110 protein-coding genes, 1 tRNA gene, 2 rRNA genes, 1 pseudogene and 1 riboswitch (2 of these 115 cut by a window edge) are annotated in these 110,927 nt (G+C 71.5%); of the genes and pseudogenes, 66 read left to right on the forward strand and 48 right to left on the reverse strand.

Annotated features, from left to right (window positions below; genetic code table 11):
* The 3 genes from ACWG52_RS20175 to ACWG52_RS20185 all read left to right on the forward strand — a co-directional run.
* A 23S ribosomal RNA gene (locus ACWG52_RS20175) occupies positions 1-1,282 on the forward strand; it begins 1,843 nt to the left of the window's first position.
* Between the two features lie 79 nt (positions 1,283-1,361).
* Positions 1,362-1,478, forward strand: a 5S ribosomal RNA gene (gene rrf / locus ACWG52_RS20180).
* A gap of 142 nt (positions 1,479-1,620) precedes the next feature.
* Positions 1,621-2,178, forward strand: coding sequence for a GNAT family N-acetyltransferase (locus ACWG52_RS20185; RefSeq protein WP_389816777.1), 558 nt, complete (start codon positions 1,621-1,623; stop codon positions 2,176-2,178).
* A 14-nt stretch (positions 2,179-2,192) separates the two neighbouring features.
* Here ACWG52_RS20185 and ACWG52_RS20190 read toward each other — a convergent pair whose 3' ends face one another.
* From ACWG52_RS20190 to ACWG52_RS20215, 6 genes are all read right to left on the reverse strand, one after another.
* The gene (locus ACWG52_RS20190; protein ID WP_453125505.1) at positions 2,193-3,707 is read right to left on the reverse strand and encodes a type VI secretion protein; all 1,515 of its coding nucleotides are present in this window, start codon (positions 3,705-3,707) and stop codon (positions 2,193-2,195) included.
* Positions 3,708-3,709: 2 nt separating this feature from the next.
* Positions 3,710-5,125, reverse strand: coding sequence for an ATP-binding protein (locus ACWG52_RS20195; protein WP_033227127.1), 1,416 nt, complete (start codon positions 5,123-5,125; stop codon positions 3,710-3,712).
* A 19-nt stretch (positions 5,126-5,144) separates the two neighbouring features.
* On the reverse strand, positions 5,145-6,707 hold the full coding sequence (locus ACWG52_RS20200) for an SCO6880 family protein (protein ID WP_389816781.1): 1,563 nt from the start codon (positions 6,705-6,707) through the stop codon (positions 5,145-5,147).
* Positions 6,704-8,047, reverse strand: coding sequence for a hypothetical protein (locus ACWG52_RS20205; RefSeq protein ID WP_389816783.1), 1,344 nt, complete (start codon positions 8,045-8,047; stop codon positions 6,704-6,706). Before ACWG52_RS20205 ends, ACWG52_RS20200 begins: the two co-directional genes overlap by 4 nt.
* On the reverse strand, positions 8,037-8,870 hold the full coding sequence (locus ACWG52_RS20210) for a hypothetical protein (protein ID WP_453125509.1): 834 nt from the start codon (positions 8,868-8,870) through the stop codon (positions 8,037-8,039). Before ACWG52_RS20210 ends, ACWG52_RS20205 begins: the two co-directional genes overlap by 11 nt.
* A gap of 102 nt (positions 8,871-8,972) precedes the next feature.
* Complete coding sequence (locus ACWG52_RS20215) at positions 8,973-9,281, reverse strand: hypothetical protein (RefSeq protein ID WP_008742356.1); 309 nt, start codon at positions 9,279-9,281, stop codon at positions 8,973-8,975.
* Between the two features lie 409 nt (positions 9,282-9,690).
* Here ACWG52_RS20215 and ACWG52_RS20220 point away from each other — a divergent pair, with 409 nt between their 5' ends.
* Positions 9,691-10,731, forward strand: a complete 1,041-nt coding sequence (locus ACWG52_RS20220; protein WP_453125511.1) for an alpha/beta fold hydrolase — start codon at positions 9,691-9,693, stop codon at positions 10,729-10,731.
* Between the two features lie 239 nt (positions 10,732-10,970).
* Here the strand turns inward: ACWG52_RS20220 and ACWG52_RS20225 are convergent, their stop codons facing one another.
* Positions 10,971-11,819 (reverse strand): pentapeptide repeat-containing protein, encoded by an 849-nt coding sequence (locus tag ACWG52_RS20225; protein WP_390141033.1) that lies wholly within the window; start codon positions 11,817-11,819, stop codon positions 10,971-10,973.
* Positions 11,820-11,895: 76 nt separating this feature from the next.
* Here ACWG52_RS20225 and ACWG52_RS20230 point away from each other — a divergent pair, with 76 nt between their 5' ends.
* The 5 genes from ACWG52_RS20230 to ACWG52_RS20250 all read left to right on the forward strand — a co-directional run bounded on the left by ACWG52_RS20230 (position 11,896) and on the right by ACWG52_RS20250 (position 17,088).
* Positions 11,896-12,504: a LysE family translocator gene (locus tag ACWG52_RS20230; RefSeq protein WP_030728571.1), complete on the forward strand. Its 609-nt coding sequence runs from the start codon at positions 11,896-11,898 to the stop codon at positions 12,502-12,504.
* Between the two features lie 51 nt (positions 12,505-12,555).
* On the forward strand, positions 12,556-13,359 hold the full coding sequence (locus ACWG52_RS20235) for a thioesterase family protein (RefSeq protein ID WP_389816793.1): 804 nt from the start codon (positions 12,556-12,558) through the stop codon (positions 13,357-13,359).
* 68 nt (positions 13,360-13,427) lie between these two features.
* Positions 13,428-15,086: a serine/threonine-protein kinase gene (locus ACWG52_RS20240; protein ID WP_390169385.1), complete on the forward strand. Its 1,659-nt coding sequence runs from the start codon at positions 13,428-13,430 to the stop codon at positions 15,084-15,086.
* A gap of 73 nt (positions 15,087-15,159) precedes the next feature.
* Positions 15,160-16,164, forward strand: coding sequence for a C40 family peptidase (locus ACWG52_RS20245; protein ID WP_389816966.1), 1,005 nt, complete (start codon positions 15,160-15,162; stop codon positions 16,162-16,164).
* Positions 16,165-16,365: 201 nt separating this feature from the next.
* On the forward strand, positions 16,366-17,088 hold the full coding sequence (locus ACWG52_RS20250) for a phosphatase PAP2 family protein (RefSeq protein ID WP_390141035.1): 723 nt from the start codon (positions 16,366-16,368) through the stop codon (positions 17,086-17,088).
* A 136-nt stretch (positions 17,089-17,224) separates the two neighbouring features.
* Here ACWG52_RS20250 and ACWG52_RS20255 read toward each other — a convergent pair whose 3' ends face one another.
* Positions 17,225-17,350: a hypothetical protein gene (locus tag ACWG52_RS20255; protein WP_389816803.1), complete on the reverse strand. Its 126-nt coding sequence runs from the start codon at positions 17,348-17,350 to the stop codon at positions 17,225-17,227.
* A gap of 216 nt (positions 17,351-17,566) precedes the next feature.
* The gene (locus tag ACWG52_RS20260; protein WP_033225927.1) at positions 17,567-17,779 is read right to left on the reverse strand and encodes a hypothetical protein; all 213 of its coding nucleotides are present in this window, start codon (positions 17,777-17,779) and stop codon (positions 17,567-17,569) included.
* A gap of 131 nt (positions 17,780-17,910) precedes the next feature.
* Between ACWG52_RS20260 and ACWG52_RS20265 the strand changes: the two genes are divergently transcribed.
* Together ACWG52_RS20265 and ACWG52_RS20270 are read left to right on the forward strand one after the other, a co-directional pair.
* Positions 17,911-18,747: a hypothetical protein gene (locus ACWG52_RS20265; protein ID WP_389816806.1), complete on the forward strand. Its 837-nt coding sequence runs from the start codon at positions 17,911-17,913 to the stop codon at positions 18,745-18,747.
* A 177-nt stretch (positions 18,748-18,924) separates the two neighbouring features.
* Entirely contained in the window at positions 18,925-19,071 is a 147-nt protein-coding gene (locus ACWG52_RS20270) for a hypothetical protein (protein ID WP_244291003.1), read from the forward strand.
* A 113-nt stretch (positions 19,072-19,184) separates the two neighbouring features.
* On the opposite strand, the gene ACWG52_RS20275 is transcribed toward ACWG52_RS20270, so the two are convergent.
* Positions 19,185-19,532, reverse strand: a complete 348-nt coding sequence (locus tag ACWG52_RS20275) for a metal-sensitive transcriptional regulator (RefSeq protein WP_453125516.1) — start codon at positions 19,530-19,532, stop codon at positions 19,185-19,187.
* A gap of 172 nt (positions 19,533-19,704) precedes the next feature.
* On the opposite strand from ACWG52_RS20275, the gene ACWG52_RS20280 reads away from it, so the two are divergent.
* Together ACWG52_RS20280 and ACWG52_RS20285 are read left to right on the forward strand one after the other, a co-directional pair.
* Complete coding sequence (locus ACWG52_RS20280) at positions 19,705-20,325, forward strand: DUF47 domain-containing protein (RefSeq protein WP_033225924.1); 621 nt, start codon at positions 19,705-19,707, stop codon at positions 20,323-20,325.
* A 5-nt stretch (positions 20,326-20,330) separates the two neighbouring features.
* Positions 20,331-21,329, forward strand: coding sequence for an inorganic phosphate transporter (locus ACWG52_RS20285; protein ID WP_033225923.1), 999 nt, complete (start codon positions 20,331-20,333; stop codon positions 21,327-21,329).
* Positions 21,330-21,443: 114 nt separating this feature from the next.
* On the opposite strand, the gene pstB is transcribed toward ACWG52_RS20285, so the two are convergent.
* The 7 genes from pstB to mshD all read right to left on the reverse strand — a co-directional run bounded on the left by pstB (position 21,444) and on the right by mshD (position 30,294).
* A complete protein-coding gene (gene pstB, locus ACWG52_RS20290; RefSeq protein ID WP_389816812.1) occupies positions 21,444-22,220 on the reverse strand; it encodes a phosphate ABC transporter ATP-binding protein PstB in 777 nt (258 codons plus the stop codon).
* 29 nt (positions 22,221-22,249) lie between these two features.
* Complete coding sequence (gene pstA, locus ACWG52_RS20295) at positions 22,250-23,332, reverse strand: phosphate ABC transporter permease PstA (protein ID WP_389816815.1); 1,083 nt, start codon at positions 23,330-23,332, stop codon at positions 22,250-22,252.
* Positions 23,332-24,321 carry a phosphate ABC transporter permease subunit PstC gene (pstC, locus tag ACWG52_RS20300; protein WP_030768174.1) on the reverse strand — a complete coding sequence of 330 codons (990 nt, stop codon included), beginning with the start codon at positions 24,319-24,321 and terminating at the stop codon, positions 23,332-23,334. The genes pstA and pstC overlap by 1 nt, the downstream gene beginning before the upstream one ends.
* A 129-nt stretch (positions 24,322-24,450) precedes the next feature.
* Positions 24,451-25,587: a phosphate ABC transporter substrate-binding protein PstS gene (gene pstS, locus ACWG52_RS20305; RefSeq protein WP_033225921.1), complete on the reverse strand. Its 1,137-nt coding sequence runs from the start codon at positions 25,585-25,587 to the stop codon at positions 24,451-24,453.
* Positions 25,588-25,833: 246 nt separating this feature from the next.
* Positions 25,834-26,799, reverse strand: coding sequence for a CHAD domain-containing protein (locus ACWG52_RS20310; protein WP_389816819.1), 966 nt, complete (start codon positions 26,797-26,799; stop codon positions 25,834-25,836).
* Positions 26,780-29,047: an RNA degradosome polyphosphate kinase gene (locus ACWG52_RS20315; protein WP_389816822.1), complete on the reverse strand. Its 2,268-nt coding sequence runs from the start codon at positions 29,045-29,047 to the stop codon at positions 26,780-26,782. The genes ACWG52_RS20310 and ACWG52_RS20315 overlap by 20 nt, the downstream gene beginning before the upstream one ends.
* Before the next feature lie 320 nt (positions 29,048-29,367).
* The gene (gene mshD / locus ACWG52_RS20320) at positions 29,368-30,294 is read right to left on the reverse strand and encodes a mycothiol synthase (RefSeq protein ID WP_389816825.1); all 927 of its coding nucleotides are present in this window, start codon (positions 30,292-30,294) and stop codon (positions 29,368-29,370) included.
* A gap of 168 nt (positions 30,295-30,462) precedes the next feature.
* Here mshD and ACWG52_RS20325 point away from each other — a divergent pair, with 168 nt between their 5' ends.
* Positions 30,463-32,280 carry a bifunctional metallophosphatase/5'-nucleotidase gene (locus ACWG52_RS20325; RefSeq protein ID WP_389816829.1) on the forward strand — a complete coding sequence of 606 codons (1,818 nt, stop codon included), beginning with the start codon at positions 30,463-30,465 and terminating at the stop codon, positions 32,278-32,280.
* A 162-nt stretch (positions 32,281-32,442) separates the two neighbouring features.
* Here the strand turns inward: ACWG52_RS20325 and ACWG52_RS20330 are convergent, their stop codons facing one another.
* Positions 32,443-33,225 carry an alpha/beta fold hydrolase gene (locus ACWG52_RS20330; RefSeq protein WP_389816832.1) on the reverse strand — a complete coding sequence of 261 codons (783 nt, stop codon included), beginning with the start codon at positions 33,223-33,225 and terminating at the stop codon, positions 32,443-32,445.
* Between the two features lie 124 nt (positions 33,226-33,349).
* Here ACWG52_RS20330 and ACWG52_RS20335 point away from each other — a divergent pair, with 124 nt between their 5' ends.
* Together ACWG52_RS20335 and ACWG52_RS20340 are read left to right on the forward strand one after the other, a co-directional pair.
* On the forward strand, positions 33,350-33,919 hold the full coding sequence (locus ACWG52_RS20335) for a TetR/AcrR family transcriptional regulator (protein WP_033225913.1): 570 nt from the start codon (positions 33,350-33,352) through the stop codon (positions 33,917-33,919).
* A gap of 75 nt (positions 33,920-33,994) precedes the next feature.
* Positions 33,995-34,915: a phosphatidylinositol-specific phospholipase C gene (locus tag ACWG52_RS20340; protein WP_453125522.1), complete on the forward strand. Its 921-nt coding sequence runs from the start codon at positions 33,995-33,997 to the stop codon at positions 34,913-34,915.
* Here the strand turns inward: ACWG52_RS20340 and ACWG52_RS20345 are convergent.
* From ACWG52_RS20345 to ACWG52_RS20355, 3 genes are all read right to left on the reverse strand, one after another.
* Complete coding sequence (locus ACWG52_RS20345; RefSeq protein ID WP_389816837.1) at positions 34,895-36,328, reverse strand: sensor histidine kinase; 1,434 nt, start codon at positions 36,326-36,328, stop codon at positions 34,895-34,897. The genes ACWG52_RS20340 and ACWG52_RS20345 overlap by 21 nt on opposite strands.
* The gene (locus ACWG52_RS20350) at positions 36,325-37,056 is read right to left on the reverse strand and encodes a response regulator transcription factor (protein ID WP_161294986.1); all 732 of its coding nucleotides are present in this window, start codon (positions 37,054-37,056) and stop codon (positions 36,325-36,327) included. Before ACWG52_RS20350 ends, ACWG52_RS20345 begins: the two co-directional genes overlap by 4 nt.
* Before the next feature lie 75 nt (positions 37,057-37,131).
* Positions 37,132-38,367 carry a S1C family serine protease gene (locus ACWG52_RS20355; RefSeq protein ID WP_389816842.1) on the reverse strand — a complete coding sequence of 412 codons (1,236 nt, stop codon included), beginning with the start codon at positions 38,365-38,367 and terminating at the stop codon, positions 37,132-37,134.
* 141 nt (positions 38,368-38,508) lie between these two features.
* On the opposite strand from ACWG52_RS20355, the gene ACWG52_RS20360 reads away from it, so the two are divergent.
* A complete protein-coding gene (locus tag ACWG52_RS20360; protein ID WP_389816846.1) occupies positions 38,509-39,549 on the forward strand; it encodes a DNA polymerase III subunit beta family protein in 1,041 nt (346 codons plus the stop codon).
* A 7-nt stretch (positions 39,550-39,556) separates the two neighbouring features.
* Here the strand turns inward: ACWG52_RS20360 and ACWG52_RS20365 are convergent, their stop codons facing one another.
* Together ACWG52_RS20365 and ACWG52_RS20370 are read right to left on the reverse strand one after the other, a co-directional pair.
* Positions 39,557-40,579 carry a LacI family DNA-binding transcriptional regulator gene (locus tag ACWG52_RS20365; protein ID WP_030728501.1) on the reverse strand — a complete coding sequence of 341 codons (1,023 nt, stop codon included), beginning with the start codon at positions 40,577-40,579 and terminating at the stop codon, positions 39,557-39,559.
* Positions 40,580-40,603: 24 nt separating this feature from the next.
* Positions 40,604-41,419 carry a response regulator transcription factor gene (locus tag ACWG52_RS20370; protein WP_033225907.1) on the reverse strand — a complete coding sequence of 272 codons (816 nt, stop codon included), beginning with the start codon at positions 41,417-41,419 and terminating at the stop codon, positions 40,604-40,606.
* A 458-nt stretch (positions 41,420-41,877) separates the two neighbouring features.
* Between ACWG52_RS20370 and ACWG52_RS20375 the strand changes: the two genes are divergently transcribed.
* From ACWG52_RS20375 to ygfZ, 13 genes are all read left to right on the forward strand, one after another.
* Positions 41,878-42,132: a MoaD/ThiS family protein gene (locus tag ACWG52_RS20375; RefSeq protein WP_389816853.1), complete on the forward strand. Its 255-nt coding sequence runs from the start codon at positions 41,878-41,880 to the stop codon at positions 42,130-42,132.
* Positions 42,133-42,142: 10 nt separating this feature from the next.
* Positions 42,143-43,720, forward strand: coding sequence for a hypothetical protein (locus ACWG52_RS20380; protein ID WP_453125526.1), 1,578 nt, complete (start codon positions 42,143-42,145; stop codon positions 43,718-43,720).
* A gap of 63 nt (positions 43,721-43,783) precedes the next feature.
* Positions 43,784-44,500, forward strand: coding sequence for an LmeA family phospholipid-binding protein (locus tag ACWG52_RS20385; protein WP_389816860.1), 717 nt, complete (start codon positions 43,784-43,786; stop codon positions 44,498-44,500).
* Positions 44,501-44,661: 161 nt separating this feature from the next.
* Positions 44,662-44,745, forward strand: coding sequence for a putative leader peptide (locus ACWG52_RS20390; protein WP_350206375.1), 84 nt, complete (start codon positions 44,662-44,664; stop codon positions 44,743-44,745).
* 176 nt (positions 44,746-44,921) lie between these two features.
* Positions 44,922-45,767, forward strand: a complete 846-nt coding sequence (locus ACWG52_RS20395; RefSeq protein WP_030768131.1) for a sulfurtransferase — start codon at positions 44,922-44,924, stop codon at positions 45,765-45,767.
* Positions 45,768-45,830: 63 nt separating this feature from the next.
* Positions 45,831-46,121, forward strand: coding sequence for a DUF1416 domain-containing protein (locus tag ACWG52_RS20400; protein WP_030011783.1), 291 nt, complete (start codon positions 45,831-45,833; stop codon positions 46,119-46,121).
* A gap of 146 nt (positions 46,122-46,267) precedes the next feature.
* Positions 46,268-46,531 (forward strand): DUF3099 domain-containing protein, encoded by a 264-nt coding sequence (locus ACWG52_RS20405; protein ID WP_033225902.1) that lies wholly within the window; start codon positions 46,268-46,270, stop codon positions 46,529-46,531.
* Positions 46,532-46,644: 113 nt separating this feature from the next.
* Positions 46,645-47,436: a hypothetical protein gene (locus tag ACWG52_RS20410; protein ID WP_389816866.1), complete on the forward strand. Its 792-nt coding sequence runs from the start codon at positions 46,645-46,647 to the stop codon at positions 47,434-47,436.
* Positions 47,433-48,302: a hypothetical protein gene (locus ACWG52_RS20415; protein ID WP_389816869.1), complete on the forward strand. Its 870-nt coding sequence runs from the start codon at positions 47,433-47,435 to the stop codon at positions 48,300-48,302. The genes ACWG52_RS20410 and ACWG52_RS20415 overlap by 4 nt, the downstream gene beginning before the upstream one ends.
* Entirely contained in the window at positions 48,299-49,306 is a 1,008-nt protein-coding gene (locus ACWG52_RS20420) for a hypothetical protein (protein WP_389816872.1), read from the forward strand. The genes ACWG52_RS20415 and ACWG52_RS20420 overlap by 4 nt, the downstream gene beginning before the upstream one ends.
* 281 nt (positions 49,307-49,587) lie before the next feature.
* Complete coding sequence (locus tag ACWG52_RS20425; protein ID WP_150258047.1) at positions 49,588-50,160, forward strand: FABP family protein; 573 nt, start codon at positions 49,588-49,590, stop codon at positions 50,158-50,160.
* Between the two features lie 105 nt (positions 50,161-50,265).
* Positions 50,266-50,721 carry a Fur family transcriptional regulator gene (locus tag ACWG52_RS20430; RefSeq protein ID WP_234319345.1) on the forward strand — a complete coding sequence of 152 codons (456 nt, stop codon included), beginning with the start codon at positions 50,266-50,268 and terminating at the stop codon, positions 50,719-50,721.
* A gap of 21 nt (positions 50,722-50,742) precedes the next feature.
* Complete coding sequence (gene ygfZ, locus ACWG52_RS20435; protein WP_389816877.1) at positions 50,743-51,717, forward strand: CAF17-like 4Fe-4S cluster assembly/insertion protein YgfZ; 975 nt, start codon at positions 50,743-50,745, stop codon at positions 51,715-51,717.
* 9 nt (positions 51,718-51,726) lie between these two features.
* On the opposite strand, the gene dtd is transcribed toward ygfZ, so the two are convergent.
* Positions 51,727-52,152 carry a D-aminoacyl-tRNA deacylase gene (dtd, locus tag ACWG52_RS20440; RefSeq protein WP_389816880.1) on the reverse strand — a complete coding sequence of 142 codons (426 nt, stop codon included), beginning with the start codon at positions 52,150-52,152 and terminating at the stop codon, positions 51,727-51,729.
* Positions 52,153-52,288: 136 nt separating this feature from the next.
* Here dtd and ACWG52_RS20445 point away from each other — a divergent pair, with 136 nt between their 5' ends.
* The 7 genes from ACWG52_RS20445 (at position 52,289) to ACWG52_RS20475 (ending at position 56,935) form a co-directional block, all read left to right on the forward strand.
* Positions 52,289-52,864 (forward strand): RsiG family protein, encoded by a 576-nt coding sequence (locus ACWG52_RS20445; RefSeq protein ID WP_389816883.1) that lies wholly within the window; start codon positions 52,289-52,291, stop codon positions 52,862-52,864.
* 61 nt (positions 52,865-52,925) lie between these two features.
* Positions 52,926-54,170 (forward strand): GNAT family N-acetyltransferase, encoded by a 1,245-nt coding sequence (locus ACWG52_RS20450; protein ID WP_390169375.1) that lies wholly within the window; start codon positions 52,926-52,928, stop codon positions 54,168-54,170.
* A gap of 10 nt (positions 54,171-54,180) precedes the next feature.
* A complete protein-coding gene (locus tag ACWG52_RS20455) occupies positions 54,181-54,975 on the forward strand; it encodes a putative protein N(5)-glutamine methyltransferase (protein ID WP_389816886.1) in 795 nt (264 codons plus the stop codon).
* 4 nt (positions 54,976-54,979) lie between these two features.
* Positions 54,980-55,435 carry a hypothetical protein gene (locus ACWG52_RS20460; RefSeq protein WP_389816889.1) on the forward strand — a complete coding sequence of 152 codons (456 nt, stop codon included), beginning with the start codon at positions 54,980-54,982 and terminating at the stop codon, positions 55,433-55,435.
* 70 nt (positions 55,436-55,505) lie between these two features.
* Entirely contained in the window at positions 55,506-55,880 is a 375-nt protein-coding gene (locus ACWG52_RS20465; protein WP_033225890.1) for a helix-turn-helix domain-containing protein, read from the forward strand.
* Between the two features lie 32 nt (positions 55,881-55,912).
* Entirely contained in the window at positions 55,913-56,455 is a 543-nt protein-coding gene (locus ACWG52_RS20470; RefSeq protein WP_389816893.1) for a hypothetical protein, read from the forward strand.
* A 141-nt stretch (positions 56,456-56,596) separates the two neighbouring features.
* Entirely contained in the window at positions 56,597-56,935 is a 339-nt protein-coding gene (locus ACWG52_RS20475) for a DUF2516 family protein (protein ID WP_389816896.1), read from the forward strand.
* A 72-nt stretch (positions 56,936-57,007) separates the two neighbouring features.
* Here ACWG52_RS20475 and ACWG52_RS20480 read toward each other — a convergent pair whose 3' ends face one another.
* From ACWG52_RS20480 to ACWG52_RS20490, 3 genes are all read right to left on the reverse strand, one after another.
* Positions 57,008-58,408 (reverse strand): PP2C family protein-serine/threonine phosphatase, encoded by a 1,401-nt coding sequence (locus ACWG52_RS20480; RefSeq protein ID WP_389816900.1) that lies wholly within the window; start codon positions 58,406-58,408, stop codon positions 57,008-57,010.
* Between the two features lie 332 nt (positions 58,409-58,740).
* Entirely contained in the window at positions 58,741-59,868 is a 1,128-nt protein-coding gene (locus ACWG52_RS20485) for a C40 family peptidase (RefSeq protein ID WP_389816904.1), read from the reverse strand.
* Between the two features lie 175 nt (positions 59,869-60,043).
* Positions 60,044-60,865: a methyltransferase domain-containing protein gene (locus ACWG52_RS20490; RefSeq protein ID WP_389816907.1), complete on the reverse strand. Its 822-nt coding sequence runs from the start codon at positions 60,863-60,865 to the stop codon at positions 60,044-60,046.
* A 230-nt stretch (positions 60,866-61,095) separates the two neighbouring features.
* Between ACWG52_RS20490 and mshA the strand changes: the two genes are divergently transcribed.
* The 3 genes from mshA (at position 61,096) to ACWG52_RS20505 (ending at position 63,913) form a co-directional block, all read left to right on the forward strand.
* Positions 61,096-62,466 (forward strand): D-inositol-3-phosphate glycosyltransferase, encoded by a 1,371-nt coding sequence (mshA, locus tag ACWG52_RS20495; protein WP_390141049.1) that lies wholly within the window; start codon positions 61,096-61,098, stop codon positions 62,464-62,466.
* Positions 62,459-62,977, forward strand: a complete 519-nt coding sequence (locus ACWG52_RS20500; protein ID WP_389816913.1) for a type III secretion system chaperone family protein — start codon at positions 62,459-62,461, stop codon at positions 62,975-62,977. The genes mshA and ACWG52_RS20500 overlap by 8 nt, the downstream gene beginning before the upstream one ends.
* Positions 62,978-63,049: 72 nt before the next feature.
* Positions 63,050-63,913, forward strand: coding sequence for a DUF4396 domain-containing protein (locus ACWG52_RS20505; RefSeq protein ID WP_453125535.1), 864 nt, complete (start codon positions 63,050-63,052; stop codon positions 63,911-63,913).
* Between the two features lie 42 nt (positions 63,914-63,955).
* Here the strand turns inward: ACWG52_RS20505 and ACWG52_RS20510 are convergent, their stop codons facing one another.
* Positions 63,956-65,314, reverse strand: coding sequence for an MDR family MFS transporter (locus ACWG52_RS20510; protein WP_453125537.1), 1,359 nt, complete (start codon positions 65,312-65,314; stop codon positions 63,956-63,958).
* Between the two features lie 154 nt (positions 65,315-65,468).
* On the opposite strand from ACWG52_RS20510, the gene ACWG52_RS20515 reads away from it, so the two are divergent.
* Positions 65,469-66,230 carry a phosphoglyceromutase gene (locus ACWG52_RS20515; RefSeq protein ID WP_030728436.1) on the forward strand — a complete coding sequence of 254 codons (762 nt, stop codon included), beginning with the start codon at positions 65,469-65,471 and terminating at the stop codon, positions 66,228-66,230.
* Positions 66,231-66,466: 236 nt separating this feature from the next.
* Here the strand turns inward: ACWG52_RS20515 and ACWG52_RS20520 are convergent, their stop codons facing one another.
* Complete coding sequence (locus ACWG52_RS20520; RefSeq protein WP_389816924.1) at positions 66,467-67,060, reverse strand: DUF2867 domain-containing protein; 594 nt, start codon at positions 67,058-67,060, stop codon at positions 66,467-66,469.
* Between the two features lie 96 nt (positions 67,061-67,156).
* Here ACWG52_RS20520 and ACWG52_RS20525 point away from each other — a divergent pair, with 96 nt between their 5' ends.
* Positions 67,157-67,714 carry a TetR/AcrR family transcriptional regulator gene (locus ACWG52_RS20525; RefSeq protein ID WP_033225880.1) on the forward strand — a complete coding sequence of 186 codons (558 nt, stop codon included), beginning with the start codon at positions 67,157-67,159 and terminating at the stop codon, positions 67,712-67,714.
* Positions 67,715-67,779: 65 nt separating this feature from the next.
* Here ACWG52_RS20525 and ACWG52_RS20530 read toward each other — a convergent pair whose 3' ends face one another.
* Positions 67,780-67,929 (reverse strand): hypothetical protein, encoded by a 150-nt coding sequence (locus tag ACWG52_RS20530; RefSeq protein ID WP_167344738.1) that lies wholly within the window; start codon positions 67,927-67,929, stop codon positions 67,780-67,782.
* Positions 67,930-68,136: 207 nt separating this feature from the next.
* Positions 68,137-68,814 carry a phosphate signaling complex protein PhoU gene (phoU, locus tag ACWG52_RS20535; protein ID WP_030009600.1) on the reverse strand — a complete coding sequence of 226 codons (678 nt, stop codon included), beginning with the start codon at positions 68,812-68,814 and terminating at the stop codon, positions 68,137-68,139.
* Between the two features lie 217 nt (positions 68,815-69,031).
* On the opposite strand from phoU, the gene ACWG52_RS20540 reads away from it, so the two are divergent.
* Both ACWG52_RS20540 and ACWG52_RS20545 read left to right on the forward strand, forming a co-directional pair.
* Positions 69,032-70,231, forward strand: coding sequence for a sensor histidine kinase (locus ACWG52_RS20540; protein ID WP_051763887.1), 1,200 nt, complete (start codon positions 69,032-69,034; stop codon positions 70,229-70,231).
* Positions 70,232-70,272: 41 nt separating this feature from the next.
* The gene (locus ACWG52_RS20545; protein WP_030009598.1) at positions 70,273-70,953 is read left to right on the forward strand and encodes a response regulator transcription factor; all 681 of its coding nucleotides are present in this window, start codon (positions 70,273-70,275) and stop codon (positions 70,951-70,953) included.
* Positions 70,954-71,220: 267 nt separating this feature from the next.
* Here ACWG52_RS20545 and ACWG52_RS20550 read toward each other — a convergent pair whose 3' ends face one another.
* Positions 71,221-71,901, reverse strand: a complete 681-nt coding sequence (locus ACWG52_RS20550) for a DUF461 domain-containing protein (RefSeq protein ID WP_389816933.1) — start codon at positions 71,899-71,901, stop codon at positions 71,221-71,223.
* A 636-nt stretch (positions 71,902-72,537) separates the two neighbouring features.
* Between ACWG52_RS20550 and ACWG52_RS20555 the strand changes: the two genes are divergently transcribed.
* The 6 genes from ACWG52_RS20555 (at position 72,538) to ACWG52_RS20580 (ending at position 78,787) form a co-directional block, all read left to right on the forward strand.
* Positions 72,538-73,020, forward strand: coding sequence for a CarD family transcriptional regulator (locus tag ACWG52_RS20555; protein WP_003953493.1), 483 nt, complete (start codon positions 72,538-72,540; stop codon positions 73,018-73,020).
* 270 nt (positions 73,021-73,290) lie between these two features.
* Complete coding sequence (gene ispD / locus ACWG52_RS20560) at positions 73,291-74,037, forward strand: 2-C-methyl-D-erythritol 4-phosphate cytidylyltransferase (protein WP_266483826.1); 747 nt, start codon at positions 73,291-73,293, stop codon at positions 74,035-74,037.
* Positions 74,027-74,548 carry a 2-C-methyl-D-erythritol 2,4-cyclodiphosphate synthase gene (ispF, locus tag ACWG52_RS20565; protein ID WP_389816938.1) on the forward strand — a complete coding sequence of 174 codons (522 nt, stop codon included), beginning with the start codon at positions 74,027-74,029 and terminating at the stop codon, positions 74,546-74,548. Before ispD ends, ispF begins: the two co-directional genes overlap by 11 nt.
* A 94-nt stretch (positions 74,549-74,642) precedes the next feature.
* Positions 74,643-76,049 carry a cysteine--tRNA ligase gene (gene cysS, locus ACWG52_RS20570; protein WP_375944473.1) on the forward strand — a complete coding sequence of 469 codons (1,407 nt, stop codon included), beginning with the start codon at positions 74,643-74,645 and terminating at the stop codon, positions 76,047-76,049.
* A 94-nt stretch (positions 76,050-76,143) separates the two neighbouring features.
* Positions 76,144-77,115 (forward strand): 23S rRNA (guanosine(2251)-2'-O)-methyltransferase RlmB, encoded by a 972-nt coding sequence (gene rlmB / locus ACWG52_RS20575; protein ID WP_390141058.1) that lies wholly within the window; start codon positions 76,144-76,146, stop codon positions 77,113-77,115.
* A gap of 148 nt (positions 77,116-77,263) precedes the next feature.
* Positions 77,264-78,787 (forward strand): DoxX family membrane protein, encoded by a 1,524-nt coding sequence (locus ACWG52_RS20580; RefSeq protein ID WP_389816946.1) that lies wholly within the window; start codon positions 77,264-77,266, stop codon positions 78,785-78,787.
* A gap of 112 nt (positions 78,788-78,899) precedes the next feature.
* On the opposite strand, the gene ACWG52_RS20585 is transcribed toward ACWG52_RS20580, so the two are convergent.
* From ACWG52_RS20585 to ACWG52_RS20595, 3 genes are all read right to left on the reverse strand, one after another.
* Positions 78,900-79,667 (reverse strand): nucleotidyltransferase family protein, encoded by a 768-nt coding sequence (locus ACWG52_RS20585; RefSeq protein ID WP_390141060.1) that lies wholly within the window; start codon positions 79,665-79,667, stop codon positions 78,900-78,902.
* A 28-nt stretch (positions 79,668-79,695) separates the two neighbouring features.
* Positions 79,696-80,109 carry a hypothetical protein gene (locus ACWG52_RS20590; protein ID WP_033225863.1) on the reverse strand — a complete coding sequence of 138 codons (414 nt, stop codon included), beginning with the start codon at positions 80,107-80,109 and terminating at the stop codon, positions 79,696-79,698.
* Between the two features lie 215 nt (positions 80,110-80,324).
* Complete coding sequence (locus tag ACWG52_RS20595; protein WP_389816953.1) at positions 80,325-81,413, reverse strand: ABC transporter ATP-binding protein; 1,089 nt, start codon at positions 81,411-81,413, stop codon at positions 80,325-80,327.
* A 173-nt stretch (positions 81,414-81,586) separates the two neighbouring features.
* Here ACWG52_RS20595 and ACWG52_RS20600 point away from each other — a divergent pair, with 173 nt between their 5' ends.
* The 3 genes from ACWG52_RS20600 to ACWG52_RS20610 all read left to right on the forward strand — a co-directional run bounded on the left by ACWG52_RS20600 (position 81,587) and on the right by ACWG52_RS20610 (position 84,087).
* Complete coding sequence (locus ACWG52_RS20600; protein WP_389816956.1) at positions 81,587-82,276, forward strand: hypothetical protein; 690 nt, start codon at positions 81,587-81,589, stop codon at positions 82,274-82,276.
* 66 nt (positions 82,277-82,342) lie between these two features.
* A tRNA-Thr gene (locus ACWG52_RS20605) sits at positions 82,343-82,417 on the forward strand.
* A 296-nt stretch (positions 82,418-82,713) separates the two neighbouring features.
* A complete protein-coding gene (locus ACWG52_RS20610; RefSeq protein ID WP_389816959.1) occupies positions 82,714-84,087 on the forward strand; it encodes a DUF7927 domain-containing protein in 1,374 nt (457 codons plus the stop codon).
* A 78-nt stretch (positions 84,088-84,165) separates the two neighbouring features.
* On the opposite strand, the gene ACWG52_RS20615 is transcribed toward ACWG52_RS20610, so the two are convergent.
* A complete protein-coding gene (locus ACWG52_RS20615; protein WP_389816962.1) occupies positions 84,166-85,557 on the reverse strand; it encodes an NAD(P)/FAD-dependent oxidoreductase in 1,392 nt (463 codons plus the stop codon).
* Between the two features lie 724 nt (positions 85,558-86,281).
* Between ACWG52_RS20615 and ACWG52_RS20620 the strand changes: the two genes are divergently transcribed.
* Complete coding sequence (locus tag ACWG52_RS20620) at positions 86,282-87,172, forward strand: aminoglycoside phosphotransferase family protein (protein WP_389815897.1); 891 nt, start codon at positions 86,282-86,284, stop codon at positions 87,170-87,172.
* A gap of 18 nt (positions 87,173-87,190) precedes the next feature.
* A complete protein-coding gene (locus ACWG52_RS20625) occupies positions 87,191-87,667 on the forward strand; it encodes a GNAT family N-acetyltransferase (protein ID WP_389815900.1) in 477 nt (158 codons plus the stop codon).
* A 6-nt stretch (positions 87,668-87,673) separates the two neighbouring features.
* On the opposite strand, the gene ACWG52_RS20630 is transcribed toward ACWG52_RS20625, so the two are convergent.
* Positions 87,674-88,666 carry a zinc-binding dehydrogenase gene (locus tag ACWG52_RS20630; protein WP_390140915.1) on the reverse strand — a complete coding sequence of 331 codons (993 nt, stop codon included), beginning with the start codon at positions 88,664-88,666 and terminating at the stop codon, positions 87,674-87,676.
* Positions 88,667-88,760: 94 nt separating this feature from the next.
* Here ACWG52_RS20630 and ACWG52_RS20635 point away from each other — a divergent pair, with 94 nt between their 5' ends.
* Together ACWG52_RS20635 and ACWG52_RS20640 are read left to right on the forward strand one after the other, a co-directional pair.
* A complete protein-coding gene (locus ACWG52_RS20635; RefSeq protein ID WP_078909474.1) occupies positions 88,761-89,438 on the forward strand; it encodes a pentapeptide repeat-containing protein in 678 nt (225 codons plus the stop codon).
* A gap of 178 nt (positions 89,439-89,616) precedes the next feature.
* Positions 89,617-90,606 (forward strand): annotated as a pseudogene (locus ACWG52_RS20640) (glycoside hydrolase family 26 protein); the annotation flags it as partial.
* Positions 90,607-90,662: 56 nt separating this feature from the next.
* Here ACWG52_RS20640 and ACWG52_RS20645 read toward each other — a convergent pair.
* From ACWG52_RS20645 to ACWG52_RS20655, 3 genes are read right to left on the reverse strand one after another with little or no spacing between them, the layout of a single operon-like run.
* Positions 90,663-91,166 carry a hypothetical protein gene (locus ACWG52_RS20645; protein WP_030727511.1) on the reverse strand — a complete coding sequence of 168 codons (504 nt, stop codon included), beginning with the start codon at positions 91,164-91,166 and terminating at the stop codon, positions 90,663-90,665.
* A gap of 44 nt (positions 91,167-91,210) precedes the next feature.
* Positions 91,211-91,831, reverse strand: a complete 621-nt coding sequence (locus ACWG52_RS20650; protein WP_030009243.1) for a response regulator — start codon at positions 91,829-91,831, stop codon at positions 91,211-91,213.
* Positions 91,828-92,994, reverse strand: a complete 1,167-nt coding sequence (locus ACWG52_RS20655) for a sensor histidine kinase (protein ID WP_386021860.1) — start codon at positions 92,992-92,994, stop codon at positions 91,828-91,830. Before ACWG52_RS20655 ends, ACWG52_RS20650 begins: the two co-directional genes overlap by 4 nt.
* 303 nt (positions 92,995-93,297) lie before the next feature.
* Between ACWG52_RS20655 and ACWG52_RS20660 the strand changes: the two genes are divergently transcribed.
* Positions 93,298-93,864: a GlcG/HbpS family heme-binding protein gene (locus tag ACWG52_RS20660; RefSeq protein ID WP_453125550.1), complete on the forward strand. Its 567-nt coding sequence runs from the start codon at positions 93,298-93,300 to the stop codon at positions 93,862-93,864.
* 32 nt (positions 93,865-93,896) lie between these two features.
* Complete coding sequence (locus ACWG52_RS20665) at positions 93,897-95,306, forward strand: M1 family metallopeptidase (RefSeq protein ID WP_389815913.1); 1,410 nt, start codon at positions 93,897-93,899, stop codon at positions 95,304-95,306.
* Positions 95,307-95,345: 39 nt separating this feature from the next.
* Here ACWG52_RS20665 and ACWG52_RS20670 read toward each other — a convergent pair whose 3' ends face one another.
* Positions 95,346-95,864 carry a GNAT family N-acetyltransferase gene (locus ACWG52_RS20670; RefSeq protein WP_389815916.1) on the reverse strand — a complete coding sequence of 173 codons (519 nt, stop codon included), beginning with the start codon at positions 95,862-95,864 and terminating at the stop codon, positions 95,346-95,348.
* Between the two features lie 96 nt (positions 95,865-95,960).
* Positions 95,961-96,536 carry a TerD family protein gene (locus ACWG52_RS20675; RefSeq protein ID WP_030009238.1) on the reverse strand — a complete coding sequence of 192 codons (576 nt, stop codon included), beginning with the start codon at positions 96,534-96,536 and terminating at the stop codon, positions 95,961-95,963.
* 188 nt (positions 96,537-96,724) lie between these two features.
* Between ACWG52_RS20675 and arfB the strand changes: the two genes are divergently transcribed.
* A complete protein-coding gene (gene arfB, locus ACWG52_RS20680; protein WP_033223611.1) occupies positions 96,725-97,150 on the forward strand; it encodes an alternative ribosome rescue aminoacyl-tRNA hydrolase ArfB in 426 nt (141 codons plus the stop codon).
* Between the two features lie 81 nt (positions 97,151-97,231).
* On the opposite strand, the gene ACWG52_RS20685 is transcribed toward arfB, so the two are convergent.
* Complete coding sequence (locus ACWG52_RS20685) at positions 97,232-97,801, reverse strand: flavin reductase family protein (RefSeq protein ID WP_390140862.1); 570 nt, start codon at positions 97,799-97,801, stop codon at positions 97,232-97,234.
* Positions 97,802-98,103: 302 nt separating this feature from the next.
* Between ACWG52_RS20685 and cdgB the strand changes: the two genes are divergently transcribed.
* Positions 98,104-99,870, forward strand: coding sequence for a diguanylate cyclase CdgB (cdgB, locus tag ACWG52_RS20690; protein ID WP_389815925.1), 1,767 nt, complete (start codon positions 98,104-98,106; stop codon positions 99,868-99,870).
* 68 nt (positions 99,871-99,938) lie between these two features.
* Positions 99,939-100,973 carry a CBM35 domain-containing protein gene (locus ACWG52_RS20695; protein ID WP_389815928.1) on the forward strand — a complete coding sequence of 345 codons (1,035 nt, stop codon included), beginning with the start codon at positions 99,939-99,941 and terminating at the stop codon, positions 100,971-100,973.
* 122 nt (positions 100,974-101,095) lie between these two features.
* Here the strand turns inward: ACWG52_RS20695 and ACWG52_RS20700 are convergent, their stop codons facing one another.
* The 3 genes from ACWG52_RS20700 to ACWG52_RS20710 form a co-directional block, all read right to left on the reverse strand.
* On the reverse strand, positions 101,096-102,016 hold the full coding sequence (locus ACWG52_RS20700) for a 1-phosphofructokinase family hexose kinase (RefSeq protein ID WP_389815931.1): 921 nt from the start codon (positions 102,014-102,016) through the stop codon (positions 101,096-101,098).
* A 112-nt stretch (positions 102,017-102,128) separates the two neighbouring features.
* Positions 102,129-103,280 carry an N-acetylglucosamine-6-phosphate deacetylase gene (gene nagA, locus ACWG52_RS20705; protein WP_389815934.1) on the reverse strand — a complete coding sequence of 384 codons (1,152 nt, stop codon included), beginning with the start codon at positions 103,278-103,280 and terminating at the stop codon, positions 102,129-102,131.
* Positions 103,280-104,212: an ROK family protein gene (locus ACWG52_RS20710; RefSeq protein ID WP_033223618.1), complete on the reverse strand. Its 933-nt coding sequence runs from the start codon at positions 104,210-104,212 to the stop codon at positions 103,280-103,282. The genes nagA and ACWG52_RS20710 overlap by 1 nt, the downstream gene beginning before the upstream one ends.
* 176 nt (positions 104,213-104,388) lie before the next feature.
* On the opposite strand from ACWG52_RS20710, the gene ACWG52_RS20715 reads away from it, so the two are divergent.
* The 3 genes from ACWG52_RS20715 to otsB are packed head-to-tail and all read left to right on the forward strand — an operon-like array spanning position 104,389 to position 106,859.
* Positions 104,389-105,687 carry an extracellular solute-binding protein gene (locus tag ACWG52_RS20715; RefSeq protein WP_389815937.1) on the forward strand — a complete coding sequence of 433 codons (1,299 nt, stop codon included), beginning with the start codon at positions 104,389-104,391 and terminating at the stop codon, positions 105,685-105,687.
* A 47-nt stretch (positions 105,688-105,734) separates the two neighbouring features.
* Positions 105,735-105,971 carry a DUF3263 domain-containing protein gene (locus ACWG52_RS20720; RefSeq protein ID WP_030031449.1) on the forward strand — a complete coding sequence of 79 codons (237 nt, stop codon included), beginning with the start codon at positions 105,735-105,737 and terminating at the stop codon, positions 105,969-105,971.
* 39 nt (positions 105,972-106,010) lie between these two features.
* Positions 106,011-106,859 (forward strand): trehalose-phosphatase, encoded by an 849-nt coding sequence (gene otsB, locus ACWG52_RS20725; RefSeq protein WP_033223622.1) that lies wholly within the window; start codon positions 106,011-106,013, stop codon positions 106,857-106,859.
* Positions 106,860-106,991: 132 nt separating this feature from the next.
* Here the strand turns inward: otsB and ACWG52_RS20730 are convergent, their stop codons facing one another.
* Positions 106,992-108,422, reverse strand: a complete 1,431-nt coding sequence (locus tag ACWG52_RS20730) for an alpha,alpha-trehalose-phosphate synthase (UDP-forming) (RefSeq protein ID WP_389815941.1) — start codon at positions 108,420-108,422, stop codon at positions 106,992-106,994.
* A 47-nt stretch (positions 108,423-108,469) separates the two neighbouring features.
* Complete coding sequence (locus tag ACWG52_RS20735) at positions 108,470-109,420, reverse strand: glucosyl-3-phosphoglycerate synthase (RefSeq protein ID WP_389816141.1); 951 nt, start codon at positions 109,418-109,420, stop codon at positions 108,470-108,472.
* Between the two features lie 185 nt (positions 109,421-109,605).
* Positions 109,606-109,763, forward strand: a riboswitch (SAM riboswitch).
* Here ACWG52_RS20735 and thrC point away from each other — a divergent pair.
* On the forward strand, positions 109,757-110,927 hold the 5' portion of the coding sequence (thrC, locus tag ACWG52_RS20740) for a threonine synthase (protein WP_389815943.1). The gene runs 128 nt beyond the window's last position; only the first 1,171 of its 1,299 coding nucleotides appear in the window; the start codon lies at positions 109,757-109,759; the stop codon falls past the right edge of the window. (Overlaps the previous riboswitch by 7 nt.)

Below are 110,927 nucleotides of genomic sequence, written 5' to 3' on the forward strand. Positions count from 1 at the left end.
AGGTAGAGAATACCGAGGCGTTCGGGTGAACTATGGTTAAGGAACTCGGCAAAATGCCCCCGTAACTTCGGGAGAAGGGGGGCCATCACTGGTGATCGGACTTGCTCCGTGAGCTGGGGGTGGCCGCAGAGACCAGCGAGAAGCGACTGTTTACTAAAAACACAGGTCCGTGCGAAGCCGTAAGGCGATGTATACGGACTGACGCCTGCCCGGTGCTGGAACGTTAAGGGGACCGGTTAGTGACCTTTCGGGGTTGCGAAGCTGAGAACTTAAGCGCCAGTAAACGGCGGTGGTAACTATAACCATCCTAAGGTAGCGAAATTCCTTGTCGGGTAAGTTCCGACCTGCACGAATGGCGTAACGACTTCTCGACTGTCTCAACCATAGGCCCGGTGAAATTGCACTACGAGTAAAGATGCTCGTTTCGCGCAGCAGGACGGAAAGACCCCGGGACCTTTACTACAGTTTGATATTGGTGTTCGGTTCGGCTTGTGTAGGATAGGTGGGAGACTTTGAAGCAGCCACGCCAGTGGTTGTGGAGTCGTCGTTGAAATACCACTCTGGTCGTGCTGGATGTCTAACCTCGGTCCGTGATCCGGATCAGGGACAGTGTCTGATGGGTAGTTTAACTGGGGCGGTTGCCTCCCAAAGGGTAACGGAGGCGCCCAAAGGTTCCCTCAGCCTGGTTGGCAATCAGGTGTTGAGTGTAAGTGCACAAGGGAGCTTGACTGTGAGACCGACGGGTCGAGCAGGGACGAAAGTCGGGACTAGTGATCCGGCGGTGGCTTGTGGAAGCGCCGTCGCTCAACGGATAAAAGGTACCCCGGGGATAACAGGCTGATCTTCCCCAAGAGTCCATATCGACGGGATGGTTTGGCACCTCGATGTCGGCTCGTCGCATCCTGGGGCTGGAGTCGGTCCCAAGGGTTGGGCTGTTCGCCCATTAAAGCGGTACGCGAGCTGGGTTTAGAACGTCGTGAGACAGTTCGGTCCCTATCCGCTGTGCGCGTAGGAATATTGAGAAGGGCTGTCCCTAGTACGAGAGGACCGGGACGGACGAACCTCTGGTGTGCCAGTTGTCCTGCCAAGGGCATGGCTGGTTGGCTACGTTCGGGAGGGATAACCGCTGAAAGCATCTAAGCGGGAAGCCTGCTTCAAGATGAGTATTCCCACCTCCTTGAGAGGGTAAGGCTCCCAGTAGACGACTGGGTTGATAGGCCAGATGTGGAAGCCCGGTAACGGGTGAAGCTGACTGGTACTAATAGGCCGAGGGCTTGTCCTCAGTTGCTCGCGTCCACTGTGTTAGTTCTGAAATAACGAACAGCTGTGTCAACACCAGCATGTTCAGAATTTCATAGTGTTTCGGTGGTCATAGCGTTAGGGAAACGCCCGGTTACATTCCGAACCCGGAAGCTAAGCCTTTCAGCGCCGATGGTACTGCAGGGGGGACCCTGTGGGAGAGTAGGACGCCGCCGAACAATCATTGCGGAAGCCCCGCACCAGCCCTTTACGGGTTCGGTGCGGGGCTTTTCTGCGTTCACGACCCGGAATGCCGTACGCGTGCGCGTGCGTGGGAAAACGCTGGTGAGCCGGCCATGGTCGGTCGTTAGGATCCCGAGCATGAGCGATGACTACGTGATCAGGGCCGTACGGGGCGACGAGTGGGAGAAGGTCAAGGAGCTTCGGCTGGTGGCGCTCCGGGATCCCGCCGCGAACGTGGCCTTCCTGGAGACCGAGGAAGGGGCGCTCGCCCAGGGCGACGAGTTCTGGCAGCAGCGTGCCGCGGGGGCCGCCGAGGGGCGAGGCGCCCGGCAGTTCATCGCCGAGGCCGGTGATGGTCGGTGGGTCGGGTCCGTGACCGTGCTCATCGAGGCGCAGGGCGGCACCGACTACTTCGGTGAGGCCATCGAGCAGCAGCAGGGCCACCTGGTCGGGGTGTTCGTCCGCCCCGAGCAGCGAGGCAGCGGGCTCGTGGAGAGGCTGTTCGACGCCGCGCTGGAATGGGCCTGGTCGCTGGAGGAGCCGGCGACCGAGCGGGTGCGGTTGTTCGTGCACGAGGACAACCCGCGGGCGGAGAGCTTCTACCGGCGGTACGGGTTCGAGGCCAGCGGTCTGCTGATACCGCTGGAGACCGGCGCCAAGGAGCGGGAGTACGTCTACACGCGCCCGGGAGCGTGAGCACGGTCCCCGTTCTAGGGGAGCGTCGCTTCCGGCCAGCGGGAGCGGGCCTGTTCGCGGCTGCGGCACAGGGCGAGCAGGGGGAGCGTGCCCTCGGTCAGGAGTTCCGGGAGCTGGGGGATCGGGGCCACGGCGGCCACATCGTCCAGCACCAGGGAGAGTGGTGGGTCGAGCCGACCGTGGGATGACCGTGCGGCCATGCGGCGGCCGTGCTCGACCACGTGAGAGGCGAGTGCGGTGAGCAAAGGCATCGCACCCGGGTGGGTGCGAGGGTCCTCCAGAGCTTCACCCACCAAGTAGAGGGTGCCCCCCTCGGTCACGAATGATGCCAAGGTGAGCGCATCTGTTCGGTTCGGATTGCATGCCTCGCGGATGTGGATCGAGGTCAGGCAGGACAGGGCACGGGCCGTCAGGTGCTGTGCCAGCTCTCGGCGTTCGGGGTGGGCGGTGAGGGCACTCTCCAGCTCACCGGCCGCGCCGGGGGCGGCGTGGGGGTGCGTACGGAGGACGCGTACGGGGTCCTGGGCGCTGTTGCCCTGGGCCCAGCGGTGGAGCAGCTTGAACGGGCGGTCCTCCAGAGCGGTGGCCTGCAGCCAGCTGCGGAGGAGGGTTTCCGCGGTGTCGGCCACCGCCGCGTCCATGCGGGCCTGGGGCCGTACGGGGGCCAGCAGGGCGATCGCGCGGGCCGCGGCGGTGTCGCGGTCGGCGCAGCCCTCGGCAGGGTTCCAGTGCATGCGGGCCGGGGTGTCGCACAGGTGGGAGGGGTCGTAGAGGAGGACCGGGCCGAGTTTGGCGCGGGCGTCCTTGGTCTCGGCCCAGAGGGTCGGGGAGGAGGTCACGACGAGCGCTGCCCCCTCGATCTCCTGGATGCGGTGTGCGGCGGCGCGGAAGCGGTCGTTCGGGCCGCCGTAGACGAGGCCGTTCGCGTCCGCCGGGTCGTGCGGGAGGGTGGCTGCGGCGGCCGGCTGGGGGGCGTAGCCGAAGCCGTAGCGGTAGGCCTCGTCGGAGGGATCCGGTGACCGTGACGGCGCCCGTGACGGAGGCGGTGGGGCGGAGCTGCCGCGGGTGCCGGCACCGGCCCCCGCGGCCTCGAACGGCTGCGGGGCCGCGGGGGCCTGGGCCGGTTCGGCGGGGTGCGGTACGGGAGACTGCGCGAGCTGTCTCGCGACGGCGCGGCGGGACTTGGTGCGGGCGATCACGCCGATGGCGAAGACGGTGAGGACGAACATCACCAGGAGCTGGCTGACGAACAGGCCCCAGAAGAGGCCCCAGCCCGACAGGGCCGCCGGGTCGGTGTCCGGCCAGGCGGCGGCGATGTCGTGCGGTTGCGCTATCAGGGCGCGGACGGCCCCCGGGGTCCGGGTGAAGGTGACCGTGTCGGGCCAGGAGCCCTTCGCCAGGACGGCTGCCAGGCCGGTGGCCGACCAGACGAGGACGGCGAGGCCGAGGAGGAAGGCCAGGAGGCCGACCAGCAGGCCGTCGGGGACGCCGCCGCGCGCGGGGGGCTCCGTACGTCGTGCGTCGTGCATGGTCAGGCCACCGTGGTCGCGGAACCGGGGCCGCCGCGGCGGCGTTCGATGGACAGGGCCCTTTCCTCCGCCTCCAGTTCGGCGGCGAGCATGTCGGCGGGGAGGCGGGTGGGGGCGGAGGACTCGGTCATGGCGCGGTCGGTGAAGACCAGGGGGCGTTCGGCCTCGGTGATCAGGTGTTTGACCACCTGGACGTTGCCGTTGACGTCCCAGACGGCGATGCCCGGGGTGAGGGTCGGGATGATCTCGACGGCCCAGCGCGGCAGGCCCAGGACCCGGCCCGTGGCTCTGGCCTCGTCCGCCTTCTGGGCGTAGATCGTTCGGGTCGAGGCCATCTTGAGGATGGCCGCCGCCTCGCGTGCCGCCGCGCCGTCGACCACGTCCGAGAGGTGGTGGACGACCGCGACGAAGGAGAGGCCCAGGCGCCGGCCGAACTTGAGCAGGCGCTGGAACAGCTGGGCCACGAAGGGGCTGTTGATGATGTGCCAGGCCTCCTCGACCAGGAAGATGCGCTTCTTCCGGTCGGGGCGGATCCAGGTGTGCTCCAGCCAGACGCCGACGATCGCCATGAGGATCGGCATCGCGATGGAGTTGCGGTCGATGTGGGAGAGGTCGAAGACGATCAGTGGGGCGTCGAGGTCGATGCCGACGGTGGTGGGGCCGTCGAACATGCCGCGCAGGTCACCGTCGACGAGGCGGTCGATGACGAGCGCGACGTCGAGGCCCCAGGCCCGGACATCGTCTATGTCGACGTTCATCGCGAGGGCGGATTCGGGCTCGGGGTGGCGCAGTTGTTCCACGATGTCGGTCAGGACCGGCTGGCGCGTGGTGATGGTCTCCACGACGTAGGCGTGCGCGACCTTCAGTGCGAAGCCCGAGCGCTCGTCCAGGCCGTGGCCCATGGCCACCTCGATGATGGTCCGGAGCAGGGCGAGCTGACCGGTCGCGGTGATGGCCGGGTCGAGGGGGTTGAGGCGGATCCCGTCGTCGTTGGCGGCGATGGGGTCCAGGCGGATGGGGGTTATCCCCAGCTGCTGGGCGATCAGGTTCCACTCGCCGACGCCGTCCTCGCCCTGGGCGTCGAGGACGACGACCTGGCGGTCCTTGAAGCGGAGCTGGCGTAGGACGTAGGTCTTCTCCAGGGCGGACTTTCCGTTTCCGGATTCGCCGAGGACCAGCCAGTGGGGGGCCGGGAGCTGCTGTCCGTACAGCTGGAAGGGATCGTAGATGTAGCCCTTGCCGCTGTAGACCTCGCGGCCGATGATGACGCCGGAGTCGCCGAGGCCGGGGGCGGCGGTGGGCAGGTAGACGGCTTGCGCCTGCCCGGTGGAGGTGCGGACGGGCAGGCGCGTGGTTTCGACTTTGCCGAAGAGGAAGCTGGTGAAGGCGTCCGTCAGGGCGGACATGGGATCTCGCATGGGCGGCACTTCCCTCCAGCTAGCGTCGGATGCCGGTGGCGAACGGCAAGGTGTTGACGAAGGCGCGGTGGTGCTCGCGGTCGCACCATTCCAGCTTCAGGTAGGACTTGCCGGCGGAGGCGCGGATCGTCCGCTTGTCGCGGGCGAGGGCCTCCGGCGAACGAGAGGACACCGTGATGTACCCGACGAGGTTGACTCCTGCCGCACCGCTGGCGAGATCTTCACCTCTTTGGTCGAGCCGGCCGTGGGCGGCGATGTCGCGGGGGTCGACGGTGCGGTTCATCTTGGCGGCGCGGGAGGCGTCGGCCTCGTCGTTGGTCTTCTCGGTGAGCATGCGCTCGATGGCGACCTCGGTGGGCTCCAGGTCCATGGTGACGGCGACCGTACGGATCACGTCGGGGGTGTGGACGAGCAGCGGGGCGAGGAAGTTGACGCCCACGGGCGTCATCGGCCACTCCTTGACCCAGGCGGTGGCGTGGCACCAGGGGGCGCGGGTGGAGGATTCGCGGGTCTTGGCCTGGAGGAAGGTGGGCTCCACGGCGTCGAGCTCGGCGGGCCAGGCGTTGCGCTTGGTCATGGCCTGGATGTGGTCGATGGGGTGGTCCGGGTCGTACATGGAGTGCACGAGGGAGGAGAGGCGTCCCTGGCCGAGGGGCTGGCGGACGCGGATGTCGGCCTCGGCGAGGCGGGCGCAGATGTCGGTGAGCTCGCGGGCCATGACGATGGCGAGGCCGGCGTCGCGGTCGAGCTTGCGGCCCTTGTGGGGGGTGCCGGCGCGGGCGATGGCGTTGGCCTCGGCGGCGAGGTCGCGCGTGTAGTGCATGCAGGCGACGAGGTACGCGCGGTGCTGCTCGGAGGAGGTGGACACCATCGACTGGAGCTGGTCGTAGGAGTCGCGGAGCCAGCCGGGGGCCTGGGTGTCGCCGCGCTGGGCCACGTCCTTGGCGTGCGCGTCCGGGTCGGCGGGGAGGGTACGGGCGAGCATCTGGAGGCGGGTGACGAAGCCGTCGCCGTTGGCCACGTGCTTGAGGAGGGTGCCGAAGCGGTCGACGAGGGCTTCCTGGTCCTCGCTGTCGCGCAGGCCGACGCCGGGGCCCTCGATCTCGATGGCGGCGGTGACGGTACGGCGGTCCGCGTGCAGGAGGACGGCGATCTCGTCGGGGCCGAAGGGGGCGGCGAGCCAGCTGATGCGGCCGATGCCGGGGGGCGGGCCGACCTCGACCTCGCGGCCGTCGGAGCCGCGGATGCCGGCTTCCATGGCGCCCGAGCGGTAGGCCGTGCCGCGGCGCAGGGTGCGCTTGTAGCTGCGGCTGATCTCGAACCAGCGGTAGAAGGTGCGGCCCTTGTACGGGACGTACACGGCGGCGAGCGCGATCATGGGGAAGCCGGCGAGGCTGACGATGCGCAGGGTGAGGTCGGGGACGAGCAGTCCGCTCATCATGCCGAAGAACGCCCCGGCGATGATCAGGGCGATCTCGCCGGTCTCGCGGTTCTTGCCGACGATCGCGTTCGGCCGGGCGCGGCCGATGAGATACGTGCGGCGGGGCGCGACCGGGTGCAGCTGGTGGGACTGGGTCGTCAACGCCCGTCACCTCCTGTGTTCCTCGTGCTCGAGCTCGTGCGGGGCGGGGGTGCGGCGGAGGGGACAGATCCGCCGCTGCCGGCTCCGCCGCCGGAGGTGGGTCGGCTGCTGTGGGCGGCCACGCCTCCGGAGAGGGGGTTGGCGGGGCGGGGGGCGTTGTTGCCGCCGCTGCCGCCGTCGCCGCGGTGGGCACCGCGGCTGCTGTGGGTCTTGATGCCCTGCGAGACGAGGGAGGCCGGGGAGCTGATGACGGCGGCCGCCTGGGCGCCGTCAGTGGCCTTGCTGCGGTTGGAGCGGGCGGAGGCGATCTCGTCGCCGAAGCCGGGGACGAAGCGGTAGATCATCGCGGAGGCGAAGATCGCCAGGAGGATGATGGCGAGGCCGGTGACGACGGCGGAGAAGGCGTTGGGGCCCTTCTCTCCGGTCAGGGCGCCGGCGAGGCCGAGGACGATGACGATGACCGGCTTCACGAGGATGACGGCGATCATGATGCCGGCCCAGCGGCGGACGTGGCCCCAGAGGTTGCGGTCGACGAGCCCGGAGTAGACGACGACGCCGAGGAGGGCGCCGACGTAGAGGAGGGCGGCCCGGATGAACAGCTCCAGGTAGAGCACGCCGGCGGCGAGGACGGTGACGAGTGCGACGACGATCAGCATGATCGGGCCGCCGCCGATGTCGTCGCCCTTCTTGAGGGCTTCGGAGAAGGAGCCGAAGAAGACGTCGGTCTGGCCGCCGGTGGCGGAGGCGATGACCGCGGTGACGCCGTCGGTGGCGGAGACGACGGTGTAGAGGACGAGGGGGGTGAAGGCGGAGGCGAGGACGGTGAGCCAGAGGAAGCCGATGGCTTCGGACATGGCGGTGGTGAGGGGGACGCCGCGGACGGCTCGCTTGGCGACGGCGAAGAGCCAGAGGACGAGGGTGAGGATGGTCGAGGCGGCGAAGACGACGGAGTACTGCTTGAGGAAGGCGGGGTTGGTGAAGTCGACCTCGGCCGAGCCGTTCACCGCTTCGCTGAGCTTGGTGACGATCCAGGAGGCGGCGTCGGCGCAGCCGCGGGCGAGGGAGGCGAGGGGGTTGAGGGCGTCTCCGCCGTCGCTGGGTGCGAGACCGGTCTGCGGCGTGCCACCGGACGTGCCCGTTCCGCTCTGGCAGTACTGCTTGGAAGGGCCGTCGAGCAGGGCGCAGGGGTCGGCGGTCGCCTGTGGGGTGGGAGTCGGCGTCGCAGCGCCGGTCGGCGTCGGTGTGGGAGCGGCGTGGGCTGTGCCCGCCATGGCCACGACGGCGAGGTGGGCGGAGGCGATCAGGCTCAGCCGGGCGGGCAGCCGGCGGTCAGCGGGCATAGGTGAATCCCCCGAACTCCTTGATGGCCTTGCTCATGTCGTCCGACGTCGACACGGGGACATCGCCGGGAACCGGGGCGGGCCCGTCCTGTTGGGTGTCGTCGATGACTCTCCAGCCTTCGCCGATCCAGCTCAGTTCGAAGGTCCAGGTCTTCCAGAGGGTCCGCACGGGGTCGGTGGTCTTGGGGCCGGACATGCCGATCAGACCGGTGTACCAGACGGCGATCTTGGCCGTGGTCGGGGTGTAGCTCTCCACGCGGGTGCCGATGGGGACGGTACGGGTGACGAAGACGCTGCCCTGCGGGGCGTTTCCGTTGGCGTCGAGTCCCATTCTGGCGAGGAAGTCGGCCGAGTAGGCCTCGTCCTGAGGGCCCTTCAGGCGGGCTGCCACGTCGGGTGCGTAGATTCCGTCCACGAGGGTGTGCCGGGTGTTCTTCTTGAACATGGCGTCGGAGCCGAGCGCCACCGCGAAGTTGGCGGCGGCCGACTGGGCGCCCTGTTCGTCGTGGGCGAAGCCCTTGGGGATGCCCGCCGTTCTGTCCGTCACCGGGTTCGTGCCCGTGGCTGCCGTGGAGGAGTCCGTCGGGGGTTTGTCCGAGGCGGGGTCCGACTTGGTGTCCGGGGCCGAGTTGGCGAAGGCGATGGCGGCGATCAGGAGGACCACCACGCCGACCACGGTGATCAGGCTGCGCGAGGCGCGGGGGGTGCGGCGGGTCGGGCCGTACGGGTCGGTCGGGGAGTCCGGGAGGCGGGTGCGGGTCTGGCCGGTGCCGCCGACCTCGCCGTAGCCGCCGGCGCCGCCGTACTGGTCGTCGTTGCTCATTCCCTGTCCGCCCCCTCCGCGTCGTACGACGGTAGCCCTGGTTCCCGCGTGGATGTGGTGTCGTGATGCGTCATCAGCTACGGGGCCCGGCGCGTGACCCGGCTAGACGGCCATCCCGTAGACGATCGTGAACAGCGTCCCGAGGGAGCCGATGATGAAGACTCCGGTCAGCCCGGCCACGATCAGGCCCTTGCCCTGTTCGGCGCTGAACGTGTCGCGCAGGGCGGTCGCGCCGATGCGCTGTTTGGCCGCCCCCCAGATGGCGATGCCCAGGCAGAGCAGGATCGCGACGGCCATGACCACCTCGATCATGACCTTCGCTTCGTTGCCGAGACTGCCGAAAGGCCCCCAGTTCGGGGCGATTCCGCCGATGATGGTGGTGATGTCGCCCTTTTCGGCTGCCAGGATCATGTAACTCACCGCCCCTGTAAGGGTAGTTCCGGAAGCCCCTTGCCCGACGGCAGGGGTCACGCACTATCTTCGCTGATGAAACCGCCGCCGTCGTCGACTTGACGGCTCTCTTTACCCGATATCGCGGCTCACACTCCGCGTCCGCGCTCTGACCTGGGCAGGGGCGGTGCGTAGGCGCGAGAACATGCGGTCACTCTGTGTATCACGGGGGGTGACGCCGGGCAATGATTGTCGTCTCGACGTACGGGGGGTGGGGCGAGGGGCCGCCGTTCGGAGCAGTGGTGTGCGTGTCCTTGCGCCGGCCCGCCGACATCCGTCGGATCCTCTTCCTGTCGTTTCATCGGTGCGCGGGAGCGTGGCGGTGCAGTGGTCGGCGGGGTTGTCAGTGGGGTGCGGCAGGCTGGGGAGCATGACGACTCCTTGGACTCTCGCGGACCTTGAGGCGGCCATCCGGGCGGGATGGTCGGCCGAGACCTGCGAGCCCTCCGACATCACGAAGATCCCCTGGACTCCGGAGAATCCGGCGTGGGGGCACTGTGACATCACGGCCCTCGTGGTGCAGGACCTCGTGGGCGGGGACCTGATGCTGGGCGAGGTGTTCCACGACGGCCGGCAGGAGGGCTACCACTGGTGGAACCTGCTGCCCGGGGGCGTCCGTATCGATCTGACGCGGGAACAGTTCCGGCGGGGGGAGACGGTCACGCCGGGGCGGATCGTGAAGCGGCCTCCGGGGCGGTTGCGCAGGCGGTGGGAGGAGTACCAGCTGCTGCGGCAGCGGGTCATCGACAAGCTGGGGCCGTTGCCGGGGGTGATGGTGACCCAGGACGGGCGGCGGCTCGCCTATACGGACTTCGGGGGGCCGGGGGCGCCGCTGTTGGCGCTGCACGGGCACTTCGAGGCGGGGGCGACGGCCTTCGAGGGGCTGGCCCAGGAGGTGGGTCCTGCGTGGCGGGTGATCGCCCTGGACCAGCGGGGGCACGGGAGGTCCGACCGGGCGGCGGAGTACACGCGGGAGGGGTACGTGGCGGACGCGGCCCTGCTGCTGGAGCAGTTGGGGCTGGGGCCGGCGGTGGTCCTGGGGCACTCGCTGGGCGGGGTCACCGCGTACCAGCTCGCGGCGCGGCGGCCGGACCTGGTGCGGGCGGTGGTGGTCGAGGACATCGGGGCGGTGGTCGACGGCGACCTGTCGTTCGTACGGGAGTGGCCCAGGCGGGCGGCGACCCGGGCCGCGTTCCTGGCGGGGACGGGCAGCTCGGCGCCGTACCTGGAGGGTTCCCTGCAGGAGTACCCGGACGGGTGGGGGACCGCGTTCGAGGCGGAGGACATGGTGGAGTCCCAGCGGGGGCTGAACGGGGACCACTGGGCGGACTGGCTGGGGGTGCGGAAGCCGACGCTGCTGGTGCGGGGGATCGGAGCGGGGTGCTGTCGGCGGAGCACGCGCGGGAGATGACGGTGCGGAGGGCGGGGGTGCGGTTGGTGGAGCTGCCGGCGGGGCACTCGGTGCGGGTCGGGGACCCGGAGGGGTACTTCGCCGCCGTGCGGGGGTTTTTGGCCCGGGTGTGAGGGTGTGGGGGTGCGGGGGGCTGGCGGGTGCGGCGCCGTTGCTGGGGCTCCGCCCCGGACCCCGCGCCTCGAACGCCGGCGGGGCTGAAAGAGTGCCTCGAACGCCGGCCGGGCCTGACGGGTGGGTCAGGTCCAGTGGGTGGGGCGGGTGAGGGTGGGGGGGATTCGGGTTGTCGGGTCGCCCTGGGCCGCGTTCAGCTGGGGCTGGGTGAGGAAGACGGCTTCGCGCAGGTCCGCGCCGCGCAGGTCGGTGTCGCGGAGGTCCGCGCCGATCAGGTCGGCCGTGCGGAGGTCGGCGCGGGTGAGGTCGGCGGCGATCAGATAGGCGCCGCGGAGGTTCGCGCCGCGGAGGTCGGCTCCGGAGAGGCGGGCGCCCATCAGGTCCGCGCCGCGGTGGTTCTTCTTGCGGCCCGGGACCTTCGCCCGTACGAGTTCGCTCGTCTTCAGGAGCAGGGTGTTGATCCGTTGCCGGAGCGCGCCGACGTCCAGGTCCACCAGGGCCTCCGCGTCGGCCCGGGTCCATTCCGCGGTCTCCGCCAGGGCCCGGCGCAGGTCCGCGTGGACCGGAGCGGCGGCCGGCAGGGTCAGGGCCTCGCTGACGTAGAAGAGCAGCTCGTGCAGTTGCCGCAGCACCGGGAAGACCTCGAACATCCGGCGGGCCGTGCCGGGGTGGGTGCGCCAGTCGCGGCCGCCGAAGGTGACCTGGGAGACCTGCTGTCCCGCGCCGAAGCAGTCGAAGACGGTGCAGCCCTGGAAGCCCTCGTCGCGGAGCCGGGTGTGGATCCCGCAGCGGAAGTCCTGCTGGAGGTTGCCGCAGGGGGTTCCGGCGGGCTTGTTCACGGCGAAGTCGTTGGACTTGGCGAAGGGCAGGGCCACGCAGCAGAGCGCGAAGCAGTTCGCGCAGTCGGCCTGCAGGACCGGCAGGGGGGCGGGCGCGGGGGCGGGGGTGGCGGGGCTACTGGGCACGTCGTCCATTGTCCCTCGTCGTGCGTGTGTCCTCGGCTGTCCGGAATGGCTTGATCCACGGAGCCGTGGCGGTGAGCATCCCCGTATGACAGAAGTGATCGCAGTCGCCGTCATCACCCTTCTCGCCGTGATCAGTCCCGGCGCCGATTTCGCCATGGTGGTCCGTAACAGCTATCTCTACGGGCGTCCCACCGGGTTGTTCGCCGCCGCCGGCGTCGCGGCCGGTGTGCTGGTCCACGTCTCCTACACGATGCTCGGGGTCGGTCTGCTGATCGCCTCCTCCACCGCGCTGTTCACCGCGATCAAGCTGGCGGGTGCGGCCTATCTGGTGTGGATCGGGATACGTACCTTCCGGGCGCGGGCCGAGCTGACCGTGGACCTGGAGTCGAAGCCGCAGCTGACCCGGCTGGGGGCGATGAGGTCGGGCTTCCTGACCAATGTGCTCAATCCGAAGACGACGCTGTTCGTGGTGTCGACCTTCACGCAGGTGGTGAACCCGCAGACCCCGGTGTGGCAGCAGGTGGGCTACGGGCTGTTCATGTCGGCGGCGCACCTCGGCTGGTTCGGGGCGGTGGCGCTGTTCTTCTCCGTCTCGCGGCTGCGCGACCGGATGCTGAAGGCGCAGAAGGCGCTGAACCGGGCCATCGGGTCGGTGCTGGTGGGGCTGGGGGTGGGGCTGGGGTTCGCCCGCTGAGGCGGGCGCAGGGTCTGGTGGCCTGTGTTACCTGTCGGTAGCGTGGCCGGTATGGGTGCTGCCGAGGGGTACGAGGGGTTCTTCGAGAGGGTCGACGCCGGGCGGTTCCGGGCCACCGAGTACACGCGGGGGCCGTGGGACCCGGGGTCGCAGCACGCCGGGCCGCCGGCCGCGCTGCTCGGGCGGGCCGTCGAGGAGCGGCCGGGTGCGCGGACGGACATGCGGGTCGCCCGGATCACGTACGAGATCCTGCGTCCGGTGCCGATCGGCGAGCTGGAGATCACCACCGGTGTGCTGCGGGCCGGGCGCGGGACCGAGGTCATCGAGGCGACCCTCGCGCCGGTGGGCGGCCCGCCCGTGATGCTGGCGCGGGCCCTGCGGATCCGGGTCGCGCAGGAGCCCGTACCGGCCGTGGTCCCGGGGCCGCAGCTGCCGCCGCCCGGGGAGGTGGAGGTGACGCCGTTCTTCCCGGTGCCGTGGGAGGTCGGCTACCACTCGGCCATGGAGTCCCGGTTCACCGAGGGCGCCTTCGTCGAACTGGGCCCGGGCACCTGCTGGATGCGGATGAAGGTGCCGCTCGTCGCCGGGGAGGAGCCCAGGCCGTTGGACCGGGTGCTGATCGCCGCCGACTCGGGGAACGGGATCAGTTCGGTGATGGACTTCGGGCGGTACGTGTTCATCAACGGTGACCTGACCGTGCACCTGCACCGCCATCCGGTGGGCGAGTGGGCGTGCGTGGAGGCCCGTACGAGTGTGGACGCGGCCGGGATCGGGCTCGCGGACGCGCGGTTGCACGACGAGAAGGGGCCGATCGGGCGGAGCGCGCAGAGTCTGTTCGTGGCGCCGCGTTCCTAGTCGGATCCGGCCCCGGTCCGCTCAACCCGCCTGTGTTCAGCGGAAGTCGGTGTGGCAGGCTCGGGTTGGTGGAGGCTCTGAGAGACGTCGACCCCGCCCGGATCGGGGCGCATGCGCTGTTGGCCCGGCTCGGTGCCGGAGGGATGGGGCAGGTGTACCTGGCGCGGTCGCCCGGTGGGCGCCTCGTCGCGGTGAAGGTGATCCGGGACGAGATCACCGGGCATCCGGAGGCCTTGGCCCGGTTCCGGCGTGAGGCCGAGACCGTCCGTGCGGTGCGGTCGGCGTACACGGCGAACCTGATCGACGCCTCGCTGGCGGTGGCGCCGTACTGGCTGGCGACCGAGTACGTGGCGGGCCCGACGCTCGGTCATGCCGTGGCGGAGCGGGGCGGTCTGCCCGCGGACACCTGCCGGCGGTTGTTCGCGGCGCTGGCGGAGGGGCTCGCGAGTGTGCACGCGTACGGGGTGACGCATCGGGACCTCAAGCCGCAGAACGTCATTCTGGGCGCGCAGGGCCCGCAGCTCATCGACTTCGGCATCGCGCGGGGCGTCGGTGAGACGGCTCTCACGCAGGACGGGCAGGCCCCGGGCACGCCGGGGTACAGCGCGCCCGAGGTGTTGCTGGGCGCGGAGGCCGGGGCGGCGGCGGACGTCTTCGCGCTGGGCGCGACCCTCGCGTACGCGGCGACCGGGCGGCCGCCGTTCGGTACGGGCGTGGCGACGACGGTGAGCTATCGGTCGGTGCACGAGCCGGTCGACGTGGTCGGGGTGGAGCCGGGTCTGGCGGGTCTGATCGAGGCGTGCGTGGCGAAGGATCCGGCGGTGCGGCCGGGCCTGCGTGAGGTCATCGAGCGCTGCGGGGTCCGGGACGCGCTGATCGACGATCCGGTGTACCTCGGGTTCGGTGCGCTGGGCGAGGCCGTGCCGGTGCACGAGATGCGGACGCAGGGGCCGGGGCCGGCGTACGTCTACACCCCGACCCAGGTCGCGGCGGGCCGCGGGCGGATGCCTCGTACCGGGGTGTGGGTGGCCGTCGGGGTGGCGCTGGCCGTGGTCGGGGCCGTGGCGGTGTGGAAGCTGCCGTTGGGGGGCCGAGGAGATCAACAGGGCGGGAGCCCCGCCGCGCAGTCGCCCGCCGGGCAGGTTCCGGCCGTGCGGACGCCCGCAGCCGGTGAGGCGGGCCCGGGCGCTTCCGCGTCGAAGTCCCCGGCCGGTCCGCCCACGTACATCCGGCAGACCGAGCCCAACCTCGACGACTACAACCCGATCCACCGCACCTGCGCCCGGACCGGTGCGCAGGAGGGCATGTCGGATTTCCAGACCTCGCTGCCCAGGACCATGGACGACCCGCAGCTGAGGTCGGGCAAGGTGAGGATCGCGTTCCGGGTCAAGAACGCGCTCCCCGACGTGCCGCCGTACTACGTGGCCGTCGTCGTGAAGCCGCAGCACGAGGTCGACGAGAACGGCCGGTCCACCGCGGTGACCGACAATCGTCAGCTCGGTTTCGTTGCCAAGGCCCAGGACCTGTACGAAGGTGACGAGGTGGAGTGGAAGTCCGTCACGTACCCGGACGACTTCTCCATGCGGCTGAACGGAAAGACCGTCAAAGCACCTCCGCTGTCGCAGGATCCGGGCGGCTGGACGGTGGTGTTCCGGCATGCCGTCTCGGACACGGAACACACGACATTGGTCTGCGATGGCTTCGACAGCGGGCCGCAAAAGGGATGAATCCGACACGTGTCGGTGAATCCCGGTGAGAGACCGGCCGATGGGGGAGGGTTGACGGGTGCGCAGATTCTGGGTGATCGGCGGGATCAGCTTCGGAGCGTGTCTGTGCTTCGTGGCTCTCCTCGTGGTCGGTACGTACTCGGCCGCCGCGGGCATCGCCAACGCCGGTGGCCGTCAGGTCGGGCTGGCCAAGGGCGCCGTACCGGGGAAGTACCAGGCCCTGGTGCAGAAGTGGGGCGTTCTCTGCCCGACCCTGAGTCCGGCCGTCCTTGCCGCGCAGCTCTACTCGGAGAGCGGCTGGAACCCGACCATCGTGAGTCCTGCCGATGCGCGGGGCATCGCCCAATTCATCCCCGGGACCTGGGCCACGCACGGGATCGACGGGGACGGTGACGGCGACCGCGACATCTGGGACCCGAACGACGCCATTCCCTCGGCCGCTTCGTACGACTGCGAACTCGCGCGGTACGTGCGCAAGGTGCCCGGAGATCCCGTGGCGAACATGCTGGCCGCCTACAACGCCGGCCCCGGGGCGGTGACGCAGCACCAGGGTGTGCCCCCGTTCCGTGAGACGCAGGGGTACGTGAAGGCCATCACGACGCTGGCCAAGAGTTTCGAACGGCCCGTCGGGCGGGTGGCGCCCTCGCAACAGGCCGCCGGGGCGATCTACTTCGCGCAGAAGCAGCTCGGCACGCCGTATCTGTGGGGTGGCAACGGGACGCCCGATCAGGACGGGCGGTTCGACTGTTCCGGGTTGACCAAGGCCGCGTACGAGACCGTGGGGATCGAGTTGCCGCGCGTGGCGAACGACCAGTACAACGCCGGGCCGCATCCTTCGCGGGATCAACTGCTGCCCGGTGACCTCGTCTTCTTCTCCGATGATCTGACGAACTCGCGGGAGATCCGTCACGTCGGGCTCTACGTGGGCGGCGGGTACATGATCAACGCCCCTTACACGGGCGCCGTGATCCGGTTCGACAAGATCGACACCCCGGACTACTTCGGTGCGACGCGCGTGACCAAGGACGGTGCGGAGGCGCTGCCGGAGCGGCCCGCCGCCGGCCGGTCGGCTTCGTAACTCACCGTAAGGCAAAGGCCCTGAGCTGCGACGATGAGTCACTCTTCGATAACGTTGGAGTGATCATTGCGTGGAGAATGGAACGTAGGAGCCAGAACGGGCGTTCCATGGGCGCGGGGGTTGATCAAGTGGGGGTGGAGGGGCGCACACAGGGGTGCGTTCCACAGGGGAACCACGGCAAGGGCAAGGGGCCGCGTCACCATGGCTGGACTCACAACAGGTGGGCCGAACGTGGATGTCAGCCTGCTGTACGAGATCAACGGAGCGGCTCGGCACGCTCCGGCGTGGCTGGACCGGGTCGTGAGCCTGGCCGGGGAGTACGGGATCCTGCTGGCCCTGGTGCTCCTGGTCCTGTGGTGCTGGCGTGGTGCCCGCCGGCAGGACGAGTCCGCCGCCGTCGAGTCCGTCGCCGCGCTCGTCTGGGCCCCGCTCGCCGCCGGGCTGGCGCTGCTCGTGAATGTGCCGCTGCGTGAATTCGTCGGGCGGCAGCGTCCGTTCCGCCAGCACGAGGGCCTGCAAGTCCTCGATCCCGCCTTCGGTTGGGGGCTCGGGCGCACCGAGTTCTCCTTCGTCAGCGGCCACACCACCGTCGCGATGGCCCTGGGCGTGGGCCTGTTCGTGGCGAACCGGAAGTTCGGCCTCGTCGGGATCGGGCTGGCCTTCGTCGAGGGCCTGTGCCGCGTCTACATGGGCATCCACTACCCGACCGACATCATCGGCGGCCTCGCGCTCGGCACCGCCGTGGTGCTCCTGCTCGCCCCGCTCGCGATGGCGGCGCTGACCCCGATGGTGCGGGCGGTGGCCCGCTCCCGGCGCTGTGGCCGGCTCGTACGGGCCAAGAGTCTCCTGCTGCCCCGGCCGGTCGGCCTCCCGCAGGCCCACACCCAGACCCCGCCCACGCACGAGAGCGACCTCGCCGCCTGACACCGGTGGTGTGACGGGGCCGCCCCGGATCAGGTCTGCGCGTACGCGTTCCACACGGCGAGCAGCGCGGCCGCCAGCAGGCACAGCACCGCGGCCCCGAAGCACACCCGCACCGCCTTCGGCCGGGAGCGCCGCATCAGGGCTCGCCGCCGTCGGAGTCGCGGCGGCGGGAACGCAGCCACCATCCGGTCGCCGCGGCCGGGACGGACGCGATGAGCAGGGCCCGGAGAAGGGCCGCGAGGCTGGCTGCGGAACCTGGCATGAGTCCAGGGCATCCGCTGCGGCGTACCCCGGCCAGCCGGCCGGTCCGAACGGGCTAGGGCCTGTCTTTCGGATCATGCCGGGCCCGCGACGCCTGGCGCCGCACCTCGCCGCGTTCTCGTCGGTCGTCGATGCTCCGCATGGACTCCCTCCTCGGCCTTGCGATGCACGACACCGGACGCCGCGGGCTGATCCGCCCTGATCCGAAAGACAGGCCCTAGCCGGTGTGTCGGGCGGCGTCCTTGCGGGCCAGGTCGCGGGAACGGCGGGCCGGACCGCTCCAGCCGCAGGTGCAGACGGCCAGGCAGAACGATCCGCGGTCGGCGGTGGAGGTGGTGTGGCCGGTCGGCGGCTCCGGCCGCGCGTGCGGCCCCGGGAGCGGCAGGGAGTCGAGCGGAGGGACCAGGGTCGCGTCGGTATGCGGTTCCACGGGTCCACGGTACCGGGGCGGGCGGCGCGCGGGGAGGGTGCGCCCCCGTGACGGGAAACCCCGGACCTCGTTAAACGGAGCGGGTGGGGGCCTCGGGCAAGCAGCGGTCATGCGTTGGGGGTTGGCAGGCGATGGTGGATCACCAGCACAGGCGACCGCGCGGGCGTGCGGGTGAGGCGGTACTCGCCGCCGGCGTCACCCTGGCGGTCTCGACGATGACCGGGTGCGGCGCGGGCGACGCGAGCGACGGCCGGCCCCCGGCGGAGGCGGCGGCGGTGGTCCGCGGGGCCGCCGACGTCCTGGCGAGGACCGGCAGTGCCCGGGCCCGTACGGCCATGGAGATGGCGACGGGCGGCACCCGCGTCACGATCCGCGGCGAGGGCGGGGTCGATTTCAAGAAGCGGATGGGGCAGCTCATCGTGATGCTCCCGGCCGATGTGAAGGGCAAGGCCGAGCATCGGCCGATCACCGAGCTGCTCGTGCCCGGCGCGCTCTACATGAAGAACCGGGGTGCGGGCGTCCCGGACGACAAGTGGGTCCGGGTCGACACGACGACCCTGAGCGACGGGAACCTGGTCACGGGCGGGGCCACCGATCCGTTGGTCGCGGCCGAGCTGCTGCGGGGCGCGCAGGAGGTGACGTACGTGGGGGAGACCGAGGTGGCGGGCACCAAGGTGCGGCACTACCGGGGGATCACGGACATCGGGCGGGCGGCGGGGAGCGCGTCGCCGGAGGCGCGGGGGGCACTGGCCGCGGCGGCGAAAGGGTTCGGCACGGACACGGTGCCGTTCGACGCCTACCTCGACGAGGAGGGGCGCTTGCGGAAGGTCAGGCACCGGTTCACGTACGTCAACAATGGCGTGATCGATGTGTCCTCGACCACGCTGCTGTACGGATTCGGGACGCCGGTGACCGTCGTATTGCCCGCAAGTGGGGACATTTACGCCGGGAAGATCTCCGACCAGTGAGGCGGAGGGGGAGCGGGCGGCGCGATCGGGCCACGGTCGGGTATCCGGAAATGGTCCATCCGTGTCATGCGGGGGACGGCAGGGCCTCCCTACGCTGAGAAGCCGGGCGCCGGCGCGTGGTGCGGTGCGGTATGACCGATGACGGCCGGTGGCCGGTGGCAGATTGAGGTGACACGCGTGACTCCCGCAGGCGGTACGACGGTGCAGGACCACGTTGCTCTCGCCGAGATCGAGCTGTGCGGTGAGCTGATCATCGCCGCCTCGGCCGCCGTGGAGGAGCGGCTCAGTCTGGACCGGATCGACGAGGTCCTGCTCGGGCACTAGCCGGTGCCCGAGCCGCGCCCGCGCTCGCGCCGCTGTCGGGGCTCCGCCCCGATCCCGCGCCTCGGACGCCGGCGGGTGCGCGGGCCGGGATGCGCGCGGCCGAGGTCCGCCGGTCAGGTGCGCAGGAGGCGGGCGATGGCCTTGGTGGCCTCCTCGACCTTGGCGTCGATCTCGGTGCCGCCCTTGACCGCCGCGTCCGCGACGCAGTGCCGCAGGTGCTCCTCCAGCAGCTGGAGCGCGAAGGACTGCAGTGCCTTCGTGCTCGCCGAGACCTGGGTGAGTATGTCGATGCAGTAGACGTCCTCGTCGACGAGTCGCTGGAGGCCGCGGATCTGGCCCTCGATCCGGCGCAGCCGCTTGAGGTGCTCGTCCTTCTGGTGGTGGTAGCCGTGGACGGCTCCGGAGCCTTCCGCCTCGATGGTCGTCATACGTCCTCCCGTGGTCCGGAACGAGGGGTGCATGCCGAACGCATACCCCTCATGGGTATAGGGTACTGGGCCGCGCCGCCCGGGGCAGGGGTCCGTGGTCCTCACTCTGCCCGATGGAGGACACTGGGGAACGGCCGGTTAGCCGTGGCCGAGGGATGCGCCTAGCATCAGCCTGACCGAATCCGATGCACCCCGAGGACCTCACGTGCGATTTCGTCTGACCCCCAGGGAGACGAGCTTCTACGACATGTTCGCCGCATCCGCGGACAACATCGTCACGGGCTCCAAGCTCCTGATGGAACTGCTCGGAGCGGACTCCTCCGCCCGGGTCGAGATCGCGGAGCGGATGCGGGCGGCGGAACACGCGGGGGACGACGCGACCCACGCGATCTTCCACCAGCTGAACTCCTCCTTCATCACGCCGTTCGACCGCGAGGACATCTACAACCTGGCCTCGTCGCTCGACGACATCATGGACTTCATGGAGGAGGCCGTCGACCTCGTCGTCCTCTACAACGTGGAGGAGCTTCCCAAGGGTGTCGAGCAGCAGATCGAGGTGCTGGCGCGCGCGGCCGAGCTGACCGCCGAGGCCATGCCGCACCTGCGGACGATGGACAACCTCACCGAGTACTGGATCGAGGTCAACCGCCTCGAGAACCAGGCCGACCAGATCCACCGCAAGCTGCTCGCCCAGCTCTTCAACGGCAAGTACGACGCCATCGAGGTGCTGAAGCTCAAGCAGATCGTCGACGTGCTCGAAGAGGCGGCCGACGCGTTCGAGCACGTCGCGAACACGGTGGAGACCATCGCGGTCAAGGAGTCCTGAACCTCGTGGACACCTTCGCTCTGGTCGTGACCATCGGTGTCGCGCTCGGCTTTACCTATACGAACGGTTTCCACGACTCGGCGAACGCGATCGCGACCTCCGTCTCGACGCGGGCGCTGACCCCGCGCGCGGCGCTGGCGATGGCGGCCGTGATGAACCTCGCCGGAGCCTTCCTCGGCAGTGGCGTCGCCAAGACGGTCAGCGAGGGCCTGATCGAGACGCCCCAGGGCACGCGGGGCATGTGGATCCTGTTCTCGGCGCTCGTCGGTGCGATCGTCTGGAACCTGATCACCTGGTACTTCGGCCTGCCCTCGTCCTCCTCGCACGCGCTGTTCGGCGGCATGGTGGGCGCGGCGCTGGCGGGCGGCACGGGTGTCATCTGGAGCGGGGTGATCGACAAGGTCGTCATCCCGATGTTCGCCTCGCCGGTCGTCGGTCTGGTGGCCGGTTATCTGGTGATGGTGGTCATCCTGTGGATGTTCCGCCGCTCCAACCCGCACAAGGCCAAGCACGGCTTCCGTATCGCGCAGACCGTGTCGGCGGCCGCCATGGCGCTCGGCCACGGTCTCCAGGACGCGCAGAAGACGATGGGCATCGTGGTGATGGCGCTGGTCATCGCCGATGTGCAGAGCGCCGACGAGGCGATCCCGGTCTGGGTCAAGGTCGTGTGCGCGGTGATGCTGTCGCTGGGTACGTACGCGGGCGGCTGGCGCATCATGCGCACCCTCGGCCGCAAGATCATCGAGTTGGACCCGCCGCAGGGCTTCGCGGCCGAGACCACGGGCGCCTCGATCATGTTCGGCTCGGCGTACCTCTTCCACGCGCCGATCTCCACCACCCACGTGATCACCTCGGCGATCATGGGTGTGGGTGCGACCAAGCGCGTGAACGCGGTCCGCTGGGGTGTCGCCAAGAACATCGTCCTGGGTTGGTTCATCACGATGCCGGCCGCGGCCGTGGTCGCCGCGCTGAGCTTCTGGGTCGTCGACCTCGCGTTCGTGTAGGACCCGGGAACGAAAGCGGGCCGGCTCCCCCCACCCAGGGGGAGCCGGCCCTTTTTCTTTCTTTCGCCTTGCGGTGGCACCGCCATGCAGCACCGCAGGACGTTCGGTCCCGGTTTAGCCGAAGCGACCCGAGATGTAGTCCTCGGTCGCCTGGACGGACGGGTTCGAGAAGATCCGGTCCGTGTCGTCGAGCTCGATGAGCTTGCCGGGCTGTCCGACGGCCGAGAGGTTGAAGAAGGCGGTGCGGTCCGAGACGCGGGCCGCCTGCTGCATGTTGTGCGTCACGATGACGATCGTGAAGCGCTCCTTGAGCTCGCCGATCAGGTCCTCGATCGCCAGGGTGGAGATCGGGTCGAGGGCCGAGCAGGGCTCGTCCATCAGCAGGACCTGGGGCTCGACCGCGATGGCGCGGGCGATGCACAGACGCTGCTGCTGGCCGCCGGAGAGGCCGGAGCCGGGCTTGTTCAGGCGGTCCTTGACCTCGTTCCAGAGGTTGGCGCCCTGGAGCGACCTCTCGACGATGTCCGTGAGCTCGGACTTCTTGAAGTTGCCGTTCAGCCGCAGGCCGGCCGCCACGTTGTCGAAGATCGACATGGTGGGGAAGGGGTTCGGGCGCTGGAAGACCATGCCGACCGTGCGACGGACCGCGACGGGGTCCACGCCGGTGCCGTACAGGTTCTCGTCGTCCAGCAGGACCTTGCCCTCGACACGGCCGCCGGGGGTGACCTCGTGCATGCGGTTGAGGGTGCGCAGGAAGGTGGACTTGCCGCAGCCGGAGGGGCCGATGAAGGCCGTCACGGAGCGGGGCTCCACGGTCATCGAGATGTCATCGATGGCCTTGTGGGTGCCGTAGAAGGCGGACAGTCCGGAGACGTCGATTCGCTTCGCCATGAGGGGTCACTTCGCTTTCATGAGTCGCGTCAGCGACCGGTCTTCGGGGCCTTCCAGCGGGCGATGCCGCGGGCCACCAGATTGAGGATCATGACGAAGGCGATCAGGACCAGGGCCGCGGCCCATGCCCGGTCGTAGGAGGCTTCACTACCGACCTTGTACTGCTCCCAAATGTAGAGCGGGAGCGAGGACTGGGCGCCTTCGAAGGGGTTGCCGTTGATGAGCTGGGAGCCGAAGACCAGCAGCATGATCGGGGCGGTCTCGCCGGCGATGCGGGCGACGGCCAGCATCACACCGGTGGAGATACCGCCGATGGCGGTCGGGAGCACGACCTTGAGGATCACGCGCCACTTCGGCACACCGAGGGCGAGGGCGGCCTCGCGCAGCTCGTTCGGGACGAGCTTGAGCATCTCCTCGGTGGAGCGGACCACGACCGGCATCATCAGGATCGACAGGGCCATGGCGCCGGCGAAGCCGGAGGGGCCGAAGCCGAGCATCAGGTTCCAGGTCGTCAGGATGAACAGGCCCGCGACGATGGAGGGGATGCCGGTCATGACGTCGACGAAGAAGGTGACGGACTTGGCGAGGCGGCCCTTGCCGTACTCGACCAGGTACACGGCGGTCAGCAGGCCGATGGGGGCCGCGATCAGCGTGGCGAGGGCGACCTGCTCGATGGTGCCGAGGAGGGCGTGGTAGACGCCGCCGCCCTCGTCGAAGCTGGTCACGCCGTTCATGGAGTGGCTGAGGAAGTTGCCGCTCAGCAGCTTCAGGCCGCGGCTGATCGTGGTCCACATCAGCGAGAGCAGCGGGATGACCGCGAGGACGAAGCAGACCCACACGAGGGAGGTCGCGACGCGGTCCTTGGCCTGACGGCGGTTCTCGATCACCGCGCTGGCGGTGTAGGTGACGGCGACGAAGAGCAGCGCCGCGAGCAGACCCCACTGGATCTTGCTGTCGAGGCCGAAGACGAGGCCGATGCCGCAGCCGAGGGCGACCGAGACGACCGCGACGGCCGCCGGGGCCCAGCGGGGCAGGCCGCCGCGGGTGAGGCCGGCGGGGGCGGCGGACTTGCGGTCCCGGGTGGGGCGCGGGTCCTGGAGTGCGTGGCTCATCAGGCGTTCGCCCCCGAGAAGTCCTTGCGGCGAGCGATGATCAGGCGAGCTGCACCGTTGACCAGCAGGGTGAGCAGGAAGAGGACCAGACCGGAGGCGATCAGCGCGTCGCGGCCGAACTCGTTGGCCTCGTCGAACTTCGCGGCGATGTTCTGCGCGAACGTGCCGCCGCCCGGGTCCAGGATGTGACCGGAGATCAGGAAGCTCGGGGAGAGCACGGTCGCGACGGCCATGGTCTCGCCGAGCGCGCGGCCGAGGCCGAGCATCGAGGCGGAGATGACGCCGGAGCGGCCGAAGGGCAGCACCGACATGCGGATGACCTCCCAGCGGGTCGCGCCGAGGGCCAGGGCGGCCTCCTCGTTCATGCGCGGGACCTGGAGGAAGACCTCACGGCTGACGCTGGTCACGATCGGCAGGATCATGATCGCGAGCAGGATGCCGACGGTGAAGAGCGAACGGGCCACGCCGACCTGGGTCTTGTCGAAGACGTACGTCCAGCCCAGGTACTCGTCGAGCCAGAGGTTCAGGCCGTTCAGCTGAGGGACGAGGAAGAGGGCGCCCCAGATGCCGTAGATGATCGACGGCACGGCGGCCAGCAGGTCGACCGTGTACGCGAGGGGCGCGGCCAGCTTGCGCGGCGCGTAGTGCGAGATGAACAGGGCGATGCCGACAGCGATCGGAACGGCGATGGCCATCGCGACGATCGAGCTGACGACGGTGCCGAAGAGCAGGACGGCGATGCCGAAGACGGGCGGGTTGGCCGACGCGTTCCAGTCGAAGGTGGTGAGGAAGTTCCCCTCGTTCTTCGACAGGGCGATCGAGGCGCGGTAGGTGAGGAAGGCGGCGATCGACGCCATGATCACCAGGAGCAGGATGCCGGAGCCCTTGGAGAGCCCGGCGAAGATCTTGTCACCGGCGCGGCCGGTGGATCCTCCGCTCTTGGCGACAGGCGGAGCCGTGTCTATCTGGGTGGGTGTGGTGGAAGCCATGGTCTTTCCGGTCTGTGTGGGGGGCAGGCCCCCTGGCGGCGGTGCACCGGATTCCCCCGGGTGAAGGGGAAGGGTCCCGGGCCCGGTCCGTCCCCGGACGGGGGAGCGGACCGGACCTGGGGTCAGGATCTAGCCGAGGCCGTTGATGACCTCGCGGACCTTGGTGTTGATCTCGGCCGGGATCGGCGCGTAGCCGTTCTCCAGCAGGACCTTCTGGCCGGCGTCCGAGGCGGCGTAGTTCAGGAAGGACTTCACGGTCGGGAGGGTCTCGGCCTTGTTGCCCTTGTCGCAGACGACCTCGTAGGTCACCAGGACGAGCGGGTAGGCGCCCTCGGCCTTGGTGGTGTAGTCGAGCTTGAGGGCCAGGTCGGAGCCGGTGCCGGCGACCTTGGCGGCGGCGATGGCCTTGGAGGCGTTCTCACCGCTGGCCTTGACCGGGGCGGCGGCACCGGTGTTCAGGTCGACGGTCTTGATGTTCTGCGAGCTGGCGAAGGAGAGCTCGAAGTAGCCGATCGCACCGTCGACCTGCTTGACCTGGGCGGCGACGCTGGAGGAGCCGGAGGCCGACTGACCGCCCGGGGCGGCCCACTTCTTCGCGGCCTCGTACGGCCAGGCGTCACCCGCGGTGGCCTTGAGGTACTTGGTGAGGTTCTCGGTGGTGCCCGAGTCGTCGGACCGGTGGAAGGCCTGGATGGCGGTGGAGGGAAGCGTGACGCCGGGGTTCAGCTTCTTGATCGCCTCGTCGTCCCACTTCTTGATCTTGTCGTTGAAGATGTTGGCGACCGTGGCGGCGTCGAGGTTCAGCTTGTCCACGCCGGCGACGTTGAAGCCGAGGGCGATCGGGCCGCCGACCATCGGGAGGTCGATGCCCTGACCACCGGTGCAGATCTTCTTCGACTCCTCGACCTGCTCCGGCTTCAGCGCCGAGTCGGAGCCGGCGAAACCGACGGTGCCCTGGTTGAAGGCGACGATGCCCTCACCGGAGGAGGAAGACTTGTAGTTCACCTCGACGCCGGAGCAGGCGGCCATGTAGTTCTTGATCCACAGCTCGATCGCGTTCTTCTGCGCGGAGGAGCCGGAGGCCAGGAGCTTGCCCTTGGCGTCGTCGCACTTGATGTCGCCCGCGGCGGCCGCGGAGGGCTTCGCCGAGCCGTCGGCGGTCTTGGTGTTGTCGTCCGAGCCGCACGCCGTGAGGACCAGGGCGCCGGACACGACAAGCGCCCCGAGGGCGGAGGCACGAAGCATGTTCTTGCGCTGAAGCTTCACTTTCGGGTGTTCCTTCCAGAAGCCGCCGGCCGCTTTCTGAATCGGGGCGGCGTGCGAAGAGGACTACGTCGGTTGTGCGCGGCTGAGCTGCTCGACCTCCGGGCGACTCGCTCCGTGCATCACCGAAATTAGGCAGAACAGGTGAAGCAGCCGACCGGGCCGAGTGAACGGATGGTGAACCGTGGCGGACGACCCGGTGCGTCCCCGCCGCGTCGCACACAGCCGTCATCATCCGTTACCCCGACGTTATCGCGACGTGACCGCGGGCTCGGGAAGCCAGAGATGCCGGAACGCGAGACGCGCGGCCTCGACCTCGTGGCGCTGGTCGGCGTGCAGGACACCCAGGGCGTACGCCGTCGCCGGGGCGATGCGCGGGGTGCGGGCCGCCGTCGCCGAGGCGGTCGCCGCCTCGGCCGCGTCCCGGTGGCGGTCCAGGGCCTCGCCCGCGGCCGCCGGGCGGGTCACGTCCTCGCCGAGGGCCTCCCGGGCGTAGCGGTGGACCCGCAGCAGGCGGCGGACCTCGTGCCAGGGCCCGTCGTGGTCCGCGTTGTACGGATGGGCCCCGTCGACCGGGGGCAGGGCCGTGACCGCCGCCGACAGTCGGGTTTCGGCCACGGCCGCCAATGGGACGAGTACCTCCGACACCCGGCCCCGGGCCGCGACCGCGTCCAGCGGGACCTCCGAGGCCAGCACCGCCACCGCGTCCGCCACCGCGTGGAAGCGGGAGGAGCCGAGGGCCTGGAGGGTGGCCGAGTGGGCGCGCGTACGGGCCAGGGTCAGCTGCCGCTCCAGCAGCGCGCCGGCCCGCGCCGAGCCCACCGTCAGCGCGCCGGCCGATCCGCGCGGGGCGGGCAGCTCCGGGGACCCCGACAGTCGGTGCAGGGCGTCCATCAGCCGGGTCAGCCGGGCCGCGTACGCGTGCTCGTCGGCCAGTGTCGAGGACAGCCACACCAGCTCGGTGCGCAGCCCGTCGGCCCAGGTGGACTCGGTCACCACCCGGAAGGTGGCCAGGGATCCGCTGATGCGGCGCGCAGCCCCCCGCAGGCTGCGCGCCGCGGCGCTTCCCTCGGCGGCATCGGCCCCGCTCGCCGTGCTTTCACCGTGGAGGCGCAGCGCGCGCAGGAAAGCGGTGGCCTGGGCGCGCAGGTACGTGCCGAGCACGGCACCTGCGTCCGCCGTCGCCGTGATCGGGTCATGGTTTGGCTGAGCCACGCCGGCGCCTCCGGGCGTCTATGAGCGTCTCCTGTACGTGCCGCAGCGGCTGGCCGTCCGCGTCCGTGCTGTGCCGGGTCCACTCGCCGTCCGGGCCCAGGTGCCAGGAGGAGGTGGCGTCGGACATCCCGGTTTCCAGCATCCGGTCCAGTGCCGCGCGGTGGGCCGGGTCGGCGACCCTGACCAGTGCCTCGATACGGCGGTCGAGGTTGCGGTGCATCATGTCGGCGCTGCCGATCCACACCTCGGGTTCGCCGCCGTTGCCGAAGGCGAAGACCCGGGAGTGTTCCAGGAAGCGGCCGAGGATCGAGCGGACCCGGATGTTGTCCGAGAGCCCGGGGACCCCGGGGCGCACCGCGCAGATGCCGCGCACCCAGATGTCGACGGGCACTCCCGCCTGGGAGGCCCGGTAGAGCGAGTCGATGAGGGCCTCGTCGACGATCGAGTTCATCTTGAGCCGGACGTAGGCGGGGCGGCCGGCCTTGTGGTGGGCGGCCTCCTTGTCGATCCGCGCTATCAGTCCGTCCCGAAGCGAGCGGGGCGCCACCATCAGTCGGCGGTAGGTCTCGCGGCGCGAGTAGCCGGACAGTCGGTTGAAGAGGTCGGAGAGGTCCGCGCCGACCTGCGGGTCGGCGGTGAGCAGGCCGAGGTCCTCGTAGAGCCGGGCGGTCTTGGGGTGGTAGTTGCCGGTGCCCACGTGCGAGTAGCGGCGCAGCTGGTCGCCCTCCTGGCGGACGACGAGCGACAGCTTGCAGTGGGTCTTGAGGCCGACGAGGCCGTAGACGACGTGGCAGCCGGACTCCTCCAGCTTGCGCGCCCACTTGATGTTGGCCTGCTCGTCGAAGCGGGCCTTGATCTCGACGAGTACGAGGACCTGCTTGCCGGAGTCGGCGGCGTCGATCAGGGCGTCCACGATCGGGGAGTCGCCGGAGGTGCGGTAGAGCGTCTGCTTGATGGCGAGGACGTCCGGGTCGGCGGCGGCCTGCTCCAGGAAGGCCTGCACCGAGGTGGAGAAGGAGTCGTACGGGTGGTGCAGCAGGACGTCCCGCTCGCGCAGGGCGGCGAAGATGTCGGGCGCGGACGCGGACTCGACCTCGGCGAGGTCGCGGTGGGTGCCGGCGACGAACTTCGGGTACTTCAGCTCCGGGATGTCCAGCGAGGCGATGCCGAAGAGGGCGGTCAGGTCCAGTGGGCCGGGCAGCGGGTAGACCTCGGAGGCGTTGACCTTCAGTTCCTGGACGAGCAGGTCCAGCACGCCCGGGTCGATGGACTCCTCGACCTCCAGGCGGACGGGCGGGCCGAAGCGGCGCCGCATGAGCTCCTTCTCCAGGGCCTGGAGGAGGTTCTCGGCGTCGTCCTCCTCCACTTCCAGGTCCTCGTTGCGGGTCACTCGGAACATGTGGTGCGCGAGCACCTCCATGCCGGGGAAGAGCTCCTCCAGGTGCGCGGCGATGACGTCCTCCAGCGGGACGTAGCGCTGCGGGGAGGCCTCCAGGAAGCGGGACAGGAGCGGCGGGACCTTGACCCGGGCGAAGTGGCGGTGGCCGCTGACGGGGTTGCGTACGACCACGGCCAGGTTCAGGGAGAGGCCGGAGATGTACGGGAAGGGGTGCGCGGGGTCCACGGCCAGCGGGGTCAGCACGGGGAAGATCTGGTTGCGGAACAGGGTGAAGAGGCGGGCCTGCTCCTTCTCCGTGAGGTCGGGCCAGCGGATCAGGTGGACGCCCTCCTCGGCGAGTGCCGGGGAGATGTCCTGCTGGAAGCAGGCGGCGTGCCGGGCCATGAGCTCGCGCGAGCGCGTCCAGATGAGGTCCAGCACCTCGCGGGGCTGCAGACCGGAGGCCGAACGGGTGGCGACGCCCGTCGCGATGCGCCGCTTGAGGCCGGCCACGCGCACCATGAAGAACTCGTCGAGGTTGCTCGCGAAGATCGCCAGGAAGTTGGCGCGCTCCAGCAGGGGCGTCGTCGGATCCTCGGCGAGCTCCAGCACCCGCTCGTTGAAGGCGAGCCAGCTGCGCTCCCGGTCGAGGAAGCGTCCCGGGGGGAGCTCGTCGTCGCCGTCCTTGTCCTCGTAGGCGTCCAGATCGGCGTCGAGATCGGGTTCGAGGTCGACGTGCGGGCGGTGCGCGGAGATGGACCCTATGCGGGCATGGGCTCCGGTGACGGCCCGGCCGGGGGCGGTGCCGGGGGTGTGAGACGGGTGCTGGGCGGGGACCTCGGTGGGGTCTGCGCTGGGCTGGTGGCTCATGACTCCATTCTTCCGCGCACGCGGGAGGACAGGCACGTCGGAAGAGTCGGCCGTCGGTCGGAGTCGGGGCTGCATTGGGGGAGAGTCGCAAGCGCGTCTGAATGCCTGGTTAATGGCGTGTGGCTTCCCGGGTCCGGCGGGGTGCACGAACCGCCTCCCGGCGGGGTCGCGGGGCCGGTGTGCCCCGGCGTGCGCGGGTGCGGCGCCGTGGCGGGGCGCCGCCCCCGGGCCCCCGCCGGGCGCTGCCCGGACCCGCGCCTCGAACGCCGGCGGGGCCGGCTCGGCCCGGCGGGGCTCGGATCCGGCGGGGCCGGGGGCGGTCAGCTTTCCGTGCGGTACATCAGGTCCACCTCGTGGGTGGTGAAGCCGAGGCCCTCGTACACCGCCAGGGCCGCCGGGTTGTCGGCGTCCACGTAGAGCATGGCCGTCGGCAGGCCCTGGGCCGCCAGGTGGCGCAGGCCGATCGCGGTGAGGGCCTTGCCGAGGCCGCCGCCCTGGGCGCCGGGGCGGACGCCGACCACGTAGACCTCGCCGAGCTGCTCGGCCGCGTGGACCTTCGTCCAGTGGAAGCCGACGAGCTCGCCGTCGCGTTCCGCGAGGAAGAAGCCCTTGGGGTCGAACCACGGCTGCGCGATCCGGTCGTCCAGGTCGCGCTGGGTCAGTGAGCCCTGCTCGGGGTGATGGGCGAAGGCGGCCGCGTTCGCCGCGAGCCAGGCCGCGTCGTCGGCGCCGGGCACGAAGGTCCGTACGGTCACCCCGGGCGGGAACACCGGCTCCGGCAGCGGGGCCCCTTCGGCCAGGGGCCGGCGCAGCTGGCGCAGCTCGCGGAAGAGGGTCAGGCCGAGCACCTGCGCGAGGTGGCGGGCGGCGGACTTGCCGCCGTGCGCCCAGACCCGCAGCCGTTTGCCGGAGGCGGCCAGCAGGGCCGTGCCCATGGCTCGCCCGTGGCCGCGCCCGCGCAGGGCCGGGTGGACGACGAGTTCGGCGGCCGGGGCCTCCACCGGGTCGGTGTCCTCCAGCTGCCCGTAGGCGGAGAGCCGGCCGCCCTCGGTGAGCAGGAAGTGCCGGATCCCCTCGCGCGGCCCCCCGCGCAGCTGGAGCCGGCCCTGTTCGGACACGGCGGTGGTGCCGTCCGTACGTGCCGCGTCCTCGATGAGGTCGAGTACGGCGCTCGCCTGTTCCTCCGTCAACTCGTCGAGGGTCTGAATCTGCCGTCCCGGCTCCAGGGCCGCTGCTGCGTCAGTCATGACACGAGCGTACGACCGCCGTGGGGAGGGGTGGAGTGCGGGCGCGTGGTCGGTGCTTCTTCTGCGCGTAACCAACGCGATACCGCTACCCCCTGGTAGAGCTACGCGCGTTGACCTTAGGCTTCGGCGGACCTCCCAAGTCTTACCGCTGTCACATAAGGGGACTAAATGTCAGCGACGCCACAACGGCACCGCCGAACCCGCCGGTTGACCCTCACCGCTCTCGCCGTCACGGCCGGGGCCGGGGCGATGGTCGCGGCCGCACTTCCGGCCGGTGCCGCGAGTGGTGGCGGTGCGGCCAAGAGCCGGACCGTCGATGTACAGATGCTGTCGTTCAACGACTTCCACGGCACCCTGGAGCCCCCGCAGGGCTCCTCCGGCACCGTGACCGAGCGTCAGGCCGACGGCACCACCAAGGCCATACCCGCGGGTGGTGTCGAGTACCTGGCGACCAGCCTGCGCGAGGCCCGCAAGGGCCACGAGTACTCCGTCACGGCCGCGGCCGGTGACATGATCGGCGGCAGCCCGATGCTGTCCGGGCTCTTCCACGACGAGCCGAGCATCGAGGCGCTGAACAAGATCGGCCTGGACGTCTCCAGCGTCGGCAACCACGAGTTCGACGAGGGCAAGACCGAGCTGCGCCGCATGGGGTACGGCGGCTGCCACCCGGTCGAGGGCTGCTTCGAGTACGGCAAGGACTTCACCGGCGCCGAATTCCAGTACCTCGCGGCCAACGTCACGGACGAGAAGACCAAGCGTCCGCTGATGTCGCCCACCTACATCTGGAAGAAGGGGGACGTGAAGATCGGCTTCATCGGCGTCACCCTGGAGGGCACTCCGGACGTCGTGACCGCCGAGGGGGTCAAGGGCCTCAAGTTCGGCGACGAGGTCGAGACGATCAACAAGTACGCCGCCGAGCTGAACAAGCAGGGCGTGAAGTCGATCGTGGCGCTGATCCACGAGGGCGGCCTGCCCGCCAACGGCGCGTACAACTACGACTGTGACGTCCCGGGCGCCGGCGCCGGCATCTCGGGCGCGATCGTGGACATCGCCAAGAACGTGGACTCCAAGGTCGACGCGCTGGTCACCGGTCACACGCACCAGGCCTACGCCTGCAACATCCCGGACCCGGCGGGCAACCCGCGCACGGTGACCTCGGCCGCCTCCATCGGCCGCCTGTTCACCGACACCACCCTCACCTACGACCGGCAGACCAAGGACATCGTCCGTACGCCGATCACCTCGCCGAAGCCGGTGAACAAGATCGTGGGCCGGGAGCAGCCGAAGGCCCCGGACATGACCGAGCTGATCGACCGTTGGAAGGCGCTGGCGGCCCCGATCGCCAACCGTCCGCAGGGCTTCATCTCGGCCGACATCCCCGGCCGCGGTTCCGAGGCGCCCGAGAAGCCGCTCGGCGACCTGATCGCCGACGCGCAGCTCGAAGCGCTCGCCCCGGCGGACAAGGGCGGCGCGCAGCTGGCCGTCATGAACCCGGGCGGCATCCGCTCGGACCTCGCCTACAAGGCCTCGGGTGACGAGGGCGACGGTGTGGTGACGTACGGCGAGTCCTTCACGGTCCAGCCGTTCACCAACATGATGAACATCGTGGACCTGACCGGCGCGCAGCTGATCACCGCGCTCCAGCAGCAGGTCAGCGGTCCCGTCAACGGGGCGAACCCGAAGATCCTGCAGGTGTCGAAGGGCTTCACCTACACCCTGGACATGACGAAGGCGGGCGCGGACCGCATCGTCGTGGACTCGGTGAAGCTGAACGGCGTGCCGCTCGACCCGGCGAAGACCTACCGGGTCGCGATGAACGAGTTCCTCGCGGGCGGCGGTGACGGCTTCACCGTCCTGAAGGAGCACAAGAACAAGCTCGTGGGCGCGTCCGACCTGGACTGCTTCAACGCCTACCTGACGAAGAACTCCTCGGCGGCGGCCCCGATCACCCCGCCGGCGGCGAACCGGATCACCGTCATCAAGTAACACCGCGTGCGGTGGCCCTGAGGGGCGGTGGGCCATGGGCCCGCCGCCCCTTCGGCATGTCCGGCTCCGTTCGCGTCCCCCTACCGGTCCCCGTCCCGGTCCCCGTCCGGTCTCGGTCCCCGTGCACCCCCGTGCACCCCCGTGGCGCGGGGACCGGCGGGGTCAGAGGGTGGCCAGGAAGGTTCCGACCGCGGTGTGGAAGGCGTCCGGGTCGGTGAACGGCACGAAGTGGTCGCCGGCGAGGGGCGCGTACGAGGTCTTCGGGCGCCGGGCGACCATCGCGTCGGCGACGGGCCGGGTGAGCGCCTGGCTGTCGGTGCCGTGGATCAGCAGGGCCGGGCAGGTGCTCGCCAGCCAGGTGTCCCAGTGGTCGCCGGCGCAGGCGTGGATGGAGTCGAGCATGTCCTGCGGGTGGTAGGCCAGGCGCCATCCGGTGCCGTCGGTCAGGGGGCGCAGTCCGTCGGCGACGAAGGGCGCGGCCGGTCCGGCGGCGGCGAGGAGTTCCTCGCGGGTGGGGGCGGTGAAGGGGAGGCCGTCCAGGAAGTCGAACCAGTTCGGCCCGGTGGGGATGCTGATCTCGACGGTGGCGTCGACGCCGATGAGGGCGGAGATCCGGTCCGGGTGGGTGGCGGCCAGGTGGTAGGCGTTGAGCCCGCCGAGGGAGTAGCCGAGGAGCGGCACCGGGGTGTCGATGCCCAGGTGGTCGAGGAGGGCGACGGCGTCGCGTACGTAGCCCTCGCGGTGGTGATCGGGTGCGCGGTCGGAGTCCCCGTGACCGCGCTGGTCGGGGGCGATGACCCGCCAGGAGTCGCCGAGGGCGGCGGCGAGGCCGGTGAAGGCGAGGGCTTCGGACATGCCGCCGTGCAGGGCGAGGAGCGGGCGGCCGGGGCCACCGAAGTCCAGGTAGGAGAGGGTCCGGTCGTCGATCTTCAGCGCGTGGCGCATGGCTCGTGCCTTCCCGTGGGCCTGTGGATCGTGTCGATGACCGCAGCCTGCCAGGATTTGGGCAAGTGCGCAATACATTCGTCTTGCGCGCTTGCCCAAAAAGCGGCGCGGCTACGATCCCCGCATGGGAAATCGCGAGGACCTGCTGGCCGGAGCCCGGCACTGCCTGGAGGAGAAGGGCTATCTGCGCACGACCGTGCGCGACATCGCCACGGCCTCGGGGGTGAGCATGGCCGCGATCGGCTATCACTTCGGATCCCGGGAGGCCCTGCTCAATCAGGCGCTGTTCGCCGCCATGGAGGAGTGGGCCGCGGGGGCCGGTCGGCTCACCGGCGAGGGGGAGACCGCCGGGGAGCGCTACGCCGACACCTGGGACCGCAAGATCCGCGACTTCGGCGAGATGCGCTGGCTCTGGCTGGCGTCCGTCGAGGCCTTCGTCCACGCGCAGTCCTCGCCCGAGCTGCTCGCGATCCTCGCCGAGGGGCAGCGTCGCAACCGCCGGATGGTGGCAGCGGCCCTGCGCGGGGTGCCGCCGCAGGAGGTCTCCGAGGAGGACGTGCGGGCTCTCGGGTCGATGCACATCGCGCTGCTCAGCGGGGTGATGGTGCAGACCCTGACCGATCCGGAGCAGGCGCCCGACGGGCGCGAACTGCTCCAAGGGCTGCGCTCCATGGTCGAGTTGCTCGAAAGCTGACCCCTACCGACAGGTAGCAAAGCTGACGTGTGCACGCCATAATCCGGCCATCATCGGGTCGGCGAAGGGGCGGACATGGGCATCGGCACGGGCTCGGGTACGGGCGCGGGTACGGGCGCGGGCACGAGCACGGGCGTGGACCGCCGGGCGTTCCTGGTCGGAGCACTGGCCGCGGGCGCGGCCCTCGGACTGGGCGCCGCACCCGCCTCGGCCGCGACGCTCGGCACCCAGGACTGGATGTCCGGCCTCGGCGACTCCACGGCCCTCCAGCGGATGACGATCCCGGGCACCCACGACTCCGGCGCCACCAAGGGCGGCCTCTACGTCGCCTGCCAGAACACCTCGATCGCCCAGCAGCTCGACTCCGGGATCCGCTTCCTCGACGTCCGCTGCCGGGTCACCGGCGGCTCCTTCGCCATCCACCACGGGTCCTTCTTCCAGGACCTGATGTTCGGGGACGTCCTCGTCGCCTGCTGGAACTTCCTCGCCGCGCACCCCGGCGAGACGGTCCTGATGCGCGTCAAGCAGGAGTACTCCGGGGAGAGCGACGCCACCTTCCGCGCCGTCTTCGACGACTACCTGAACAACCGCGGCTGGCGGCCCCTGTTCCGGATCGCCGACTCCCTGCCCACCCTCGGACAGGCCCGCGGCAAGGTGGTCCTGCTCGCCGACAACGCCGGCCTGCCGGGCCTGCGCTACGGCGACGCGGGCGTCTTCGACATCCAGGACGACTACAACACGGAGCCCTTCGCCAAGCGCGGCCGGATCGAGAACCACTTCCGCAAGGCCGTCCAGCAGCCCGGCAAGCTCTTCGTCAACTACGTCAGCACCGCCGCCTACATGCCCCCGCGCTGGAACTCCGACCGCCTGAACCCGCAGGTCCACGGCTTCGTCGACGGCGGGGAGATGGCCGGCCGGACCGGGCTCGGCATCGTCCCCATGGACTTCCCGAACACCCGCTCCGGCCTGGTCACCTCACTGATCCGGCACAACTGACGGATCGGACGGCGGCGGCGTCGGCGCCCCCGGGATGTGGAGCACCGCCTCCGTGCCCGGGCCCCCGTCGGCCGCCGCCCGCAGCTCGGCGCTGCCGCCCGCACGCGCCGCCGTACGGGCCACGATCGACAGGCCCAGCCCGCTGCCGGGCAGGGCGCGGGCCGACTCGGACCGCCAGAACCGCTCGAAGACGTGCGGCAGGTCCTCGGCCGGGACGCCCGGACCGTGGTCCCGTACGGTCAGCCGGCCCGCCCGCAGCGACACCTCGACGGTGCCGCCCGGCGGGCTGAACTTCACCGCGTTGTCCAGGACGTTCACGATCGCCCGCTCCAGCGCCGCCGCCTCGCCCCGGACGTACCAGGGCCGCAGGTCCGAGTCGAAACGGAGCTCCGGACCCCGCAGCCGGGCCCGGGACAGCGCCGCCCCGGCGATCTCGTGCAGGGCGACCACCCCGAGCGGGCCGGGGGATGCCGCGTCCGGCCGGGACAGCTCCTGAAGGTCGCCGATCAGCGAGGCCAGCTCCGTCATCTGCGCCTTGACCGAGGCCAACAGCTCCCGCCGGTCGTCGGGCGGGATGGCCCGGCCGGTCTCCTCGCTCCGGGCGAGCAGCTCGATGTTGGTGCGCAACGAGGTCAGCGGGGTGCGCAGCTCGTGGCCGGCGTCCGCGATCAGTTGGGCCTGCCGCTCCTGGGAGGAGGCGAGGGCCGCCGTCATCGAGTTGAAGGACCGCGACAGGCGGGCGATCTCGTCGTCCCCCTCGTCGGGGATCCGTACGGTCAGGTCCTCGGTCCGGGCGATGTGCTCGACGGCGTCGGTCAGTTCGTCGACCGGCCGCAGTCCCGTACGGGCCACCCACAGGCCGGCGGCGCCCGCGCCGACGACCCCGATGCCGCAGACCAGGAGCAGCACCCAGGCCAGGGTGGACAGGGGCTTGTCGATGTCGGCGAGCGGCTTGGCCACGGACAGCGCGGCGGGCTGACTGCCCACGAGGGCGGGCTGCGTGTAGACGCGGACCGGGATGCCGTTGGAGGTGGTCGCGTCGTAGAGCACCGGGCCCCGGCGCCGCTGGGCGACCTCCAGGTCGATCGCGGTGACCTTCAGGGTGTTGTTGCCGTCCACCCAGCAGTGCCCACCGTCCTGCAGCACGATCTGCACCTGGGCGCTGAGGTTGTTGGCCGCCTGGTCCGGCAGGGGCGGCCCGGGGACGCAGCGCAGCTTGGCGTAGACCTGGTTGGCCTGGGCCGCGGCGTCGGTGGCGCGCAACGAGCTGTCCAGCTGTTCGCTCAGCTGGGTGCGGACCATCACCCAGGACACCCCCGCCACGCCCGCGACCGCGAGCGCCACCGCCACCGTGACCAGCAGGGCGAGGCGGGAGCGCAGCGGCAGCGCGCGGAATCTGGCCGTAGGGCTCACTCCGGCCCGCTCTCGCCGGCGCGCAGGGCGTAGCCGACCCCGCGCACGGTGTGGACGAGGCGCGGCTCGCCGCCCGCCTCGGTCTTGCGGCGCAGGTACATCACGTACACGTCCAGGGAGTTGGAGCTGGGCTCGAAGTCGAAGCCCCAGACGGTCTTGAGGATCTGCTCGCGGGTCAGGACCTGGCGGGGGTGCGCGAGGAACATCTCCAGCAGGGTGAACTCGGTCCGGGTCAGCTCCACCGGCCGCCCGGCGCGGGTGACCTCACGGGTCGCGAGGTCCATGCGCAGGTCGGCGAAGGTCAGGGCGTCCTCGTGGCTCTCGCCCGCGGCCTGCGGGGCGGCGTAGGAGCTGCGGCGCAGCAGGGCGCGGACCCGGGCGAAGAGCTCGTCCAGTTCGAACGGCTTGACGAGGTAGTCGTCCGCGCCCGCGTCGAGGCCGGTGACGCGGTCGCCGACGGTGTCGCGGGCGGTGAGCATCAGGATCGGCGTCACGCTGCCGGAGGCCCGCAGTCGGCGGGCGGCCGTCAACCCGTCCATCCGGGGCATCTGGATGTCCAGGACGATCAGGTCGGGGGCGTACGAGGCCGCCCGGTCGAGGGCGTCGAGCCCGTCGACGGCCGTCTGCACGGCGTACCCCTCGAAGGCGAGGCTGCGGCGCAGGGCCTCGCGTACGGCCGGTTCGTCGTCGACGACGAGGATCCGCGCTTCGCCTTCGGCGGGGTTCATGGATGGGTCTCCCGGAGGTGGTGGTCGGCCGTGGAGTGCGGCACGGGACGGCGCCTCCAGCCTCGCACGGGTGGGTCAGAAGCTGGTGCCGAAGCCGTCTGCGGCGGAGCCGGAGCCGTAGCCGGAGTCCGTGTCGGTGGAGCCCGCGCCGCCGGGGCCGCCCTTGCGCAGGGAGTCCAGGTCGGCCTTGATCGTGTCGACGGGGATGGCGAAGCCGAGGCCGACGCTGCCGGCGGCCGCGTTGCCGGAGGCGGGGGAGTAGATCGCGGAGGGCATGCCCACGATCCGGCCGTTCATGTCGACGAGGGCGCCGCCGGAGTTGCCCGGGTTGAGGGAGGCGTCCGTCTGGAGGGCCTTGTACGAGGTGGTGTCGGAGCCGGTGTTCCCGTTGAACTGGCGGCCGCCGAAGGAGAACGGCCAGCTGTCCTCGCCCTGCTGCCGGCCCTGCGGGGACTGCTGCTCCGACTTCGGCACCTTCACCTCGCGGTTCAGGGCGGAGACGATGCCGCTGGTGACGGTGCCGGTGAGGCCGTCGGGGGAGCCGATGGCGACGACCTGGTCGCCGACCTTGACGCCGCCGGAGTCGCCGAGCGTGGCGGGCTTCAGCCCGGAGGCGCCCTGGAGCTTGATCAGCGCCAGGTCCTTGGCGGGGTCGGTGCCGACGATCCTGGCCGGGTACTTCTTGCCGTCGCTCATCGTCACCTGGACCTCGGAGGCGCCGCTCACCACGTGGTTGTTGGTGACGATCTCGCCGTCGGCGGTCAGGACGATGCCGGAGCCGGTGCCCTGGCCGGAGCCGGTACGGACGTCGATGCGCACGACCGAGGGGCTGACCTGCTCGGCGACCCCGGCGACGGTGCCGGAGCTGGACCGCGAGACGGTGGTGCCGTCGACGCCGCCGGTGGTGCCGGCCTGCCGGTCCATCAGCTGCTCGACGGCGACCGCCGTGCCGCCGCCGACCAGGGCCGCGGCGAGCGCCACGGCGGCCAGCAGGGCGACGGGCCGCTTGGCGCGGGGCGCGGGGGCGGCGGCGTGGGCGGGACCCTGGGGGCCGCCGCCCCCGTACCCGCCGCCCTCGTACCCGCCGCCTTCGCCTGCGCCGCCCGCGCCCGCCGGGACCGTCTCGCCCCGGATGACCTGCGGCTGCGGCTGGTGCGCCTCGTGCCAACCGGGTGCGGCGGGCGGGTACGAGGGCGGCGGCGGGTAGGCCGCCGCCCCTGCGCCGGCCGCGGGGTACGCGCCGAACGGCGCGTGCGGGGCCGGGCTGTTCTCCTGCGGGTACTCGCCTTCGCGGCGGAAGCTGTCGGTCATGACACAGACTCTGACCGCCGATCATGAGAGCTTCCTGAGTCAGGCCTGAGAAGCCCGACAGAACCGGGTACGAGCGATATGAGGACCGGCCTTGACCCTCGACCTGGTGGAGGTCCCAGAGTCACGGGTGTGGAGAGCGAGATGCACAGCATTGGCGAGATGGGCCGCGACAGCGGGCTGGGCGTGAGCGCGCTGCGCTTCTACGACCGGGCGGGCGTCCTGCCGCCCGCCCGGGTGGATCCGGCGACCGGATACCGCTGGTACGCGCCCGAACAGCTCGACGAGGCCCGGCTGCTGGCCCGGCTGCGGCAGGCGGGGATGCCGCTCGCCGACATCCGGCTGGTGCTGGCGGCCTGGTCCGGCGGGGACACCGGCCTGGTGCCCCGGCTGCTGGACGGGCACCTGCGACGCCTCGAACGCGAGCTCGCCGATGCGCGCGGCGCGCTCTCCGCGGTACGCGCGCGACTCGGACACAAGGAGAACACCATGACGACCACCACCGCCCCCACCACCCGGCTGACCGTGCCCGCCACGGAGTTCGCGGCCGCGCTGGACGCCGTACGCTTCGCCGCCGGGGTCGACCCCGAGCTGCCGGTGCTCGGCGGGATCCACTTCGACGTGGAGGAGGCGGACCTGCACGTCGTGGCCACCGACCGCTACCGGATGGCCGTGGCCCGCGCCTCGACCACCGGCCACGGCGGCGAGCGGCTCCGGGTGACCGTGCCCGCCCCGCTCGTGGACGCCATGCGGGCCCTGCTGACCGACGACCGCCCGGCCGTGCTCACCGTGGACGGGGACGGGATCGAGCTGGAGACGCAGGGCCGCCGCGTCGCCGGGCGGGTCCTGGGCGAGGAGTTCCCCGACTACCGCCGCCTGACCCGGCTTCCCGAGGGCCGCCGCATCCCGCTGGACGTGCCGGCCCTGCGCACGGCACTCGTCGGGCGGAACGGCGAGCGGTGCGCCCTCGTCCTGACCGACACCGTGACCGTCGCCGACGGGGCCGACGAGCCCGCCGCCGGGGACCTGGTCGGGGTCGACCCCGCCTTCCTCCTGGACGCGCTCGCCGTCGGGGACGAGGCCATGCTGCTGGAGTACGTGGGTCCCAAGGCCCCGCTGGTGCTCCTGCGCCCCGACACCGAGGACGCCTACTCCCTGCTGATGCCGTGCACGCTCGACGCGTGACCTGAGCTCAGCGGCAGCCGCAGGAGCGGCGGATCACCAGCGCCGACGGGAACTGCTTCAGCCGTTCCCGTCGGGAGCCGGCCACGCGCAAGCCGTCGTCCAGGACCAGGTCGACGGCCGCGCGGGCCATCGCCGGGCGGTCCGAGGCGATCGTGGTCAACGGCGGGTCGGTGAGGGCGGCTTCCTTGACGTCGTCGAAGCCCGCGACGGCCAGTTCTCCGGGCACGTCGATGCGCAGTTCGCGCGCGGCGCGCAGCACACCGATGGCCTGGTCGTCCGTGGCGCAGAAGATGGCCGTCGGCCGGTCGGGCCGCGCCAGGACCTCCAGGGCGACCGTGTACGCGTCGTAGCGGTTGTACGGGGCCTCGATGAGCCGGCCCTCGACCGAGCGGCCGGCCTCCTGCATGGCCCGCCGCCAGCCCTCGACGTGGTCGGCCACCGGGTCGCCGACGGACGGGGTGTTCTCGACGCCGCCGATGCAGGCCACGTACTCGTGCCCGTGCTCCAGCAGGTGGCGGGTGGCGAGCTGGGCGCCGCCGATGTCGTCGGTGACGACGGCGACGTCGTCGATCGCCTCCGGGCGCTCGTGCAGCAGCACGATCCGGGCGTCCCAGGCCTCGATCTCCGACGCGGCGCGCTCGCTCATGCCCTGACTGACGAGGATCAGACCCGAGACCCGCATGCCGAGGAAGGCGCGCAGGTAGTGGACCTCGCGCTCGTCCCGGTAGTCGGAGTTGCCGACCAGCACCATCTTCCCGCGCTCGGCGGCGGCCTGTTCGACCGCGTGCGCCATCTCCGCGAAGAAGGGCTGCCGGGCGTCCGGGACGATCATGCCTATGAGGTCGGTGCGCCGCGAGGCCATCGCCTGGGCGACCCGGTCCGGGCGGTAGCCCAGGTCCTTGATCGCGGCGAGGACACGCTCGCGCGTGGCCGGGGCGACCGGCCGGGGTCCGTTGTTGATGACGTAGCTCACGACGGCGGTAGACGTACCCGCAAGTCGTGCAACGTCATCCCGCGTCACCTTGGCCACGCGCGGCAGTCTACGCGGGGTGACCTACCTCTGGGCAGGGCGTCCGGCCGAGTGGATGCTCACAGCGTCTTCGGCCGATCGGGTGACGGCCGGGGCCGGCTGCGCGGCGGTCTGGGCCGCCGCCTTGGCGGCCGCCTGGGCCGCGGCTTCCGCCGCCGCCCGCTCGACCTTCTCCGGCGTGACGAAGCGGTAGCCGACGTTGCGGACCGTGCCGATCAGGGACTCGTGCTCGGGGCCGAGCTTGGCGCGCAGCCGCCGTACGTGCACGTCCACGGTCCGGGTGCCGCCGAAGTAGTCGTAGCCCCAGACCTCCTGCAGCAGCTGGGCGCGGGTGAAGACCCGGCCCGGGTGCTGGGCGAGGTACTTGAGCAGCTCGAACTCCTTGAAGGTGAGGTCCAGCACGCGCCCCTTGAGCTTGGCGGAGTACGTGGCCTCGTCCACCGACAGGTCGCCGTTGCGGATCTCCATCGGGGAGTCGTCCGAGCCCAGCTGCTGGCGGCCGGTGGCCAGCCGCAGCCGCGCCTCGACCTCGGCCGGGCCCGCGGTGTCCAGCAGGACGTCGTCGATGCCCCAGTCGGCGGTGACGGCCGCCAGGCCGCCCTCGGTGACGACCAGGATCAGCGGACAGCCGGGTCCGGTGGAGCGCAGGAGCTGGCACAGCGACCGCACCTGCGGCAGGTCGCGGCGTCCGTCCACGAGGATGACATCGGCTCCCGGGGTGTCCACCAGGGCGGGGCCCTCGGCCGGGGCGACCCGGACGTTGTGCAGCAGCAGGCCGAGGGCGGGCAGCACCTCGGTGGACGGCTGCAGGGCGTTGGTGAGCAACAGGAGTGAGCTCACGACCGACCACCCGCCCGGGTCGGACGGTGGTGCACGGTTCGCTGGTCCATCACGTCGGTTCCTCCTCGGTCCCGTCGAGGACATGCGCGGTACTGCTTCGTACGTTGTGCCCGGCGCCCCGCGGCCCCCGCGCCCTGGGGTCCGCATGGATACCGCTGTTCTCGGTTCGTTCAACGTGCTGAAAGCACAAAAGGACCCGGGGGCAACGTTGCCCGGATCCTCTCGCCAAGCAGAATAGCCCACCCGTCGATGCGTGGCAGAGGCTTCTTCCGCTTCCACTTCTGTGGTTCATGCCACGCTCCGGCCCTGCATGAGCCCAGGTTTCACCGGATCGGGGGCCCGCCGAGCGGTACCCCGGGGCCGGAGGCGCACACCCGGCGCGTCGGGGCACGTGGGGGTCGGCTGCGGGAGGGGCCATCATGGAGGCCGACGGTAGAGAGCCGACGATAGGAGCTGCAGTGGCAACCGGAACCATCCGCTACTGGGCGGCGGCCAAGGCCGCGGCCAGGACGGCGGAGGAGCCGTACTCGGCGGGCACACTCGCCGAGGCGCTCGACGCCGTGCGGGAGCGCCACCCGGGTGAGCTGACCCGGGTCCTGCTGCGCTGCTCCTTCCTCGTGAACGACGAGCCTGTGGGCAAGCGCCCGCATGATTCCGTCCCGCTGACCGAGGGGGGCACCGTCGAGGTGCTCCCGCCGTTCGCGGGCGGGTGAGCGGGAGCCGATGAGTACGCCTGAGGAACAGCAGCGCCAGCAGTACGCGCAGCAGCAGCAACAGCAGGAACAGCAGCAGGACCCGTACGGGACCCAGACCTGGCAGTCCGACACCTGGGACACCAGCTACCAGCCGGTACATCCGCCGCTGGGCGCGGTGCCCGGGCAGCCGGTGGCGCCCGAGGGCTGGTTCCGCGACGAGGCTCCGGCGGCCCCCGCCGCCCCGGGCCCCTGGCCGGACGGCTCCGCCTCCGCCGCCGGTGGCTACGCACCCGCCCAGGCGCCGACCCCGGACCCGTACCAGCAGCAGCCGGCGGCTCCGGAGAGCTGGTACCGCGACGAGGTCCAGGTCCCGGCTCCCGCCCCGGCTCCCGTGCAGGACTGGCCGCAGGGCGCCGAGACGGCCTACCTGCCGCCGTACCCCGGCCCCGAGCAGCAGCAGCCCCAGCAGCAGCCGGTGGCTCCGGAGGGCTGGTACCGCGACGAGGCCCCGGCCCAGGCTCCCAGCCCGGCCCCCGCGCCGGCTCCGGTCCAGGACTGGCCGCAGGGCGCCGAGACGGCCTACCTGCCGCCGTACCCCGGCCCCGAGCACGACCAGCAGCACCAGCCGCAGCCCCAACCGCAGTCCCAGCCCCGGCAGCACCGGAAGCCGCCGGTGGTCGAGGAGACTGCGTACTTGCCGCCGGTGGTCGACGAGTCCGCCGCCGAGCGGACCGCCTACCTCCCGCCGCAGCCGGCCGCCGCCGCGGGCGAGGAACCGGCCGAGGCCCCGGGTGAGCCGCTGGAGATCACCTCCTGGTCCCCGCCCACCCTCGCCGGCAACACCCTGCGCGCCGTCGACCCCGCCCAGGCGCGCGCCGAGGGCCGGTCGCCGATCATCGACCCCGGCCCGCAGTCCGCCATACTGACCGCCGTTCTCGGGCTGCTGCTCGCCGTGGCCGCCGCCGTCGGGCAGTACGCCCTGCTCCTGCCGCTGATCGCCCTGCAGGGCCTCACGGCTGCCGGCTGGTTCCGGCTCAACGGCATGTGGCCCGCTCGCCAGGGCATCGCCCTCGCCTTCGCCGGAGCCGTCGCCGCCGACGTGGCCGTGCTCGCCGTCGACCCCTCGTACGGGCCCGGCGCGATCGTCGGGACCCTGGGGGCCTGGGTGCTGCTCACGCTCGTCCTGCAGCTGCGCAGCCACGCCGATCCCGACGAGCGGATGTACGGGTTGATGGCCTCGGTGGCCTCGGCCGCCCTCGCCATCATCTGCGCCGGCTATCTCGCGGCCGACTCCGCCGCCGCCACGGTCGGCGCCGCGGCCGTCGCGGTCGCCGTGTTCGCGCGGGCGCTGCCGCTGCCCACCGCCCCCTCGGTCGGCGTCTCGCTGGCCGCGGCCGCCGGCGCCGGAATCGCGGTCGGCGGGCTGACCTCGGTCGGTGCGGGCGGGGCGTTGATCGGCCTCGTCGCCGGGGTGTGTGCGCTGGTCGGCCTGCGCGTGGCGGCGTACGACTACCCGTCGAAGTTCGTGCACATGACGGCCGGTGTGGCCCTGCCGCTCGCGGCGGCAGCCCCCGCCGTGTACCTGATCGGCCGGGTGGTGGGCTGATCCCTGCCTGACGGCGGGCATGGTCAACTAGACCGCACGTACCGACTAGTAGGGGGAGGGAACGTGCGTTTCCTGCGCGTCGTTGTGATCATCGGAGTGGTTCTCGGGGGCCTGTTCGTGGGCGTGGACCGCTGGGCCGCGAGTTACGTCGAGAACCGGCTGGCCGACCGAATACAGGCGCGGCAGGGCCTGGCCGGTTCCTCGGAGGTGGAGGTCCACGGCTTCCCCTTCCTGACCCAGGTGCTCAGCCACGATCTCGACCGGGTCGACCTGAAGCTGCGGGGGGTCGAGATCACCGCCGAGGACCGCAGGACGCGGCTCTCGGAGCTGGACGCGAGCTTTCGCGGCGTGAAGCTGAACGGTGACTACAGCGGCGGCACCGCCGCGCGGGCCGAGGGCACGGCGCTGATCACGTACGCCGACCTGACGGCGGCCTCGCAGACCGGCGCGACCCTCTCCTACGGCGGGGCGCCGGGCAAGGTGAAGGTCACCGCGGCGGTGGACCTCCTCGGCAAGACCCTGACGCACAGCGTGGTGTCGACCGTCACGCTGGAGGACGCGCCCGGCGGAAAGGGCGGCAAGATCGTCCGCGTGCGCGCCGACGAGGTGCCGGGCGGGAGCGTTCCCGGGGTCGAGAAGCTGATCCGCAAGAAGACCGACTTCGACCGCAATCTCGACAGCGGTATGCCGGCCGGACTCCAGCTCTCGTCCCTGACCTCGGACGAGGCCGGTGTGCACCTCACGCTGGGCGGTACGAACGTGGTGGTGGCCGGATCGTGAGACGGCGCGGTCCGATCCGCAGAAGGACGGGCCGCACGGCAGCCACCCGGGGCGGCGCGGCGGCCGCCCAGGGGCCTTCGATCCCACTATTCGGACGATCCTGTCTCGACATATGACACGCCGGTGACAGGGCGGCCGATTCGTCCCTACGATCCATGGCTATGAAGCATCAGCAGGCGGACCTCACGAAGCGACGGGCAGTAGACCTGTGTCGCGTCGCCGCCATGCTCTGTCGATCCATGTGACCTGTGAGCGCATCCGCTCCATCGACCGGACGACGGCCCTACGGCCCTTCCCGCGTGACCGCACCAGCCTCCTGAACCCCTGACGCCTCCCCGCGCAGGACCTTGAGCGCACCCGCAGGCACGCAGTACGCGTCACCCGCACAGCCCCGCCGCACACTGCCCCGGAGGAGATCACCATGAGCCGCAGCGACGTCCTCGTAGACGCCGACTGGGTCGAGGCCCACCTGAACGACGCCAATGTCGTCATCGTCGAGGTGGACGAGGACACGTCCGCCTACGACAAGAACCACATCACCAACGCCGTCCGGATCGACTGGAAGACCGACCTCCAGGACCCGGTCCGCCGCGACTTCGTGGACCAGGAGGGCTTCGAGAAGCTCCTCTCCGCCAAGGGCATCTCCAACGACGACACCGTCGTCCTCTACGGCGGCAACAACAACTGGTTCGCGTCCTACGCCTACTGGTACTTCAAGCTCTACGGTCACCAGGACGTGAAGCTCCTCGACGGCGGCCGCAAGAAGTGGGAGCTCGACTCCCGCGACCTGGTCGACGGCAAGGACGTCCCGAACCGCCCGGCCACCGCGTACAAGGCCAAGGCCCAGGACACCTCCATCCGCGCCTTCCGCGACGACGTCGTGGCCGCGATCGGCTCGCTGAACCTGGTCGACGTGCGTTCGCCCGACGAGTTCTCCGGCAAGCTGCTCGCCCCGGCCCACCTCCCGCAGGAGCAGTCGCAGCGCCCCGGCCACGTGCCGAGCGCCCGCAACATCCCGTGGTCGAAGAACGCCAACGACGACGGCACCTTCAAGTCGGACGACGAGCTGACCGCCCTGTACCAGGCGGAGCAGGTCGATCTGGCGAAGGACACCATCGCCTACTGCCGCATCGGTGAGCGCTCCGCGCTCACGTGGTTCGTGCTGCACGAGCTCCTGGGCCAGGAGAACGTCAAGAACTACGACGGTTCGTGGACCGAGTACGGCTCGCTCGTCGGCGTGCCGATCGAGCTCGGCCCCAACAAGTAATCCAGACCAGCGGGCACGCGACGCCCTCGTAGGTACGACTTCTCTCAGGACAGGACAGAGAACATGTGTGGAGCACAGATCGGCGGGCCCGACCTCGCGACGCTGAAGCCCGGTGAGACCGCCATCCAGGGCCAGATCACCAAGGACGGCGAGCCGGTGTCCGGCTACGTCCGCCTGCTGGACTCGACCGGTGAGTTCACCGCGGAGGTCCCGACCTCGGCGACCGGTCAGTTCCGCTTCTACGCCGCCACCGGCTCCTGGACCCTGCGGGCGCTCGTCCCGGGTGCCCAGGCCGACCGCGCCGTGGTCGTCGCCGAGGCCGGCGGCGTGACGGACGTGGCGATCGCGGTCTGAGCACCGCACATGTGATCGCCTGATCGAACGGCCGAAGGGCCGCACCCCCGGGGGTTGGACGCCACTGGAACGGGGTGCGGCCCTTCGTGCCGTCCGCGCCCCGCGCGCACCCTTGCGTGCGGGGGCGCCGGATCTACGCTGGAGGCATGTACGCCCGGCGTCGACGCGTCTACTTCCTGCTCATGGGCGGATGCCTGTTCCTGTTCGTCTCCGCCTGGGCCTTCGTGCGCCTGTTCTCGGTGGAGGCCGCGGTGGCCATGTGCGTGGTCGCGATGGTCATCCCCCCGGTCGCCGCGATGATCGCCAACCGGCGCGGCCCGGACGACCGCTGGTGGGACGACCCCTCGGGTGACGCGAAGTCCGACGAGTGGTGGGACGAACTGGACGGAAAGCGGCGTCACGAGGATTGAAACCTCACGAGACGAGAATGTGATCTACATTCGCACAACTGCTCCCCTCTGCTGCGGGTCATGGGGTACGCGCGGGTAACCAGCCCGCGCCGCCGGTGTTGTGGGGGACTTCTTTGGAACACGAACAGACCATTGCTGAGCAGCGGAAAGGGGAGGATAGTGCACCGGATCCGGACACTTCGGCCCCGCGCCGCCGGACGGGTCGCACCACCCTCCTGATCGCGGGCGCGGCCGCGCTCGGCGTCCTCGCCGGGACGATCACCGGCTACGCGGTCCAGTACCACCGCGAGCCCACCCCGCTGCCGCCGCTGGCCCAGCAGGACATCGCCGTCCCGAAGCCGCTGGCGGGGAACGACGCGACGAGCCTGCGCTCGATCAACGCCAACCGCTGGCACAAGGCGGACGAGGACCTCGTCGCGAAGCTGGTGGAGGTCCCCGCGGGCGCGACGGTCGCTTTCTCGGGTGCGCAGTCCCCGGACGAGTTCGCCGCGGACTTCTACGCGAACCCACCTGCGGGCATCGGCTCCGCCATCCGGCAGAACGTCCGCAGGATCGCCACCGTGCGGTGGTCCGAGGACCTCACGAACTTCGTCGAGATCCGGCTGCTCCAGTTCCAGAACCGGGACGGGGCCGAGAGGTTCCAGTCGGGGGTGCAGGACTACATGCCGACCACGAAGCGCGCGGGCAACGCGGGAGCTGAGGTTCCGGGTGTTCCCGCGGACTTCGGCCATCTGTGGATCAATTCCGAGGCGAGCGAGAAGCCCGGTTACCTCCCGGTCCGGCGGGGTACCGCGCTGGTCCGCCGCGGCGACATCGTCATGCACATCACCTACGTGAACAACCGCGGCGAGGTCGACGAGAAGGCCGTGGCCGACCTGGCCAAGCGGCAGATGGAGCGGCTGTGAGCGAGCGGGAGAAGGAGAACGAGACCGGAGCCGTCGCGGGGGCCGCGCCGGACGTTGTCGGGGATGCCGCGCCGGGCGTCGTCGGGGACGCCGCCGAGGCCGCCCACGACGCCACCGGACCCACGCGCAGGGTGAAGACCGGAGTGGTCAGGCTGGTGGCGGCGGCCGTGGGCGTCGTCGTCCTCGTGGGCGGGGGCCTGTGGTGCTCCGCCGCGCTCGACGATGCCGAGCGGACCGCGCCGACGCGGTACTGGATGCCGGAGGGCGCGCCCACCGGCTCGCCCGCCCCGGTCCCGTCCGTGCCGGTGGCCGAACTCAAGGCCAAGCTGCTTCCGTTGACCACGGGTTACTGGCCCGGCCCCGACATCGACGCCGAGGGCAACGACTACTTCGTCTCGGGCGAGCGGGCGGTGCAGGCCTTCAAGGACGACCACTCGGGACTGTCCACCGGTGACCGCGAGGCGCGGGACAAGGCGCTGGCGGATCTGAAGCTCAAGGGCCTGGCCGGGCGCAGCTACGCCCGGGGGAACGGCGGCGGAGCGATGGTCTCCGAGATCCAGCTCATGCAGGCGGACCCCAAGGAACTGGGGAAGTTCGCCGAGTTCGCCAAGATGCTCCTCGAACTCACCGGGGCAGACGGTCAGGCGCCCAAGGTGGACGGTTTCCCCGACGCCAAGTGCGCGCGCGGCTCCGTCGTCGACGGCAAGAAGCAGGAGATCGCCACCCTCGAATGTGTGGCCCTGGAGGGAGACGTGCTGGTGACCTACCGGGCCTACGGATGGTCTCCGGGTTTCTCGGCCAGTGATGTCACAGCCCTGTTCAAGGAGCAGCTGAACCACCTCAAGTCCCCCGGGGAGTCCGTGTGAGCGAGCAGACCACCACCGGGACCGAGCCCGGCCGTGAGCAGGGGCCCGAGGCCGGGCTCCTGCCCGGGCCCGAAACCGGCCCGGCCCCGCGGACGCCGGAGAGCCCCGGGGCGGCGGCCGCCGCGGCCTCGGACGCCCCCGCCCCGGAAGCCGCGCCGGAGGCCGCCCCGGCCCCGGATGTCGCGCCGGAGGCCGCGCCGATCGTGCCCAAGGACCGGCGACGCCTGTTCGCCGCGCTGCGCTGGACCGCCGCCGTGGCCGTCTTCGCCGTCGTCGGCGCGGGGGTCGCGTACGGGATCACCCAGCCCGAGCGCACCCGTTTCCCGGGCCTCTCCACGACGGACGACGGCCGCTGGAGGTTCCCGGCGCTGTCGCAACCGGCGCTGCCCCCGGGCGCCCCTCTGGCCCAGGGCCCGGAGAACAAGGAAGAGACGCACTACGCGCAGCTCACCGGCCTGCTCCTGCCCGCTCCCGAGGGCGCCGAGGCCGACGACTCGGTCAAGGCGGACAAGGACGGGGCGGTGTCGGCCGACGCCTTCCTGGAGGAGTACGCGCCCGACGTGCGCGAGAAGCTGAAGCAGTCCCTCGAATGGGACGGGCTGCGCCAGATCACCGGCCGGGGCTGGACGATGCCGGACGGCACCCGTACGCATGTCTACCTGTTGCGTTTCCACGCGTCGGGATTCGTGGACGCCTTCAAGGGCTGTGACACGAACGCGCGGCTGAACGGCGTCTCGGCCCTGGAGCTGGACGAGGTCTGGAGCGGGGTCAAGGGCACGCAGAGCGCCATCGTCCCGCTGCGCTTCCCGGGTTCGGGCATGGCCGGCGAGAGCGAGGTCAGCGTGTACCAGGAGATCAAGCCCGTCCTCGGGGACGAGCAGACCAAGGTCGGGTGCCTCCAGTCGGGTGACGTCCTCGGCATGGTCATCCAGACCCGAAAGGGCGAGGTGGCCCCGGTTCCCTTCCACCAGACCGTGATCCTGCAGAGCCAGCTGCTCAGCTGACCCGCCGGGCCGGTCCCGAGCCGGACCGGGGCTACGGGCCACCTCGCACGGTGCGCCCGGCCTCGGCCCAGTAGGCTGGGGAACCGGCCCGTACCCCCGAACGAATTCCGAGGAGCACCCCGTGCTTGAGGCAGTCTTCACCTCCCTGCTGGTCCTGGTCTGCGTCGGCGTCATGGCCTTCACCGGCCTGGCCGTCAAGAAGCTGTACCAGGGTCAGCGCTGAGCATCCGCTCAGCAGACCGCCCCGGAACCCCTCCCACAGATCGCCTGAGCAGCCATTCATGATCCAGATCCCGTCCGACCTGAACCCGGGCCTCGTCCCCCTCGCCTTCCTCCTCGGCAACTGGGAGGGTGCGGGAGTCTTCGACTTCCCCGGTGAGGAGAAGTGCAACTTCGGCCAGGAGGTCGTCTTCAGCCACGACGGCCGGGACTTCCTGGAGTACACCTCCCACACCTGGGTCCTCGACGCCGAGGGCAACAAGGTGCGGCCGCTGGAGTCCGAGTCGGGCTACTGGCGCATCGACAAGGACCGCAAGGTCGAGATCGTCATGGTCCGCGACCAGGGCGTCGTCGAGGTCTGGTACGGCGAGCTCGCCGACCAGAAGCCCCAGATCGACCTGGCCACCGACGCGGTCGCCCGTACCGCGGCCTCCGGCCCGTACAGCGGTGGCAAGCGGCTCTACGGCTATGTGAAGAGCGACCTCATGTGGGTCGGCGAGAAGGCCACGCCGGACGTGGAACTGCGTCCGTACATGTCGGCCCAGCTGAAGAAGGTCGTCACGCCCGAGGAGGTCGCCGAGATGGCGCGCAACCTCCCGGACATGCCGGACGACGGCATCGCCTTCTTCCGCTGAGCCCACAGGCCGTACGCACGTACACGCGTACACACGTACGCAAGGCTGTGCGAAAGGGGATCGCGGGACCGCCCGCGGTCCCCTTCGCGCGCATACACTGGCCGGGTGGGGAGCAGCGTGGACACCGAAAGCTCTGACTGGAAGAGCGACCTGCGGCAGCGCGGATACCGGCTGACACCGCAGCGCCAGCTCGTGCTGGAAGCCGTCGACGCGCTGGAGCACGCCACCCCGGACGAGATCCTCGTCGAGGTGCGCAAGACCGCCTCCGGGGTCAACATCTCCACCGTCTACCGGACCCTGGAGCTCCTGGAGGAGCTCAAGCTGGTCTCGCACGCCCACCTCGGGCACGGGGCCCCCACCTACCACCTCGCCGACCGGCACCACCACATCCACCTGGTCTGCCGTGACTGCGCCGAGGTCATCGAGGCGGACGTGGACGTCGCCGCCGAGTTCACGGCGAAGCTCCGGACCACCTTCGGTTTCGAGACCGACATGAAGCACTTCGCGATCTTCGGGCTGTGCCGCAAGTGCGCTGCGAAGCAGCGTGCCGCGCAGTCGTAGCAGGGTCGTACGCTTGGTCCCATGACCAGCAGCCCCTTGCTCCATCTCCCCGGCGCCGTACCGGCCGAAGGCCGTGACGAGGGCGTCGCCGCCCACTACGGCGAGCTGTACGGCGAACAGCGCGCCCTCGCGGAGGGGCGCGGCTTCGTCGACCTCTCGCACCGCGGAGTCGTCACCGTCAGCGGGCCGGAGCGCCTGAGCTGGCTGCACCTGCTGCTCACCCAGCACCTCACCGAGCTGCCGGCCGGTCAGGCCACCGAGGCGTTGATCCTCTCCGCCAACGGGCACATCGAGCACGCGCTCTACCTCGTCGACGACGGCGAGACCACGTGGGCGCACGTGGAGCCGGGCACCCAGGGCGAGCTGATCGCCTACCTGGAGTCCATGAAGTTCTTCTACCGCGTCGAAGTCGCCGACCGCACCGAGGAGTTCGCGGTGGTGCACCTCCCGGCCGGCTCCATCGCCGAGGTTCCCCGGGACAAGGAGCACGTCGTCCGGGAGACCGCGTACGGCCGGGACGTCTTCCTGCCCCGCGCCGAGCTGGAGTCCTTCGCCGCCGCGCACGGCCCGGCCGCGGGCCTGCTCGCGTACGAGGCCCTGCGCGTCGAGGCGCACCGGCCGCGGCTCGGCCTGGAGACCGACCACCGCACCATTCCGCACGAGCTGGGCTGGATCGGCACCGCCGTGCACCTGCAGAAGGGCTGCTACCGCGGCCAGGAGACGGTCGCCCGTGTCCACAACCTGGGGAAGCCCCCGCGCCGCCTGGTCTTCCTGCACCTGGACGGCTCGGAGGTGCTGCTCCCGGCGCACGGCACCCCGGTGCGGCTCGCCTCGGACGGGGAGGAGGGCCGTCAGCTCGGCTTCGTGACCACGGCCGTCCGCCACCACGAGCTGGGCCCGATCGCCCTCGCCCTGGTCAAGCGGAACGTGCCGGTCGACGCGCCGCTGCTGGCCGGGAACACGGCCGCCGCGCAGGAGGTCGTCGTAGCGCCCTGACCGGGCCGGTCAGATGTCGATGACGATGGTGAACGGTCCGTGGTTGGTCAGCGAGACCCGCATGTCCGCGCCGAACCGGCCCGTCTCCACCGTCGCACCCAGTGCGCGCAGCCGCGCCACGACCTCGTCGACCAGCGGCTCGGCCACCGGGCCGGGAGCCGCCGCGTTCCAGGTGGGCCGGCGGCCCTTGCGCGCGTCTCCGTAGAGCGTGAACTGGGAGATCACCAGCAGCGGTGCGCCGTTGTCGCTGCAGGACTTCTCGCCCTCCAGGATCCGTACGGACCACAGTTTGCGCGCCAGGAGCTCCGCCTTCTCCGGGGTGTCGTCGTGCGTCACCCCCACCAGCACGCACAGCCCCTCGCCGACGATCTCGCCCACGGTCTCGCCGCCCACGACGACGCTCGCGCCGTCCACCCTCTGCACCACTGCTCGCATACCACCTGTGTACCAGGCTTGCACCCGTCCGGGGCCGATCGGGTGGAGTGGGACTGCGTGGGGGGTACGGGGAGTGGCACGATGCACGCAGGCGGTGCGGGTGCGCCGCACCGGTCGAGGGGACGGACCCGTTCGTATGAATACTTCTGGTACCTCCGTACCTGCGTCACCCGCTTCCGTCGCGGCTGCCGCGGTACGACCGCCCGCGCAGCGCACGGCCGAGACGCAGGAGCCGCCGGCCCCGACCACCGCGCTCGGACTGCCGGAACTGCGCGCGCTGCGCCGTGACGCGCAGCGCGACGAGGCCGATCTGAGCTATGTGCGCAGACTGCTCCAGGGCCGCATCGACATCCTGCGGGCCGAGCTGGCCCGGCGGACGGACCCCGAGGCGCCGGTGGTGGACCGGCTCTCGGTGATCCTCGCCGACGCCCCTTCCAGCCGCAGCGCCTCGGCCCGGCACGTCACGCTCGGCACCCCGCACAGCGAGGAGTACCGGGTGTTGGCCGCGGAGATGCTGTCCGACGTGGAGCTCTCGGACCTGGGCGCCCGTACGGACGGCGAACTGCACGACGGGATGGGCCGGCTGGTGCGCTACGAGCAGCAGGTCTCGCGGCGCCGCCGGCATCTGCAGCGCACGGTGGACGACTGCAGCGCCGAGATCACCCGGCGCTACCGGGAGGGTGAGGCGCAGGTGGACGACCTGCTCGCGTAGGCGGTGGCCTCGGGAAATATTCGGGCGACCGGTGGCGGTCGGGGGATTAGCGTGGGCGGCTATGAGTGCTGACGTCCGGCCGATCGCCGAATCCGAACTCCCCGACTGGGTGCGCACCGTGCACACCGGTTTCCTGACCACGTCCCGGGTGACCGAGGCCGACATAGCCCAGCGCGCCAAGTACACCGACTTCTCACGGACGTACGGGGCGTTCGACGCCGACAGCGGTCGCTGCGTGGCCGCCCTGCGCTCCTTCCCTCAGGAGCTGACCGTGCCCGGGGGAGCGGCCGTCCGCGCCACCGCGGTCTCCAGTGTGGGCGTGCTGCCCACCCACCGCCGCCAGGGCCTGCTGACCCGGATGATGGCCGCCGAGTTCGCCGCGGCCCAGGCGCGCGGTGACGCGCTCGCCACGCTGATCGCCGCCGAGTACCCGATCTACGGGCGGTACGGCTTCGGGCCCGCGACCTCCCTCGTGGAGTGGGAGATCGATGTCGCGCGTACCGGGCTCGACCGGCGGCTGTCGGCGCCGGCGGACGGCGGGCGGATCGAGCTGGTGGACGTCGAGGAGCTCCGGCGGGTGGGGCCCGAGCTGCACGAGCGGCTGCGGGCGGGCACTCCCGGGGCGGTGAACCGGGACGAGCGCTGGTGGAGTCTGGCGACCGGCCTGGAGGAGTGGTCGTACCGGCCCTACCAGGACAAGTTCTACGCCGTGTACCGGACGGCGGCGGGCGAGGTGGCCGGCCTCGCCGTCTACGGCGCCGACGACCACTGGACGGACGCGAAGGTTCCGCAGAGCACCGTGCAGGTGCGGGACCTGCTGGCGGTCAGCCCGGAGGCGGAGCGGGCGCTGTGGCGGTTCCTGTGCTCGATCGACTGGGTGCTGAAGGTCCGCACCGGCTACCGGGCCCCCGACTCCCTCGTCCCGGACCTGCTGCCCGACCCGCGCTCGGCCCGTGTCGTCTCCGCCGCCGACTTCCTGTGGGTGCGGGTGCTGGACGTCGTACGGGCGCTGGGCGCGCGGACGTACGAGGTGCCCGGGGTCCTCGTCCTGGAGGTCACGGACGGGACGGGGCCGGCGGCCGGCCGCTACCGGCTGGACGCGGGCACCGGTGTGTGCGAGCGGACCGAGGAGGCGGCGGACCTGCGGCTGGACGTGGCCGTGCTGGGCTCCCTGTACCTGGGCGACGCGTCCGCGGTGCGACTGGCGGCGCTGGGACGGGTGACGGAGGAACGGCCGGGGGCGGCCGCACTGGCCGACGCCATGTTCCGTACCGCGCGCCGTCCGTGGTGCCCGGACATCTTCTGACCACGCGCTGATGACCGAGGACCGAGGACCGAGGATCGAACTCTTGACATCACTTGTGGAATCCCTGCGCGCGGCGGGCTGCGTCTTCGCGGAGGAGGAGGCGGAGCTCCTGACCGGGGCCGCCACGGACGCGGACCACCTGGCGGATCTGTTGGCCCGTCGGGTGGGCGGCGAGCCGTTGGAACACGTCGTCGGCTGGGCGGAGTTCTGCGGACTGCGCATGGAGGTCGGCGCGGGCGCCTTCGTACCGCGCCGGCGCACCGAGTTCCTGGTGCGGGAGGCGCTGGCACTGGCCCGGCCCGGCGCGGTGGTGCTGGACCTGTGCTGCGGGGTCGGCGCCCTGGGCGCGGCGGTGGCCGCCGGCCTGCCGGGCGGCGTCGAGCTGCACGCGGCCGACATCGACCCGGTGGCGCTGGTGTACGCGCGGCGCAACGTGGCCCCGTACGGCGGCCGGGTGTGGGAGGGCGACCTGTACGCGGCGCTCCCGCCCTCGCTGCGCGGTCGGGTGGACGTGCTGGTGGTCAACGCCCCGTACGTGCCGACGGAGGAGATCGTCCTCATGCCGTCGGAGGCGCGCGACCACGAGCCGCTGGTCTCGCTGGACGGCGGGGCCGACGGCCTGGACATCCACCGTCGGGTGGCGGCGGGCGCGTTGCCCTGGCTGGCCCCGGGCGGTCACCTGCTGATCGAGACGAGCGCCCGCCAATCCCCGTCGACGGCCTCGGCCTTGACCTCGGCGGGCCTCGCGGTCCGGGCGGTGACCTCGGAGGAGCTGTACGCGACGGTGGTCATCGGAACGGCCTGACGACGTGGCGTTCGAGGTGCTGCCGGGCACGGGCCTGGCCCTGCCGCGCGGCGCCGGCGTCCTGCGGTTCGGCGGCTCGGAGCGGCAGGCCCGGTGGGCCGTCGCGACCCTGGCGGACGTACGGGGTGCCTGGGTCTGCGGGACGGGCTGGGCCTTCACCGCCCGCTACGAGGGCCTGGAGCTGCTGGCCTACGGGGACTGCCCGGACCGGCTCGGCCGCACCGGGCACGACCGGCACGGTCTGGCGGCCGTCAGCCTCGGCCGGCACGAGGCGGAGCCGACCGGTCCGTCCGCCGTACCGGTGGTCCTGCGCGGCGTCGACCTGTTCGGGTACCCGGCCGCCGAGGTGCTGGAGGCCCTCGGTCCGGGCCCGCACCCCGGCGTGACCCTCCCGCGGCCCGGCTCCCCGACCGCCCCCTACCTGCCGGAGGTACGGCTCACCGCTGGGCCGCGTCCTTAGTGCGGCCGCCGTGGGAGCTGTTGCAAGCAGGGCGCTTGCAATAGTTAGCAGAGTCGGGCAGGATCTCAGCATGGCATCGCTCAACGTCGGAAATCTCGGCGAGTACCTCCGTGAGCAGCGTCGGCAGGCCCAGCTTTCGCTGCGGCAGCTGGCGGAGCAGGCGGGGGTGTCGAATCCGTACCTGAGCCAGATCGAGCGCGGGCTGCGCAAGCCGAGCGCGGACATCCTGCAGCAGCTGGCCAAGGCGCTGCGGATCTCCGCGGAGACGCTGTACGTGCAGGCCGGGATCCTGGATGAGCGGGACCCGGACGAGGTGGAGACGCGAGCCGTCATACTCGCCGACCCGTCCATCAACGAGCGGCAGAAGCAGGTGCTGCTCCAGATCTACGAGTCGTTCCGCAAGGAGAACGCGCTCGACACGCCCGCCGACGAGATGCCGTCGTAGACGAACTGAAGTTGATCCGGGAGGACCAGCACATGGCCATCGCCGATGACCTGAAGAAGACCCTCACCGACCCCACTCCCCTCTACTTCGCCGCCGGCACCGCCGACCTGGCCGTGCAGCAGGCCAAGAAGGTGCCCGACCTGATCGAGCAGCTGCGCGCCGAGGCCCCCGCGCGCATCGAGGCCGTGAAGAACACGGACCCGAAGGCTGTGCAGGAGGCGGTCACCGCCAAGTTCAACGAGGTGCTCGGCTCGATCGACCCGAAGAAGCTCGGGGAGACCGCCCAGGACCTCGCGCTGCGCGGTGTCGGCGTGGCCGCCGAGTACGCGGTGCGCGCCAAGGAGACGTACGACAAGGTCGCCGTGCACGGCGAGCAGGCCGTGCGGAACTGGCGGGGCGACGTCTCCGCCGAGATCGTCGACATCGCCGTGGCCGTCGAGCCCGAGGCCGGCGCGGAGCCGGTGTCGGAGCCGGTCGTCGAGGCCGCCGCCGACGAGAAGCCCGTCGCGAAGAAGCCCGCCGCGCGCAAGAGCACGGCGAAGAAGGCCACGGTCACGGCGGACGACGCGAGCTGAAGCGGAACCGCATGAGTGACGGCGGGCCGGGCACCCTTCAGGTGCCCGGCCCGTTGTGGTTGATGAAGGCGCCCGTGCCGGTAGCGTGGAGTCGGGCGGCATCGGAAGAGCGAAGCAGAAGCTGAGAAGGCGGTCGAAGCGATGTTGATCGATGGGTTCGATCGGGGCGTGCTCCCGTTCCTCGGCTACGTCATGCTGGCGCTCGCCGTCGTGGCCTTCGTGATCGCGCTGGTCGCGCGCGAGGACGCGTACCGGGCGGCCGACAAGCAGAGCAAGACGTTCTGGCTGGTCATCCTCGGCGTCACCGTGGCCGTGGACTTCCTCCTGGGGATGCTGTTCCTGCAGATCGCCGGCCTTGTCGCGACCATCGTCTTCTTCGTCGACGTACGCCCGGCGCTCAAGGCGGTCTCGGGCGGTGGCGGCCGGCGCGGCGGCAGCAGCAGCGACGGGCCGTACGGGCCCTACAACGGCGGACGGTAGCCACGGCGGGAGCCCTGCGGCTGCGGTCATGGCCGCGGTCGCGCCTGTGGTCGTGACCGGTGTCCGGCGGGATCAGCCCTCGGCGCGGGAGAGCAGGACCACGGCCACGTCGTCGGTGAGCTCGCCGCCGTTGAGGCGGCGGGCCTCGGTGACGGAGGCCTCCAGCAGCCCCTCACCGCTCAGACCGCGCTCCAGATGGCGGTTGATCATGTCGACCATGCCGTCCTGGCCCAGACGTTCCTTGCCCTCGCCGATGTGGCCCTCGATCAGGCCGTCGGTGTAGAGCATCAGGCTCCAGGTGCCGCCGAGCTCGACCTGGCGGCGCGGCCAGCGGGCCCGCGGCAGCAGCCCGAGGGCCGGGCCGCTGTTCTCGTACGGGAGCAGCCGCGCGCGGCGCCCCGGTCGGGATATCAGCGGAGCCGGATGGCCGGCCAGGCACAGACCGGCACGGCGACCGTCAGGGGCGATGTCGACCGTGCACAGCGTCGCGAATATCTCCTCGCACGGCCGCTCGACCTCCAGGACCTCCTGGAGGGTGGCCAGCAGGTCGTCGCCGCAGAGCCCGGCCAGGGTCAGGGCGCGCCAGGCGATCCGGAGCTCGACGCCGAGCGCGGCCTCGTCGGGGCCGTGGCCGCAGACGTCGCCGATCATGGCGTGGACGGTGCCGTCGGGGGTGCGGACGGTGTCGTAGAAGTCACCGCCGAGCAGGGCCCGGCTGCGGCCGGGGCGGTAGCGGGCGGCGAAGCGGAGGTCGGATCCCTCCAGGAGGGGCGTGGGGAGCAGACCGCGTTCCAGTCGGGCGTTCTCCTGGGCGCGCAGTTTCGATTCTGCGAGCTTGTACTGGGCGATGTCCGCCCGTTTTCTCTCCACGGCGTAGCGGATGGCACGGCTCAGCAGTCTGCCGTCCAGCTCGTCCCGGAAGAGGAAGTCCTGGGCGCCGACCCGGACCGCCTCGGCGGCGCGCTCGACGTCGTCCTCGTCGGTCAGGACGAGGACGGCGTGGCGCGGGGCGATGCGCAGCACCTGGCGGAGGGCGAGGAGCCGGTCCACGGCGGTTGCGGTGCCGGCTGCGTCGACCGTGCCCACCGTCCCGTTGGCCGTCCCGTTGACCGCCCCGTTCACCGAGCCGTTGGCCGTCGCTCCGGGCGTACGGGCGCTGGCGTCCGGGAGGGACAGGTCGAGGAGGATGCAGTGCACGTCGGGCGTGAGCAGCCGCTCGGCCTCGGTGAGGTTGCGGGCGGTGCGGAGCCGGATGCGGTGGCCGTCCGCGTCGAGGATCTCGGGGAGGGTGAGACCGCCGGCCGGGTCGTCCTCGATGACCAGGAGGGTCAGCGGGGGCGTGTGCGGGGCGGTCGTCTGAGGGGTCGCTCGCGCGACGCCCATGGCGGCTACGGCCGGGGCGGCGGTGTGCAGAACGGCCTGACCGCTCTCCGTGGCCGAGGTGTCCCTCTGCCGCGGTACGGGTACGGGCATCGTCTCCGGTTCCTTCCCTCCCCCCGAGGGTGCGCTCGTCCGGCAGACCCTAGCGGTCCCTGCCCGACAAACGGAATGCCGTTCTTGGCGAGGGCCTGCGTCATATGCGGTTATCGCGGGGGAAAATCGGCCTCACTGGATGACAAAGGTCACGGCGGGGCCGTGTTCCGTCCCGTCCATCGAGACGTGTCCGAGGCCCGCCGGGTTGCCTGCGTCACCCGATCCCACCCACCCGGCCGAAGATCCCCGCCGGCGCGCGGCGCGGGCCGTGCGCCGGCGGCCGGGTACCGGGCGGAGCCCCGGCACCCGTGTCGCCGGGCGACCCCGTAGGGCTACGCGTCGGGGCGGACCACTGCCTTGATCGGCATCGAGCCCGCGCCCGCCAGGGTCACGTTCCGGCCGGGGCGCGGGGCGTGGACCATCGCGCCGTCGCCGACGTACATGCCGACGTGGGTCGCGTCGTCGAAGTAGATGATCAGGTCGCCCGGGCGCATGTCCTTCAGCGCGACCTTCGGCAGCAGCCGCAGCTGCTCCTGCGAGGTGCGCGGGATGCCCCGGCCCGCGGCCAGCCAGGCCTGGGAGGTCAGCCCCGAGCAGTCGAACGACGACGGGCCCACGGCGCCCCATTTGTACGGCTTGCCGATCTGGGCGGTGGCGAACTGCACGGCCCGCTTGCCCGCTTCCGTCGCCGCGCCGTTGACGTCCTTCATCGCGCCCGTCGACAGCCACGCCGTCTGCGCCTTGTACTGGGCTTCCTGTTCCAGCTGGATCAGCCGGGCCTTCTCCTCGGCCTCCAGCTTGCTCTCCAGCTCCTCGGCGGCCTTGATCTTCTCCTCGACCTGCTTCTTGGACGCCTCCGACGTGACCCGGTTGGCCTCCAGGATGGCCCAGCGCTCGCTCGCCTCCTGGGCGTAACCCTCCAAGTCGGCCTGGGTGCGGCCCAGTTCGGAGAGCAGGTTCGAGGCGGCCTTCTCGCCCTGGCGCAGCCGGCCCGCCCCGTCGAGATAGTGGTTCGGGTCGTCGCTCAGGGCCAGCTGCGCGCCCGGCGGCATCCCGCCCGAGCGGTACTGCGCACGGGCGGCGGCACCCGCCCGGTTCTTCAGGTCGGCGATCTTCTCCTTGCCGGCGACGACGAGCCGGGCGATCTCGACGATCTTGTCCGACTGGGCCTTGGTCTCGGCCTCGGCGAGGTTGTAGGCGTCGGTGGCGGTGCCCGCCTGCCGGTACAGGTCCTCGATCTCCTTGCGCACCTGTTCCAGGGACTTGACGCCCGGTTCGGGGAGGGGCGCGGCCGGGGCCGACGGGGCGGCGGGTGTCGCCGGAGCCGCGTACGCGATGCCCGTCGCGAGGCCGGGCGCCGTCAGTATCGCCATCGTGCACAGCAGCACGAGAGAACTTGCGCCTCGCCGTCGCCTTGCGGCTCCCATGGTCCCCCCAGGCACCCGAGCCAGACCTCGCATCAGATCTGACTATTCATCAGTAACTTCGCACTGCCATCGGGATGGTGCCACGAGTCGATGAATTACAACACCCTTGTGGAGGGCGATCCGATCTTGTCCACCCGACGGACACCCTTTCCGGCTCCGCACGGTTCAACGGGCCACCCCGACCCCCTGGTTCCCCCGCACGGCGCATTCACCCCACCGGGCGCAACGCCTCCCAGGGCAACGTCAGTTCCCCCTGCCGCCACCGCCGCGGCCCGTCCACCAGAGGCCAGTCCCCGGACAGCGCCCGCGCCGTCCGGATCCAGCGCTGCCGCGCCCCGTAGGCGGCGTACGGGGCCGCCGCCGCCCACGCCCGGTCGAAGTCGCGCAGGAACGCGTGCACCGGCTCGCCCGGCACGTTCCGGTGGATCAGCGCCTTCGGCAGCCGTTCCGCCAGGTCCGAAGGGCGCTCCAGGGAGCCCAGCCGGGTCGCGAACGTCACCGTGCGCGCCCCCTCCGGGCCCAGCGCCACCCACACGTGCCGCCGCCCGATCTCGTCGCAGGTCCCCTCCACCAGCAGCCCGTCCGGGGCCAGCCGCCCGCACAGCCGTGCCCAGACCTCGGCGACCTGCTCCTCGTCGTATTGGCGCAATACGTTCGCCGCGCGGATCAGCGACGGGCGGGCCCCACCCTCCAGCGGTACCTCGAAACCGCCGTGCCGGAAGCTCAGCCCCTCCCGCTCGTACGGCTTCGCCCCCGCCACCCGCGCCGGTTCGATCTCGATGCCGACCACCCGCACCCGCGGCGCCGCGTCCCGCAGCCGCGCCAACAGTTCCACCGCCGTCCACGGCGCGGCCCCGTAGCCCAGGTCCACCGCGACCGGCGCCTCCGCGCGCCGCAGCGCGGCCCCGTGGGTGGCCGCGATCCAGCGGTCCATCCGGCGCAACCGGTTCGGATTCGTCGTCCCGCGCGTCACCGAGCCCACAGGGCGGCCGGGCGCGCGGCTGGAGGGCGGGGTACTGCGGGAGGCCATGAGCCGAGGGTAAGCGGAGGGCGCGCACACCGGGAAAACCCCGCGGCGCACCACCGAATACGAGGAAACCTCCAGGAAAACCGGACACCCCGGAATGCGGGGGACGGCCATCCGGGTTGCACTCCTTGCAGGGCGTCCTCCGCGCCCTCGCCGTCATGCCGTCAGGCATGTCGTCCGTCATGCCGTCCGAGCGTCGGGCGCGCGCCGTCCGAGCCGAGAGGACTGGTCCTTTGAGCCAGTACGTGTCCCGCCTCAGTGGCCGCCTCGCCGCCGCCCGTGCCACCCGCCACGAGCCGCCCCGGCTGCGCCTGCCGGCCGTCGGCCACCACCGCAAGCCGCGCCGCGTGGCCATGCTCAGCGTGCACACCTCACCGCTGCACCAGCCCGGTACCGGCGACGCGGGCGGCATGAACGTCTACATCGTGGAGCTGGCCAAGCGGCTCGCCGCCATCAGCATCGAGGTCGAGATTTTCACCCGGGCCACCACCGGCGGCCTGCCGCCCGTGGTCGAGCTGGCCCCCGGCGTCCTCGTACGGCACGTGGACGCGGGCCCCTACGAAGGCCTCGCCAAGGAGGAGCTCCCGGCCCAGCTGTGCGCCTTCACCCACGGCGTGATGCAGGCCTGGGCCGGCCACCGCCCCGGCTACTACGACCTCGTCCACTCCCACTACTGGCTTTCCGGCCACGTCGGCTGGCTCGCCGCGCAGCGCTGGGGCGTCCCGCTCGTGCACGCCATGCACACCATGGCCAAGGTCAAGAACGCGGCGCTGGCCGAGGGCGACACGCCCGAGCCCGCCGCCCGCGTCATAGGCGAGACGCAGATCGTGGCCGCGGCCGACCGGCTCATCGCCAACACCGCCGAGGAGGCCGACGAGCTCGTGCGGCACTACGAGGCCGACCCCGCCAAGGTGGCCGTCGTCCACCCCGGCGTGAACCTCGACCGCTTCACGGTCGGCGACGGCCGGGCCGCCGCCCGCGCCCGCCTCGGCCTGCCGCCGGACGCCGTCATCCCTCTCTTCGCCGGGCGGATCCAACCGCTGAAGGCCCCCGACATCCTGCTGCGCGCCGTCGCCGTCATGGTCGACCAGGACCCCTCGCTGCGCCGCCGTCTCTTCGTCCCCGTCGTCGGCGGGCCCAGCGGCAGCGGCCTCGCCAAGCCGGAGGGCCTGCAGAAGCTCGCGGCGAAGCTCGGCATCGCCGACCTCGTGCACTTCCACCCGCCGGTCGCGCAGGACGGGCTCGCGGACTGGTTCCGGGCGGCGTCCGTGCTGGTCATGCCCTCCTACAGCGAGTCCTTCGGGCTCGTCGCCATAGAGGCCCAGGCCGCCGGTACGCCGGTGCTCGCCGCCGAGGTCGGCGGGCTGCCCGTCGCCGTCGACGACGGGGTCACGGGACTCCTCGTACCCGGGCACGACCCGGTGGACTACGCGCGGGAGCTGCGGCGCTTCGTCGACGAGCCGGCGCTGGCCGACCGGATGGGCGCCGAGGCGGCGCGGCACGCGCAGTTCTTCGGCTGGGACACCGCGGCGAGCGGCACGGCCGACGTCTACACCGCGGCCATGCATGATCATCGCCGTCGCGTACGCTCCCACCATGGCTGACACCGCCGAGATCGTCGAGAGCGCGCTCACCGCCGCGGAGCTGGGCTGGGAGAGCCCCCAGCCGGGGACGTACGTCGTCCAGCTCCCCGGCACCCGCAAGCTGAGCACCACCTGCTCGCTCAAGGTCGGCCGGCACTCGCTGTCGGTCAACGCCTTCGTGATCCGCCACCCCGACGAGAACGAGGCGGGCGTCCACCGCTGGCTGCTGGAGCGCAACCTCAAGCTGTACGGCATGGCGTACGCGGTGGACCGCCTCGGCGACATCTACCTGACGGCCCGCCTGCCGTTGTCGGTGGTCACCCCCGAGGAGCTGGACCGGCTGCTCGGCACGGTGCTGGAGGCCGCGGACGGCTCGTTCAACACGCTGCTGGAGCTGGGCTTCGCGAGCGCGATCCGGCGCGAGTACGAGTGGCGGGTCTCGCGCGGCGAGCCGACCTTCAACCTCGACGCGTTCAAGCACCTGACGCGCCCGCAGGGCGAACCGGCCGGCCCCGGCACTCCGATCGGCTGACACACGGCACCGAACGGCACGCGAAGGCGTGTCGGCCGCCCGGCCGGGCCCGTACGCCCGCACCGTGACGGGATGAGCGGGACCACAGCCGAAGCACTCATGTACGCCTGGTTCGCCCTGGCCCTCCTGTCCACCGGCTACGTCGCCCACGACGCGTTCACCAAGAACCCGGAACTCACGGTGATGAAGTGGGGATGGGTACTGGTGACCCTCTACATCGGCCCGGTGGGCGCCGCGCTCTACGTGCTGTCCTGCAAGGAGCCGCGGCCGGGGACCCACGAGCGGTTCGTGGCGCCGCTGTGGAAGCAGGCGCTCGGCTCGACCATCCACTGCGTGGCCGGCGACGCCACCGGCATCATGGTCGCGGCCGTCGTCGCCTCGCTGCTCGGGCTCCCGCCGTGGGCCGACGCCCTGTTCGAGTACGCGGTGGGCTTCGGCTTCGGGCTGCTGGTCTTCCAGGCCCTGTTCATGCGCGACATGCTCGGCGGCAGCTACGTACGGGCCGTCCGCTCGACGGTGTACGCGGAGTGGCTCTCGATGAACTGCGTGATGGGCGCCATGGTCGCGGTGAACGTGATCGTGCGAGGCCAGGTGCCGGGGGCGCGGGACGTCGACGACGTGCGCTTCTGGGCGACGTTCTCGCTGGCGGTGCTCGCCGGCCTGGCCTTCGCGTACCCGGTCAACGTGTGGCTGGTCGCCAACCACCTCAAGCACGGGATGGGGACGGTACGGGCACTGGGCGAGGGCGGCGAGCCGCTCCCGGCCGCAACCCACGCGGCCGCAACCCACGCGAGCGCAACCCACGCGAGCGCCTCCGGCATGGCCATGCCGGAGGCGGAGGTGACGGCGGAGCAGAAGACGGCCATGGCCGTGCTGACGGTCCTCTTCCTCGCGGCCGGGGTCCTGCTGGCCGCGATCTTCGGCCACCTGGCCTGACGCGACCGTCGTGGCCCCGGCCGTCGTGGGCCTTGCCGGGGACTACGCCACCCCGGCCGCCGCCGCGGGCTTCGCGTCCACCTGAGCCGCACCCGCCACCTCGACCTCGACCGCGGCCCCTTCCGTGCCCGGGGACCCGGCGGCGACGGCGCCACCCGCGTCACCCGCGTCACCCGCGTCACCCAGGTCGCCCGCGGGGAGCCGGCGCATCAGCAGCCAGTAGCCGGCCGCCGCCACCGTGCCGAGGACGCCGGTGGCCGCCCACAGCAGGTCCGCCCCGTACCGGTCGATCACGAAGCCCGCCATCAGCGGCGCGACCAGCGAGGCCACCGCCCAGGACAGGTTGTAGACCCCCTGGTAGCGCCCGCGCCCGTGCACCGGCGAGAGCCGCACGACCAGGCCCATCTGGGTCGGCGAGTTCACGATCTCGGCCAGGGTCCACACGCACACCGTCAGCGCGTACGCCCACAGGGGTCCGGCGAAGGCCGTCAGCGCGAAGCCGTAGCCCGCCAGCAGCGCGGAGATCACCAGCAGCTTCTGCGGGTCACGGTGCTCGATGAACCAGGTGACCGGGATCTGCAGCAGCACGATCAGCAGCCCGTTCCCGGCGACGACCAGCCCGTAGTCCCCGGGCGTGAACCCGGCGGCGCCCATCGCGACCGGCAGCCCGACCGACCCCTGCGTGAAGATCATGGAGATGAGGAAGGACAGCCCGACCACGCCCATGAACCGCCCGTCCCGCAGCACGGTCCCCAGCCCGATGGCGGGCCCCTCGTCGGCCGGGGCGGACGCGTCGGGCGTCCGCTCGGGCCGGGACTCGGGAAGCTTGACGAAGACCAGCACCGCACAGGCCAACGTCAGGGCCGCCTCGCCCAGGAAGCCGGCCAGGTAGCTGTACTCGGCGATCAGCCCCGCCGCCATCGCGCTGACGGCGAAGCCGAGGTTGATGGCCCAGTAGTTGAGCGAGAAGGCCCGTACACGGTCCTCGGGGCGGACGATGTCCGCCATCATCGCCGCGACCGCCGGCCGGGACGCGTTCGAGGTCACGCCGACCAGCAGGGCCACGGCCGCGATCGCCGCCGGGTGCTCCATGAAGCCGAGCAGCGCCACCGAGAAGGCGGTGGAGGATTGGGCCGCGAGCATCGTGGGCCGGCGCCCCAGCCGGTCGGTCATCACACCGGCGACGAGGGAGGAGATCACACCGCCGAGCCCGTGGAGGGCGACGACCAGGCCCGCGAAGGTGGCCGAGTAGCCCCGGTCCAGGGTCAGGTAGAGGGTCATGAAGGTGGCGACGAAGGCCCCGAGGCGGTTCACCAGGGTGCTCGCCCAGAGCCACCAGAAGGCCCTGGGCAGCCCGGAGACGCTCTCCCGTACGAGCTGTACGAAACGAGCAGCGGACATCAAGGAATCCCCCCGGCGGTGTAAGCATCACTCGAACGGTGTGCACATTACGAGCGAGGGGCCCGCGGGCGCCACCGGATTGACGCCCGGCGTCAATCCGGCGGGACCCGGCACCGCGCGCGAGCGCGCCCGGGCGTCCACTAGGCTCGTACGCATGGCCGACGCACCGTACAAGCTGATCCTCCTCCGCCACGGCGAGAGCGACTGGAACGCGAAGAACCTGTTCACCGGCTGGGTGGACGTCAACCTCACCGAGAAGGGCGAGAAGGAGGCGGTCCGGGGCGGTGAGCTGCTCAAGGACGCCGGCCTGCTGCCCGACGTGCTGCACACCTCCCTGCAGAAGCGCGCCATCCGCACGGCGCAGCTCGCGCTGGAGGCCGCGGACCGTCACTGGATCCCGGTGCACCGCTCCTGGCGCCTGAACGAGCGCCACTACGGTGCGCTCCAGGGCAAGGACAAGGCGCAGACCCTCGCGGAGTTCGGCGAGGAGCAGTTCATGCTGTGGCGCCGCTCGTACGACACCCCGCCGCCGGTCCTGGAGGACGGTACGGAGTTCTCGCAGTCCGCGGACCCGCGCTACGCGTCGATCCCGAACGAGCTGCGTCCGCGCACGGAGTGCCTCAAGGACGTCGTCGAGCGCATGCTGCCGTACTGGTACGACGGCATCGTCCCGGACCTGCTCGCCGGCCGCACGGTCCTGGTCGCCGCGCACGGCAACTCCCTGCGCGGTCTGGTCAAGCACCTGGACGGCATCTCGGACGCCGACATCACGGGCCTGAACATCCCGACCGGCATCCCGCTCGTCTACGAACTGGACGCCGACTTCAAGCCCCTCAACCCGGGCGGCACCTACCTCGACCCGGACGCGGCGGCGGCCGCCATCGAAGCCGTCAAGAACCAGGGCAAGAAGAAGTAAGCAGCGCGATCAAGCCCCTGACCTGCACTGACGGTGCGGGTCAGGGGCTTTCGTCCGTCCTGGACAGCCCTTGGGGACCGAAGTCCGTGACCGACACGGTGAGGAGGCTTTCGCCCGGAGCGAGGGCGGTGCGGGGTCGCGGAGCAGGAGTAGGCTTCGTGATCATGCCTTCCACCTGCGCGTACGGCGCGGGTGGGAGGCATTTTTTCGTGCCCGGGGCCGGCTCGCGGTGGGGGTCAGGGGGTGGCCTTGGGGGTGTTCTCGCGCCATTCGCGGCCGATCGAGCGGATCAGGGCCGGGTAGACCCCCAGGTATCGGAAGGGCTTGATGCCCAGCATGTAGAGGGTGCCCAGGCGGCCGTTCGGCTTCACCAGGACGGTCATCTGGCCGTGGTACCCGCCGTTGCCGTCCGGGACCCAGCCGATGTGCAGCACGCCGTGCACGGTCCGGTTGGCGGATTCCGCCGCCCACTCGTCGTGGGTCCGGAAGATCGAGGTGAACGGGGCCGACCGGAGGTCGGGGCCCCGCTCGCCCTCGCGCAGGTCGGCCGGCAGGCGGTCGCGGAGGGTCGGGACCCGGGTGCCGAGGCCGCCGTCGGGCCTGTCCCAGCCGAACAGCCTGCCGAGCCCGTGGCGGACCGCGAAGAGGAAGCGTGCCACGGGAGAGGGGACCGGATCCCCCGTGCCCTCCGCGAACTGGCGCACCAGGCGGGCGAGGTCGTCCGGCCCGCCCGGGGTCGGCAGTGCCCATACGTCCTCGACCTGGAAGTCGCCCGCGACCTCGTGGATCCGCCAGGGGCGGGAGGTGTGCGCGGTCTTGGGGAGTCTCATCGGTCGGCCCCTATCTATACGATGGCGTATAGATCGAGGCTAGCACTCATCTATACGGACCCGTATAGATAGGGGCCGTGTGAGGAGGAGCACAGCATGGGCGCGACCCGCACACCACGCGGAAAGTGGATCGAGGAAGGGTTGCGGGCCCTCGCCGTCGGCGGCCCCGAGGCCGTCCGCGTCGAGGCGTTGGCGCAGGCGCTCGGCGTCAGCAAGGGCGGCTTCTACGGCTACTTCGGCAGCCGGGGCGCCCTGCTCACCGAGATGCTCGACACCTGGGAGCACGAGGTCGCCGAGGCCGTGATCGAGCAGGTCGAGAGCGGCGGGGGAGACGCGCGGGCCAGGCTGGAGCGCCTGTTCGCGATCGCCTCGTCGGCCGACGGGCCGGTCAGGGGCACCACCGCCGACCTCGCGATCCGCGACTGGGCCCGGCGCGACGAGGACGTCGCGCGGCGGGTGCGGCGTACCGACAACCGGCGCATGGAGTACCTGCGTTCGCTGTTCCGCGTCATCTGCACCGACGAGGACGACGTCGAGGTCCGCTGCCTGCTCGCCTACTCCCTGCGGATCGGCGAGCACTTCATCCACGTCGACCACGGTGGCCGTACGCACGCGGAGGTCATGGAGCTGACCCGGGACTGGCTGCTCAGATAGCGCGAAAGGCCCCGGCCGAGGGAACTCGGACGGGGCCCGTCTTCGCGTGCGGCCGGTGGTGGCGGTCAGCCGCCGCACTGGCAGGGGGCGCCGGACTGGCAGCCGCAGCCGCAGCCGGAGCCGCAGCCGCAGGCCGCGAGCAGCGGTAGCCGCAGCGGCTCCGGCCTCGGGGGCTGTTCCTGCTCCGGGGTGATGGGGACGGGGGAATCGGGCATGGTTCCTCCTCGTGGACGGCCGTACGGGACTTCGTACGTCGGACCGCCCTCGCCCTCATTCATGCCCAGCACCACCGGCGCGTCAACGGCGCATTGGGGCTCGGCCCGGCCCGCGGACCGCCCACGGCCGGGACGGCGCCGGGACGGGGCCCGGACGCGGTCCGGACGCCCTCGTCCGGACTCCCCGCCTCCGACGGTGCCGGTGCGTCAGACGCCCTCGACCTGCGTCGGCTGCTGGAGGTCGTCCGCGTGCTCACCCGTCACCAGGTACACCACGCGCTTGGCCACCGACACCGCGTGGTCCGCGAAACGCTCGTAGTAGCGGCCCAGCAGGGTCACGTCCACGGCCGTCTCGATGCCGTGCTTCCAGCGGTCGTCCATCAGGTGCTGGAACAGCGTGCGGTGCAGCTGGTCCATCTCGTCGTCGTCCTGCTCCAGCTGGAGCGCGAGGTCGACGTCCTTCGTGATGATCACCTCGGCGGCCTTCGCCATCAGGCGCTGCGCCAGCTGCCCCATCTCCAGGATGGTGGCGTGCAGGTCCCGCGGCACGGCCCGGTCCGGGAAGCGCAGCCGGGCGAGCTTCGCCACGTGCTGGGCGAGGTCGCCGCTGCGCTCCAGGTCGGCGCTCATCCGCAGGGAGGTCACGACGATGCGCAGGTCGGTGGCGACCGGCTGCTGGCGCGCCAGCAGGGCGATGGCGCGCGCCTCCAGGTCGTGCTGGAGGTCGTCGACCTTCTGGTCGGCGGCGATGACGCTCTCGGCGAGCTTCAGGTCCGCGTCGAGCATGGACGTCGTGGCCCGCCCGATCGCGGAGCCGACGAGTCGGGCCATCTCGACCAGGCCTTCTCCGATCGAGTCCAGTTCCTCGTGGTACGCGTCGCGCATGTCTCGTGTCCCTCTCTCGACCTACTACTGCGGTACTGCCCGGGGGCGGGCCGGGGCTGCCGGCGGCCCCACGGTGACACGGTGAGCGGCGAACGCGTCCGACTCCGGCACCACAAGTGAATCAACCCCGTCGCCAGGGTGAACTCTGGGCGACGACTGTTCGAGGTGCCACCCGAACGGCTGTGGAAGTGTCGTCGCGCCTGCTTAACCTGGATCCATGGACGTGAACGCGGCGGTCGCCGCAGCTGCAGCGATCGCCGGTCTGTGCACCGGTGTGATCGCGATGCTGGCGTTCCGCTGGAGCGAGCGCGACCAGGCCCGCCCCACCCGGAGCTCCATGCGCCCCGACATCAACGCGGTGCTGCCGCCCGGCGTGGACACCGTCCTCTCCGTGCTGCGCTCCTCGGCGGTCGTACTGGACGAGGGCGACGCGGTGGTCAAGGCCAGCTCGGCGGCGTACGCCCTCGGCCTGGTCCGCGGCGGCAAGCTCGCCGTGGAGCCGATGCTCCACATGGCCCGCGACACCCGCCGCGACGGCGAGATACGCCAGGTCGAGCTGGACCTGCCCCGGCGCGGTACCGGTCGGGGAGAGGCCCTCGCGGTCTCGGCGCGCGTCGCCCCGCTCGGCTCCCGCCTGGTGCTCCTCCTGGTCGAGGACCTCACCGAGGCCCGCCGCATCGAGGCCGTACGCCGCGACTTCGTCGCCAACGTGTCGCACGAGCTGAAGACCCCGGTCGGGGCGATCTCCCTGCTGTCCGAGGCCGTCATGGACGCCGCGGACGACCCCGAGGCGGTCAGTCGCTTCGCCGGCCGCATGCAGATCGAGTCCACCCGGCTGATCAACCTCGTGCAGGAGCTCATCGACCTCTCCCGGGTACAGAACGACGACCCGCTGGAGGACGCCGAGCCCGTACGCGTGGACACGCTGGTCGCCGAGGCCATCGACCGTTGCCGCCACACGGCGTCCTCGAAGCAGATCACCATGGCCGCGGGCGGCACCGCCGACCTGCGCGTATGGGGCAACCGCGGACAGCTCGCGGCCGCCCTCGGAAATCTGGTCGAGAACGCCGTCAACTACAGCCCCGCCCGCACTCGCGTCGGTATCGCCGGACGCAGGGTGACGGCTCCTGGGGGAGACTTGATCGAGATCGCCGTGACCGACCAGGGCATCGGCATCCCGGAAAAGGACCGCGAGCGCATCTTCGAGCGCTTCTACCGCGTGGACCCGGCCCGCTCCCGAGCCACGGGAGGAACCGGCCTCGGCCTTGCGATCGTGAAGCACGTGGCGGCCTCGCACGGCGGGGAGGTGTCGGTATGGAGCTCGGAGGGCCAGGGTTCCACGTTCACCCTGCGACTCCCTGAAGCGGCCGCGCCGGCCCCGGCGGCGGCCCACGCCACCCACCCGACCCCTGCCTGACCCAGAACCGCCCCAGCCATTCCTGCCCCGGAGGTCCTTCCGTGACCCGAGTGCTCGTCGTCGAGGATGAGGAATCCTTCAGCGACGCCCTGTCCTACATGCTCCGCAAGGAGGGCTTCGAGGTCGCCATCGCCGCGACCGGGCCCGACGGGCTCGACGAGTTCGAGCGCAACGGCGCCGACCTCGTCCTCCTCGACCTGATGCTCCCCGGCCTGCCCGGCACGGAGGTCTGCCGGCAGCTGCGCGGCCGCTCCAACGTGCCCGTGATCATGGTGACCGCCAAGGACAGCGAGATCGACAAGGTCGTCGGGCTGGAGATAGGAGCAGATGACTACGTCACCAAGCCCTTCTCCTCGCGCGAGCTGGTCGCCCGCATCCGCGCGGTCCTGCGCCGCCGCGGCGAGCCGGAGGAGGTCACCCCGGCGGCCCTGGAGGCCGGCCCCGTCCGGATGGACGTCGACCGCCACGTCGTCACCGTCTCCGGCGGCAAGGTGGATCTCCCGCTGAAGGAGTTCGACCTGCTGGAGATGCTGCTGCGCAACGCGGGCCGCGTGCTGACCCGTATGCAGCTCATCGACCGGGTCTGGGGCGCCGACTACGTCGGTGACACCAAGACGCTGGACGTCCACGTCAAGCGCCTCCGAGCCAAGATCGAGCCGGACCCGGGCGCGCCGCGCTACCTGGTGACGGTGCGAGGCCTGGGCTACAAGTTCGAGCCGTAGGCCGAGGGTGCCCGCGTGGTCCGTGGCCGGTCGGAGGCCGGCACAGCGCCGCGAAGCCGGTGAGGCCCCCGGGCCTCGCCGTGCGAGGGGCGCACGCGGAGTGGGGTTCGAGCCGGACCCGGGCGCGCCGCGCTACCCGGTGACGGTGCGAGGCCTGGGCTACACGTTCGAGCCGTAGGCCGCCCCTGCCCTGGAGGTCGTACGGGAAGGGCCCCCACCCGCTGTTGCGGATGGGGGCCCTTCCCGTATGCGTACGCGGGGTCGGCGTCAGTGGCCGGCGCTGCGCGAGGGGGAACCCGACGGCGTACCGGTGGCGGACCCGGACGGGGTGGCTCCGGCGGCCGCGCCGGTGGCTCCGGCGGACGGGGAGCCCGACGGGGAGCCGGACGGCGTGCCCGAGGGGGTGCCGGACGGGGAGGCGGCCGGGGCCGGGGCCGCGGTCGGGCCGAACGGCGCGAACGCACCGGTGGCCGGGACCACGAAGGCCTCCAGCTCGATGCCGCCCGTGCTGCTCAGCTGGAAGAGGACCTTCTGGACCTCGCCGTCCCGGACGGTCGCGGCGCCGTCCTCGATCACGGCGGAGGCGTTGCCCTTGCCGCCGATCACGACGTAGCCGAGGGCCGGCACGGTGACCTTGCCGGAGCCTTCGGCCGGCTTCAGCGCGACCTTGCCCTTGCCACCCGGGAGGGTGATGCCGTCAAGCGTCTGAGCCTTGGTGCCGTTGTTGAAGACCGTCGCGGAGACGACCGCGGGACCCTTCTCGCCCTTCTGGCCCTGGGTGATCACCAGGGCGTTCTGGACCTCGATGTCGCCCTTGGCGGCGGCGGCGTTGTCCGGCTTGATCTGGAGGGTCTGCGCGTCGTTGCCCGCACCGCACGCGGCCAGCGAGGCGATCGAGAACACGACGGCGGTGGCGGCGAGGGCGCCGCGTCGAAGGCTGCGGCTCACGGCGGCGGCATCTCCTTGGACGAACGGAAGGGGCGGGTGGACGCTCGGAACGGCCGAGGTAAAGCCGCTCTAAGGGTGTGTCAGCGCGCTTAGGTTACCGAGCCGCCGCCCCGCCCCCGCACCCGACCCTCCGCAGGGCGGCCCCCACCCTGGCGGCCTCCCACGATCTTGCATTCCGCCGTGCCGTTCCCGTGCCGTTCACCGTGCTGTTCGCCGCGCCGTTCGCCGCGCCGTTCACCGGGCCGATCTTGTGGCGCTCGCATATCGTGCGCGGGCCCCCTGTTGATCAATTTCCGGATTCCCTCGAACGCACTTCGTGATCAATTCGGGATTGGGCCGGAACCCGCCCGGTGAGGGCGGTCGCCAGTCGGACGGAGTAGTTCGGTTTCTCGACTCGGAACCCGGCAAAACGGGACGTACGTCACACTGATGGGGGTGCCGGGCAGGTGTAGCGTGGCCCTTTCGCCTGGTCCGCGCAGCGCCCCCGACCTGCGAATACCCCCTTCCGGAAGCTCTCCGCAGCACGTTCCTGTTGCTGTTGTCAAGCCCCGAGATGTGCCCTGACCTGCGAAAACGCCATTCATAACAGTCAGTTCTCGTGTTACCCTGGATAGCCACGGAAGGGGTACCTGTCACATGACGTTCAAGGTTGGCGACACCGTGGTCTATCCCCATCACGGGGCCGCGCTGATCGAGGCCATTGAGACTCGTCAGATCAAAGGCGTGGACAAGACCTACTTGGTGCTCAAGGTCGCCCAGGGCGACCTGACGGTTCGTGTGCCTGCGGACAATGCGGAGTTCGTCGGCGTTCGCGACGTAGTCGGCCAGGACGGGCTGGACCGGGTCTTCGAGGTGCTTCGTGCACCGTATGCAGAAGAGCCGACGAACTGGTCCCGGCGCTACAAGGCAAATCTGGAGAAGCTCGCTTCTGGCGATGTCATCAAGGTCGCCGAAGTGGTGCGTGACCTGTGGCGTCGTGAGCGCGAGCGCGGGCTGTCCGCGGGCGAGAAGCGCATGCTCGCGAAGGCACGCCAGATTCTGGTGAGCGAGCTCGCGCTCGCCGAGAACACGAACGAGGACAAGGCCGAGGCCCTCCTCGACGAGGTGCTCGCGTCCTGACGCGAGTCCCCGTGCACCAATTGGTGCGCAGCTTGCCGCGGTGCCCGATGACAAGGTCTCTCCTCCACGAGGGACCTGTTGCCGGGCGCTGCGGCATGTCTGTATCCGTACCTTTTGCCTTACTGCCTCACTGCCACCATCGCGATGGCGTGCCGGGCCCGGGCAGCCTGCTCGACCGGTCGTCACGGAAGGGGCGAGGGGCGTCGCACCCGGCACCCTTCAGGCCATACCCATGTCGGCCGAAGTCACAAACCTGGCTCGGAGCTACTGATGTCTGACGTTACGCGTCCCCACCGCACCGCCGCGGTGATCCCGGCCGCCGGCCGGGGGGTACGCCTCGGTCCCGGTGCCCCCAAGGCCCTGCGGGCCCTCGGCGGCACCCCGATGCTCATCCACGCCGTACGCGCGATGGCCCGCTCCCGCGCGGTCTCCCTCGTGGTGGTCGTGGCCCCGCCCGCGGAGGCCGCCGAGGTGCGCCTGCTGCTGGGCGAGCACGCCCTGCCCGAGCGCACCGAGCTGCTGGTCGTCCCCGGCGGGGAGACCCGCCAGGACTCCGTCCGCGCCGGCCTCGACGCGCTGCCGCCGGACGTCACCTCCGTACTCATCCACGACGCGGCCCGCCCGCTCGTCCCCGTGGACACGGTGGACTCGGTGATCGAGGCCGTACGCGACGGCGCGCCCGCCGTGGTGCCCGCGCTGCCCCTGGCCGACACCGTCAAGGAGGTCGAGCCCGGCAAGCCCGGCGAGCCCGAGCCGGTCCTCGGCACGCCCGAGCGGGCCCGGCTGCGCGCCGTGCAGACCCCGCAGGGCTTCGACCTCGCCACCCTCCGGCAGGCGCACGCCGCGATCGCCGTCGCCGGCGAGGGCGCCACCGACGACGCCGGAATGGTGGAACGGCTCGGCGTCACCGTCGTGGTGATCCCGGGCCACGAAGAGGCCTTCAAGGTCACCCGCCCGCTCGACCTGGTCCTCGCAGAGGCCGTACTCGCCCGCAGGAGGGCCACCGATGGCTACTGAGCCGACCACCGCGACCACTCCCGTCGCGCCGCTGATCCCGCTCGTCGGCATCGGTACCGACGTCCACGCCTTCGAGACCGGCCGCGAGCTGTGGTGCGCCGGCCTGCTCTGGGAGGGCGAGGACGGCCTCGCCGGACACTCCGACGGTGACGTCGCCGCCCACGCCGCCTGCGACGCCCTCTTCTCCGCCGCCGGCGTCGGGGACCTCGGCGCGCACTTCGGCACCTCCCGCCCCGAGTGGTCCGGAGCCGCCGGCGTCACCCTTCTGGCGGAGGCGGCCCGTATCGTCCGCGCCGAGGGCTTCGAGATCGGCAACATCGCCATCCAGGTGATCGGCGTACGCCCGAAGATCGGCAAGCGGCGCGAAGAAGCGCAGAAGGCGCTCGCGGCCGCCGCCGGCGCCCCCGTCTCGGTGTCCGGCACCACCACCGACGGGCTGGGGCTCACCGGCCGCGCCGAGGGGCTCGCCGCCATCGCCACGGCCCTCGTGTACCGGACGAACCGGGCCTGATCGCTCGTCGCGGCCGTACATCTTCGGCAACAAAGGTGCCCCGGGTCCCGAAAGGGTCGCGGGGCACTGCTACAGGGCCACTACCCTGGATGCCGTGACTATTCGCCTGTACGACACCAGCGCCCGGCAGATCCGCGACTTCACCCCGCTCACCGCGGGCTGTGTCTCGATCTACCTGTGCGGCGCCACGGTGCAGGCCGCCCCGCACATCGGGCACATCCGGTCGGGTCTCAACTTCGACATCATGCGCCGCTGGTTCGAGTACCGGGGCTACGAGGTCACCTTCATCCGCAACGTCACGGACATCGACGACAAGATCATCACGAAGGCCGCCGAGCAGCGCCGCCCGTGGTGGTCCATCGGCTACGAGAACGAGCGCGCCTTCAACGACGGCTACACCGCGCTCGGCTGCCTCCCGCCCACCTACGAGCCCCGCGCCACCGGCCACGTCACCGAGATGGTCGAGATGATGCGCGGACTCATCGAGCGCGGTCACGCCTACGAGTCCGAGGGCAACGTCTACTTCGACGTGAAGTCCTTCCCCGGCTACCTCTCGCTCTCCCGCCAGGAGCTCGACAACATCCGCCAGCCGGAGAGCACCGGCGAGACCGGCAAGCGCGACCCGCGCGACTTCGCCATGTGGAAGTCCGTCAAGCCCGGCGAGCCCTCCTGGGAGACCCCTTGGGGCCGTGGCCGTCCCGGCTGGCACCTGGAGTGCTCCGCCATGGCGCACAAGTACCTCGGTGAGGCCTTCGACATCCACGGCGGCGGGCTCGACCTGATCTTCCCGCACCACGAGAACGAGATCGCCCAGGCCCAGGCCTTCGGCGACGAGTTCGCCAAGTACTGGGTGCACAACGCCTGGGTCACCATGTCCGGCGAGAAGATGTCCAAGTCGCTGGGCAATTCCGTCCTCGTCTCCGAGATGGTCAAGCAGTGGCGTCCGATCGTCCTGCGCTACTACCTCGGCACCCCGCACTACCGGTCGATGATCGAGTACAGCGAGGAGGCCCTGCGCGAGGCCGAGTCGGCCTTCGCCCGGATCGAGGGCTTCTACCAGCGCGTCATCGAGAAGGCCGGCGGTCCCGTCGAGCCGGCGCGCGAGGTCCCGCCCGCCTTCGCCGAGGCCATGGACGACGACCTGGGAGTACCGCAGGCGCTCGCGATCGTCCACACCACCGTCCGTCAGGGCAACAGCGCGCTCGCCGCCGACGACAAGGACGCGGCCATCGCGCGCCTGTCCGAGGTGCGGGCCATGCTCGGCGTCCTCGGCCTGGACCCGCTCGACCCGCACTGGGACGGCGCGAACGCGTCCGACCGCGGCGAGGAGCTCCACGGCGCCGTGGACACCCTCGTACGACTCGTCCTGGAGCAGCGCGAGTCCGCCCGGGCCCGCAAGGACTGGGCGACCGCCGACGCGATCCGCGACCAGCTCCAGCAGTCCGGGCTGGTCATCGAGGACAGCCCCACCGGTCCGCGCTGGACGCTCGGCCCCCGTTGAGCCCAGCAGCTGAGCTTGGTGTGCTGCCCGGCCTTCCGGGCGGCACACTCTTCATACGTACATATCGCAGCACCAACGAAAACAGGTAGAAGTCATGGCCGGGAACAGCCAACGCAGGAACCGCCGCACGTCCAACAAGAAGGGCGCGACGGTCGGCAGCGGTGGCCAGCGGCGCAAGGGCCTGGAAGGCAAGGGCCCCACGCCCAAGGCCGAGGACCGCAAGAAGCACAAGGCCAACCGCATCGCCAACGCCATGGCCCGCCAGGCGGCCAAGCGTCGCCCGGCCCCGCGCCGCGGCGGCCCCAAGGGCACCAGCGAGATGGTCGTCGGCCGCAACCCGGTCTTCGAGGCGCTGCGCGACGGTGTCCCCGCCACGACGCTCTACGTCCAGCAGTTCATCGACAACGACGAGCGCGTCCGCGAGGCCCTCCAGCTCGCCGCCGAGCGCGGCAACATCAACCTGATGGAAGCCCCGCGCCCCGAGCTCGACCGCATGACCAACGGGCTCAACCACCAGGGCCTGGTCCTCCAGGTCCCGCCGTACGAGTACGCGCACCCCGAGGACCTCACCGCGGCCGCCTACGACGAGGGCGACGACCCGCTGATCGTCGCGCTCGACGGCGTCACCGACCCGCGCAACCTCGGCGCGATCGTCCGCTCCGTCTCCGCCTTCGGCGGCCACGGCGTGGTCATCCCCGAGCGCCGCGCCGCCGGCATGACCGCCGGTGCGTGGAAGACCTCGGCCGGCACCGCCGCCCGCACCCCGGTCTCGCGCGTCACCAACCTGACCCGTGCCCTCCAGGACTACAAGAAGGCCGGCATCACCGTCGTCGGCCTCGCGGCCGAGGGCACCCACGAGGTCCAGGACCTCGACGTGCTCGGCGGTCCGGTCGTCATCGTCGTCGGCTCCGAGGGCAAGGGTCTCGGCCGGCTCGTCGGCGAGAACTGCGACTACCTCGTGCGCATTCCGATGCCGGGTGGCGCCGAGTCCCTCAACGCCGGTGTCGCCGCAGGTGTCGTGCTCTACGAGGCGGCCCGCCGCCGCGCCACCCGCGGCCGCGCCTGAACTCCGCGCGACTGATCCACTTGGCTCACGGAACGTGACCCGTGAGCGTGTCACCCCGCCCGATTCGGGCGGGGTGGCTTGATCTTGACGGGTCTCGGACACATCCCTGGCGTCAAGGCAGTGTCCTAAGCACTGATCACTCGGTTAGATGAGTGTGGACACCAGAACGTCAGGGTTCGACGACCAGCCCGCGCTGAGCATGGTCAAGGTGCCGTGCGACCCCGCACAGGTCATCGTCAACCACGCCAGCTTCCGCGTGCGGCTCGCACCGAGCCCGAGCGCGCGTTCCAAGCCCGCGAAGGCCCCCGGCCGCGCACCCGTTCTGGGTGGCGCCGTGGTGGCGGCCGCCGGGGCCACCCGCCGCCGGGCCCCCGTGGTCTGGAGCGGCAAGTCCGACGCCGGCGACGCCGCCGCCATGGGCGGTCTGCTCCAGGCCGTCCGTGAGGCCGGCCGCGGACACGACGAGTACGACGGCGGCGCCACCCAGGTCATCCCCCGTGTCGACCTGGCCCACGACCTCGCCGAGGACACCCTCGCCACGCCGACCGTCATCGGCCAGCGCAGCTACGGGGACCCCACCGAGACCCGCCCGCTGGCCGCCGTACGCGACCTGCCCTACCAGCAGGAGCCGCCCGGCTCCGGCCCCGGGGCCGACTCCCGCCGGGCCGGCCCCGACACGCGCGGGCAGGCCTCCTACTACCCCGGCCGCCGGATGAACCTCGGCGTCGTGCTGCTCCCGCTGCGCGTCTTCCTCGGCTTCATCTCCATCTACGCCGGCATGGGCAAGCTCTGCGACCCCGTCTACTTCGACGGCGGCGAGCGCGGCTCCATGGTCACCTGGCTGCACACGCTGAACCCCTGGGCGCTCGCCGAGCCGCTGCGCGACTTCGCCCTCGCGCACCCGGTCGGCGCGGGCCTGAGCGTCGCCTTCCTCCAGGTCATCGTCGGCGTGCTCACGGTCTTCGGCCTGTGGCAGCGGTTCGCCGCCTGCTTCGGGGCGTTGCTGTCCGCCGCCCTGCTGATGACGGTGAGCTGGAAGACCGTCCCGGCCTACGACGCGCCCGACATCATCTACCTCGCCGCCTGGAGCCCGCTGATCATCGCGGGAGCCCCGGTCTACTCCCTCGACGGCCGCCTCGCCGGCGAGGCCTGGCGGACCCTCGGTCCGCGCTCCGAGATCTGGCGGCTGCGGCGGCGCGTCCTGCGCCGCGGGGCCGTCATGGCCACCGTCGTGTGCGGGCTCACCCTGCTCGTCGGCTCGCTCCTCGGCGGCGCCGTCCGCTCCACCACCGTCGTCACCGTCCCCGGGCCGGGCGAGGCGCCCAGCAACTATCTGCCGGGCCGTCCGCTGCCGCAGGCACCGGCGAGCCCGCAGCCGGGACAGCAGCGCTCCACGCAGGCGCCGAGCAAGGCCGCCTCGCCCTCGGCGAGCGCGACCGAGCCCGCCGCGAAGTCCGGGAAGACCGCGTCCGGCAGCCCCTCCAAGGGAACCTCGGGCACCCGCTCCGAGTCACCGGCCGCGACGCGCGGCACCACCGGCAAGCAGACCCCGCGCAGCACCCCCCGGCAGTCCTCCGCACCGAGGCAGCCGTCCTCCTCCGCGGGGAGCAGCACGGGCGGCGGGGCCCCGGCCCCGAAGCAGCCGGGCCTGATCGGCGGGCTCATCGGCTGACACCGGCACATGACGATCGGGGCCCGGCGCGCGCGAGCGTGCCGGGCCCCCGTGCGTGTACCGGGCGCGCGCAGCCGCGTACGTACGGACGGCGAACGGCCCGGGACGGGCCTCAGGGGCCCTTCTGCGCGGCCAACTCCCGTGCGGCCTCGGTGAGGTCCTTCGCGGTGTCGATCGCCCGCCAGTAGGCGCCCTGCGGCAGCGGGAAGCCGGCGAGACGTCGCTCGCGGGCCAGGCGCGGGAACGTCGTGCGCTCGTGATCGCCCAAGTCCGGCAGCAGCGAGACGAATTCGGAGCTGAAGACGTACACGCCGGCGTTGACGAGGTAGGGCGACGGCGGAGCCTCGATGAAGTCCAGCACGTGCCCGAACTCGTCGGTCTCCACGACCCCCCACGGGATGCGCGGCCGCGCCAGCGCGAGCGTGGCCACCGCGTCCCGCTCCGCGTGGAAGGCGGCCATCTCGCGGAGCGAGAAGCGGGTCCACACGTCGCCGTTGGTCGCGTACCAGGCCCCGTCGGGGTACGGGAGGTGCCGGGCCGCGTACTTGAGACCGCCACCGCGCCCCAGCGGCTCCTCCTCGACCACCGTGGTCACGCGGAGCGGCAACCGGGCCCCGGCCAGCCACTCCTGGAGCACCTCGGCCAGGTGCCCGCAGGAGACCACGGCGTCCGTGACCCCCTCGGCGGCCAGCCAGGCCAGTTGGTGCCCGATGATCGGCACCCCCGTGCCCGGGATCTCCACCATCGGCTTCGGGCGGTCGTCCGTGTACGGCCGCAGCCGCGAACCCTGGCCGCCCGCCAGGACGACGGCCTGGGTGGGGGCGGCGGGGAACGCGGCTGCGGGGGGCGCGGGTGGAGCGGATCGGTGGTCGTCGGTCATGACGGCCAGCGTAGGGACGTGACGGGCGTCAGCCCATGGAGGCGACGCCGGAGGCGTACGAGGTGTCGCAGACGGGCCGGGAGTACGACTGGGCCTTCGTCGGGCCGTACGCGTCCACGGCGGCCCGCCCCAGCGCCCGCGCGATCCCCACGCAGTGCTCGGCGAGCGAGGGCCGCTTGTTCACCTCCTGCTGGAGGTGGGTCAGGACGTCGTCCGGCCGCCCACCCTGCTGCAGCTCGCCGACGAGCTGGTCGCGCAGCACCTCGTGGGCGGCGCGCGGCTTCGCGGGGACGGAGACGTCCTCGGCGGCGGCGGTCAGGACCTGGGAGGACGAAGTGTCCGCCCAGGGGACCATGGTGACCGCGAGGGTCCCGGACAGGACCAGGACGACGGGCAGGACCAGGGCGAGGGAACGGCCGATTCGGCGGGCAGTGTGGGTCACGAGGGCGAGAGTAGCGCTCGGTGAGGATTCGGCGACATTTAGTCACTCTGTCGGGGGATGGTTCGACGTGGTTTTTCGAATCAAGGGTTGACGGTTGGGGCCGAATGGCCCGGTCTGCCGGGGTTGCGGCCATGCTCGCGGACGGGCAACGGACGCCGAAGGGGCGCCCCTTGACGGGACGCCCCTCCAACGACCGCGAAACCCGCGGGAGCTGCCTACTTCGACAGGCGCTCGCCGGACGAGGTCGAGAAGACGTGGATCTCGTCGGCGCGCGGCACCACGTGGAGGCTGGAACCCTTCTCCGGGACCTGGCGGCCGCCCACGCGCACCACGAGGTCCTGCGAGCCCTCGGCGGTGGTGGTGGATCCGTAGACGTAGCCGTCGGCGCCGAGTTCCTCGACGACGTTCACGACCATGGTCAGACCGCCGCTCTCGGCGACGTCGAAGTGCTCCGGGCGGACGCCGACCGTGACGGTGCGGTCGCCCGCGTCGGCCGCCGCGGACAGCGCCTCACGGGACACCGGGACGACGCTGTCGCCGAACTTCACGCCGCCGTCGGTGATCGGGACCTCGACCAGGTTCATGGCCGGCGAGCCGATGAAGCCGGCGACGAAGAGGTTCGCGGGACGGTCGTACATGTTGCGCGGGGTGTCGACCTGCTGGAGCAGCCCGTCCTTCAGGACGGCCACGCGGTCGCCCATCGTCATCGCCTCGACCTGGTCGTGGGTGACGTAGACCGTGGTGATGCCGAGATCCCGCTGGAGCGCCGCGATCTGCGTGCGGGTGGAGACGCGGAGCTTGGCGTCGAGGTTCGACAGCGGCTCGTCCATCAGGAACACCTGCGGCTTGCGCACGATGGCGCGGCCCATGGCGACGCGCTGGCGCTGACCGCCGGAGAGCGCCTTGGGCTTCCGGTCGAGGTACTGGGTCAGGTCGAGCATCTTCGCCGCGTCCTCCACCTTCTTGCGAATGGTGGCCTTGTCCTCACCGGCGATCTTGAGCGCGAAGCCCATGTTGTCGGCGACGGTCATGTGCGGGTAGAGCGCGTAGTTCTGGAACACCATCGCGATGTCCCGGTCCTTGGGCGGCAGGTGCGTGACGTCGCGGTCACCGATGCGGATGGCGCCGCCGTTGACGTCCTCCAGGCCGGCGAGCATGCGCAGCGAGGTGGACTTGCCGCAGCCGGACGGGCCGACGAGGACGAGGAACTCGCCGTCCTGGATCTCCAGCTCCAGCTGGTCGACGGCCGGCTTGTCGCCGCCGGGGTACAGACGGGTCGCCTTGTCGAAAGTGACAGAAGCCATGGTGATGAATCCCTTCTACCGGCAGGAACGTGCCGGACGATCCGAGTGGAAGGTCTAGTCCAGAATCCGGACTCCGCCCGACGCTACCCGCCGTGCCCTCCGCTGTCAGCACCGCATCGTCGTGACTTCGAACTTTGTGCGATCTGTCGGACCCGCCTGCTTTCATCACGCGCATGACCGCAGCACCGTGTCCCGGCACCGTCCACGAACTGATCACCGTCCTCCCGGACGTCCCCACCCTGCGCGCCCGCTGCAGGGCGCTCGCGGCTCTCGAAGCCGTGAACGGCGGCCGGTACGGGAGCTACTTCGACTACGACCCCGGATGGGGCCCCGGGACAGAGGCCGGGCTGATGAACAACGCGGCGGGCGACGAGTACGCCATCCTCTTCACCCCCGACGGGGTCTTCGGTCGCGGCTTCGACCACGAGTCCTCCATGAGCCCCTACACGAACGAGGGCATGACCCTGTGGCCCGGCCTGGTGGACACCCTGCCGGAGGTGTTCCGGCCGCTCCTCGACGAGCCCGCCTTCTGCGACGACGAGGTGCGGGTGGCCACGGTCGTCTTCTGGCGGGAGACGCACGACACCGCCTGGCGAGCCGGGCCGGTGGAGTACGACGAGTACGACGATGACGGCACCGGACACCTCTTCCACGTCCTGGCGGCCGGCACACCGGAGGCCTACCAGGCATTCGCGGAGCGCTACCACGCCCGCCGGCTCGACCTGGACGCGATCCGTCACGTGTTCGCCCTGGAACCCCTCACGGACGCCGTCGTCACAACCCTGAACCCGGAGGCGGACCCCGCCGTCGTGGCGCGCGCCGTGGCGGCGACGGGGTACCCCGTGGAGGGCCGACCAATGTGATGGCCGGGGGAATCGCGTGCTGTGTAGAGTGATGGCGGCTTCGCTCGCCGTGTGCGAGTGGGTCGTGCCTCCTTAGCTCAGTCCGGCCAGAGCAACGCACTTGTAATGCGTAGGTCGTCGGTTCGAATCCGACAGGGGGCTCGTCGAACCCCAGGTCACGTGCTGAGTGACCTGGGGTTTTTCCGTTCCGGAGACGTTGCTCCGCCAAGCCGCCGGCGCCGGATCCGGTCCCGGCGCGAGACCTCCGCGTCGTACGCCAGCCTGTTCGAGTGGTGGTGATGGGCCGGAAGGGGGGCTCCCGCTGCCCCTCGTGATCCACGACTCCGCTCCGGGAACCCTGCGTCGACTGGTCCTGCCGGCCCGGCCCCCCTCGGGCTCCGTGCCGGCTGCGGGCGCGATCCGTCTTCCCGGGAAGACGGGAGAAGTGAGGAGCCTTCATGGCGTGTTACGGGCGGAACAGCCTGCGACGTGTGCTGACCGGAGCGGCGATCGGCCTCGTGCTGGCCGTCACCGGCACCGCGGGACCCGCGCAGGCGCACACAGGGACGGCCTCGGCCGGAGCCGCCGCGTCGAAGACGCGGGCGGTGTGCCCGCCGACGCCGCTGTGGGCGAACACCGGCGGGAACGACCAGAGGCTCATCCAGTACGACACGACGGGCACCACGCTCAGCAACGTCCCGCTGGCCCGCGACTACGGTGACATCGCCTTCAGCCCCAACGGTTCGACGCTGTACGGGGTGGACTTCCCCGGATCCCCCGACACCTCCACGCTCTACACCATCGACCCCGTCACCGGTGCGGAGACGTCCAGCCGGCCGATCTCCGGACCGCTCGCGGCGGTGACGTCGGTGCCCGCCGTCAACGGCCTGACCGCCCGCGCGGACGGACAGCTGATCGCCGGCTCGTTCAATTCGAGCCAGATCTTCCTGATCGACCCCGCCACGGGCGTCTCCACGCTGTTCCCCGCCTCCTTCCCCGCCGGCGTCGTCTCGGCGGGCGATTTCATCACCCTGGACGACGGCGACGTCCTGGCCTTCGGCACCCCTGCCGTATCCGGCCCGTCCCCGGTCTTCCGGATCCGCCCCGACAACACCGTCCTCCAGATCGGCACGGTCCCCCAGACCTTCGGTGCCGCCAAGTCCGCGGGAAGCGTGTACGCCTTCGCCTCCAACGGCGACATCAACCTGCTGACCAGCCTGCCCACCACGGCGTCGACCTCGGCGCTGCCGGTGACGACCGTCGAGGCGACGGGCCGCGGCTTCTACGGGGCCACCTCCGCGCAGGACAGCGGTAGCTGCGTCGTGCCCACGTACACGGTGGCGAAGTCCGCGTCGCCGACCGGACCGGTGAACCAGGGCAACACCATCACCTACCGGCTCACCGTCACGAACACCAGCACCGTCGCCGGGAACGGCGACTTCACCGACGACCTGGGCGACGTCCTGGACGACGCCACCTTCGTGCCCGGCTCGCTCACCTCCACCAGCGGCTCCGCCAACCTCGCCGGAAGCACGCTCACCTGGACCGGCACCCTGGCACCCGGCGGCACCGCGACCATCACCTACCAGGTGCGGGTCAACACCCCGGACCGCGGCGACCACACCCTGGTCAACTACGTGGCGCCCACCGCGCCGGGCGGCTCCTGCGCATCGGCACGAACCTGCTCCGTCACGATCCACGTCAAGAAGAAGCACGACCACAAGGACTGCGACGAGCCCGGCCACGGTCACAAGCCCGGGCACGGCGGCAAGCCCGGTCACGACCACGACCACGGTGACCCGCGCGAAGCCGACGGGGGCAAGGCCCTCTAGCGGGACGGACACCTTCCCGCGGTGGAACGGCGGGCCCGACACACGTCACAGGTGTCGGGCCCGCCGCCTTCCGTGCGGTCAGTGCCGGCCCGAGACGCGGTCGGCCAAGCGGGCCAAGGGCGCCGTCGTCGGGGCGTGGGTGGCGGTTTCGCGGCGATCCGCCTCACGGTAGGCGGCGTAGAGGGCCTGGACGCCGAGCCAACGCAAGGGCTCCGGCTCCCAGCGCCGGACACGGTGGTCGACCCAAGGAAGGGCGGTCAGCTCGGTGGACTCCCCGAGGACCAGGTCGCGCAGGGTACGGGCCGCGAGGTTGGCGGCCGTGACGCCCGAGCCCACATAGCCACCCGCCCAACCCAGGCCCGAGACGCGGTCCAGGGTGACGGTGGCGCACCAGTCACGGGGCACGCCCAGCACACCCGACCAGGCGTGGGTGATCTCCGTGCCGGTGAGCGCCGGGAAGAAGGAGAAGAGGAGGTCGGTCAGGGCGGAAACGGTGGCGGGCTGGGTACGGCCGTCGTTGTCGGTGCGCGAGCCGAAGCGGTACGGCACCCCGCGGCCACCGATCGCGATCCGGTCGTCGGCGGTGCGCTGCGCGTACATGTACGCGTGAGCCATGTCGCCCAGCAGGGTGCTGTCCGACCAGCCCAGCCGGGCCCACGTCTCGGCGGGCAGCGGGGCCGTCACGATCATCGAGGAGTTCATCGGGAGCCAGGACCGCTTCTGGCCCTTGAGGGCGGCGGTGAAGCCCTCGGTGCAGCGCAGCACGTAAGGGGCGCGGACCGTGCCGTAGGGCGTGACCGCCCTGCCCGGGGAGATCTCCGTGACCGGGGTCGATTCGTGGATCACCACACCGAGACGCTCGCAGGCCGAGGCCAGGCCCATGACCAGCTTGAGGGGGTGGATGCGGGCGCCGTGGGGGCTCCAGCTGGAACCGACGGCGTCGGCGATGTCGAGGCGGGCGCGGGTGGCGGAGGCGTCGAGGAACTCACGGTCGGTCGCGCCCTCGTCGAAGGCGACCTCGTGGGCGTGGAACGTCTTCAGACGGGCCAGTTGGGCGGGGGTGCGGGCGACTTCGAGGACACCGCCGCGATGGATGTCGGCGTCGATGCCCTCCTTCGCGGCGACGTCGATGACCTCGGTGACGGTCGCGTTCATGGCCTGCTGGAGGCGGCGGGCGGCCGGGCGGCCGTGCAGGGCGGCGTAGCGGTCGCGGCCGGCGATGCCGTTGTAGAGCCAGCCGCCGTTGCGGCCGGAGGCGCCGTAGCCGCAGAACTTCTGCTCCAGGACGGTGACGCGGAGGTCGGGGGCGGCGAGCTTGAGGTAGTAGGCGGTCCACAGGCCGGTGTAGCCGCCGCCGACGATGACGACGTCAGCGGTGGCGTCGGTGGTGAGGGGTGCGCGGGGTGGGGTGGTGGAGGTGTGGCCGGCCGCGGTCGCGTACCAGAAGGAAATACCGCCGTTGATCGTCATGGGGGAGTTGGTACACCCCGTTTCGGAGGGGTGTCCAGGGACGGTGTGTCGCGGTTCGGCGGCGTCGGCGGGACGACCTGTGCCCTTCCCCTGCGGGGTCGCTCGGCGGAGCGGGGTGCGGGTCGGGCTGCGCCCGGGGCCGCGCCTCAATCGCCGGCGGGGCCGGTTCCCCTGCGGGGTTGCTCGGCGGTGCGTGTCGTCTGCCGGGCGCTGCCCGGACCCGCGCCTCGAACGCCGGCGGGGCCGGTTCCCCTGCGGGGTGCTCGGCGGTGCGGGTCGTCTGCCGGGCGCTGCCCGGACCCGCGCCTCAAACGCCGGCGGGGCCGGTTCCCCTGCGGGTCGCTCGGCGGTGCGGGTCGGGGTGGGGGGACGGGGTGGGGTGTCTCCTCGGCTCGCGCCTTACGGGCATGTCTCGGTTGTGGGGCGGGGTTGCGCGCTCGTCCTGCGGGGACACCCCACCCCGTCCCCCCACCCCTCCGGCCGTACCGTCGAAGCCCCGGCGTGGGGCGGGGACACGCAGGAGGGTCCCCGCAGGACGAGGCGTCACCACGGCCGCCTTGCCGGGACGTGCCCGCGCACGCCGAGCCGAGGAGACCCTCCTGCGGGGCCCCGCACCACCCACACCCCCCAGCCCCGCCGGCGATTGAGGCGCCGCCCCGGGCGCAGCCCGAGCCCAGCCGCACACCGCCGAGCAACCCCGCAGGGGGCACGGTACCGTCCGGGGATGGTGGAGATTCCGGACGGGCTCATCGAGGCGCAGGTCGGGTTCAACGGGGACGCCGGGCGGGAGTTCATCGCCGCGTTGCCCGGGCGGGCGGCGCGGTTTCTGGAGCGGTGGGAGCTGCGGCGGAGCGGGCCCGTGATGCACGGGGTGACGGCGTTGGTGTTGCCGGTGGAGCGGGCCGACGGGAGCGGGGCCGTGCTGAAGTTGGTGGCGGTGGACGAGGAGAGCGTGGGGGAGCCGGTCGCGCTGCGCGCGTGGGACGGGCAGGGCTGCGTACGGCTGCTGGAGCACGACGTGGACACCGGGACCCTGCTGCTGGAGCGGTTGGACGAGGGGCGGGATCTGGCGGCGCTCGCGCGGGAGGACGCGCGGCAGGCGGTGGTGGTGGTCGGGGAGTTGGTGGCGCGGCTGACGGCGGTGCCGGCTCCGGCGGGGTTGCGCGGGCTCGGTGGGATGGCCGCCGGGATGCTGGAGGAGGTGCCGCGGGCGCTGGGGCGGCTGGTGGAGGCGCGGGACCGGCGGTTGTTGAAGGACTGCGCGGCGGCGGTGGCGGAGGTCGTGGGGGAGCCGGGGGACCGCCTGCTGCATTGGGATCTGCATTACGAGAACGTGCTGGCGGGTGGCCGGGAGCCGTGGCTGGCGATCGATCCGAAGCCGTTGGCGGGTGATCCGGGGTTCGATCTGATGCCGGCGATCATCAACAACTTCCGGGCCGGGGACGTGGGGTGGCGGTTCGACCTGCTGACCCGGGTGGCGGGTCTGGAGCGGGAGCGGGCGCGGGCCTGGACGCTGGGGCGGGTGCTGCAGAACTGTCTGTGGGACGTCGAGGACGGGGAAGTGCGGCTGGACGAGGACCAGTTGACGGTCGCCGAGGTGCTGCTGGGGCGGTGACCGTCCTAGGCTGCTGGCATGATCCGCACCGCCGAAGTCACCGATGTCCCCGTCATCCACGCGATGATCCGCGAGCTCGCGGAGTACGAGAAGGTGCCGCACGAGGCGCGGGCCACCGAGGAGCAGTTGCGGGAGGCGCTGTTCGGGGAGCGTCCGGCGGTGTTCGCGCACGTCGCGGAGACTTCGGAGGGGGAGGTCGTCGGGTTCGCGGTGTGGTTCCTGTCCTTCTCGACGTGGCGCGGGGTGCACGGGATCTACCTGGAGGACCTGTACGTGCGGCCGGGCGTGCGCGGTGGAGGTCACGGCAAGGCGTTGCTGCGGGAGCTGGCACGGACGTGCGTGGAGCGGGGCTACGAGCGGTTGGAGTGGTCGGTGCTGAAGTGGAACGCGCCGACCATCGCCTTCTACGAGGCCTTGGGCGCCCGCCCGCAGGAGGAGTGGGACGTGTACCGGTTGACGGACGGCGCGCTGGCGGAGCTGGGTGGGGTGCGGTAGCCGGTGTCAGGGTTCCAGGACGACCTTGCCGGTGGTGGCGCGGGTTTCCAGGTCGTGGTGGGCGGTGGCGGCCTCGGCGAGCGGGTAGCGGGTGAGGGCGGGGCGCAGGCGGCCTGAGGCGGCCTCGGCGAGGGCCCGGGTCTCCAGGACGCGCAGCGGGTCGGGGGAGCCGACCCGCTGGAGCATGGTGGGGCCCAGGACGCCTCGGGTGGTGATGCCGCGGGCGTCGAGGTCGGCCTGTTCGGCGTCGGTGAGGTGGAGGGGGCCGCCGGACCAGCCGAAGACGAGGTGCCGGGCGCCGGGGGCGAGGAGGTCGAGGGCGGTGCGGGCGGTGTCGCCGCCGACGGAGTCGAAGAGGACGGTGGCGCCGTCGGGGTGGTGGGCGCGTACGGCGTCGGGCCAGGTGGGGTCGGTGTGGTCGAGGGCGAGGTGGGCGCCGTTGGCGGCGGCCAGGGCGGCTTTGGCGGGGCCGCCGGCGAGGGCGACGACGGTGGCGCCGGCGTTGACCGCGTACTGGACGAGGAGGGTGCCGATGCCGCCGGCTGCGGCGGGGATCAGGGCGACGGAGTCCGGTCCGAGGTCGGCGAACTGCAGGATCCCGAGGGTGGTGCGGCCGGTGCCGATCATGGCGACGGCTTCGGCGGGTTCGAGGCCGGGCGGTACGGGGTGCAGGCGGTCGGCGTCGGCGACGGCGTACTGGGCGTAGCCGCCGGGGGCGAAGCCGAGGTGGACGACGACGGTGCGGCCGAGCCAGGCGGGGTCGGTGTCGGGGCCGAGGGCGTCGACGGTGCCGGCGACCTCGCGGCCCGGGATGGTCGGCAGTTCGGGGAGCGGGGCGGGCGGGCCCTGGATGCCTTGGCGGAGGCTGGTGTCGAGGAGGTGGACGCCGGCGGCGGCGACGGCGATGCGGACCTGGCCGGGGGCGGGGACGGGGGTGTCGGTGTGCTCGTAGGAGAGGTTCTCGGCGGGGCCGAAGGTGTGGAGGCGGATGGCTCGCATGGTGGTCATGGCGTCAGGTTGCGACCTCGATCGCGGTTGAGGTCAAGGGCCGCCGTGGTCGGCTGTTGTCGGTGGGTTGGTTCACGATGGGGGCATGGCGCGCAAAGGGCAGCAGGAGCAGACGGTGAAGGCGGCACGGCGGCCGGAGCTGCGGCTGCCCGAGCCGACGGTGTGGGAGGGGGGTGAGCTGGAGCCGGACGGGGACTACGACGGGCTGGAGTTCGCGGATCTCGACCTGGCGGGGCAGGAGGGGATCGGGTCCCGGTTCATGGACTGCGCGGTGCGGCGGTGTGCGCTGGACGAGGTGGGGTTGGCGAAGGCACGGATCCTGGATTCGGTGCTGGAGGGGGTCCGGGGGGTGGGGACCGACCTGTCGGGGGCCTCGCTGCGGGACGTGGAGGTGGTGGACGCCCGACTGGGTGGGGTGCAGCTGCACGGGGCGGTGCTGGAGCGGGTGGTGGTCCGCGGGGGAAAGATCGACTACCTGAATCTGCGGAAGGCACGGCTCAAGGACGTGGTCTTCGAGGGGTGCGTGCTGGTGGAGCCGGACTTCGCGGGAGCGGTGCTGGAGCGGGTGGAGTTCCGGGACTGCGCGCTGCGGGGGGTGGATCTCAGCGGGGTGCGGATGACGGATGTGGATCTGCGGGAGGCGTCCGTGCTGGAGATCGCGCGGGGGGTGGAGGCGCTGGCCGGGGCGGTGATCAGCCCGGCGCAGCTGTTCGACCTGGCTCCGGCGCTGGCGGCGCAGCTGGGGGTGCGGGTGGTGGCGTAGCCCCGCCGCCCGGGCGCTGCCCCCGGGACTCCCGCGCGTCGAACACGTGCGGCGCCGGGAGGGGTGGGGCGGTTGGGGCGAATGGCCGAGCGGGCGGGTCGCCGGGCGGGCGGGTCGCCGGGTGCCGTGCCTAACGTCGCTGGCAGACACATCGGTGCACGAGGCCTGTGGAGGTGTCATGTCCCGTTTGGGCCGCCGGCTGGCGGGGGCCTGCGCGAGCGCGGTCGCCGTCGGCCTGCTCATCTCGGGGAGCGCCCACGTGGGGCGGTCGCCGCGGGAGGGTGCCGGGGGTGGTGCGGGGGCCGAGGTCCCCGAGGTCGCCGTGGGCGCCTATCTGCACTACGGCTCGCCCGGTGTCGAGCGGATGCGGGAACTGTCGAAGTGGCTCGGCGGTACCGAGCTGCGCGCCGGGCACACCTACCTGCCCGGAGACACCTGGGCGAACATCGAGGGGGCACCCGATTCGCTGCGCACCTGGGCGCGGTGGCGCGGGGAGAAGGCCGATCGGCTGTTCGTGCTGAACGTGCCGATGCAGGAGCGCAACGAGGCGGGCGTTCCCGACGACCGGGTCGCCGAGCTGATCCGCTCCGGGGCGCGGGGCGCCAACGACCACCACTTCCGGCGGCTGGCGACGCGTCTGGTCGAGCTGGGGGTGCCGGACACGGTGATCGTGCTCGGCTGGGAGATGAACGGCTTCAACTACACGCACCGTTGCCGACCCGATCCGGAGAGCTGGAAGACGTACTGGCGGCGCGTCGTGGCTGCCATGCGCTCGGTTCAGGGGCAGCGGTTCCGGTTCGACTACGCCCCCAACCGTGGCGGTGACGCGATCGCCTGGACCAGCTGCTATCCGGGTGACGACGTGGTCGACGTCATCGGCATGGACTCCTACGACCAGGAGCCCGGCCGTACCTTCGACGAGCAGGTCACCCAGCCCTACGGGCTCCAGCAGCAGGTCGATTTCGCGCGGGCCCACGGCAAGCGGATCTCGTACCCCGAGTGGGGGCTGTTCCGGCACGGCGACAATCCCGCGTACGTACGGGGCATGCTGGCCTGGTTCGCCGAGCACGAGCCGCTCTACCACAGCATCACCGACTACTGTCCGCACGGCGTGTGGCAGTGCGGGCAGAACCCGCGCTCCGCGCAGGTGTTCCGGGAGTCCCTGTCCGCCGGGTGACCGGGATCCCGGTCGGGCCGGGCCCGGCAAGATCCGGAGGAGACGGCCTACGCCGGTACGCGGGGGAAGCGGGCCTGCAGGGTCCAGATGGCCGGGTTGTCGGCGAGGCCGTCGTGCATGTCGATCAGGTCCGCGATGAGGTCGTGCAGGAAGTCGCGGGCCTCGCGGCGCAGCAGGCGGTGGCTGAAGGTCAGCGGGGCCTCCTCGGCCGGCATCCAGTCGGCCTCGACGTCGACCCACCCGAAGCGGCGCTCGAAGAGCATCCGGTCCGTGGACTCGGTGAAGTCGAGCTCGGCGTACTGCCGGTTGGCGGAGCGGTTGCCGCGGGGATCCTTGTCGAGCTGCTCGACGATGTCGCACAGCGCCCAGGCGAAGTCCAGTACGGGCACCCATCCCCAGGCTGTGGACACTTCCCGGTCCGCGGTGGTGTCGGCGAGGTACACGTCCCCGCAGAACAGGTCGTGCCGCAGGGTGTGGACGTCCGCGGAGCGGTAGTCGGTCTGCGGGGGGTCCGGGAAGCGCCGGGAGAGGGAGTAGCCGATGTCGAGCACGTAGCTGATGGTGTCACGGGTGTCGGGGCCGTTCACCTCCGGTGTCAGGGCAGGAGGCGCTGTTCCTTGGCGACGGAGACGGCGCCCGCGCGGGTGTCGACGCCGAGCTTGTCGTAGATGCGGCCCAGGTGGGTCTTGACGGTGGCCTCGCTGATGAACAGGGCGCGGGCGATGTCGCGGTTGCCCAGGCCGCGGGCCAGCTGGCCGAGGATGTCGAGTTCGCGGTCGGTGAGGGTGGGGCGGGTGCCGCGCATGTGGGCCATGACCCGGCTGGCCACCGGCGCGGACAGGGTGGTGCGGCCCTGGGCGGCGGAGTGGATGGCGGCGAAGAGCTCCTCCGGGCGTTCGGCCTTGAGGAGGTAGCCGGTGGCGCCCGCGCCGATCGCGCGGGTGATGTCCGCGTCGGTGTCGTAGGTGGTGAGGACCAGGACGTGCGGGGGCCGGGGGAGGGCGGTGATGCGGCGGGTGGCCTCGACGCCGTCGATGCCCTCGCCCAGCTGGAGGTCCATCAGGACCACGTCGGGGTGGAGTTTCGCGGCGAGGGCGACGGCTTCCTCGCCGCTGCCCGCCTCGCCGAGGACCTCGATGTCGGGCTCGCTGCCGAGCAGGGCCAGGAGTCCGGCGCGGACCACCACATGGTCGTCGCAGAGGAGGATCGTGGTCATGGGGTCGGCTCCAGGGGGATGGCCGCGGAGAGGACGGTGCCCTCGCCCGGCGTGGATTCGATCGTCAGGGTGCCGCCGAGCTGGCGGACGCGGGCCCGCATGGCCGGGAGGCCGTGGCCGCGTCCGGCCGTGTCCGTGCGGGGCTCGGTGAAGCCGTGGCCGTCGTCGGCGATGTCCAGGACGACCTGGTCGCCCAGGAAGCTCAGGGTGAGTGCGGCCGTACGGGCGCCGGAGTGCTCGCGGACGTTGGCCAGCGCGCCCTGGGCTATGCGCAGCAGGGCGGACTGGACGCGGTCGGGGAGCGGGGCGGGGGTGCCTTCGAGGTGGAAGCGGACCTCGATGTCCGGGCCGGCGTCGAGGGAGCGCAGGGCTTCGGCGAGGCCGGCGCCGTCGGCGAGCTCGGAGGGGGCCAGGTCGTGGACGAGCCGGCGGGCCTCGGCGAGGCCGTGCGCGGCGATGCCGGTGGCGGTACGGACGTGCGCGCGGGCGGTGGCCGGGTCGCTGTCCCAGGTGCGGTCCGCGGCCTGGAGCAGCATCTGCTGGCTGGACAGGTTCTGGGCGAGGGTGTCGTGGATCTCCATGGACAGCCGCTGCCGTTCGGCGAGGGTGCCTTCGCGGCGTTCGGTGGCGGCCAGCTCGCGGCGGGTGCGGATCAGGTCGTCGATGAGGGTGCGTTGGGCCTGGGCCTGGCGCTCCATGTGGACGAAGACGGCGGTGGCGAGGGCGGCGACGGCGGGCGGGGCGAGGAGGAGGTTGGGGTCGAAGGACTTGGCCAGCTGGAGCTGGGCGATCACCACGAAGGTGGTGAGGAGGGCCACGAGGACGACGGCGGCGCGCGGCGGGAGGGTGCGCAGGGCGGTGAAGAACAGCGGTACGGCGCACCAGGCGAAGCTCGGCGCGAGGACGACCAGGACCGTCCAGGTGGTGACGACCAGGCCGAGCCACAGGAGCCGCCGGGCGGTGGGGGCGGCGCCGAGGGCGGGGCCGAGGACGTAGAGCAGGGCCAGGGTGACGCTGAGGGCGATGATCCACGGGGTGCGGGGTTCACCGGGGTGGCGGAGCAGGAAGCGGACCACGGAGGCGCCGAGGAGCAGGAAGAACGCGGTGTGGGCGACGGTGGTCAGCGTGCGGGTGTCGTCGCGCGGCGGGGCGGGGTGGCTCACCGGTTGCTCCTGATGTGCGGGTTCGCGTTCATTGTCGCCCGCGGCGCCGTTGCCGGGGCGCCGCCCCGGACCATGCGCCTCGAACGCCGGCGGGGCTGATTCTTTCCGCGCCGGAGGCGATCCGCATCGACCGATCGGATGACCCCCGGGTCGGCCGGTGCGGTGGGTGGGGCGAGCCGGTACGGGGACGGGGGGCGGGGGGTTTCGGGCCGAGGCTTGGAGCAGTGAAGGAGCCGGTCCGACCGGCCCGGACCGACCCGATGCCGACCCCGTGCCACCGTGCCACCGTTCTCAGGAGCAGAGATGAAGACCCGCACCCGCGTGCTCACCGTTACCGCCCTCGCCGTCGCCCTGGGCGCCGGAGCCTTCGGTGCCGTGAGCGCCGGCGCTACCCCCGCCTCCGACGTCGCCGCGGCGTCCGTCGCCTCGGTCTCCTCGAAGAAGGACGGGCCGGCCGACAAGAACTTCACCACGACGACGCACCTCACCGTCGACGCCGCGACCCGCGCCGCCCAGGCCGCGCTGAAGGCCGCCGAGTCCGAGAACCAGAAGGTGACGGTCGCCGTCGTCGACCGCAACGGCAACACCGTCGTCACCCTGCGCGGCGACGGCGCGGGTCCGCAGTCCTACGACTCGGCGCAGCGCAAGGCCTTCACCGCCGTGTCCTGGAACGCGCCGACCTCGGTGCTCGTGGGCCGCCTGGCCCAGACCCCGAACCTGAAGGACATCCCCGGCACCCTTTTCCTCGGCGGTGGCACCCCGGTGCAGGCGAACGGCGCGCCCGTCGCCGGTATCGGTGTGGCCGGTGCCCCGAGCGGTGACCTGGACGAGAAGTTCGCCAAGGCGGGCGTGGACGCGCTCGGCAAGTAGTCCGCGGAGCGCGGCCGCCTAGGATCGAGTGCGTGGAACTCCGCGCGCTCTCCCGCCTCGCCGCCCCTGCCGTCGCCGCCCTGCTCGCCCTCACCACGGGGTGTACGGGGGACACGGTGCAGGGGCGGCCGGGTGCGTCGGGGCTGCGTGATCCGTACTTCCCCCGGGCCGGGAACGGCGGCTACCAGGTCGACCACTACGCGCTGGACCTGGACTACGACCCCGCCGACGGGCAGCTGCGCGGTACGGCCGTGATCACCGCCCGCGCCGAGCAGGGGCTCAGCTCCTTCAACCTGGACTTCAGCGGCCTGAAGGTCGAGGGCGTGACCGTCCAGGGCGAGGGCGCCCGGTACAACCGGACCGGCAACGAGCTGACGGTGCGCCCCGCCGAGGACCTGGAGAAGGGCGAGGTCTTCCGTACGGAGGTCGTCTACAGCGGGAAGCCGAAGCCCCTCGCGGATCCGGACGGCTCCGAGGAGGGCTGGATCACCCTGCGGGACGGCGCGGTCGCGGTCGGTGAGCCGCTCGGTTCGATGACCTGGTTCCCCGGCAACCACCACCCCAGTGACAAGGCCACGTACGACATCGCCCTCACCGTTCCGCACGGCTACGAGGCGGTGTCGAACGGCGAGCTGCGTTCCCGCGTCGAGGGGACGGACGGGCGGACGGTGTTCGCGTGGCACAGCCCGGAGCCGATGGCGAGCTATCTGGCGACGGCCGCCGTCGGGCGGTACAAGGTGACGACCGGGCGGACGCCGTCGGGGGTCGGCCTCTACAGCGCGGTGGCGCCCGGTGAGGACGTGGCCGGTGGCGGTGCGCTCGCGCGGATGCCGGAGATCGTGGAGTGGGGGAGCGGCCGGTTCGGCCCGTATCCCTTCGCCTCGGCGGGTGCGATCGTGCTGCCCGCCGGGACGCTCGGCTACGCGCTGGAGACCCAGGGCCGGCCCGTGTACCCCGGTGCGCCGAGCGAGGAGCTCGTCGTGCACGAGCTCGCGCACCAGTGGTTCGGCGATTCGGTGTCGCCGAAGTCGTGGAAGGACATGTGGCTCAACGAGGGTTTCGCGACCTACGTCGAGTGGCTGTGGGCCGAGGACCACGGCGGGCCCACGGCGCAGGAGCACTTCGATGCCTTCCGGACGGGTGACACGGACGTCGACGAGGAGGCCGACGGCGACTGGGCGGCGTTCCCGCCGGCCGATCCGCCCGGGCCGAAGGACATCTCCGCGCACCCGGTGTACTACCGCGGTGCGATGGTCCTGCACCGGATCCGGCAGGAGGTGGGCGACGAGAAGTTCTTCGCCCTGGTGCGCGGTTGGGCCGAGGACCATCGGCACGAGAACGCGAGCACGGCCGACTTCACCGCCTACGCCGAGGAGAAGACGGGGCGGGACCTGAAGAAGGTCTGGGACGTGTGGTTGTACGGGAAGGCTCGCCCCGCGTAGGGACGCGGTCTCCGCGGCGGGTTCCGCGACAGGGACCCGCTACGGGGCTTCGAGCGGTTTGCGCAGCACGGTGCAGGCGCGGCCCATCTCGCGGTCCTTGGCCCTGCGCAGGGGGAGGTATCCCCGGGACCGCCAGAAGGCGAGGGCCTCGGGGTTGTCGTCGAGTACGGCGATCCGTACGCCCGTGCGTCCGGCGGCGCGGAAGCGGTCCTCGACCAGGGTGGCCACGGCGCGGCCGTGTCCTTCGCGGTGCGCGGTGGCGTCGATGAGCAGCAGGCCGATCCACGGGTCCGGGTCGTCGGCGGCGGGTGCGCGCGCGAGCGTGGCGGCCAGCCCGACGAGGCGGCCGGCGGACCGGGCGAGGAGCACCTCGGCGCTGTCGTGGGCGAGTTCACCGGCGAGTGCTTCGGCGACCTGTTCGACCGTGATGCGGTTCGGGTCGGGGAAGTCCCCGCTGAGTTCGAAGAAGGCGTGGTTCGTCGCGTAGAGGGCGGCGATCTCGGTGAGCACCGGGCCGGGAAGGGCGCCGTCGACGGGGACGAGCGGTTGCAGGATCACCTGTCGAACGGTAGCGAAACCCCCTCCCCGGACGGCCGGGAGGGGGATTCGCCCGTGCTGGTGTCCGGCGGGTGCCGGACCTCGTGGTCCTGGGACTCAGACGTTGACGCCGAAGTCCTGCGCGATGCCCGTGAGGCCGGAGGCGTAACCCTGGCCGACCGCGCGGAACTTCCACTCGGCGCCGTTGCGGTAGAGCTCGCCGAAGACCATGGCGGTCTCGGTGGCCGCGTCCTCGGAGAGGTCGTAGCGGGCGATCTCGGCGCCGCCGGCCTGGTTCACGACGCGGATGTACGCGTTGCGGACCTGGCCGAAGTTCTGGCTGCGGGCCTCGGCGTCGTAGATCGAGACCGGGAAGACGATCTTGTCCACGTCGGCCGGCAGGCCGGCGAGGTTGACGTTGATGGCCTCGTCGTCGCCCGCGCCCTCGCCGGTGCGGTTGTCACCGGTGTGGACGATGGTCTGGTCCGGGGTGGACTTGTTGTTGAAGAAGACGAAGTGGCCGTCGGAGACGACCTTGCCCGTCGGGTTGACCGCGATCGCCGAGGCGTCGAGGTCGAAGTCGACACCGGTCGTCGTACGGACGTCCCAGCCGAGGCCGACCGTGACGGCAGCGAGGCCCGGGGCCTCCTTCGAGAGCGAGACGTTGCCGCCCTTGGACAGGCTGACAGCCATGGGAATGTCCCTTTCCTCATCCAACATGCACGTACAGGCGGTCAAACTACCGCTGCCCCCTATAACGCGACGAGAGGCCGGTCGGGTTCCCGTCGTGAATTGTCCGTGACGGCGAATCTCCGCGAGCCGTACGCGCGGGGCGGTAAATACGGGTGACGGAGGCCGGGGCGGGGGCGGATCATAGGGGCATGCCTGGTCCCTATGTCATCCGCGGTTCGGTCGTGCTCCCCGAGGGAGAGCTCGCCTGGCGGTTCTCGCGATCCTCGGGGCCCGGCGGTCAGCACGTGAACACCTCGGACTCGCGCGCGGAGCTGCTGTTCGACCTGGCGGCCACCAAGGCGTTGCCCGAGGTGTGGAAGGAGCGGGCGCTGGAGCGGCTCGCGGGCAAGCTGGTGGACGGGGTCGTGACCGTACGGGCCTCCGAGCACCGCTCGCAGCTGCGCAACCGGGAGATGGCGCTGGTCCGGCTGGCCTCGTTGCTGGCCGAGGCGACGGCGCCGCCGCCGAAGCAGCGCCGGGCGACGAAGATCCCGCGTGGGATCAACGAGCGCCGGCTGCGGGAGAAGAAGGCGCGGGCCGAGACCAAGCGGGGCCGTACGGGCCGGGACTGGTAGCCTCCGGCCGTGCCCGTCTTACGCGTCCCACCCGCCCTGGCAGCCCCACCCGCCCTGGCAGCCCCACGAGCCCCACGAGCCCTACGAGCCCAGGTGCCGGTAGCGGCCGCGGAAGTACGTGAGCGGCTGCCCGTCCGGGGACGGCAGGCCGGCCGTCAGGACCCGGCCGACGACCAGGGTGTGGTCGCCCGCCTCGACGCGGTTCTCCGTACGGCATTCCAGGGTGGCCAGGGCGCCGCTCAACAGGGGTGCGCCGGAGGCCTCGCCGCGTACGTGGGGCAGGTCGGCGAAGAGCAGCCGGTCGCTGATCCGGCCCTTCATCGCGAAACGGCCCGCCACCTGCAGCTGGTGGTCGGCGAGGACCGACACCGCCCACAGGGGCTGTTCCGCCAGCAGGTCGTCCATCCGGGAGCCCTCGCGCAGGCTCACCAGGACCAGCGGCGGGTCCAGGGACACGGACATGAAGGCGGTCGCCGTCATGCCGACGTCCTCGCCCCGTGGGCCGTTCGCCGTCAGCGGGGGCTCGTGCGCGGTGATCAGGCACACGCCCGCCGCCAGCCGGGACATCGCGGCCCGGAACTCGTCATTGCTCACTCCCTCAGCATGGGGGGTTACGTGGGACGTCGTGGGTACGGGGGTCGTCTTCAGCACGTTGAAACGCTAATCTCGCCCTTCCGCGTCGCACATCGGGCCTTGGTCCGAGTCGCGTCCCCGCCCCTTGGCCTAGGCCCGGGCGTATCGTTTGCTCTCGGAAATGGGAGGGAGCGCTCCCAGTCGTGCACGACCCCACAGCGCACCGATATTCACCTGATGTGACTTGAGTCACAGAGGGCAAGATTTGTTGACCCTGTGTACCTGCCGCACAGCTCACTGTGATTCAGTGGACGGGACACCGCAACGAAACGCCGATGACAAACCTGGAGTTGCTGTCGAGGTCTCGGGGAGAGCGAGCAATGGAGACCGAGTCGGAGCCGTACGTCCGTCTTGCGACCCTGCGGCAGCTGCACCGGGTGGTGGCCGAGCTCAATACGGCCCGGAGCCTGGCGGACACTCTGCAGACCGTCGTGGACGGCATCGTCGTGGGCCTCGGCTACGAACTCGCCTGTGTCAACCTCGTTCGCCCGGACGGTGATCTCGTCGTCGCCGCCTTCGCCGGCGACCCCGCCGCGGAGGCCCTCATCACCGGCCGCGTCGGCTCCCGCGCCTCCTGGGAACGCCGCCTGACGATGGGTGAGAACTGGGACGGGCTCAGGTTCATCCCGCACACCGAGGGCTGGGTCCTCATGGAGGACGACGTCCCCCAGTGGCACACCGACGGCCCCGATCCGCGGTTCGAGGACGAGTGGCACCCCGAGGACCGGCTCTACGCCCCCATGTATGCGTCCGGCGGGGAACTTCTGGGTGTCATTTCGGTGGACAGACCGCGCAACGGCCGCCGGCCCGGCGCCTGGGGCCGCGAAGCACTGCAGATGTACGCCTTCCAGGCGGCGATTGCGATCAGCAATGCCAGGCTCCGGGCGAACATGCAGCGCGCCCTCGTCCGGCTGGAGCGCGAGCAGCAGGCGCTTCGGGCCAGTGAAGAGTCGTTCCGCCAGGCCTTCGAGTACGCGCCCAGCGGTATGGCCATCGCCGAGATGGGCGGGGACCAGCACGGCCGGCTGCTGCGGACCAACGACGCGCTGTGCCGGCTGCTCGGCCGGCCCGCCTCCGTCCTGCGCCGCTACTCCTTCTCCGACCTGGTCCACCCCGAGGACATCGGCACCCTGCTGCGCACCTCCGCCGAGGGCGGCCGGGCCGAGCTGCGCCTGGGCCGCCGCGACGGCACGTATGTATGGGTCTCGCTGCGCAACTCCGTCGTCGCCGACGCCGCCGACGGGCCCCGGTTCCTGCTCACGCACGTCGAGGACATCGAGGAACGCAAGCGGCACGAGCTCCAGCTCGCGCACCGGGCCAGCCACGACTCGCTGACCGGCCTGCCCAACAGCGCCGAACTGCGGGCCCGACTCGGCGCCCGGCTGTGCCGTAGGCCACAGTCCGTCCGGGCCAGCGCCATCGAGGCGCTGGACGCGGCCTTCGAAGGGCGGGACGGATACGACGGCCACGCGGCGCACGGCGGCCACGCGGCGCACGCCGGACACGACGGGCACCCGGTGGGGGCGGAGGCGGGTGGTGCCGGTGAGCACGGGTTTCAGGTCGACGCCTCCGACCGGTACCCCGGGTCCGACCCCTTCGAATTCCCCGGGGCACCGCCCGCCCCCTCGGACGGTCCGTACGACCACCACGTGCACACGGTGGCGCCCGCGACCGACATCGACGACGGGACGAAGGGTCTCGCGGTCCTCTTCTGCGACCTGGACGGCTTCAAGTCGATCAACGACCGGTTCGGGCACCACACCGGCGACGCGGTCCTGATCGAGGTCGCCCGGCGGTTGACGACCGGCGTCAGGGACGGTGACACCGTCGCCCGGCTGGGTGGTGACGAATTCGTCGTCCTGGCCGACGGCCTCGGTGCCGCCGACGCCGCCGACCTCGCGGTCCGGCTGCGCAACGCGATCATCCCGCCGATCCGGGTGGACGGCCGTGCGGTGCGGGTCGGGGCCAGTTTCGGCATCGGCTGGGCCAGCTGCGGGATGTCCGCCGACGAGGTGCTGCGCTCCGCCGACCAGCGGATGTACATCGAGAAAAGGTCTCGGTCGAAGGCCCATCGCCGGGCCGGATGATCCGGTCCGCCGCTCGTGGGCGCACGTGTTCGGGGTAGGCTCCCGTGGGTCGAAAGGAGTGACCTGCGATGACGACGCCCGCGAACAACGGCCCGCACGGTGGGGCGAACAAGCCCGAGGACGACGATCCGTTCGGGTATCTCTACGCGGACGGCCAGGCTGCCGGAGCCGCTCCGCCCACGTCGGGCGGTGGATACGGCTACCCGGGCGCGCCGGCCGGTGGTCACCCGGGACCCCAGCCCGGCGTCCCCCGTACCTCGCACCACCAGGTGCGCACGGTCGGCGAGCGCAGGAACGGCGGCCAGCGCGGCCCCGTCCCGCACCAGCAGGGCCCCGCGCAGCAGGCTCCTGGCTACCAGGCCCAGTACCAGTCCCCGGAAGCCCTCCAGGCGGGCGGCTACGCCGTTCCGGCGCAGCAGACGCAGACGGTCGCGCGGCCGGGCGGTCACGGCGGTGGTCGTGGCGTCGGTGGCGGCTCCAGCCGGCGCGGTCTGCTGATCGCGGCCGTCGCCGTGGTCGCGGTGGTCGTGATCGGCATCGTCGCGGCCCTGCAGTTCGGCGACAAGGACAAGGGCAAGGAACAGCCCAGCGCGAACAACGGCCAGCAGTCGGCGGCCCCCCAGAACCCGGCCAGCCCGGCCCCGAGCAGCCCCAAGCCCTCGCAGGCCCCGCTGCCGAAGGGCGAGGCGGCCGGTGCGGGCATGGTGCTGACCGGGGGCGCGCGGCTGGAGAGCACGGTGCCCGGTTCGAAGAGCTCGGGCGGCCAGTACGTCGCCGGCTTCAACCAGCAGGGTGCGGCGCTCACCTGGACGGTGGACGTGCCGGAGGCGGGCGAGTACACGCTGTTCGTCAACTACGGCGTTCCCGGCAAGCCCGGCAAGGCGACCCTCACGGTCAACGGGCAGAGCCCGAACCAGTCGCTGAACCTGGACAACTTCGCCAAGGCGGCCGACGGTGCCTGGGACAAGGGTTGGACGCGCACCTTCGCGTTCATCAACCTCAAGAAGGGCACGAACTCGATGAAGATCTCGTGCGAGGCCGGCAACCAGTGCGACGCCATCTTCGACCAGCTGGAGCTGGCCTCGGGACACGTCAGGCGCTGACGGGGAGGACGGCGGGGACGCGCGTCCGTACGACGACATCAGGCTCTGCCGCACTCGCGCGGCAGAGCCTGATGTCGTCGTACGGACGGAAGCACCGGCGCCCGACGGAACCTGTCGGGTCGTCAGCCGTCGGCGGAGACGCGTACGGCGTGCCGCAGTTCCTCGTAGACGCCCGGGTCGAACGCTCCTGCCGTCGGGGCGAGGACCGTGGCCGCCGAGAGGGCGACGGCGCGGCTGAGGCGTTCCGGCCAGTCCAGGCCCTCCGCGAGCGCGGACAGCAGGCCGGCGACCGCGGAGTCCCCGGCTCCGGTGGGGTTGCCGGACAGTCGGCGCGGCGGGGCCGCCTGCCAGGAGCCCTCGGCGGTGGCGGCCAGCAGGCCGTCCGGGCCGAGCGAGGTGACCACCGCGTGGGCGCCCCGGCGGCGGGCGTCGCGGGTGGCGGGGAGCGGGTCGCGGGATCCGGTGAGCTCGGCCAGTTCGACGGCGTTCGGCTTGATGATCTCCGGGCGGGCGGCGACCCCGCGGCGCAGGGCCTCGCCGCTGGTGTCCAGCAGGACGGGCACCCCGGCCGCCCGGGCCGACCGTACGAGCAGCGCGTACGCGCCCACCGGCACGCCGGGCGGGAGGCTGCCGCACAGGGCGACGGCGCGGGCGCCGCGCACCAGGTCCTCGTAGTGGGCGAGGAACCGTGACCACTCCGTGGCGGTGATCTGCGGGCCAGGCTCGTTGAACTGCGTGGTGTCGCCGGAGGCCGCGTCGGCCACCGCGACCGTGCGGCGGGTGTTGCCGGAGCAGGGCACCAGGGCGTCGACCACCCCGGGGGAGCGGGCGAGCAGCCCCCGTACGACGGAGCCGACCGGGCCGCCCGCGAAGCCGGTCGCGGTGACCTCGTGGCCGAGGGCGGCCAGGACGTGGGCGACGTTGATCCCCTTGCCGCCGGCGCGTTCGGTGACGGCGGAGACCCGGTGCGAGGCGTGCGGGAGCAGGCGCGGCACTTGGTACGTGACGTCGAGCGCGGTGTTGAGCGTCACGGTAAGGATCATGGGCACTCCCGGGTCTGATGCTGCCGGGATCATGCCAAACACAAGGCGGTCGGCCCAGTCCTGGGGCCGGCCGTTTTCCCTGTGCGCGGCCGTTCGGCCGTCAGATCGGTGGTCAGGAGGCCGGGTTGACGATCCATTCGCCGCGCCGCATGACGCCCTTCAGGTCGAACGCGGCGTCCAGCACGACGAGGTCCGCGTACTTGCCGGGCTCCAGCGAGCCGATCTCGTCGTACAGGCCGAGCAGCTTGGCCGGGTTGGCGGAGATCGACTGGACCACGGACTCCACGGGCAGCTTGTCGAGGGTCACCGAGCGCTTGAAGGCGGTGTCCAGGGTCAGCGTGGAGCCGGCGATGGAGCCGCCCTCCACCAGGCGCGCCACACCGTGCTTGACCTCGACCTCCAGCGGGCCGAGGTGGTAGGTCCCGTCGCCGAAGCCGGCCGCGTCCATCGCGTCGGTGATCAGCGCGACGCGGTGCGCGCCCGCGTGGTGGAAGGCCAGTTCCAGGGCCGCCGGGTGCAGGTGGGTGCCGTCGTTGATGAGCTCGACGGTGATCCGCTCGTCCTCCAGCAGCGCGGCGATCGGGCCGGGTTCGCGGTGGGCGAGGGGCGGCATCGCGTTGAAGAGGTGGGTGGCCACGGTCGCGCCCGCGTCGATGGCCGCGCGCGTCTGCTCGTACGTGGCGTCCGTGTGGCCGATCGCCGCGATGACGCCGTGCTCGGCGAGCAGTCGTACGGAGTCCAGGCCGCCCGGCAGTTCGGTGGCGAGGGTGAACATGCGGGCGGCGCCGTGCGCGGCGTCGATCAGCTTGCGCACCTCGGCCGGGTCGGGGTCGCGCAGCAGGTCCTCCTTGTGCGCGCCCTTGCGGCAGGGGTTGATGAAGGGCCCCTCGAAGTGGATGCCGGCGATCTCGCCCGCCTGTGTCAGCTCGGCGAGCAGGGCGGCGCGGCGGGCCAGCTCGTCCAGGTCGCCGGTGACGGTGGAGGCGACCAGGGTGGTGGTGCCGTGCTCGCGGTGGGTGCGGACGCCCTTCAGGACGTCCTCGGCGGTGCCGGAGGTGAACGAGGCGCCGCCGCCACCGTGGTTGTGCATGTCGACGAAGCCGGGGACGATCCAGTGCCCGGACAGGTCGACGATTTCGGCGCCCTCGTGGGCGCTGCCGGCGATCCGGTCGCCGTCGACGATGACCCTGCCGCCCGCCACCGTTCCGGTGGGCAGCACCACCCTGGCGCCCGAAAGAACAGTGCTGTGTGCGCTTCCGGACATCAGGCCGGTACCTCCGTGGCGAGTAGGTCCCAGGCGAGCAGCCCTGCGCCCAGGCATCCGGCGGTGTCCCCGAGGGCCGCCGGCACGATGTGGGGGAGCCGCTGGAACGTCACGCGCTCCTCCACGGCCGTCCGTAGTGGTGTGAACAAGGTTTCCCCGGCCTCCGCGAGCCCGCCACCGATGATCAGCGTGCGGGGGTCCAGCAGGGTGATGGCGGTGACCAGTCCGTCGGCGAGGGCCCCGACGGCGGCCAGCCAGACCTCCTGGGCGCGTGTGTCCCCGGAGGCGACGGCCTCGGCGCAGTCGGCGGCGTCGGCCTCCGGGTCGCCGGAGGCGGCCGCCCAGGCGCGGCTGACGGCCGCGGCGGAGGCGAGGGTCTCCAGGCAGCCGCGCTGGCCGCAGCCGCATGCGGGGCCGCCCGGGCGGACCACGATGTGCCCGATCTCGCCCGCGTATCCGTGGGCGCCGGCCTCGATGCGGCCGGCGATGCCGATGGCTCCGGCGATGCCGGTGCCGAGGGGGACGAACAGGAAGCGGTCGGCGCCCCGGCCGGCGCCGATGCGACCTTCGGCGAGTCCGCCCGTGCGCACGTCGTGGCCGAGGGCCACGGGGATGCCACCGAGGCGTCCGCCGAGCAGGGCGCGCATCGGTACGTCGCGCCAGCCCAGGTTCGCCGCGTAGACGGCGATGCCGTTCTCGGCGTCGACGATGCCCGGGACGGCGACGCCGGCGGCCGAGGCGGACCGTCCGAAGCGTTCCCGGCCGGTGTCGAGCAGCTCGGCGGCGAAGTCCTGGATCGTCTCGACGACGGCGTCGGGGCCCCGCTCGCGGCCGGTGGCCCGGCGCGCCTCGTGGAGCAGGGTGCCGTCGTCGGCGACGAGGGCGGCCTTCATCCCGGTGCCGCCCACATCGAGGGCGATGACGTGTTTCACGGATTTCACAGAGACAGTCTCGCGTGCTCGGCGGGGAAAGGTCTAGTCCAATGAGGGAGATTGTTGAGCGGCCATACAAATTCGGTACCCCGGCCGGGAGCCCGATGTGGACGAGCCGCCAAAGTGGTGTAGACCTTACGTGGATCGTACGTACAAGAAAGGGTGGATGGAGAACTGTGAAGGGCCGTTACCTGAGCCTGGCCGCTTCCGGCGCCGCGCTGTGCCTGACTGCCGTGACGCTGACGGGCTGCGGAGCCATCGGCGGACTCACCGGAGACAACGAGGTGACCCTCCGGGTCGTGGCGGCCGACTACGGGGACAATCCGCAGAACTCCTCCGAGGCCTACTGGAAGGACCTCGCCGCGAACTTCGAGAAGGCCAACCCCGGCACGAAGGTCGAGGTCAGCGTCTACTCCTGGTCCGAGGTCGACGCCAAGGTCGCCGAGATGGTCAAGGCCGGCAAGGCCCCCGACATCGCCCAGATCGGCGCCTACTCCGACTACGCCGCCGCCGGGAAGCTGTACTCGGCGGAAGAGCTGCTCTCCGTGAAGACCGAGGCCGACTTCCTCGGCCCGCTCGCCGACGCCGGCAAGGTCAAGCAGGTCCAGTACGGCATGCCCTTCGTCTCCAGCACCCGGCTGCTCTTCTACAACGAGAAGCTCCTCGCCGACGCCGGCGTGATCGGCAAGGACGCCAAGGGCTGGCAGCCGAAGAGCTGGGCGGACCTCGAAGCCGCCGCCAAGAAGCTCAAGGCCGCGAACGTGCCCACCCCCTTCGCGGTCCCGCTGGGCCGCGAGGAGGCGCAGGCCGAGACGATGATGTGGATGCTCGCGGGCGGTGGCGGCTACACCGACAACGAGGAGTCGTACGCGATCGACTCCGCCCCCAACGTCAAGGCGCTGGAGTTCCTGCGGGACAAGATGGTCGGCCAGGGGCTGACCGGACCCGTGGAGCCCGGCAAGCTGGACCGCCAGGCCGCCTTCGACGGCTTCACCAAGGGTGAGGTCGGCATGCTCAACGGGCACCCGACCCTGCTCAAGCAGGCCGCGGCCAAGGGCGTGAAGTTCGGCATGGTGCCGCTGCCCACCGCCGACGGCAGCGACCAGCCCGCGATGGGCGTCGCGGACTGGGTCATGGCCTTCAAGAACGGCCACCGCCAGCAGTCCGGCAAGTTCCTGGACTTCCTGTACCAGCCCAAGAACGTGACGGCCTTCACCGAGAAGTACGACCTGCTGCCCGCCACCACCAGCGGCTACCAGGCCAAGCAGGCCGCCACCGGCGGCTCGTCCGCGCAGCTGAAGCCCTTCCTCACGGCCCTGCCCAACTCCCGGCTGTACCCCGTCGGCAAGAAGTCCTGGGCGGGCGTCAGCGAGGACATCAAGCAGAACATCGGCAAGACCGTCCAGCCCGGTGGACAGCCCGCGAAGGTCCTGGAGCAGATCGCCACGGCCGCCCGCGCGTCCGACCCGCGCTGAGCGGTGGCGGCGGGCCGACTGTCGGAGCACGGCGTTAATCTGGCGGTATGACGGACGAGGGGCAGCTGACGGCCACGGAGGCCGCGGTGCTCGCGTACGAGGGACGTACCTGGCCCGGGCCCGGAGCCAAGGAACGGGCCATACGGGAAGGGCTGGGGATGACCCCCGTCCGCTACTACCAGCTGCTCAACGCGCTCATGGACGACCCGCGGGCGCTGGCCCACGCCCCGGGCACGGTCAACCGGCTGCGCAGGATCCGAGAGGCGCAGCGAGCCCGGCGATAGCCGTAGCCGTCCCACGGCCGGCCCGTTAGGGTCGTGCGTATGGGGAGCCATCCGCACGACTTGCCGATGCCCGTCACCGCTGCCGGACGCGAGGGACTCGAAGCCCTCCTCCGCACACCTCGCCGGTCCGTGGTCGCCCTGGACTTCGACGGTACCCTCGCCGACATCGTCCCGGACCCGGACCAGGCCAGAGCCCACCCCGGAGCCGTCCCGGCCCTGTCCGCACTCGCCCCCGAGGTCGACTCGGTGGCCGTGATCACCGGCCGGCCGGCGGGCGTCGCCGTCCGCTACGGGGGCTTCGCCGGGGTCCCCGGTCTGCAGCACCTGGTCGTCCTCGGCCACTACGGAGCCGAACGGTGGGACGCCGTCAGCGGCATCGTCCACGCGCCCGCCGAACACCCCGGGGTGGCGGCGGTCCGGGCGGAGCTGCCGGGGTTCCTGGACTCGATCGGGGCCTGGCGCGGCACCTGGATCGAGGAGAAGGGCCGGGCGCTGGCCGTCCACACCCGGCGGGCGGAGGATCCGGCGGCGGCCTTCGCGGCGCTGCGGGAGCCGCTGGCGGACCTCGCGGCGCGGCACGGGCTGATGGTCGAGCCGGGGCGGGCGGTGCTGGAGCTTCGGCCGCCGGGCATGGACAAGGGCGTCGCCCTGACCGAGTTCCTGGCGGAGCGGGACGCGGAGGCGGTGCTGTACGCGGGCGACGACCTGGGTGACCTGGCGGCGTTCGCGGCGGTGGAGAAGGGCCGTACGGACGGCCTGCCGGGGCTGCTGGTGTGCAGTGGCTCCGCGGAGGTCCCCGAGCTCGCCGCACGCGCCGACCTGGTCCTCCCCGGCCCGGGCCCGGTGGCCGCCTTCCTGGCCCAGCTGGCCGCGGCCCTGCGGTCCTGACCGTCCGTTGCCGGGGGCTCCGCCCCCGGACCCCGCGCCTCAAACGCCGGCGAGGCTGGATGTGGGCCGGCGCCGGCGGAAAATTCAGCCCCTCCGGCGTTTGAGGCGCGGGGTCCGGGGCGGAGCCCCGGCTCAGGTCAGGGCCGACAGCTGGGCCTCGAACCAGGCGGACGGCGGGAGGGCCGTCGCGGCAGCGGAGAGCCGCTTCGTGCGTTCCGCACGTTCCGGCACCGGCATCGCCAGCGCCGCGTGCAACGCCTCCGCCGTCTGCGTCACGTCGTACGGGTTCACCGTCAGCGCGTCCTGGCGGAGCTCCTCGTACGCCCCCGCCCCCGTCGACAGCACCAGCACGCACCCCGCCTCCGACACCACCGGGATCTCCTTCGCCACCAGGTTCATCCCGTCCCGCACCGGATTCACCAGCGCCACGTCCGCCAGCCGGTACGCCGCCAGCGAGCGTTCGAAGTCGTCCTTCACCGACACCAGCACCGGCTGCCAGTCCTCCGTACCGAACTCCTCGTTGATCTCCGCCGCCAGGTCCCGCACCGACTGCGTGTAGTCCCGGTACACCTTCAGGTCCTGCCGCGAGGGGTACGCCGACGCCAGGTGGACCACCCGGCCCCGCCACTGCGGGCGCGTGGTCAGGAGCTCCCGGTAGGCCAGCAGGCCGCGCAGGATGTTCTTCGACAGCTCGGTGCGGTCCACGCGGACGATCGTCCGCAGGCCGTCCACCTCCGCCCGCAGCTCCGCCAGCTTGGCGTTCACCTCCGGCCGGTGCGCCAGCGCCCGCAGTTCGTCCCCGTCCACGCCCAGCGGGTACGCCCGCACCCGCGTGGTGCGGGTGGGCCACACCGAGTAGCGCTGGTGCTCCACCACCGAGCCCTCGCGCACCTCGGACCGCCCCCACGCGTCGTCGAGCCGGGCCGACCCCAGGAACTCGGCCGCCCACGCCTCGGTGTGGAAGCCGAGCACGTCCGCGCCGAGCATGCCCCACAGCAGGGTCTCGCGGACCACGTCCGGCAGCATGGCGAGATAGCCCGGCGCCGCCCACGGGGTGTGCGTGAAGTGCGCGATCCGCAGGTCGGGACGGAGCACCCGCAGCAGTCCGGGCACCAGCGCCAGGTGGTAGTCCTGCACCAGCACCTGCGCGCCCTCCGCGGCCTCCTCGGCCAGGGCGTCGGCGAAGGCCTGGTTGTAGCGCTCGTAGGACTCCCACCGCGCGCGGAACTCCGCGTCGAAGACCGGCTCGCGCGGGACGTCGTACAGGTGGTGGTGCGTGAACCACAGCACAGAGTTGGCGATGCCGTTGTACGCGTTGTCATACATCGTGGGATCGATGTCCAACATCCGGACGCCCGGTTCGCTCACGCCCCGGCGGACCGCCTCCCGGTCCGCGTCCGACAGCGCCGCGCAGATCCACAGGGCCCCTGGCTGCTCGGCGAGGGCCGCCGAGAGGCCGGAGACGAGACCGCCCCCGCCGCGCCGGGCGCTGAGCGCACGGTCCTCGTCGAGGGCGTAGGAGAGGGGGCCGCGGTTCGCTGCGACGAGCACCTGGGAAGCCATGCCGCCAAACCTAGCCCGGTACGACCCCCCTCAAACCGTACGTTCCCTCACGCCGCGCGCCGCAGTGCGTACTCCTCGATGCCCGCCATCGGGGGCCGTTCCTCGGTGTCCACCGGGTACGTCCGCGGTACGAAGCCCTCCGGCCCGCGCTCGAACTGCGTGAGCTCCGGCCGTACGAGGTGCCCGCGCGAGAGGCGTACCTGGGCGGTGCGGTAGATCGCCGCGGCCATCCGGCCCAGCGCCTGCCCGTCCTGGTGACGGTGCAGCCGTACGCCCACGTCCACCTGGGCCAGCGCGTCCAGCCCGACCGTGTGCAGCGCGTCGACCAGCAGGCCCAGCTCGACGCCGTAGCCGACGGGGAACGGCAGCCGTTCCAGCAGGGAGCGGCGTACGGCGTACTCGCCGCCCAGCGGCTGGACGAAGCCGGCCAACTGCGGCCAGTGGAGGTTGAGGAGGGGGCGGGCGACCAGCTCGGTGACCCGGCCGCCCTGGCCGGGGGTGTCGCCGAACGGGCGGTCGTACATCGCCTTGACGAACTGCACGTCGGGGTCGGTCAGCAGGGGTCCGACGATCCCGGAGACGAAGGCGGCGGAGAAGTCCCGCAGGTCGGCGTCGACGAAGCAGACGATGTCCCCACGGGTGGCCAGCAGCGAGCGCCACAGCACCTCGCCCTTGCCGGGCAGCGCCGGCAGGCGGGGCAGGATCTCGTCGCGGTGCACCACGCGGGCGCCGGCCTTCGCCGCGACCTCCGCGGTGCGGTCGGCGGAGCCCGAGTCGACGACGACCAGTTCGTCGACCAGGGGGACCGGCAGTCCCTCGATCAGCTCACGCCGCACGACCTCGACGATCGCGCCGACGGTCGCCTCCTCGTCCAGCGCGGGCAGCACCACGCTGACCGTGGTCCCGGCCGCCCGTTTCCGGTCGAGCAGCTGGTCGAGCGGTCGGTCGGCGGCGGACCAGGAGCGGTCGGCCAGCCAGCGCTCCACCTCTTCCAGCACCCTCAGCACTCCCTGCGTGTCGGCGATATTCGCCCTTATGTGATCCATCTCGCGGTTCGGACGCCTGTCTCAACAGCCCGAGCCTTCGGTTACAGTCTTGAACAACGCGAAGGACCACCGCATGCCGGGGGTCCCCGCGTACAAACGCACCGGCGCGCCACAGAGCGCGTGTGCCGGTGCCATACCGCTCATCCAGAGGGGCAGAGGGACACGGCCCGTTGAAGCCCCGGCAACCCTCCAGTCGGTTCTCGCGATCGCGCAGCAGCGCTCGTCAGCGAGGTCCCCGGCTAGGGAAGGTGCCAATTCCGTCTCATGGCGAAGTGCGCCATGGGGAAGATGAGGAGAAAGGGCCTCGCCATCATGGCTGCACAGACTGTCGCCACCTCTGTTGATCTCGGACCTGCCACCGGCCTTTCCTGTCGCGAGTGCGGTACCCGCTTCGAGCTCGGCCCCATCTTCGCGTGCGCCGAGTGCTTCGGACCGCTGGAAGTCGCCTACGACCTCCCGACCGGTGACCCCGAAGCCCTGCGCGCCGCGATCGAGGCCGGCCCGAACAACATCTGGCGCTACGCGCCGCTGCTGCCGGTCCCCGCGGACGTGGCGTCCAAGCCCAGCCTGAACCCCGGCTTCACCAAGCTCGTGGACGCGGCCAACCTGGCCAAGGAGCTGGGCATCACCGGCAAGCTCTACGTCAAGGACGACTCCGGCAACCCGACGCACTCCTTCAAGGACCGCGTCGTGGCCATCGCCGTCGAGGCCGCCCGCGCCTTCGGGTTCACCACCCTGTCCTGCTCCTCGACCGGCAACCTGGCCGGCGCCGTCGGCGCCGCGGCCGCCCGTGCCGGCTTCCGTTCCTGCGTGTTCATCCCGCACGACCTGGAGCAGGGCAAGGTCGTCATGGCCGGTGTGTACGGCGGCGACCTGGTCGGCATCGAGGGCAACTACGACGACGTCAACCGCTTCTGCTCCGAACTCATCGGTGACCCGCTGGGCGAGGGCTGGGGCTTCGTCAACGTCAACCTGCGCCCGTACTACGGCGAGGGTTCCAAGACGCTCGCGTACGAGATCTGCGAGCAGCTCGGCTGGCAGCTGCCCGACCAGATCGTCATCCCGATCGCGTCCGGCTCGCAGCTGACGAAGATCGACAAGGGTCTGCAGGAGCTCGTCAAGCTCGGCCTCGTCGAGGACAAGCCGTACAAGATCTTCGGCGCTCAGGCCGAGGGCTGCTCCCCGGTGTCCACCGCCTTCAAGGCCGGTCACGACGTGGTCCGCCCGCAGAAGCCGAACACCATCGCCAAGTCCCTCGCGATCGGCAACCCGGCGGACGGCCCGTACGTCCTGGACATCGCCCGGCGCACCGGCGGATTCGTCGAGGACGTGAACGACGAGCAGGTCGTCGAGGCCATCAAGATCCTCGCGCAGACCGAGGGCATCTTCGCCGAGACCGCGGGCGGCGTGACCGTCGGCGTGACGAAGAAGCTCATCGAGAACGGGCAGCTCGACCCGA

This window comes from Streptomyces sp. CLCI03, assembly GCF_053615355.1.

Coding starts and splice junctions, on each gene's coding strand:
- ACWG52_RS20185 (WP_389816777.1), top strand. CDS start 1,621: ATGAGCGATGACTACGTGATCAGGGCCGTACGGGGCGACGAGTGGGAG.
- ACWG52_RS20190 (WP_453125505.1), bottom strand. CDS start 3,707: ATGCACGACGCACGACGTACGGAGCCCCCCGCGCGCGGCGGCGTCCCC.
- ACWG52_RS20195 (WP_033227127.1), bottom strand. CDS start 5,125: ATGCGAGATCCCATGTCCGCCCTGACGGACGCCTTCACCAGCTTCCTC.
- ACWG52_RS20205 (WP_389816783.1), bottom strand. CDS start 8,047: ATGCCCGCTGACCGCCGGCTGCCCGCCCGGCTGAGCCTGATCGCCTCC.
- ACWG52_RS20210 (WP_453125509.1), bottom strand. CDS start 8,870: ATGAGCAACGACGACCAGTACGGCGGCGCCGGCGGCTACGGCGAGGTC.
- ACWG52_RS20215 (WP_008742356.1), bottom strand. CDS start 9,281: ATGATCCTGGCAGCCGAAAAGGGCGACATCACCACCATCATCGGCGGA.
- ACWG52_RS20220 (WP_453125511.1), top strand. CDS start 9,691: ATGACGACTCCTTGGACTCTCGCGGACCTTGAGGCGGCCATCCGGGCG.
- ACWG52_RS20225 (WP_390141033.1), bottom strand. CDS start 11,819: ATGGACGACGTGCCCAGTAGCCCCGCCACCCCCGCCCCCGCGCCCGCC.
- ACWG52_RS20230 (WP_030728571.1), top strand. CDS start 11,896: ATGACAGAAGTGATCGCAGTCGCCGTCATCACCCTTCTCGCCGTGATC.
- ACWG52_RS20235 (WP_389816793.1), top strand. CDS start 12,556: ATGGGTGCTGCCGAGGGGTACGAGGGGTTCTTCGAGAGGGTCGACGCC.
- ACWG52_RS20250 (WP_390141035.1), top strand. CDS start 16,366: ATGGCTGGACTCACAACAGGTGGGCCGAACGTGGATGTCAGCCTGCTG.
- ACWG52_RS20255 (WP_389816803.1), bottom strand. CDS start 17,350: ATGCCAGGTTCCGCAGCCAGCCTCGCGGCCCTTCTCCGGGCCCTGCTC.
- ACWG52_RS20265 (WP_389816806.1), top strand. CDS start 17,911: ATGGTGGATCACCAGCACAGGCGACCGCGCGGGCGTGCGGGTGAGGCG.
- ACWG52_RS20275 (WP_453125516.1), bottom strand. CDS start 19,532: ATGCACCCCTCGTTCCGGACCACGGGAGGACGTATGACGACCATCGAG.
- pstB (WP_389816812.1), bottom strand. CDS start 22,220: ATGGCGAAGCGAATCGACGTCTCCGGACTGTCCGCCTTCTACGGCACC.
- pstA (WP_389816815.1), bottom strand. CDS start 23,332: ATGAGCCACGCACTCCAGGACCCGCGCCCCACCCGGGACCGCAAGTCC.
- pstC (WP_030768174.1), bottom strand. CDS start 24,321: ATGGCTTCCACCACACCCACCCAGATAGACACGGCTCCGCCTGTCGCC.
- ACWG52_RS20315 (WP_389816822.1), bottom strand. CDS start 29,047: ATGAGCCACCAGCCCAGCGCAGACCCCACCGAGGTCCCCGCCCAGCAC.
- mshD (WP_389816825.1), bottom strand. CDS start 30,294: ATGACTGACGCAGCAGCGGCCCTGGAGCCGGGACGGCAGATTCAGACC.
- ACWG52_RS20325 (WP_389816829.1), top strand. CDS start 30,463: ATGTCAGCGACGCCACAACGGCACCGCCGAACCCGCCGGTTGACCCTC.
- ACWG52_RS20330 (WP_389816832.1), bottom strand. CDS start 33,225: ATGCGCCACGCGCTGAAGATCGACGACCGGACCCTCTCCTACCTGGAC.
- ACWG52_RS20335 (WP_033225913.1), top strand. CDS start 33,350: ATGGGAAATCGCGAGGACCTGCTGGCCGGAGCCCGGCACTGCCTGGAG.
- ACWG52_RS20340 (WP_453125522.1), top strand. CDS start 33,995: ATGGGCATCGGCACGGGCTCGGGTACGGGCGCGGGTACGGGCGCGGGC.
- ACWG52_RS20350 (WP_161294986.1), bottom strand. CDS start 37,056: ATGAACCCCGCCGAAGGCGAAGCGCGGATCCTCGTCGTCGACGACGAA.
- ACWG52_RS20355 (WP_389816842.1), bottom strand. CDS start 38,367: ATGACCGACAGCTTCCGCCGCGAAGGCGAGTACCCGCAGGAGAACAGC.
- ACWG52_RS20360 (WP_389816846.1), top strand. CDS start 38,509: ATGCACAGCATTGGCGAGATGGGCCGCGACAGCGGGCTGGGCGTGAGC.
- ACWG52_RS20380 (WP_453125526.1), top strand. CDS start 42,143: ATGAGTACGCCTGAGGAACAGCAGCGCCAGCAGTACGCGCAGCAGCAG.
- ACWG52_RS20390 (WP_350206375.1), top strand. CDS start 44,662: ATGAAGCATCAGCAGGCGGACCTCACGAAGCGACGGGCAGTAGACCTG.
- ACWG52_RS20395 (WP_030768131.1), top strand. CDS start 44,922: ATGAGCCGCAGCGACGTCCTCGTAGACGCCGACTGGGTCGAGGCCCAC.
- ACWG52_RS20400 (WP_030011783.1), top strand. CDS start 45,831: ATGTGTGGAGCACAGATCGGCGGGCCCGACCTCGCGACGCTGAAGCCC.
- ACWG52_RS20405 (WP_033225902.1), top strand. CDS start 46,268: ATGTACGCCCGGCGTCGACGCGTCTACTTCCTGCTCATGGGCGGATGC.
- ACWG52_RS20425 (WP_150258047.1), top strand. CDS start 49,588: ATGATCCAGATCCCGTCCGACCTGAACCCGGGCCTCGTCCCCCTCGCC.
- ygfZ (WP_389816877.1), top strand. CDS start 50,743: ATGACCAGCAGCCCCTTGCTCCATCTCCCCGGCGCCGTACCGGCCGAA.
- dtd (WP_389816880.1), bottom strand. CDS start 52,152: ATGCGAGCAGTGGTGCAGAGGGTGGACGGCGCGAGCGTCGTCGTGGGC.
- ACWG52_RS20445 (WP_389816883.1), top strand. CDS start 52,289: ATGAATACTTCTGGTACCTCCGTACCTGCGTCACCCGCTTCCGTCGCG.
- ACWG52_RS20450 (WP_390169375.1), top strand. CDS start 52,926: ATGAGTGCTGACGTCCGGCCGATCGCCGAATCCGAACTCCCCGACTGG.
- ACWG52_RS20455 (WP_389816886.1), top strand. CDS start 54,181: ATGACCGAGGACCGAGGACCGAGGATCGAACTCTTGACATCACTTGTG.
- ACWG52_RS20465 (WP_033225890.1), top strand. CDS start 55,506: ATGGCATCGCTCAACGTCGGAAATCTCGGCGAGTACCTCCGTGAGCAG.
- ACWG52_RS20470 (WP_389816893.1), top strand. CDS start 55,913: ATGGCCATCGCCGATGACCTGAAGAAGACCCTCACCGACCCCACTCCC.
- ACWG52_RS20475 (WP_389816896.1), top strand. CDS start 56,597: ATGTTGATCGATGGGTTCGATCGGGGCGTGCTCCCGTTCCTCGGCTAC.
- ACWG52_RS20480 (WP_389816900.1), bottom strand. CDS start 58,408: ATGCCCGTACCCGTACCGCGGCAGAGGGACACCTCGGCCACGGAGAGC.
- ACWG52_RS20485 (WP_389816904.1), bottom strand. CDS start 59,868: ATGCGAGGTCTGGCTCGGGTGCCTGGGGGGACCATGGGAGCCGCAAGG.
- ACWG52_RS20490 (WP_389816907.1), bottom strand. CDS start 60,865: ATGGCCTCCCGCAGTACCCCGCCCTCCAGCCGCGCGCCCGGCCGCCCT.
- ACWG52_RS20500 (WP_389816913.1), top strand. CDS start 62,459: ATGGCTGACACCGCCGAGATCGTCGAGAGCGCGCTCACCGCCGCGGAG.
- ACWG52_RS20505 (WP_453125535.1), top strand. CDS start 63,050: ATGAGCGGGACCACAGCCGAAGCACTCATGTACGCCTGGTTCGCCCTG.
- ACWG52_RS20510 (WP_453125537.1), bottom strand. CDS start 65,314: ATGTCCGCTGCTCGTTTCGTACAGCTCGTACGGGAGAGCGTCTCCGGG.
- ACWG52_RS20515 (WP_030728436.1), top strand. CDS start 65,469: ATGGCCGACGCACCGTACAAGCTGATCCTCCTCCGCCACGGCGAGAGC.
- ACWG52_RS20520 (WP_389816924.1), bottom strand. CDS start 67,060: ATGAGACTCCCCAAGACCGCGCACACCTCCCGCCCCTGGCGGATCCAC.
- ACWG52_RS20525 (WP_033225880.1), top strand. CDS start 67,157: ATGGGCGCGACCCGCACACCACGCGGAAAGTGGATCGAGGAAGGGTTG.
- ACWG52_RS20530 (WP_167344738.1), bottom strand. CDS start 67,929: ATGCCCGATTCCCCCGTCCCCATCACCCCGGAGCAGGAACAGCCCCCG.
- phoU (WP_030009600.1), bottom strand. CDS start 68,814: ATGCGCGACGCGTACCACGAGGAACTGGACTCGATCGGAGAAGGCCTG.
- ACWG52_RS20540 (WP_051763887.1), top strand. CDS start 69,032: ATGGACGTGAACGCGGCGGTCGCCGCAGCTGCAGCGATCGCCGGTCTG.
- ACWG52_RS20555 (WP_003953493.1), top strand. CDS start 72,538: ATGACGTTCAAGGTTGGCGACACCGTGGTCTATCCCCATCACGGGGCC.
- ispD (WP_266483826.1), top strand. CDS start 73,291: ATGTCTGACGTTACGCGTCCCCACCGCACCGCCGCGGTGATCCCGGCC.
- ispF (WP_389816938.1), top strand. CDS start 74,027: ATGGCTACTGAGCCGACCACCGCGACCACTCCCGTCGCGCCGCTGATC.
- rlmB (WP_390141058.1), top strand. CDS start 76,144: ATGGCCGGGAACAGCCAACGCAGGAACCGCCGCACGTCCAACAAGAAG.
- ACWG52_RS20580 (WP_389816946.1), top strand. CDS start 77,264: ATGAGTGTGGACACCAGAACGTCAGGGTTCGACGACCAGCCCGCGCTG.
- ACWG52_RS20585 (WP_390141060.1), bottom strand. CDS start 79,667: ATGACCGACGACCACCGATCCGCTCCACCCGCGCCCCCCGCAGCCGCG.
- ACWG52_RS20595 (WP_389816953.1), bottom strand. CDS start 81,413: ATGGCTTCTGTCACTTTCGACAAGGCGACCCGTCTGTACCCCGGCGGC.
- ACWG52_RS20600 (WP_389816956.1), top strand. CDS start 81,587: ATGACCGCAGCACCGTGTCCCGGCACCGTCCACGAACTGATCACCGTC.
- ACWG52_RS20610 (WP_389816959.1), top strand. CDS start 82,714: ATGGCGTGTTACGGGCGGAACAGCCTGCGACGTGTGCTGACCGGAGCG.
- ACWG52_RS20615 (WP_389816962.1), bottom strand. CDS start 85,557: ATGACGATCAACGGCGGTATTTCCTTCTGGTACGCGACCGCGGCCGGC.
- ACWG52_RS20620 (WP_389815897.1), top strand. CDS start 86,282: ATGGTGGAGATTCCGGACGGGCTCATCGAGGCGCAGGTCGGGTTCAAC.
- ACWG52_RS20625 (WP_389815900.1), top strand. CDS start 87,191: ATGATCCGCACCGCCGAAGTCACCGATGTCCCCGTCATCCACGCGATG.
- ACWG52_RS20630 (WP_390140915.1), bottom strand. CDS start 88,666: ATGCGAGCCATCCGCCTCCACACCTTCGGCCCCGCCGAGAACCTCTCC.
- ACWG52_RS20635 (WP_078909474.1), top strand. CDS start 88,761: ATGGCGCGCAAAGGGCAGCAGGAGCAGACGGTGAAGGCGGCACGGCGG.
- ACWG52_RS20650 (WP_030009243.1), bottom strand. CDS start 91,831: ATGACCACGATCCTCCTCTGCGACGACCATGTGGTGGTCCGCGCCGGA.
- ACWG52_RS20660 (WP_453125550.1), top strand. CDS start 93,298: ATGAAGACCCGCACCCGCGTGCTCACCGTTACCGCCCTCGCCGTCGCC.
- ACWG52_RS20675 (WP_030009238.1), bottom strand. CDS start 96,536: ATGGCTGTCAGCCTGTCCAAGGGCGGCAACGTCTCGCTCTCGAAGGAG.
- arfB (WP_033223611.1), top strand. CDS start 96,725: ATGCCTGGTCCCTATGTCATCCGCGGTTCGGTCGTGCTCCCCGAGGGA.
- cdgB (WP_389815925.1), top strand. CDS start 98,104: ATGGAGACCGAGTCGGAGCCGTACGTCCGTCTTGCGACCCTGCGGCAG.
- ACWG52_RS20695 (WP_389815928.1), top strand. CDS start 99,939: ATGACGACGCCCGCGAACAACGGCCCGCACGGTGGGGCGAACAAGCCC.
- ACWG52_RS20700 (WP_389815931.1), bottom strand. CDS start 102,016: ATGATCCTTACCGTGACGCTCAACACCGCGCTCGACGTCACGTACCAA.
- nagA (WP_389815934.1), bottom strand. CDS start 103,280: ATGTCCGGAAGCGCACACAGCACTGTTCTTTCGGGCGCCAGGGTGGTG.
- ACWG52_RS20720 (WP_030031449.1), top strand. CDS start 105,735: ATGACGGACGAGGGGCAGCTGACGGCCACGGAGGCCGCGGTGCTCGCG.
- otsB (WP_033223622.1), top strand. CDS start 106,011: ATGGGGAGCCATCCGCACGACTTGCCGATGCCCGTCACCGCTGCCGGA.
- ACWG52_RS20730 (WP_389815941.1), bottom strand. CDS start 108,422: ATGGCTTCCCAGGTGCTCGTCGCAGCGAACCGCGGCCCCCTCTCCTAC.